Below are 115343 nucleotides of genomic sequence, written 5' to 3' on the forward strand. Positions count from 1 at the left end.
ACGGGTGGCGTCGACGCGGTCCTGCTGCTCCGAAGTCATTGCGGCAAGCCACTTTCCGGCGCTGGCGACGCGAAGGCCGCCGCCTGCCGATTCGATCCACAGAGCTTCGTCGGGCTGAGTGGCCACCCACGCCCGCCCCCGTGCGGTGACGACGCCGTCGAGCAATACGTCGATCGCCTCGTGGAACCGCTCGGGATGGAACGGCCGCGTGGCGGTGAACTCGACCAGGGTGATGCCGCAATCGACGGTCAGTGGCGGCTGTCCGCGCAACAGCGGTGAGTGCGCGTCGCTGATCGCACCGCGTCGCGCATCGGCAGGGACACTCGCGAGAAGTGCCGGGGCATCGACCAGTGCGTCCTGGGACACCCAGACGACGGGAGCATTCGGGGCCAACCGCGCCAGGACTGCAGCGAGTCGGGCGCGTTCCCACGCGTCGACGTCGGAACCTGCGGTCACGACGAGTGCATCGGCGTAGTCGACCTGCCCGACCACCAACTGCGCGACGGTTCGATCGTCGTCGCCACTGGCGACGACGCCTCGGTCGGCCAACGCGTCGTCGCCGGTGGCGTCGGCCAACCAGGTTGCGGCGTCGAGGCAGTCGATCACTGCCTCGATGCGGACGTCACGCGAGGCCGGGCCGTCGATCTGCCCGACGACACCCGCAACGACGACGTTGTCCACGGCCCAGCACAGTGCCTCGGGCTCGAGCGCGGGGTCCATGGCGAGCACGATGCGATCGACGTTGCTGCGCGTCGACAGTGCCCGCAACAGTGGCAGTAGATCCTCCCGAAGGGTGCACGAGACGCAGCCGTGCGCCAGCTCCAGAATGCTCTCGCGCGGTTCCTCCCCCAGTACGGACAGTGTGCGACGCACGACTCCTTCGGCGACGCGGCTCAGATCGTGGCGGACCGCGACGGTGCCCGGCGCGAGCAGTGATGTCACGACCGCGTCCATGGCTCCGGTCCAGCCGGAGACGAGGACCATCGGGGTTCGATCGTCCGGTGAGTTGTTCACGAGCACCCTTCTTCTCGACAACGATTGTCATTACCTGCGAATGCACGCTACATTCGAGAACACGCTTTGTCGAAAACGATTGTCATAACGGCAAGAAAGGAGTGCTCATGTCAGCGCACTGCCAAGTCACCGGCCGCACCCCCGGATTCGGAAAATCGGTCTCGCACTCTCACGTGCGAACCAGCCGCAGGTGGGACCCGAACATCCAGCGCAAGACCTACTACGCGCCGAGCCTGGGCCGACGCGTCACCCTCACGCTCTCGACCAAGGGCATCAAGACCATCGATCGCGACGGCATCGACGCCGTGGTGGCAAGACTGCGCGCACGCGGGGAGAAGATCTGATGGGCAAGAGCACGGATGTTCGTCCGATCGTCAAGCTGAAGTCGACCGCCGGTACCGGCTACACCTACGTCACCCGTAAGAACCGTCGCAACGATCCCGACCGACTGGTGATGAAGAAGTACGACCCGGTCGTGCGCAAGCACGTGGATTTCCGAGAGGAGCGGTAGGCAGTGGCGAAGAAGTCGAAGATCGCGAAGAACGAGCAACGCAAGATCGTCGTCGCCCGGTGGGCAACGCGTCGAGCAGAGCTCAAAGAGACCATCCGCAAGCCCTCGAGCAGCGACTCCGAGCGTGCGCAGGCTCGAGCAGCACTGCAGCGTCTGCCGCGCGATTCGAGTCCGGTACGATTACGCAATCGTGACGCTGCGGATGGACGTCCGCGCGGTTACCTTCGGAAATTCGGGCTGTCCCGCGTGAAAATGCGCGAGATGGCTCACCGCGGGGAACTGCCAGGCGTCCACAAGTCGAGCTGGTAAAGGGAAAAGGTTTCAGATGGCAGTCAAGAGAGCACCGTCGAAGAAGGTCCGCGCAGAGGCAGGCCGTCGACCGAAGAAGAACCCGTTGAACGCCGCCAAGGTGACCACGGTGGACTACAAGGACATCAACCTCCTTCGTCAGTTCATCTCGGACCGCGGCAAGATCCGCAGCCGTCGGGTCACCGGGCTCACCCCGCAGCAGCAGCGCCAGGTCGCTGTCGCGGTGAAGAACGCTCGTGAAATGGCATTGCTGCCGTTCACCAGCCGCTGATCCACACTTTCTTTCGGAGAGGCCACGTAGCCATCGGCTACGTGGCCTCTCTGTCGTTCCCGATCCAGAGATGAGCAGTTCGTAGATGTCCGGCGTCCTCGAGGGCTTCACCGTCATCTTCGTCGTCATCGCCCTGGGCTACCTCCTCGCCCACTTGAAGTTGCTCGGCGAGCACGGCCAGTTCGTCCTCAGCCGTCTCGTCTTCTTCGTCGCGACCCCTGCGTTGCTGTTCGTCACGTTGGCGAACTCGGACCTGTCGGTCATCCTCTCGCCCGTGTTGGCCGTCGCCGGTTCCACGGCACTGCTCGTCGGAGCGATCTATTTCGTCATAGCCAAGCTCGCCCTGAAACGGACCGTGCCCGAAGCGACCGTCGGCGCACTGGCTAGTTCATACGTCAACGCCGCCAACCTGGGCATCCCGATCGCCGTGTTCGTTCTGGGCGACGCGAACTTCGTGGCTCCTCTCCTGCTGTTCCAGATCATGATCTACACCCCGATCGCGGTGACGATTCTCGACATCTCCACCAAGGTCGACAAGGTTTCCCTGTTCAAGACCGTCACGACGCCGTTCCGGAACCCGATCGTGTTGGCCGGCGCAGCGGGACTGGTGCTGTCGATCACCGGACTCGAGCTGCCCGAGGCACTGATGCAGCCGTTCCAACTCGTCGGGAATGCGTCGGTCCCCGGCGCGTTGCTCGCCTTCGGCCTGTCCCTCTACGGTGCCCGGGTGCTGCAGAAGGGCATCAGCCCGCGGCGGGACGTCGCTCTGGCCACGGTCTTCAAGATGGCACTCCAGCCCCTGCTCGGCTACCTCATGGCCCGGTTCGTCTTCGGTCTGGACGGGCACGATCTGTTCGCCATCGTCGTGGTGTCGGCACTACCGACAGCGCAGAACGTGTTCGTCTTCGCCAGCCGCTACCAGCGCGGTGTTGTGCTCGCCCGAGACACCGCGTTCGTGACCACACTCGTCTCGATCCCCGTCATAGCGCTCGTGACGGTCTTCCTCGCATGAGCCGAACACAAAGGTTCTCCTCAGCTCCCGGCGCTACGTTGGATTCATGAGGTTTCTCGCTGCAGGTGTCATGTTGTGCCTGCTGCTGGTCGGCTGCAGCACCGCCTCCGGTGGCGACGAGGACACAACCCCGACAGTCGGTTCCACCTCCCCAGTGGGGTTCGCCCAGCAACCCAGCGCCCCTCCGGTTCCGCACGAGGTGCCCGTCGGCGACGTCGGCACGATGTTCGAGCCGACGGCCGATCTGATCCGCGCCACCACCACCCCGTTCGAGTCGTGGAGCCAGATCTCCCCCAACACCATCGCGGTCCACTTCGTCACCGGCACTCCCGAGTGCTACGGAGCCGACGCGTCGGTCACCGAGACCGACACCACCGTCACCATCGAACTGCGTACCGGCACCCGGCCCGATGCCGCGGACAAGTCCTGCATCATGGTTGCCGTCTACGCCACCATGCAGATAACTCTCGCGTCACCCCTCGGGAGCCGCACCATCCTGAATGCGGCCTGACCCAGGCTTCGGTAGTGTCCGGCCAGTGAGCGATCATCTCCCCGACCGAGATCGGAGCCGGATTCGCGCAGCCGATGCGGACAGGAACCTCGTCGCGCAGTTGCTGAGCGACGCTTTCGCGAACGGCCAACTGACCGTGAGCGAATACGACGAGCGCACCGCCGCGGTGTACCAGGCGAAGACCTACGGAGAACTCGACCTGCTGACCGGCGACCTGGTTCTCTCGCCTCCCCCTGCGGCCGCACCGCCCGGTGGCTCCTCGAACGACCGCGTGATCGCGATCATGAGCGGTGCCGTGCGGAAAGGACAGTGGACCCCCGCGGCGCGCATCGACGCGTTCGCCTTCTGGGGCGGTATCGAACTCGACCTACGCCGCGCGTCGTTCGCCGCAGAAGAAACCACCATCAACTGCGTCGCCATCATGGGCGGCATCGAGGTCACCGTGCCACCCGGAGTGAGCGTCGAAGTCCGCGGCATGGGCATCATGGGCGGCTTCGAACACGTCAGCGCCACGCACCCCGGCGCGCCGCGCGTGATCATCACCGGTTTCGCCTTCTGGGGTGGCGTATCGGTGGAGATCAAGGCAGCGGAGAAGTAGCTACGATCGCCGACGCTTGAGGTAGTCGGTCACCACCGCAGCACCGAGTCCGTCGAGATCCGGCGCGATGACGCGTCCACCCACCCGCTCGGCCATCTTGTCCACCACCCGCGCGAGTCCCGGATCGTCGCCGAGCCGGAAGATCGTCACCTGCGCACCCAGCTTGGCGACGGTATCGAGTTCACGCACGGTCTGCCCGAGCGTCTTCGACGACGGTGGGTAATCGAAATACGCGTGGCCGTCGGGCTCGAGATGCGCCGTCGGCTCACCGTCGGTCACGATCAACACCACCGGTTGCGCATTGGGATGACGTCGCAGATGCCGAACCGCAAGCATCAGCGCGTGGTGCAGATTGGTGCCCTGGTCGTAGGCACCGTCCAACCCGGCCAGCTCGGAGGCCGTCAATGTCTGTGCGTGCCTGCCGAATCCGATCAGTTGCAGATCGTCTCCGCGAAATCGAGTGCTCACCAGGTGATTGAGTGCAAGTGCCGTGCGCTTCATGGGCACCCATCGACCGTCCATCACCATCGAGAACGACGTGTCGACCAGCAGTGCCACCGCAGCCTGCGTTCGCGTCTCGGTCTCGCTGATCTCTACATCGGTCACCTGCAACTGCACCGGGAAACCGGATCCTGTTGCCGCTGATCGCAGTACCGCATTGTTGACCGTGCGCGTGACGTCCCACGGCTCGGTGTCACCGAACTCCCACGCTCGCGACGCACCGGTGGGCTCACCCATCGCGCCTGCCTTGCGCGTGTCTCGCTCGCCGCCGCGTCGGGACAGCTTCCCCGCCACATCCTTCAGTGCGGACTGCCCCAATTGCCGCATCGCCTTCGGCGACAGACGCCATTGACCGTCGGCACCCTTGTCCATGAAACCCTGTTGCTGCAGCGCCTTTTCGAGCTCGGAGAGCATCCGCGCATCGGCCGCGGCCTCCGGCCCCAGTTGCTTCAGCAACGCATCGGCGTCGATGTCGTCCAGGGCAGCCCCGTTGTACTGCTGTGAGAGTTGATTACCCAGGTTCTCGAGGTCCGCGATGTCCTGGAGCGCACCGGTGCCGTCGCCGAGTCCCATCCCGTTCTCGCCGCGGAAGTTCTGCGAGCCGTCCCAGTCCTCACCGGGCCGGGCCTGCTGCAGATTCTGATCTAGTTGATCGAGCTGGCTCAACAGGTTCGAGTCACCGAAGGCCTGCTGCGCCAACGCATCGAGCTCTGCCCGCTGCTCGGGACTCAGCGAATTACGGAGCCGCTGGGCGGCCGCGGCTCGCTGGGCCAGGGAATCCAACAGCTCCTCGACGCTCGACGGATTCTCCGGGAAGTGCTGTCCGTGCTTGTCCATGAACTGCTCGAACTGCTCATCGGTGTCCTCGCCCTTGTTGTGGGCGTCGAGCAACTCGTTGAGGTCTTTCAACATCTCGCTGATGGCCTGACGGTCCTCGTCGGTTGCACCTTCGAGGGCCTGCTTCATGCCCGCGAAACGCTGGTCCAGCATCTCGCGTCCGAGCAGATCCTTGATCTTCTCGTAGTTCTCGCGTGCCTCCGACGAGCGCCAGTCGTAGTCCGAAAGCTCCTGCACCGCTTGCGCTGTGGACGGTGACAGGTCACCGATCTGCATCTCCTGGAACCGTGCGTCGTCGTCGAGAGCGCGCGCCAAGGCCTTGCGCTCCTCGAGCACTGCCTTGTCCAGCAACTCCCGCACTTCCTGCAGGGTGCCGTCGAGGTTGTTCTTCTTCAACAGGTCTCGTCGACGCTTGGCGGCCTGGGCTGCCAGGTCGTCGAGCCCTCGCATGTTCTTGGTCCCGCGGCGCAGCATCTCCTGCAGTGCCCGACGGGGCGACGCGCCCTCGAGCACGTCCTCACCGATGGCGTCGAGTGCCTCGCGCAGATCCACCGGTGGCGCAAGGGGATCCGGTCCGTCGTGATAGCGCCCGTATCTGGAGCGACGCATCAGCTATACACCGTCTGACCGTCGTCGTCGGGATCCTTGGAGATCCGTCGCGCCAGGTACAGCCCTTCGAGTGCGAGTTCGACCGCGGCGGCCTTCTCGCCGTCCGAGGTGGCATTCAGTCGCTCGTGGATGTCGCCGATCACCTCGACGTCGGGCAACTCGTCGAGCAACGCCTTGGCGGTGATGCGGTCGCCGGTGACGATGGGTTCGCCCGTCTCGACCGCCGTCACCAGCGCTGCGAGGTTGATTCCGCCGAGGTGAGCTCGAACGGTGTCGGCAGTCGCCCGGCGCAACATGTGCTCGAGGACCTCGATTTCACGGCCTTCCTCACCCGACTCGAACTCGACCTTGCCGCGCAGCACCTCGATGATGGTGCCGAGATCGACCGGCCGCGCCACGGGCTCGGCCTCGCCGAGTATCGCTGCTCGGTGAACGGCTGCGGCAGCGATGGTTTCGGCCGCTGCGATAGCGAAGCGAGCGGAGACGCCGGACCGCTGATCGACCGACGGCGACTCGCGCAGCAGCCGGGTGAATCGAGCCAGCACCTCGAGCAGATAGGTGGGAACAGTTGCCTGCAGCTCCGCTTCCTGGTCGATGACGGCCACTTCGGCATCGAGCTCGAGGGGGTAGTGCGTCCTGATCTCCGCGCCGAAGCGGTCCTTGAGCGGGGTGATGATGCGTCCGCGATTGGTGTAGTCCTCGGGGTTCGCGCTCGCCACCAGCATGACGTCGAGAGGCAGACGCAGCGTGTAACCGCGGACCTGGATGTCGCGCTCCTCCATGACGTTGAGCAGCGAGACCTGAATGCGCTCGGCGAGGTCGGGCAGCTCGTTGATCGCCACGATGCCGCGGTGGCTGCGGGGCACGAGTCCGAAGTGGATCGTCTCGGGATCGCCGAGGCTGCGACCTTCGGCGACCTTGACGGGATCGACGTCGCCGACGAGGTCCGCCACCGAGGTATCCGGGGTCGCGAGCTTCTCGGCGTACCGCTCGCTGCGATGACGCCACTCGACGGGCAGGTCGTCGCCGAGTTCGGTGGCCTTGCGAATGCTGGCGGGGGTGATCGGCTCGTACGGATGCTCTCCGAGTTCGGCTCCGGCGATCACCGGCACCCACTCGTCGAGCAGAAGATTCAGGGTGCGCAGCAGACGCGTCTTGCCCTGACCGCGCTCGCCGAGTAGCACAACATCGTGACCGGCCAGAATCGCGCGCTCGAACTGCGGCAACACCGTCGATCCGAAACCGACGATCCCCGGCCACGGATCGGTGCCGTCACGCAATGCCTTCAGAAGATTTTCCCGCAGCTCTTCCTTGATCGACCGCTGCCGATGTCCGGATGCCTTGAGTTCGCCGAGTGTGGAGATGCCAGGTTTGGTAGAGGTCACTTCTCCACGCTACGAGCGTTTTGCCGATGCTGCCATGCAGTGGCGAACACCCGTTCTGCCGAGCTCGAAGTTATGGACGAAAATCGGGCGAATTGTGTCCACAACTTCGAGCTCGGCAGCCGATACACATCTCGGACCGATATTGATCACAGCGGCATAACTGTGGACAACAATTTTGTTCATCCACAGCCGGCGCTCGGCCCACTATTCGCCTGAATCCGATGCCACTGTGCATGAATGGACAGCGCACCGTTCGTCGGATCCGAGGCACTGGCAAACGGGTTGGTCACCCGCCAGCAGCTCCGGCAGCACTTTCGTCGAATCTATCGTGACGTCTACATCGACCCGGGTTCCGAACTGGATGCGCCGACCAAGGCAAGGGCAGCGTGGTTGTACTCGCGAGGCAAGGCAGTGGTCTCCGGCCTGAGTGCCGCGGCGGTGCACGGATCGGGCTGGATCTCCGCGGACCACGATGCCGAGCTCATCTGGGCCGAACATCGACAGAAGTTGGGCGGGCTTCGGATCGGCTTCGACGAGCTGTTGCCCGAAGAATCCGAGACTGTCGACGGCTTGGTCGTCACCACAGCGGCGCGAACTGCATACGACCTCGGCCGACGCAGGCCGTTCGGAACCGCCGTCGGACGGCTGGATGCACTGTGCCGCGCCACCGGAGTCGGCGTTCACGACATCGCCCGGCTTGCCGAGAACCATCGAGGTGCCCGCGGCATCGTTCAGCTCAGGGCCGTGCTCGCCGTGGTCGACGCCGGTGCGGAATCACCACAGGAGACACGCACCAGACTGGCTCTCATGAACGCGGGACTGCCTCGACCGCAAACTCAGATCGAGGTGGTGGGTCCGGACGGGAGGGTGTTTGCCCGCATCGACATCGGCTGGGCACGGTGGAAGGTGGCGGTGGAGTACGACGGCGAGCAGCACTGGTCCGACGAAAGGCAGCGAGCCTGGGACATCGAGCGTCAACACCTTCTGGAATCAATGGGCTGGACGGTGATTCGGGTGAGCGCACTGCAACTGCGCGTCGATCCGTGGGAAGTCGCAGCGCGGGTTCGCGACAAGTTGCGCACCGCGGGGGCCAAGGTCTAGCCGAGCTCGAAGTTATGGACGGATTTCGCCGGAAATCCATCCATAACTTCGAGTTCGGCGTCACGAACTAGTGAGCGAAGTGCCGCGATCCCGTCAGATACAGCGTCACTCCCGCGTCCTGTGCCGCGGCGATCACTTCGTTGTCGCGAACCGAACCACCGGGCTGCACAACGGCTTTGACGCCTGCGCTCATCAGCACCTGCAGACCGTCGGGGAAAGGGAAGAACGCATCGGACGAAGCGACCGAACCGGCGACGCGATCCCCGGCTCGCTGCACGGCGAGATGGGCGGCGTCGACGCGGTTGACCTGGCCCATTCCGACGCCGACGGACGCACCGTCGTGGGCGAGCAGGATCGCGTTTGACTTCACGGCCCTTCCTGCGCGCCAGGCAAATTCGAGATCCTTCAGCGTCGCCTCGTCGGCGGGTTCGCCGGCTGCGAGGGTCCAGTTGGCCGGATTGTCGCCGTCCGCGTCGAGCACGTCCCGCTGCTGCAACAGTGCGCCGCCGGAGATGGGTTTGAGTTCGACGCCCGAGGTGGGCGGTGCTACGGCAAGCAGCACGCGAATGTTCTTCTTGCGCTGTAACACTCCGAGCGCACCGTCGGCGTAGGACGGCGCGATGATGACCTCGGTGAAGATCTCGGCCACCTGCTCGGCCATCTCGACGGTGACCTCACGGTTGGCTGCGATGACGCCTCCGTATGCGCTCACCGGATCACACGCATGGGCCTTGCGGTGCGCCTCGGCGATGTCCTTGCCGACGGCGATGCCACACGGATTGGCGTGCTTGATGATGGCGACGGTGGGCTCGGCGTGATCGAACGCCGCCCGCCAGGCCGCATCGGAATCGGTGAAGTTGTTGTACGACATCTCTTTACCGTGCAGCTGCTCGGCCTGCGCGATACCTGCGGCAGCGGACGAGTCGACGTACAGAGCCGCCTTCTGGTGCGGGTTCTCGCCGTAACGGAGCACGGCCGAGCGGTCCCAGGTGCCGCCGATCCATTGCGGGAACACCGTCTCGGTATCGGGGGTCAGTACGTTGCTCATCCACGATGCCACCGCGACGTCGTAGGCAGCCGTGTGCTGAAAGGCCTGTGCCGCAAGCGACGTGCGCTCGGCGAGGGTGAATCCGCCACCGGAGACGGCCGTGAGCACGTCCTCGTAGCGAGCCGGGTCGACGACGACGGCCACCGACGGATGATTCTTGGCCGCGGCGCGCACCATCGAGGGACCGCCGATGTCGATCTGCTCGACGCATTCGTCCGGCGTCGCGCCACTGGCGACGGTCTCGGTGAACGGGTAGAGGTTCACCACGACGAGCTCGAAAGCCTCGATGCCCAACTCCTCGAGCTGCGAAAGATGCTCGGGCTTACGGGTATCGGCGAGCACGCCCGCGTGCACCCGAGGGTGCAGCGTCTTGACGCGCCCCTCCAGGGTCTCGGGGAATCCGGTGAGGTCCTCGACCTTGGTGACCGGGATTCCGGCGTCGGCGATCTTGCTCGCCGTCGATCCGGTGGACACCAGAGCGACGCCTGCGCTGTGCAAGCCGGTCGCCAGTTCGATCAGTCCGGTCTTGTCGTAGACGCTGACCAGCGCGCGGCGCACTGCTTTACGTTCACTCATCGGATTATCTGAGCCTTTCGTCCATCGGAGGTGACACCTTTGGCGGCCACGGCTGCGATCACGTCGACCAGCAACCGTCGCTCCACAATCTTGATGCGTTCGTGCAACGCGGATTCGTCGTCGCCGTCGAGAACCGGTACGGCTTCCTGCGCCAGGATCGGCCCGGTGTCGACACCGGAATCGACCAGATGAACCGTCGACCCGGTCAGTTTGACGCCGTGGTCGAGCGCATCGCGGACGGCGTGTGCGCCGGGGAACGACGGCAGCAGTGCAGGGTGGGTGTTGACGATGCGTCCGGTGTAGGTCCCGAGGAACTGCGGGCCGAGTATCTTCATGAACCCGGCGGTGACGACCAGATCGGGTTCGAAGCTCGATGCGGCCTCGGTGAGTGCGTGATCCCAGGCCGCTCGATCGGCGAAGTCTCGCAGGGCGACCCGGAAGTTCGGGATCGCGGCATCGTCGGCACGGCGGACTGCGTCGCAGTCGCGATCGACTCCGACGGCGACGATGCGAGCGGGATAGTTCTCGGTGACAGTCGCGGCTATGAGCGACTGCAGGAGCGAGCCGGTCCCCGACGCGAGGACGACGACCCGCGCGGGTGTCTCACGCAAGGCAGTCAGCGCACTACTCCTGAAGTATCGAGGCGGATCGTTCGAGCCAGCGGAAAGCCTAGTCGCTGCGCCTCCGAGCCCTACCGGGCAGGTCCGTCCTGGTCTCCGGGTGGAGCGACGACCTCGGCATCCAACGGTTCGTCGGTAGCGGCCTCGACGGGTGCGTCCGGTTCTTCGGCCGGGGGCATCTCGGCAGGGACGTCGTCCCCGACCTCGTCCACGACCTCCGCTTCGACGACCTCCTCGGCCTGTTCGTCGTCTTCGGTCTCGGGTGGGGCGGCCTCGATCGCCAACTCGGCCGCCGGGGGTACTGCAGTCGGATCGGACTCGTCCTGGACCGGCTCGGGTTCTGCTCGACGCCACACGACGAGGGCCGCGGAGGCGGACCCGACGACGGCCAACCACGCGAATGTCAGCAGCCCGAAGCTCCACACGGTGACTTCGACGGTGCCGAAGGTGCCGAGGTTGCCGCCTGCGGCGTAGCCGAACAACGCTGCCAGCACGCCGGTTGCCGCAGCGACGACCCACACGGACGACACGGCGACCTGGATGTCGGCACTGCGGATAGCACAGTCGCGGCCGAGCAGCAGGCCGGCACCGATCGGGACGACGAGCATCACGACCCAGATCGTCTGCGCCGGTCCTTCGGGGAGAACGGCGAGGATCGGCAGCGGCGGGAGCGGTCCTCCCGTCGTGGAGAACAGGCTGACCGACGCCTCGCCGAACCCGGCAGTAGAGCCGGTGGCCACCGCGAGGGCACCGATGACGACATTGGGGAGGTAGAGCACCGACACCACGGTCAGCCCGAGCATGCCGACGACATCGCGACCGCTCTCGACCAGCGCTCCCGCACTTTCCCAGGAGGCGAGCAGGGCCAGCAGTACGACGGCGGCGCCGCCTGCGGCAAGAAGCGATATCGCCCGCACGAACGGAGCAACCAGCGCGCGCACCCAGTCCGGGAGTCCGCGGCGGACCACCAGTGAGTCCCAGCGCGCGAGAAGCAGACCGGTGCCGGACGCGGCCGCGTGCACGCCTGCGACCCAGGAGAACGCGACGAGTGCGTTGGGGCTGGACAGTCCGATGACGGTGGACGCATCCTTGGCGACGGCCAGGGCGATGGCGGTGACGGCGAGCGGGCCGGCCATCGACGCCGCGAACACCCATCGAAGCATGCGACGGTCGGTGTCGGAGTCGACGGCGTGGTGGACGGTTCGGGCGACGGACCAGCCGATGATCAGTGTCGGCAGAAGCGGTGCGACGCCGAGGGACGTCCCGCCGATGCTCAGGGGTACCAGGTGTACGGCGAACCACGACCCGGCGATCGCCCCGAGGGTTCCGGTCAGGTCGCTGTTGACGGAGACGAGGGTGATCAGAGCCAGGGTCGTCGCGATCACCACGACCAGCCCGGAGGTCTTGAAGGCCACTGCGGCGAGCATGCGCGACTGATCGGGCGTCGGTCCGGTGCCTGCGCGGGGAGCCCGGGCGGCCGCGCGTCGCGTCTCTCGGTTCAATAGATCGCTCATCGCAACGAGAGTCGCATCATCTTCGCGGCGCGCCGGTCAGGCGCGCCGCGAAGTCGATTGTGATGCCTGAATCAGTCGCGCTTGTTGTCGTCTTCCACGGCGGGAGTGGCACCGAACGATTGCGTGGGCGCACCGTACGGCGTCGACTGTTCGCCCGATTCGGGCTCGTCCGACTTGGCCGGGGGCTGACCGTATCCGGACGGCTGGCCGTACTGGTACTGATTCGGCGGGTAGGCCTGCCCCGCGGCCGGGCCGCTGGGACCGGTGTAAGGAGGTGGTGTGTAGCCGCCCTGGGGCGACGGGGTGTTGGGGGCGGACTGTCCGTACGGCGGCTGGGCACCCGGGTTGTAGGAATGCTGTCCCGACGCCTGCCCGCTCGGTGCTTGACCGCTGAGGCCTTGACCGAAGTTGGACGAGGTTCCCTGGGGCTGACCGTACGACGGCGGATTGCCGTAGTTCTGGGGCTGCGACGGTCCACCGAACGAGGTCGTCGGTGCGTTGTACGGGTTCTGCTGGCCGTATCCGGGCTGCTGGTTCTGATTGCCGTAGCCCGCGGGCTTGGGAGCCGGAGCCTTGACGATGCCCGCATCGAGCAGCAGTGCCCCCACCGCGGCGGCGGCTTGGACGAAGCCCAGGACGAGCACCAGGATTGCACCGATACCGAGCGAACTGGTGGTGCTGGCGAACTCGTTGCCCTCTGCGCTGGGCAGGCTGAACGACTGGAAGACCAGCACCAGCCAACCGGCGATCGCCAGGGCGGCCACCACGGCCTGGTTCCTCGCGTCCTTCTGTAGTAGCGAGGCACCGGCGATCAGGCCCGCAGCCAGCAGTAGCGCAATCGACACCGCACTACCACCGGACGCGAAGAAGGTGGTGCTGAACGACGTCTGAATGCTGCTCGGCAGTTCCTGAGACGAGGTGACCTCGGCGGTGACGAGGTCGAGCAGTCCGAGCAGGAAGGTGACGATGCCGAGCCCGAGAATCACGAACGTGAGAACCTTCGGCAGGTTCGACAGCGTTGATCCGGATGACTTCGATTGCGGTGCGGTGGAAGCCGGGCCCGGCGCCGAGGTGCCGGGGACCGGAGGGCCGAAGGGATTGGACACCGACGGCTGATGGAAGGGCTGATTCTGGCCTGGATGACCTTGTGGGTTGGACGACGGCTGATTCGGCGAGGACGACGGGCCGTAGGACGGTCCACCTCCGCCGTAGCCACCAGAGTTGGAGCCCCCTGCTTCAGGGCTGCCGGGCGAGTAGGTCATCGCGTCTCCTCATCTGAGATTGTCCGTACCCCAGGTCGGTCGGGTCCGAGAACTCACGCTACTGCACGGACCCGACCGATCACGGAACTCCAGGTCAGCGCGAAGCAACCAGCTCGGTGTCGTTCGATTCGGCGGCCTCGAGCTCCCGAACCAGCGGCAGCACCTTCGCCCCGAAATACTCGATCTCCTCCTGGAAGTGCAGGAAGCCGCCGAGAATCAGGTCGACGCCGCGGCGACGGTAGGCGACGATTCGCTCGGCCACCTGCTCCGGCGTGCCGATCAACTGCGTCTTGAAGCCGTCGTTGTACTGAACGAGGTCCTCGAACGTCGAGTCCGCCCACATTCCCTTCTTGTCGCCCGTCGCATTGCCCGCCTGCTGCACCGCGCTCTTGAAACCTTCGACAGCGGGCTTGTTCGCCTTCTCGATGATCTCGCGCAACGTGTCTCGGGCTTCCTTCTCGCTGTCTCGCGCGATGATGAAGCCGTTGAGCCCGAACTTCACCTCACGCCGGTGATCACGTGCAACGCGTCGGAGGTTGTCGAGTTGCTCGGTGACGCCGTCGAAATCCTTGCCGTTGCTGAAGTACCAGTCCGAGTACCGTCCGGCATTCTCCTGCGCTGCAGACGAATTGCCGCCCTGAAACAGTTCGGGGTTCGGCCGATCGGGAGTGTTCAGCGGTTTGGGCTTGAGGGTGAAGTCGTGGATCCGGTAGAAGTCACCGCGGAAGTCGACGTCGTCCTCGGTCCAGATCTTGCGCAGCACCTGCAGGAATTCTGCACTGCGACGGTATCTTTCGTCGTGCTCGAGCCATGGCTCACCGAGGTGGGTGAACTCGTCCTTGAACCAGCCACTGACGACGTTGACGGCGAATCGGCCGTTCGAAAGGTGATCGGCAGTGGCACCGAGCTTGGCGAGGACCGCCGGCTGCCAGAGTCCGGGATGCACTGCGGCAATGACTTTCAGCCGCTCCGTCGCCAGCAGCAGCGCAAGCGAGAAGCTGGTGGATTCGTGCTGGAACTCGGCCCCGTAGCTGGCTTCGTAGCGAACCTGACTCAGGGCGTACTCGAAGCCGTTGTTCTCGGCCGTCTGCGCCAGCTTCTTGTTGTATTCGTAATCCCAACTGGTGCGCTGCTCGATGGTGCTGGTGACCAGACCACCCGAGACATTGGGTACCCAGTACGCGAACTTGATTGCGTCGGTAATTTTTTCGGTGCTCATGTGTGCGTCATCCTTCGGCGGATCAATGTGCCATCCACGCGCTCAGACGGCGTGAATGGCACATTCATCCGGAAATCGGGGGTCGGATCGGGGCCGGAGAGAGAGGGATTACGAGTACCAGGTGGGCTCGGGCAGCTCGCCGGTGAGAACCCAGCGGCCCACCTCGCGACGCTTGTAGGCCACCGGGTCGTGCAGGGTGTGCGTGCGCACGTTGCGCCAGAAGCGGTCGAATCCGTACTTGCTGGCGGTCGCACGCGCGCCGAGCGCCTCGAACACCGTCGAGGTGATCTCGAGCGAGACCTCGGTGGCGCGAGCCTTGACTGCGGCCACCCGAACCTCGTGCTCACCGCGCTCCTCGGCGGTGACGTTCCAGGCGTTGTCGTGAATCTTCTGTCCTTCCAACGCAACTGCGTCGGCGAGGGCTTCGACGGCCCAGAGCTTGGAGGTCAGATCGCCGTAGATGTCGATGATGTACGGCTCGTCCACGGCCTTGTCCACGGTGCTGTGCAGCCACGCGCGGGTCTTGTCCTTGGTGTACGACGCCGCCTCTTCGAGGGCACCTCTCGCGATCCCGAGGTAGAAGTTGGCGAACACCAGTTGAATTGTCGGGACGTTGAGGGTGTTGTAGACCCGCGGCTGAAAGGCCTTGTCCACGAACCCTGCTGCGCTGGCCCAATCGACACGAACCTTGTCGATGGTGACGCTGCCGCTCTCGGTCTGACGCTGGCCGATGTTGTCCCAGTCGTCGTGGAAGGACAAGCCCTCGATGTTCGACGGCACGATCGCGAACACGTGATCGGTACTGCCCTCGAGTGCTCCTTCGAGCACGGTGACGTCGGAGACGCGGCTGCCGGTGGAGAAGGTCTTGGAACCGTCGAACACGATGGTCTCGCCCTCGTCGGTGACGACAACGTCGTTGTCCCGCGGGTTGACGGCCCCGCCGAAGAACCACCTGTTCTTGGTGGCGTCTGCCTCGACCGCCTCGATCTGCTCGGGGGTGCCGACCAGCCGGGCGGCCCAGAACCACAGCAGGTGATACCCGAGCAGCTGGCCGATCGAGCCGTCGGCCTTCGAGACGGTGCGAATGACCTGATACGCCGTCGGCCAGTCCTGGCCGCCGCCGCCGTGTTTGACGGGGCCGAGCAGCGTGACCAGACCTGCGTCCTTGAGCAGCTGCACCTCGGCGGTGGGAATCTCGCGGCCCTTGTCGCGAGCGACGGCATCGACCGCGAGGAGTTGAGCCACCTCACCCGCGCGGGAAATCCATCCGGCAGCAGTGGTGGGCGCGTCGGGCCAGTTCTTGGTGAGAGCACGATTTTCTGTGGTTGTCATGACGCACAGTGAAGTCCTGCGCCGAAGCAATGAACACACTTCGATTCAGCGAGATTTTAAAGCTGCACAAACGGTCCGATTCGAACCCCGAAAACATGCTCGCGGACAGATAGTTCCGATTTGTAACGACTCACGACATCCGGCGATTAATGTTGTGCACATCACAAACCGGCGGGTCCGAGCGCTCGCCCTCCCCAAGGACGTCCCCTATGCGCAAGTCACTCTTCGCCACCGTCGCCGCCGCCGGTGCCCTCGTTGCTGCCGTCATCTCCCCCGCTGTCTCGAATGCCGTACCCACCAATGTGACGTTCACCGTCACGGGAGGTGCACTCACGATCACAGCCCCGACATCCCAGGCGCTGACCGTCACCGGTAACACAGCGAGCGGAGGCATCACCCCTGTCGTCGTGTCCGACCAGCGACTCGGAATCAATGGCTGGACGGCGTCGGCGATCAGCACCGCGTTCGACAAGCCCGCGCCGGACCCCGCGTCCATCCCTGCGACCGCAGTCACCTATTCCGCACCGCTCCTGCCTGCGCGTACAGGCGTCTCGACGGTGGCCGGAATACTGGTTCCTCAGACCATCGACTCCAACAAGCCTGTGGTCACCGCGACGGCAGTCGTCGGAGCGAACACCGCTACCTGGACCGGCACCGTCTCCGTCGCTTTGCCCAGCGATGTCGTGGCCGGTACGTACACGGGTGTTGTCACGCATTCGGTCGCCTGATCTGTACATGTCACTTCATCGGGGATTGGCTGCCGGAGTCCTCACCGTGCTGATGTTCGCCTCGGCGTTCGTCACGCAGGCTCCGGCGGCCGCTCAGCAACCGGCCGAACCGACACCGGTGGGCAGCGTGGGTATTCGCTTGCTCGAAGCGCCGGTGTCCTTGCAGGACGATCCGCGTGCGCTGGCGTACATCATCGACAACCTGCCTCCTGGGACCACGATCACCAGACGAATCGAGGTCAGCAACAGCAGCGATCAAGAGCAGCCGATCACCCTGTACCCCGCTGCCGCATCGATAGGAGCTGACGACTCCGGCTTCGAGGTGGGTGACGACCGCGCTGTCAACGAGCTCACGACATGGATGTCGGTGACGCCGACAGACCTCACGCTGGCTCCGAACTCAGCGGCCGAAGCGGTCGTCACCATCGCAGTTCCACCCGACGCCGCCGAAGGCGAGCAGTACGCCGTCGTGTGGGCGCAAACTGCCGGTGCCCCAACCGGAACGGGCATCCAGAACGTCAGCCGCGTGGGTATTCGTACTTATCTGTCGGTCGGACCCGGCAACGGCCCGGCTGCCGACCTGGAGATCGGCGATGTCACCGCGTCACGCGACGACTCGGGCGCGCCGGAGATCGTTGCCGCCGTCTCCAACACAGGCGGGCGGGCCCTCGACCCGAGTGGAACCGTGGAGCTGTCGGGTGGTCCCGGCGGCATTTCGACTGCGCCGGTGAAGGGTTCGGGCGGATCAATTGCGCCAGGGCAAACGGGAAGTGTCACCTTCACGCTGGACCCTGCGCTCCCTGCTGGTCCATGGCAGGCAGCGGTCACCATCACGAGCGGGTTGGTGAGCAAGACTTCCGGCGTCGAGTTGACGTTCCCGGATCAGGGCTCGGTGGCGGCGGAGGAAACATCGTCGGATTCAGGCACACCGGTATGGATCTGGGGACTCGCGGCGCTGGTCGTCGTCGCGATCGCAGCCGCAGTCGTCGCGGTGATGCGGCGACGTAAGGTCGGTTGAGATGCGACGCCTGGCGGTAGCCGTCGGGTTGGTGGTGGCTCTTGCAGCCACCACCACCCCGACTGTCTCCGCTCAGCCGATTCCCGATTCGTCTGTAACCGAACAGGTCTGCGCGGTTGAAGCAACCGTAGTACCTACGCCAACGATCACCGTTCCGCCGACCACCTCGGCCGCGCCGCCCCCGACGTGTGCAACTCTCGTTCCTGGGGCAACTTCCAGTAGCGACACCCCGTCGACACAGGTGAACAGGACGGAAGAGTCGACCGAGTCCTCGATAACCGCATCGACACCGCCGACAACCGAAGAGGTCGGTCCGGCGGTCTCGACCCCGGCCCCACCTGCCGACACCACCTCGTCGGTGCCCACTGTCAGCCTCCCGACAACCACGGTGCCTGCACCGACAACCTCATTGCCTACGACGATCACTGACCCTCGAAAACCGGCTATCAGGGCTGCGGCACCTGCCGTGGCCGCAGACAATCTGCTCAATATCGCGGCACCGGTTTCGATCGCGGCACCATCGAGCGTCACGCCGGGATCGACCTGGGCAGCGACGATGAACATGGTCGTGCTCGGGGTCGGCACCGCTGGATGGAAGTCCGACGTCAGCCTGTCCAATTTTCGGGGAGCGAAAACGGGCCGAACGCTGGTCCCTACCTCGGCGACCTACAGCGCGCCGTCATCGCGGTGCACCGCGGGACTCGCAGGCAACTCCGGTGCTGTCAACGTCAGCCTGACTCCCACGCCCACCCTAGCCAAGACCGGCGGTGCACTCTGTGTGACGGATTGGATGTCGACGATATCGGTGGCCATCCCCAGTACGGGAGTCGTTGCCGACGACTACACCGCAACCCTTACCCATTCGATTTACTGAGCAACGGTCATTCGCGCAGGATCTTCTCCATTTTCTTACCCTTGGCCAGCTCGTCGATCAGCTTGTCCAGGTAGCGGATCTTCTGCATCAGAGGGTCCTCGACATTCTCGACGCGGATGCCGCAGACGACTCCGGTGATCAGTTCCGCGTTCGAATTGAGGTCGGCTGCCGCGAAGAAGTCGTCGAACGTCGTCTCGGCCTCGAGATGTCTATTGAGGGTCGGCTGATCGAACCCGGTGAGCCACCGGATGATCTCGTCGACCTCGGCTTTCGTCCGACCTTTGCGTTCGGCTTTGTTCACGTAGTGCGGATAAACCGAGCTGAACGCTGTGGTGAAGATCCTGTGCACGCGGATCAATCTAGACCCATCCGCGTCAATGTGACATTGCACCGCCCAGACGTATGCAGTGGTCCATTGACGCAGAGCAGGGGCACACGAAAAAGCCCGCCACCGAAATCGGTGGCGGGCTTTTTCAGATGCGCGTCCTACTTGACGGACAGCGATTCCAGGATTTCGCGTGCGAGTGCAGCGGTCTCGGACGGCGTCTTGCCGACCTTGACGCCTGCGGCCTCGAGTGCGTCCTTCTTCGCCTGCGCCGTTCCCAGCGAGCCGGAGACGATGGCACCTGCGTGGCCCATGGTCTTGCCCTCGGGAGCGGTGAAGCCCGCGACGTAGCCGACGACCGGCTTGGTCACGTTGGCCTTGATGTAGTCGGCTGCGCGCTCTTCGGCGTCGCCGCCGATCTCGCCGATCATGACGATGACCTTGGTGTCGGGATCCGCTTCGAACGCCTCGATGGCGTCGATGTGGGTGGTTCCGATGACCGGGTCGCCGCCGATGCCGATGGCCGTCGAGAATCCGAAGTCGCGGAGCTCGAACATCATCTGGTAGGTCAGCGTGCCGCTCTTGGAGACCAGGCCGATGGGGCCGGTTCCCGAGATGTTCGCGGGCGTGATGCCGACGAGAGCCTCACCGGGAGTGATGATTCCGGGGCAGTTCGGGCCGATGATGCGAGTCTTCTTGCCCTTCTCCACGTTGTAGGCCCACGCGTACGCGGAGTCCTGCACGGGGATGCCCTCGGTGATGACGACGAGCAGCGGGATCTCCGCGTCGATCGCCTCGACGATGGCGTCCTTGGAGAATGCCGGCGGCACGAACGCGATGGACACGTCGGCTCCGGTCTTCTCCATGGCCTCGGAAACCGAAGCGAAGACGGGCAATTCGATGTCGTTGCCCTGTGCGTCGACATGCTTGACCGTGGTTCCGGCCTTGCGTGCGTTGACGCCGCCGACGACCTGGGTGCCTGCCTTGAGCATCAGGGCGGTGTGCTTGGTGCCTTCGCCGCCGGTGATGCCCTGGACGATGACCTTGTTGTCCTTGTTCAGAAAGATAGACATTGTTTCCTCTACTTCGCTGCCAGCTCGGCGGCCTTGTCGGCGCCCTCGTCCATGGTTCCGGCGAGCGTCACCAGAGGGTGCGCGGCGTCGGCGAGAATCTTGCGGCCCTCTTCGACCTTGTTGCCGTCGAGACGGACGACCAGCGGCTTGTTGGCGTCGTCGCCCAGCTTCTTCAGCGCGCCGACGATGCCGTTGGCCACTGCGTCGCACGCGGTGATGCCGCCGAAGACGTTGACGAACACGCTCTTGACCTGCTCGTCACCGAGGATGACGTCGAGGCCTGCGGCCATGACCTCGGCCGATGCGCCGCCGCCGATGTCGAGGAAGTTGGCGGGCTTGACGCCGCCGTGTGCCTCGCCCGCGTATGCGACGACGTCGAGGGTCGACATGACCAGTCCGGCACCGTTTCCGATGATGCCGACCTGTCCGTCGAGCTTGACGTAGTTGAGGTCGTTCTCCTTGGCCTTGGCCTCGAGGGGATCGGCTGCGTCCTTGTCCTCGAACTCGGCGTGGCCGGCCTGACGGAAGTCTGCGTTGGCGTCGAGCGTCACCTTGCCGTCGAGGGCGAGGATCTGATCGTCCGGGGTGCGAACCAGCGGGTTGACCTCGACCAGGAGAGCGTCTTCGTTGATGAAGACCTCCCACAGCTTCTGGATGGTCACCGCAGCGGCGTCGAGCACCTCGGCGGGAAGCTTGCCCTTTTCGGCGATTTCACGAGCGAAAGCAAGGTCGACACCCTTGACGGCGTCGACCGGGATACGTGCGAGTGCGTCGGGGTTCTCCTCCGCCGTCACCTCGATTTCGACGCCACCCTCGACCGAACACATCGCGAGGTAGGTGCGGTTGGTGCGATCGAGCAGGAAGGAGATGTAGTACTCCTCGGCAATGTCGGACGCTTCTGCAACGAGAAGCTTCTTGACGACATGGCCCTTGATGTCGAGTCCGAGAATCGCTTCTGCGTTCTCGGTGGCTGCTGCGACGTCCTTGGAGTACTTGACGCCGCCGGCCTTGCCGCGGCCGCCGACCTTGACCTGTGCCTTGACCATTACTGGCTTGCCGATTTCTTCGGCAATCTCTGTTGCTCCGGCGACCGTGTCGGTAACACGGCCTGCGGAGGTGGGTACGCCATGCTTGGCGAACAATTCCTTCGCCTGGTATTCGAAGAGATCCATCAGCTCACCGTCTCGTCTACGTTGACGCCCGCTCCGTCGGGTGTGAGCGGGTCTGAGCATGGACTTTATCCAGGTGCCTCGACGGCGTATCGGGCGCATGCATGCTATGTGGCCTATCTCACCGCTACCGGCTCGTTGAAACGGGCGTCACCGATCTGCGCGACGGGCCGAAAGTGCCGCCGCGACAGCGAGAACGAGGATTCCCGCCACCGACGGCAGCACGCCGGGTCCCATCTCGGGATCGGTGGCGCGCGCGGATGTCAGCGGCCACGACGACAGATGCACGATGCCCGCGACGGCTGCGGCAGCGAGCAGGACGGCACCGCGAGCGGACCTGGCACGCGCAGCCACGACGGCTGCGACGATCACTCCGACGGCGAGCAGCATCTGCCCCCAGGTATCCCAGCCCCACGGAAATTCGGTGACGGTCGCGGCCGTCAGGTCGCTGCCGCGATACAGGGGCAGCGCCAGTCCCACCGCCAGAAGTACGGCTCCGATCGATCCGGTACCGAGCACCACACCATCGGTCGCGGAGTCCTGGGACGTGTCGACATCGTCGCGCTCGGCAGATCCGGCGAACAGAGCCAGCACTCCGGCGGCAGCCGCGGCAACGACGCCTGCGATGATCCCCAGCGCGCCGACGCCGGTGCTCACACCCTCCACGTCCTCGGCGAGCACCACCGACTGGAGTACCGCCGCCGCAGCGGCAACCGCGCCGAGCCAGAACATCGACACGAACGGTCGCGCGGTCGAGGCGAACTCGGAGAACAGCAGCGGCACCGAACCCAGAATCATCACGAACCCGGCGACCAACACCACGCGAGTGGCCAATATCGGCGGCGCGGCGATCCCCGAGTCGGTCTCCAGAATCGGCAGCAACGATCCGAGAACGAACAGCACACCGGACAGCACGCCTGCAGTTCCGGCTGCCGCATGCCACCGCGTCGTTCCGGGACCGGAGACACCGCGGACACCGCGCGAACCCGTCTCGCGCTGCTGCGCTCTCTCCAGTGCTCGACGGTCACGCGCCGCGGCGACGGGCGCGAGCAGTGCGCCACAGATCAGCAGTCCGAGCCCTGCGACCGTCCCCAGATATGCACCGAGTCCGGCATCCACCCGGTCACCGGTACCGAGGCCCGCGAGCAGGCCGACCCCGGCGAATCCGAGCACCCCGAGCCCGGCTCCGACGGATGCGCCCGACGCCACCTGCGGCGACAGTGCGGCCAACGCCGATGCGGCCACCACGAGCGCCGCGATACCGACAACTGCGGAGCCCACCGCGACGAACACCGGCGACTCCACCACTGCCGTCACGATCACGACCGGATCGGACGAGCGGTACAGCGAGGCGAACGCTGCAACGGCCGCAAGCACACCGAACGCGCCGAGCAGCCCGGCGAGCATCGGCCCGACGCGCCCCGCCGCCGCCCGTCCCACGTGTTCGGAATACACCGAGTGGCCGTACCCGTCACCGAGCCCGGCGCGATGCACTGCCGACCACCCCGCAACACCCGCCAGAACCGACACAGCGTGACCGACGAGCAGAACATAGGCGCCCGGGGTGGCGTCGAGCATCGCGGCGCTCAGCGGGCGGAAGAGCTCGAGCCGATTCGCGTCGATGGGATCGAACAACAGAGCAACGTCGAGCAGTGTGAATCCGAGCGCCACCGCGCCGTATCCGGCCAGCAGGGCCGCCGCAAGCTCGACGCGTTTGCCCGCAAGGCCCACCGCGGCTCCGATCACCACGAGAACGGGGACGGCACCGGCCAGGATCGCGGCCACTACTGCCCCGTCACCCACCGGCGACCCGTCGGCGCTGCGGACGACGCCGATCAGTTGGGCCGCGACCGTGGCAATCGCAGCGATCAGAGCGAGTACGACGGCAAGCGCGCCACGCGGGGTGGGCGACGGATCGTCCGCTCGGCCGAACTCTCCGTCCTGAGGTCGGATCCGTTGCGGTTCCGCTCGCTCGGAGCCGCGGGCGGACGAGTCGTCGAAGGTGGGAGTCGGCACTCGGATCACGGTATCGGCTCGATCGGTGCGAGAACCGTTACTGTCGCCGTGTGCCGTCCACGGGTTCTCGTGTCCGATTACGAATGTGGCCCGTCACGACATAACCGCTGGTCGACTTGTGAGCCATCTCACATATGCCGCCGGTTTCGGCTGTTAACTTGCGCGCCCCGCAATCATTTCGTTACCGTCTGCCGAGTCTTTCAGTAACGGCCAGGTCACGGATAACGGAGGTTGTAGGTCTTGCAGCAACACCGTGCGTCCTTCACTTCCAGCCGGTTCTCTCGACCCACGGCCGACGACGCGACCACGGTCTACAGCTACGAGCCCATCTCCGAAACCGCCGAGGACAACAGCGCGTACGACGCGTACTCCTACCCCGCGTACCGGTACGCCGAGGCCGAGTTCGTCGAGACCCCGTACATCGCAGCCGACGAGTCTCCGACCGTCGTCACCTCGTACGCCACCACCGCAGACGCCACCCCCGTGGCCCGTCGCGGAGGCGCACACCGCATCCCCCTTCCTCCCACCGCACTCAAGGGCCGAGCTGCCGTTCTCGCAGTCGCCGCAGGTGCGGTAGTCGCAGCAGGCCAAGCCGTCGTCAACGACGACTCACCCGCCGCAGTCGCCACCTCCGAGTACGCCCTCGCCGCAGGTGAAGCACCCGCCGCCGCAGCAGTCGCGGCCACCACCACGCCGCAGACCACCGAGATCGATGCCGACTCGTCCAGCGCGACGCCGTCGGAGGCACCGCAGATCCTGAGCATCGCTGCACCGGTGGATCTGAGCCAGTTCAACGACCTGCTCGCCAAGGGCCAGCGCTTCAGCGAGGAGCGTGCCGCACGCGAAGCCGCTGCCCGCAGGCCCCTGTTCGCACTTCCCGCGCAGGGCACCTACACCTCCAACTTCGGCACCCGCTGGGGCGTACTCCACGCCGGCGTCGACGTCGCCAATGCCATCGGAACTCCGATCTACGCCGTCGCCGACGGCAAGGTGATCGACTCCGGTCCGGCCGCAGGCTTCGGCATGTGGGTTCGCATTCAGCACGCCGACGGCACGATCACCGTCTACGGCCACATCGACACCTCGACCGTCACTGTCGGCCAGGACGTCATGGCAGGCGATCAGATCGCGACCATGGGCAACCGCGGCTTCTCCACCGGACCGCACCTGCACTTCGAGGTACACCTTCCGGGCGAGGTCAAGATCGACCCGCTTCCGTGGCTCGCTTCCCGAGGAATCTCCCTCGGCCCCGAGATGGACTGAATTCTCGCTCGTCGCACAACAAGCCGGACCCCGCTTTCGCAGGGCCCGGCTTTTTCGTGCGCTGAAAAACTCAGAGCTTGGTCATCGGGACGCCGCCGATGAGCATCATCTTCACGCGGCCGGCGGAACCGAAGTCGATCAACACCATCGCCTTGACTCCGGCACCGGTCGATTCCAGCACCGTGCCCAGGCCGTACTTGTCGTGGCTGACTCGATCGCCCACGGCGAGAACCAGATTGGAGTTGCGGCCCTTGGCGGCACCGAAACTGGGAGTCGAACTCTGACCGCGATTCGAGGACCCGCCGTAGCCGCCGGAACCGTAGTTGTTCGAGCCGTAGTTGTTCGAGCCGTAGCTGCCGGATCTGCCGCCGCCGATGGCACGGCCTCCCCCGGTGCCCGGATCCTCGCGTCGCCAGTCGATCAGGTGCTGCGGAACTTCTTGCAGGAAGCGCGATTCCGGGTTGGCGATGGGCTGGCCCCATGCCGAGCGCATGATGGCGCGCGAGAGGTAGAGCCGCTGTCGCGCACGGGTGATGCCCACGTACGCCAGGCGTCGTTCCTCGGACAGTTCGTTGGGGTCGCCGAGCGCCCGCATGTGCGGGAACTGGCCGTCCTCCCAACCCGTCACGAAGACCACCGGAAATTCCAGACCCTTCGCGGTGTGCAACGTCATCAGCGTGACGACGCCGGTACCCGAATCGGGGATCTGATCGGTGTCGGCCACCAGCGAGACCCGTTCGAGGAACGCCGCGAGCGACCCCGGCTCGGCCAACCCGTCGACGCCACCGTCCTCGTCGCCGTTCTCGTCGTCCCCGGTTTCGAGAGCTTCCGCCGCCACTGCGGCCTGGTTGCGCGCCTCGGAGGTGAATTCCCGTGCGACGCTGACGAGTTCGTTGAGGTTGTCCAGGCGCGCACCGTCCTGCGGGTCGCTGCTGGCTTCGAGTTCGGCGCGGTAGCCGGTGCGGTCGAGTACGGCTTCGACGACATCACCGATGTCTGCGATGTCGTTGCCGTCCCCGTCGGTCGCGGTGAGCACGGCGCGTAGTTCGTCGAGCAGCTCCATGAACTGCGCGATCAACTTCTGCTGCCGCGAGTTGAGCAGCGCCACCTTGCCTGCGGCCGCGTCGTGCAGAGCGCGCGAGAAGCTGATGTCGCGCTGCTCGGCGTGCACGGCGACACAGGCCTCGGCGCGATCGCCGATCCCCCGGCGCGGAGTGTTGAGGATGCGCCGCATGCTGACGGTGTCGTCCTCGTTGGAGAGCACGCGCAGGTACGCGACGAGGTCACGGACTTCCTTGCGCTCGTAGAACCGAACACCACCGACGACCTTGTACGGCAGACCGAGTCGGATGAAGATCTCTTCGAGCGCACGCGAGGAGTTGTTGGTTCGGTAGAAGACCGCCACCTCGTCGAAGCGCACGTCTCCGCCGTCGACGAGTCGGTCGATCTCCGACGCAACGAACGACGCCTCGTCGTGCTCGTTGTCGGCAACGTAACCGACGATCAACTCGCCTTCGCCGGTGTCGGTCCACAGCTTCTTCTCGCGTCGGCCGATGTTGCGCGAGATCACCGCGTTGGCGGCCGAGAGGATGTTCTGCGTCGACCGGTAGTTCTGCTCGAGCAGGATGGTGCGAGCGTCGGGATAGTCGCGCTCGAATTCCTCGATGTTGCGGATCGTGGCACCACGGAATGCATAGATGGACTGATCCGCGTCACCCACAACACACAGCTCGCCCGGTGCAACGGTGCCCTCGAGTGCGCCGTCGGCGTCGGGGGTGCCGACCAGTTCACGAACCAACATGTACTGGGCGTGATTGGTGTCCTGGTACTCGTCGACCAGAACGTGTCGGAACCTGCGTCGGTAGTACTGCGCCACCTGGGGGAAGGCCTGCAGAATGCCCACCGTTTCGCCGATGAGGTCGTCGAAGTCCATGGCGTTGGCCGCCCGCAGCCGCTGCTGGTAGATGCCGTAGACCTTGGCCACCAGCCGCGGCAGCTCGGCGGGATCGCCGTCGGCGTCCTCCGCCGCCTTGTCGGGACCGATCAGCTCGTTCTTCAGGTTCGAGATCGCCGTCGAGAGCAGCCGCGCCGAGAACTTCTTGGTGTCGATCTGCAGGTCCTTGGAGATCATCGTCAGCAGCCGCCGAGAGTCGTCCGCGTCGTAGATGGAGAAGTTCGAGTTCAGACCGGGCAGCAACGCAGCCTGCGCGCGCAGAATCCGCACACAACTCGAGTGGAACGTCGACACCCACATGGCGTTCGCTCGCGGCCCCACGAGTCCGGCGACCCGCTCACGCATCTCGGCAGCGGCCTTGTTGGTGAACGTGATGGCCAGAACCTGGCCGGGCGACACTCCACGCTCGGCGAGCAGATACGCGATGCGACGCGTCAGTACCGCCGTCTTGCCCGACCCGGCTCCGGCCACGATGAGCAGCGGAGATCCGGTGTGCACAACGGCCTCACGCTGCTGAGGATTGAGCCCTTCCAGCAGTGTGTCGGACGAGGTGTTCTGTCGGGATTGGAGGCCCTGGAGGAATGTGTTCATCGTCTGGTCAGGTTACCGGCGCGTACCGACAAACCCACATCCCGTGGTCGTCGGCCGAACCGACGACTTTTCAGGAGGGTTGACCCGTGGCACACTGGATCGGTGATCGAAAAAACCGTACGTCATCGCTTGCATCGGGTCGGCCGCTGTTCGGCCACGCGTGCAGGAGCCTGTCGATAGACGCAACGCCCCCGGTTTCGGACGGAAACCGAACGATCGGCGATGCAGTTCCGAATACGAAAGGCGTAACGGTGACGGACGACGCAACGATCCAAGATGTGACCCGAGGAGAGACGATGGCCATGACGACGAAGATCGACTCAGAGACCGCATTGCCCACCAGCGAAGCCGAGATCAACGACCTGCGCCAGGAAATCGACCGCCTCGATGCCGAGATTCTCGCCGCGGTTCGACGTCGATCCGAGGTCTCGCAGATCATCGGACGGACCCGCATGGCCTCCGGTGGACCTCGCCTGGTGCACAGCCGTGAGATGAAGGTTCTCGAGCGTTTCAGCAGCCTGGGCCAGGAGGGCCACACGCTGGCCATGCTCCTGCTCCGCCTCGGCCGCGGTCGTCTCGGCCACTGATTTACCCAGGTCGGGCGCGCCGCGTGCGCACCCGACCTGTGTTCGTTCACTTCAGAGCGATGTACTTGGTCTCGAGGTACTCCTCGATTCCCTCCGATCCGCCTTCACGGCCGAATCCCGATTCCTTCACCCCACCGAACGGCGCAGCCGCGTCCGAGATCACTCCGCGGTTGACGCCCACCATGCCACTGTCGATGGCGTCGGCCACCCGTAGCGCACGATCCAGATTCTCGGTGTAGATGTACGACGCCAGGCCGTACTCGGTGTTGTTCGCAGCGTCGATGCCTTCCTGCTCGGTGTCGAAGCCGACGATCGGAGCCACCGGCCCGAACACCTCTTCCTTCAGGATTCTCGCCTCCGCAGGCACGTCGGTGAGAACGGTCGCCGGGTAGAAGTAGCCGTCGCCGCCCGGCGCAGTGCCCCCGAGTTCCACCGTCGCACCCTTGGCCACCGCGTCGTCGACGAGTTCCTGCACGGTTTCGAGTTGGTCGGCATTGATGAGCGGTCCGAGTTTCGTATCGGGGTCGACGCCGGGGCCGAGCTTCATCTCGGCCATCTTCGCCACGAGCTTGATGGTGAACTCCTCGCGCACGCTGTTGTGCACGTGCAGACGGTTCGCCGCGGTGCAGGCCTCGCCGCCGTTGCGCATCTTGGCGAGCATTGCGCCGTCCACCGCGTCGTCGATGTTCGCGTCGTCGAACACCACGAACGGCGCGTTGCCACCGAGCTCCATCGAGGTGCGCAGCAGCCGAGTCGCGGACTTCTGGACGAGAGACTTGCCGACACCCGTCGAACCGGTGAAGGTGAGTTTGCGCATCCGCGGATCCTCGATGAGGGGTCCGGTGACGTCGCCGGACTTCGACGTCGTCAGCACCGAGAGCACACCTTCGGGCAGGCCGACCTCGTCGAAGATCTGAGCGAGCAGCAGCATCGTCAGCGGGGTCTCACGAGCCGGCTTGACGACGATGGTGCAGCCGGCGGCCAGAGCGGGCCCGATCTTTCTGGTGCCCATCGCCAACGGGAAGTTCCACGGAGTGATCGCCAGTACCGGCCCCACCGGAGCCTTGGTGACGAGGATGCGTCCATTGCCCGCCGGGGCCGGGGTGTAGCGACCGCCGATGCGGACTGCTTCCTCGGCGAACCAACGGAAGAACTCGGCACCGTACTTCACCTCGGCCTTGGATTCGGCGAGGGCCTTACCCATCTCCAGGGTCATCAGCAGCGCGATGTCGTCGGCACGTTCGGTGACCTTCTCGAACGCCGCTCGCAGAATTTCACTGCGCTCGCGGGCAGGTGTTGCCGCCCAGCTCTTCTGCGCCGCCGCAGCTGCGTCGAGCGCTTTCATCGCGTCGGCGGGCGAGGCGTCGGCCACCTCCGTCAGGGGCCGCCCGGTGGCCGGATCGTTCACCGGGAACGTCTTACCTCCTTCGGCGTCGACGGCCTTGCCGCCGATCCACAGTTTTGCCGGAATCGATTCGATCAATGCACGTTGGTCCATACCGTCCATGATGCCTCCGCAGCGCCCGGCGCAAACGAGAACGACGCGCGCGCGACTGGGCACGGGATTACTGTTGGTTCGTATGAGCGTCGATATCACCGGCACGGATGCCTGGCAGAAGCTGACCGAACACCATTCCGCGATCGCCGAAACTCATCTTCGGCAACTGTTCGCCGATGACGCCGACCGAGGCCGTACGTTCACCCTCGAGGCCGCGGATCTGCACATCGACTACAGCAAGCACCGCATCACACGTGAGACCGTCGAGTTGCTGGTCGAACTGGCCCGCACCGCCGATGTCGAAGGCAAACGCGACGCCATGTTCGCGGGCGAGCACATCAATACTTCCGAGGACCGCGCCGTGCTGCACACTGCGCTGCGTCTGCCGGCCGACGCGTCGTTGACCGTCGACGGCCAGGATGTCGTCGCCGATGTACACGAAGTCCTCACGGCCATGGGCGAATTCACCGATCGAGTGCGTTCGGGCGAATGGGTCGGTGCCACCGGCGAGAAGATCTCCACCGTCGTCAACATCGGCATCGGCGGATCCGACCTCGGACCGGTCATGGTCTACAACGCGCTCCGGCACTACGCCGACGCGGGTATTTCCGCGAAGTTCGTCTCCAACGTCGACCCCGCGGATCTCGTCGGTGCGCTAGACGGACTCGACCCCGCGTCGACGCTGTTCATCATCGCGTCCAAGACGTTCTCCACCCTCGAAACGCTGACCAACGCCACCGCGGCCCGGCGCTGGCTCGTCGACGCTCTCGGTGAAGATGCCGTCGCCAAGCACTTCGTCGCCGTGTCCACCAACGCCGAGCGGGTTGCGGACTTCGGTATCGACACCGCCAACATGTTCGGTTTCTGGGATTGGGTCGGCGGACGCTACTCCGTCGATTCGGCAATCGGGTTGTCGGTCATGGCCGTTGTGGGCAAGGAGGCGTTCGGCGAGTTCCTCGACGGCTTTCACCGCATCGACGAACACTTCCGCACCACGCCGCTGGCCGAGAACGCGCCGGTTCTGCTCGGCCTCGTCGGCCTGTGGTACAGCTCCTTCTTCGGCGCGGAAACCCGTGCGGTGCTGCCGTATTCGAATGATCTCTCCCGTTTCGCGGCATACCTGCAGCAGCTGACGATGGAGTCGAACGGCAAGTCCGTCAAGGCCGACGGCTCCCCCGTCACCACGCCGACCGGCGAGATCTTCTGGGGCGAGCCCGGTACCAACGGCCAGCATGCCTTCTACCAATTGCTGCATCAGGGAACACGTTTGGTGCCCGCGGACTTCATCGGATTCGCCGAACCCACCGACGATCTGCCCACCCGCGACGGCACCGGATCGATGCACGATCTGCTGATGAGCAACTTCTTCGCCCAGACCAAGGTGCTCGCGTTCGGCAAGACCGCCGAGGAGATCGCCGCCGAGGACACCCCGGCAGATGTGGTGCCGCACAAGGTGATGCCCGGCAACCGCCCGTCCACCTCGATCCTCGCCCCCAAGCTCACACCGTCGGTGGTCGGCCAGTTGATCGCCCTATACGAACACCAGGTCTTCGTCGAAGGCGTCATCTGGGGAGTCGACTCCTACGACCAGTGGGGCGTCGAACTGGGCAAGACCCAGGCCCTCGAATTGACGCCGGTCCTCACCGACGCCGAAGCTCCTGCCGCACAATCGGATTCATCCACCGATGCACTGGTGCGCTGGTACCGATCACAACGGGGTCGTTCGGCCTGAGGTCGGTAGGTGGATCTACGGCCCCAGTAGGAAGCTACGCACCCTGCAGGCGGTGCGGATTCCTGGACGGGCCGTAGATCGCGCTCAGCGGATCCAAACAGGTCAGCCGTGCGTCCAATCGAGCATGGACTTCGACCAACGTGGGCTCTTCACCCGTGCCGATGCACTCGCGTCGGGCTTCACCGATGATGACCTTCGACGGGCACGCGCACACAAGTCCATCGTTGCAATCCGCAGAGGCTGGTTCGTTCGAGAGGATGTTCTCGCGACACTGGACTCTGCGCAGCAGCATGCGCTCCTGGCTCAGGCGACCTATGTCGATTGCGGCGACGACGTCGTACTCAGTCATGCATCCGCGGCGGTGGTTCTCGGACTCGACGTGTGGAACTTACCGCTGGACACGGTGACGATGACCACGCGTCGCGGCCACTCGGGCAAACGAAGTCGACGCCGGTTCCTTCACGGCACCGATCTACTCGACGACGAGTGGCTTCATCTCGACGGTATGCGGGTCACCCGCCCAGCGCGCACAGTCGTCGACGTCGCCAGGACTCATCCACTCGACGTTGCGGTGTGTCTCGGTGATCGGGCATTGCGGCACGGCCTCACCACGATCGACGAACTCGAGAAATCGTGCGATGCGGCGCAATACCGAAGCGGTGCTGGACGCGCTCGACGTGCTATCGGCGCGATGAGTGCACGCAGCGACAGTGTCGGCGAGAGTCGATCGCGACTGATCCTGCAGACAGTGTCGACTCCGCTGTCCAATCAGACGATCTTCGACGACGGCGGTCGACGCATCGCCCGTACCGACTTCCTGTTTCCCGACCTGGCCGAGGTGATCGCCGAGTTCGACGGGGAAAACAAGTACGGTCCGCAGCCACGGCAAGCAATCATCGCAGAGAAGAATCGCCACAACCGGCTCGCCGAGCAAGGCAGGACCGTCTTCAGATTCGACTGGCGGGACTTGTCGACTCCGCATGTCATCATCGACAGGCTCCATGCTGCCTATCGGCGTGCGTTGCTCCTCGGCCCGCCGAGTGGACGGTACGCCGAACTCCCCCTCCCCGCGGCTACGGCGCTCGTAGGAATATGCGCACCCTACAGGCGGTGCGAATTCCCACGAGGGGCGTGAATCCCCAGCATCACACCCGAGCCAACACCGCCGTCGTATCGACTCCTGTCGGCAGGGTGCCGAAGGCGATGCCCCAGTCTCGGTCGAGTCGACTGGCGCAGAAGGTATCGGCGACAGCAGGATTGCCGTGCATCACCAGTTGCGCGCCCTGAAAGGTCAGTGCCATCAATTCGACGACTCGCCTGGCCCGGTATTCCATGTCGGAGGTGTCGGAGAGTTCCTTGCCGACGCGGGCGATGGCGTCGTCCAGGCGAGAATCCACGCCCGCCGCCTGGCCGATCTCACCGAAGAACGCCTCGACACTGTCGGGTTGACGAGCCAGTGCCCGCAGGGAATCGAGTGCGGCGACGTTGCCCGATCCTTCCCAGATCGACATCAGCGGCGATTCGCGGAACAGCCGAGGCATTCCCGATTCCTCGACGTAGCCATTGCCACCGAGACATTCGAGGGCCTCGGCGGCGTGGGCGGGAGCTCGTTTGCACACCCAGTACTTGGTGACGGCCAACGCGATTCGGCGCAGTGCGCTCTCCTGCTCGTCCCCGCGGGCCGAGCCGTCGGTGGCCTGAGCCAGGCGGATCATGGCGGCGGTGGCGGCCTCGGATTCGACGGTCAGGTCCGCCAGGACGTTTCGCATCAGCGGCTGATCGACGAGTGCCGCCCCGAACGCAGCCCGATGACGCGCGTGATGGACTGCGCGCACGGTGGCATTGCGAATTCCCGCCGCCGACCCGATGACGCAGTCCAACCTGGTCATGTTGACCATCTCGATGATGGTGCGGACCCCGCGCCCCTCTTCGCCGACGAGCCAGCCGGTGGCCCCGTGGTATTCGAGCTCCCCGGATGCGTTCGACTTGTTGCCCAGCTTGTCCTTCAAGCGCTGCAGCATCATTCGGTTGCGGGTGCCGTCGGGCAGTACGCGCGGCAGCATGAAGCACGAGAGTCCGCCGGGTGCCTGCGCGAGGGTGAGGAACATGTCCGACATCGGCGCGGAGGTGAACCACTTGTGACCGACGATCGAATAGGTGCCGTCCGACGACGGGGTGGCCGTGGTGGTGTTCGCGCGAACGTCCGAGCCGCCCTGCTTCTCCGTCATGGACATGCCCGCGATCAGTCCACGCTTCTCGGCCGGGGTCCGCAGACCGAAGTCGTATTCCCGCGACGCCAGCAGCGGCTCGTACTGTGCAGCCAGAGAGGGGTTGTGCCGCAACGCCGGAACGACGGCGTAGGTCATCGAAATGGGGCACATGTGCCCGGCCTCGGCCTGGCCCCAGACGTAGAACTTGGCGGCACGGGCGACGTGTGCACCGACGCGGTCGTCGGTCCATGGGGTGGCGTGCAGTCCGTGCTCGACGGCAACGGTCATCAGATCGTGCCAGTGCGGGTGGAATTCGACCTCGTCGGTTCGGTGCCCGTAGCGATCGTGGGTCCTCAGCACCGGCGGGTTCTCGTTGGCGAGCCTGCCCCACTCCTGGGCTTGCACGCCACCGGCAAGCGCCCCGAGCCGGCCGACCTCGTCGAGTGCCCAGCCTGCGCCTGCCCTCTTCACGCCGTCGCGCAACGACGGGTCCGCGGAGGTGTCATAGGGCGTCAGGTCGGTGGCCTGGTTGAATACCTCATGCGTGTCCATCTCGAACTCCTAACGCGCGCAACGACAATGCGACGAGACTGGGTACTGGATCCACCGATTCGTGCGAGGACAACGGGCCGACCATCACTTCGCCGACGGCACCGACCAGCGCTGCTGCCGAGATGGCCGCGTCCTGCTCGGGGATCTCTCCGGCGTCGATGCCCGCCACGATCGCGTCGGCGAAGGCGTCGGTGAACTTCTGCCGGAACACCAGACGCTCGGCGTCCACGGCCGGGTCGACCGGTTCGGCCAGCAGGGCGTACGCCATCGTCCGGTTCTTCAGGGCGCGTCCGGCGAAGGTCTGCACCACTGCGGTCACTCGCTCGACGGCGCTGCCGTGCTCGCACGCGGTGACCACCGCGGCGACCTCCCGACTGCAGACCTCGCGAAAGATCGCGACCACCAGATCTGCTTTCCCCTCGAAATGGGTGTAGACGCTGCCCGAGGACACTCCTGCTGCCGCGGCGACCGAGGCCACCGACAGGCCTGCATATCCCTGCGTCGAGAGGATCTCGATGGCGGCGGCGAACAGCTTGTCGCGACCGGCGTCGAGCCTGGCCTGCACTGCTGGGGTTCGTCGATACGGCACGCAAGGATTGAAGCACTGATTCATTGCTTCACGCAAGAGAACTCGAGTAACGTTCACTGACATGTCGGTACGGATCGAGCGCTCAGGCCCCGTCACCACCATCGTCCTGTCGCGCCCCGAGGCGCGCAATGCCGTCGACGGCCCCACCGCCCAGGAGTTGATCCAGGCGTTCGAGGAGTTCGACGCCGACGAATCAGCCTCGGTGGCAGTGCTGTGGGGCGAGGGCGGCACGTTCTGCTCGGGAGCCGACCTCAAGGCACTGGGCACACCGCGCTCGAATCACGCGACCGAACACGGGGACGGACCGATGGGCCCGACGCGAATGCGGTTGTCCAAGCCGGTCATCGCGGCCGTGTCGGGATACGCCGTCGCGGGCGGACTGGAACTCGCTCTGTGGTGCGACCTCCGCATCGCCGAGGACGACGCCACGTTCGGCGTCTTCTGCAGGCGATGGGGAGTTCCGTTGATCGACGGCGGCACAGTGCGTTTGCCGCGCATCGTCGGTACGGGCCGGGCGATGGACATGATCCTCACCGGTCGCGCCGTCGATGCCGAAGAGGCGTTGAACATCGGACTGATCACCAGAGTGGTTCCGGTGGGCCGAGCCAGGTCGGAAGCGGAGGCATTGGCCGCCGAACTCGCGCTGCTACCGCAGACCTGCATGCGTGAGGATCGGTTGTCCCTGCTGGAACAGGACGGCCTCGACGAGGAGTCCGCCTTGAGGAACGAATTCCGACACGGTGCCATCTCGATCAACGCCGATGCGCTCAGTGGCGCGAGCCGGTTCGCATCGGGGGCGGGACGACACGGCACCGCGAGCCCGTGAAATCCACGCGGCTGTCGGTGATCGACGAGATATTTCTCCGGACCCACCGCGGCTATGGAATTCCGATTGCGCTGCAAGGCATCTGGCGCACCACCGAGACGGTGAGCGCAGAAGAACTACACCGGGTCCACGACCAGCTGGCCATCGGACAGCTCGGCCGTCGAGTCGGCAAGCCCCGCACACCCGGGGCCCGACTTCGATGGGACATCTCGTCCGAATCGCTCCCACTCGACTACGGCACCGACGCGGTCGACGACATCATCGGATGGGCCGACGCGCAGGCAGACGTTCGACTCGACCCGCAGTACGGGCCCGGCTGGCGGTTGACGGCCGCGCCCATTGCGCACGGCGGCACCGTGCTGTCTCTGGTGTGTTCGCACGCACTGGCCGATGCCCGTGAGCTCATCGACGCGGCTGCCCGCGCATTCTCCGGATCGACACCCGTACCGGCGCTGCACCCGGGATCGGATGTGAAGGACGCGCTCTCGATGATCTTCACCGTTCTCCTACGATCCATCGCAGCGACGGCGAGGTTGTGGGTCAGTAAGAAGGCCCGAGCCGAACTGAGAGCATTCACCACCGCCGACAGCGGCAGCGTCACCCCGCACCGGGCGCGGGCAATGCAGTCGGTGATCGTCGATATCGATGCCGCAGAGTGGGATTCGGCGGCAGAAAGTGTCGGCGGATCGGCCAATTCGTTGTTCGTCTCGGTCGTCGCCGCCACGATGAGAGAACTCGGGTCACCCGCGGTGACCGTCGACATTCCTTTTCGCACCGGGTCCGGTGATGCCAACGCCATCGGCATGGCCACCGTCGCCGTCCGTGGAGACGACTCGCCCGCGGCCATCCGCGCAGCGTGCAAGGCGGCGTTCGGCAAACCTGTCGGGGCCCCGGCAGGCTATCCACCCGAGATCGTCCAGCTGCTCCCCCACCGTCTCGCCGCGAAGCTGACGTCGACCCCGGGCCGCGGAGAAGTGTTGTGCTCCAACATCGGCGATATTCCCGACGGCCTCACCGCACTCGGCTCCCACCGATCGTGCGGACTCGCGACCCGCGCGATCCATCCGAACCCGTCGGGCGCGCTGTCGACGATCAGGATGTCGACCTACCTCTCCCGACTGGACGGCAACTACACACTCTCACTCGTGTGCACCGACAACGCCCTGGCGGGATCGACCGCCGAGCTCACCGCGGCCGTACATCGAGCCCTGGCGACACGGAACCTGGCCGCCGAACCCTGGTAGGTCTAGCGTTGTCGCCATGAACGAGCACGATATCCACACCAAGATCCAGCAGCTCATCGCCACCGAGCACAAACTTCGCACCGAGGCCCAGTCGGGCGATATCGACCCGGACACCGAGAAGGCTCAACTGGCATCCCTCGAGCACGCCCTCGACCAGTGCTGGGACCTGCTCCGCCAGCGCCGGGCGCGCATCGACGCAGGCCAGAACCCCGACACCGCAACCGCCAACAGCATCGACCAGGTCGAGGGGTACCTGCAGTAACCCCCGGCCCTGGAGCTACACCAATCGATCCGTCAGCACATTCGGCAGGAACCTCAGCGCCGCGTCGATGCCCCGCCACTTGAGTCCGGGTAGCGCGGCGCGGCGGGTCTCGCTCTCGATGGCGTCGACCATCGCCGACACCCCCTCGTCCAGAGTGGCTGTGAGAGCGGCACTGTCGCCCGCATTGGCGGACATGTCGGTGGCGATGAACCCGGGTAGCAGGGTGGTGACGGTGATGTCGGTTCGCGACAGTTCCGTGGCCAACGATTCACCCAACGACGCCACTGCCGCTTTGCTGGCCGAGTAGGTCGCCTTGGCCCCCGGTAGTCCCCGGTCGGCGCTGATGGACGAGACGAACACCAGGTGCCCGCGTTTCTGCTCACGAAAGATCGACAGTGCGGCCTCGGCCTGCGACAGCGCTCCGATGAAGTTCGTGTGCGCGGTCTGCAGGTTGGCGTCGGCGCGGCCGGTTCCGATCTTCGCGCCCTTGCCGAGACCTGCATTGACGATCACTCGATCGAGGCCGCCCAATTCGTCTCGCAGTTTTCCGAACACCTCACCCACCGCGTCGTGATCGGTGACGTCGAGTGCTCGGACCACCACGGTGATGTTCGGGTTGTGGTGCATCAGCTCCGCACGAAGGTCGTCCAGCCGCTCGACCCGCCGGGCGCAGAGCGCCAGATCCCGGCCCATGCCTGCGAACCGTCGCGCCATTTCCTCGCCGAGCCCCGAGCTCGCTCCGGTGATCAGAATCTTGTTCCGAGTGGTCGCCATAAGCGGCGAGCCTATGTCACTGTGGAGCAATGGCCTCAGAAAGCTCGGAATTCGATGTCATCGTCATCGGCGGTGGCCCGGTCGGCGAGAACGCCGCTCAGTACGCGATACAGGGCAGCGACCGCACGGTCGTGATCGTCGAGCACGAACTGCTCGGCGGCGAATGCTCGTACTGGGCGTGCATGCCGAGCAAGGCGCTGCTGCGCCCCAGCGAGGTTCTCGACACCGCACGAAACATGCCGGGGGTCAAGGAACTGGTCGGCGATCAGCCCCTCGATGCCGACGCCGTCCTGGCCCGACGCGAATCCTTCACCCACGGCCTCGACGATTCGTCGCAGATGACGTGGGCGGAGAAAGCAGGGATCTCCGTCGTGCGCGGTCACGGACGCCTGACCGGGGACAGAACGGTCGAGGTCGACGGGCGCACGCTCACCGCCCGGCATGCCGTCGTCCTCGCCACCGGAACCACTGCCTCGGTACCGAACACACCGGGGCTGCGCGACGCCCGGCCGTGGATCTCCCGCGATGCCACCAACATTCACGAGACCCCCGGCCACGTCGCCGTCATCGGCGGTGGCGTCGTCGCGACGGAAGCGGCCACCTGGTTGCTCTCGCTCGGAGCGAAGGTCACGATGATCGTGCGCGGCTCGTCGCTGCTCGCCGCTTCCGAACCGTTCGCAGGCGAACTCGTCGCGAACGCGCTGACGGCGCGAGGTGCCACCATCATGCTCGACGCCACCCTCGAGTCCGTGTCACGAGAGAACCCCGCCGACACCGGCATCGGTCGGATTCACGGTGGCCCGGTCGGTCTCGTCGTCGACGGCAGCGAGATCACGGTCGACGAGATTCTCGTCGCCGCGGGACGTAACCCGGCGAGTGCGGACCTCGGGTTGTCGAGCCTCGGACTCGAGGAGGGGCGCTACATCGATGTCGACGATCACCTGAACGTTCCCGGCCACGAGTGGCTCTACGCGGTGGGCGACGTCAACGGACGAGCCCCGCTGACGCACATGGGGAAGTACCAGGGCCGGGTGGCCGGCGACGTCATCGCCGCCAGGGCCGAGGGAAAGCCCCTGGACAGCAAGAGATTCCGTGCGACCGCAGATCACGGTCGAATTCCCCAGGTGGTGTTCACTCCACTCGAGGTGGCCTCCGTCGGGCTGACCGAGGCCAAGGCCAGGGAGGCGGGCATCGACGTCGAGATCGTCGCTCAGGACATCGCCGTCGCGGGTTCGTCTCTGCAGCAGGACGATTACTCGGGACGGGCGCAGCTGGTGATCGACCGCGCCGCCGACACGATAGTCGGCGCGACCTTCGTCGGTCCGGGAGTCGCCGAGCTGGTCCACGCAGCCACTGTGGCTGTGGTCGGCAAGGTTTCGATCGACGACCTGTGGCATGCGGTGCCGTCGTACCCGACGGTCAGCGAAATCTGGCTCAGACTCCTCGAGGCTCGCAGAACAGCCGATCACTGACGCATGTAGGCCGCGGCGATTCCCTCGTAGGTCTTCGGGTCCGCTTTCCTGATGCGCAGAGCCACCAGGACACCGAGGATCGCGGCGAGTATCAACACCACGGGTATCGCGTTGACGACCGCAGAATCGGAACCGGTGAGAACGCTGTAATGCGTTCCGGCGAGGATCAATCCGGTCATGAAACCGACGAAGCCGATGCCGGGGGCGACAGCGGTGCGCCACACGGAACGGTCGGGGTGGCCGATGAAGAACACCACCACCGACAGCGCTGCGGCGGCCTGCAGGGCGATCACCCCCAGAGTTCCGAGTCCGATGGCCCCGGCGGCGTAGATCAGGTACGGGTCGACACCGGTCACCGCGAACACCGCCAGCGCCACGGCAGCCACCAGTGAGGCGGTGATGCTGCCGATGTGCGGGCTCGAGTGATGCGGGTGAATTCGGCCCAACCGCGCCGGAAGTACGTGCTCACGCCCGAGGGCGAACAGATATCGGCTCGCTGCGTTGTGTACGGCGAGATACGACGCGAGCACGCTGGTGCACAACAATACTGCCGTACCGTCGTACAGCACCGTTCCTCCGTACTGCTGCGCCAGCGTGAACAGAAGATTGCCCAGTTCGCTCTGCGCCAGCACCGGCGCATCGACCCCGCCCGCGGCCCCGACGATGATCCAACTCGTCAGCACATAGAAGACCGCAATGAGCGACACCGCGATGAACGTCGCGCGTGGGATGCTGCGTCTGGGGTCCTTGGTTTCCTCTCCGTAGAGGGCGGCCGACTCGAAACCGATGAAACTCGAGAAGGCGAACATCATCGCTATCCCCAGCGATCCGGAGAACACCTGCGTGGGAGTGAACGATTCCAGTGGTATCGCCGCGGTTCCCTTCTCACCCACCACCAGGACGTTGAACACCGTCAGAAAAGCGAATTCGAGAACCATCAGCGTTCCCAACACCTTCGCGGAAAGATCGGCATTCCTGAAACCCAGGAAAGCGACAATCACGACAGCGACCGCCGTGAAGACGTACCACGGAATGTCGATACCGGAATCGGCGAACACCAGGTGAGTGAAATAGCCGAACGCACCCGAAAGTCCACATGCGAGCGAGGTATACGCGACAACTGCGACATACGCGGCAGCAACTCCCGGCGGCTTCCCCAGTGCGAGACCGATGTAGGTATAGAAGGCTCCGGTGCTGTACACCTGCTGACTGATCGCCGCGAAACCCACCGAGAAGCACAGCAGCACAACGGCACTGATCGCGTAGGCCGCAGGCAGACCGGCACCGTTGCCGCGTATCAGGGCCAGCGGCACGTTGCCGATCATGGCCGCCATCGGGGCCGCCGCAGCAACCACGAGAAATACCACTCGGCCGGTGGTGAGAGTACGTCGATCGGACATCGTTCGGACGCTACTCGTCCGAAGTGCACAATGCTGACATGGAATACGAACGTGGATTCGACAGACTCGTCAACTTCAGCGACGCCGTGGTCGCGATTGCCGCGACACTGCTCATTCTGCCGTTGGTGGAACTGGCCGAACCGGACGAAAGCGCACAATTCGTCGATATTCTGCGTGACCACGGTGTCGAGCTGTTCGCATTCGTACTCAGCTTTCTGGTCATCTTCTCGCAGTGGCTGAGCCATCATCGCGTGTTCCGTGCCCTGGTCGGCTACACCAAGGGTTTGATGTGGGTGAACTTCGTCTGGTTGCTCTCGATCGTGTTCCTGCCGTTCCCCACCAAGTTGATCGCCGAGAAGAGCGGGTACGACGCCAGTGCGGCACCGTTGTACGTCGCGACCATCGCAGTGTCGGTCGTCTCGATGTTCGCGGCCGACGTGATCGTCTCCCGGCATCCGAACATCGTCGCCGACGACGCACCTCGTCACGGCGGCGTGCGCAACGGCGCGATCACCTCGGTTCTCATCCTGGCCGCTCTGGGACTGACGTTCACACCGCTGGGCCTGTGGTCGCTACTCCTCCTGTTCCTGACAGCGCCGATCAACCGCCTCCTCGGCCGTGTCTGACGAGTAGATTGGTCGGGTGAGTACCGAGAGCGCGTCGAAGCAGCAACCGCTTCTCGTGCTGGGCAAGATCACCGAGATTCTCGACGCCTTCTCGTTCGACCGCCCCTCGATGACGCTCGGTGAGATCCAACAGACCACCGGCCTGCCCACCTCGACGGTGCAGCGTCTCGTCACCAACCTTGTGCAGCAAGGATTTCTGGACCGGGGCGGCGATCGGATCCGTATCGGAGTGCGGATGGCCTACTGGGCAGCGACGGCGACCAAGGACCTCGACGTGCTGTCGGTCGTCAACCCCGTGCTCAAGGACATGCGCGATCTGACGACCGAGACCGCGTGTTTCTTTCGGCCGGAACAGAACTACCGCGTGTGCGTCGCCATCGCCGAGACCCGCCACGCCTTGCGCCGGGACATGTACGTCGGCAAGGTGATCCCGCTCAGCGCGGGATCGGCCAGCCGCGTCCTGCTGGCCTGGGACGACGACCTGGCCGAGCGTGTCCTGTCCCGTGAACTCGAATCGATGACCGAGCAGACGGTGACCGAAGCCGAGACGATGCGAACCCTGTTGGCGCAGACCAGAGCCGACGGTTATGCGATCACCACCGGCGAGCGCGAGACCGGCGCGTCGGGACTGTCCGCACCGGTGTTCGATTCGGCCGCGGACATCGTCGGTGCCGTCACCATCAGCGGACCGACACTGCGCATGCCGCAGTCGCAGTGCGAGGACTGGGTGGATCTGCTGATCTCCCACGCCGAGCAGATCACGAGGACCCTCGGCGGCCGCTACCCTGCGTGAGACCAGGCGTCGGGATTCACCGGATGCGCAGGCATCGAACCGCCGACCATCGCAGCTGCGTTGGTGGCGCACAGCCGGGCCATCTCCGAACGCACCGACACCGTCGCGCTCCCCACATGTGGGAGCAATACCGTGTTGGGCAGATCGGCCAGGCCGGGTTCGAGGGCCGGCTCGCGCTCGTAGACGTCCAATCCTGCTGCGGCAACGGTCCCCTCGCGGAGCGCGGTCACCAGAGCGGCCTCGTCGATCACCGGTCCTCGCGCGGTGTTGATCACGATCGCCGACGGCTTCATCGCCCCGAGTACCGCGGCGTCCACCAGATGGTGGGTGGAGTCCGACAGCGGAACGTGCAGGGACAGAAAATCGCTGGTCGTGACGATCTCGTCCCACGACGCATGCTCGACGCGACCCGCGAACTCACCGAGCTCGTCGTCGGAGACCTCTCGATCACCGGGCGGGCGCGGACAGAACTTCACCGTCATGCCGAACCCCAGTGCCCGGCGAGCGGTGGCGCGGGCAATGCGGCCGAAGCCGGCCAGTCCCAGTACTCGATCCGAGACATCGCTGCCGAGAAGCAGTTCCGGCTCCCACCCGGTGAACGAGCCGGAACGGACGAATGAATCGGCCTCCACGGCGCGGCGAGCAGTGGACAGTATCAACAGCATCGCGATGTCGGCGGTCGAGTTCGTCAGAACCCCTGGGGTGTTGGCGACGGTGATCCCGCGCCGCGTCGCGGCGGCGATGTCGATGTTGTCGAATCCGACGGCGTAGTTGGAGATCCCGACGATCGACGCCGTCTCCAGCAACTCCGCATCGAACCGGTCACGTAACTGGGACACGACGACCGAGTACTCACCGGAGGAGCAGGCGGCGACGAGTTGCTCGTGATCGACCGCCCTCAGGTCCACCTCCCCCGCCGCCCGCAGAATGTCCATCCCCGGTGCCGGGATCTCGGTGGTGACCAGGATGCGGCTCATGCGACCCACTCGAAGGCGCGCGCCTCGGACCGCACACCCTGAACGGCCTTCGATCGCATGGGCTCGTCCAGCTCGGCGAGCAGCCCCTCCGAGAGAGACGCCATGGACGCAAGCGTCGCCGGCTCGAACCAGTCCGGCCGTGTCGCGAAGAGAATGTCCTCCGACGAGGTGTTACCGCTGGCGCCAGGAGCGAAGGGGCATCCGCCCAGTCCGCCCAGTGAACCGTCGACCATCGTGGCACCGGCCGAGATCGCCGCGAGGGTGTTCGCGACGCCCAGGCCCCAGGTGTCGTGTCCGTGGAACACCACTCTGCGGTCGGGGGTTTCCTCGCGGACCCGCGAGATCAGCGACTGCACCTGTACCGGTACCGCCTGCCCGAGGGTGTCACAGATGACGATATCCGTTGCACCGGTTGCTCGTTCGTCGTTGGCGATCTCGATGACCCGGTCCGGTGGCACCTGCCCCTCGAAGGGGCAGGTGAAGGAGGTCGCGATGCAGAGCTCTATCTCACCGCCGACCGATCGAGTGATGTCGACGGCGTCGGGCATCGCAGCCAGGGACACCTCGGTGGTACGGCCGATGTTGGCCTGATTGTGCGAGTCCGAGGCGGAGAAGCAGTACTGGAAGTTGCGGGCTCCGGCGGCAGCGGCCTTCTCGATGTGACGTGGAGTGGCGACCCACACCCAGCATCGAGCGAGTTCGGCGGCGGTGAGCTCACCGATCACCTCAAGCGTGTTGGCCATCGGTGGCACCTTGTCACCCCGAGCCATCGAGCCGATCTCGAGCGAGGGCACGCCGAGTTCGATGAGCGCTCTGATGATCTCGAGCTTTCGTTCGGTGGCGAGCATCTTGCCGGTGAGCTGCAGACCGTCGCGCATCGTGACGTCGCGAAGCTGTGCGGCGGGAGCGAATCGGTACATCTAGAGGCTCATCTCTTCGTCGGTGCGGCCGAGCAGAGTCGACAGTACTTCCCTGGTGTGTTCGCCCAGATCCGGTCCGACCGAACGAATCGGCAGGGACGCGTCACCGATCACCGGGACGACGCCGACGAATCCGACGTCGGTGGGCTCGTCACCTCCGGTGTCGACCGAGAAGTGCTGAATCATGTTGCGGGCGGCGTACTGTTCGTCGGCGACGATGTCCGCCGCGGTGTAGATCGGACCCGACGGCACCCCGGCGGCGTCGAGAATCTTCAACGCCTGCTCGCGCGAGTGCAACCCGGTCCACGCCGCGATCGCGGCGTCCAACTCGTCGCGTCGACGCCACCGACCGGCGTTGGACGCCAGGTCCGGGTCGGCTCCCAGATCGGGACGATCGATGGTCTCCATGTAGCGCTGGAAGATCGCATCGCCGTTGCCGGCGATGATGATCGAGTGTCCGTCGTTGCACGGGTACGCGTTCGAGGGTGCGATGCCTTCCATTCGGCCGCCCGTGCGCTCGCGTTCGACACCGTAGGCGAGGTAGTCCGGAATCAGCGATTCCATCATCGACAGAATCGATTCGTTCAGCGCCACATCGATGGAACGCTGTGCCAGCGACAGCGGAGACTGCCCGTCCGAGGCCTGCGCCGCGCGCTGGGTCTGCCGTTGGAACAGGGCCATGACGCATCCGAACGCCGCGTACAGCCCGGCGATTGAGTCCCCGATCGAGACCCCGACCCGGACGGGTGGCCGATCCGGGTCACCCACGAGATTGCGAAAGCCGCCGTACGCCTCTGCGACAGCGGCGAATCCGGGTCGCTGCGACATGGGGCCCGTCTGGCCGAAGGCCGAGATGCGCGTGATGATCAATTCGGGGTTGGCTGCGCTGAGCACTTCCGGCGAGATACCCCATTTCTCCAGCGTGCCGGGCCGGAAGTTCTCGAGCACGATGTCGCATTTCGCTGCGAGGTCGACGACGTCCTTGCGGCCCTGTTCGGTACGCAGGTCCAGCACGATCGATTTCTTGTTGCGGTTGATCGTGCGATAGAGCATCGACGTGGTGCCGGAGTAGAGCCGCCAGTTGCGTAGTTCGTCGCCGGTTCCCGGCCGTTCGACCTTGATGACCTCGGCACCGAAATCGGCGAGCATGCGTGCCGCAGTAGGGGCGGCTATGTAGTTGCCGAGTTCGAGAACTCGAACTCCGCTGAGCGGCAGTGCCATCGTGTTCCTTTCGATACTCCCGGAAGCAGGGTTCATGGAATCTGGGCTCACAGGATCCAGCTCATCGGCACGATCAACGCGATGGCGATGACCGATGCCACCGAGACGCCCACCGAGCACGTCTTGAGTGTGCCTCGGGTCGACTGGCCCATCAAGGACTGCAGGAGCCAGAAGGTGTTGCTGGTGACGTGGACGGCGAACAACGATCCGGCACCGGCGGCGAGTGCGATGAACACCGGGTCGAGACCGATCAGCGGAGCGACCGGGGCGAGAATGCCGGCCGAGGTGATGGCGGAGATCGTCACCGATCCCACGGCGATGTGCAATGCGGCCGCGATGACCCACACCATCAGGAGCGGCGCTGCGGTGCTCGCCGTGAAGTACTGGCCGAGGATGTCGCCGAGACCCGCCTCGTTGATGACGGCCGCGAGCGATCCACCGACGCCGGTGAGGATCAGTATCTGGCCGCTCTCGGCGAAGCCACGGGCGAGAGCCTTCTCCACCCGAGCCTGTCCGACGTGGTAGCGACCGATGAGGCACGTTCCCACCAAGCCGATGAGCAGCGCGATGACCGGGCTGGCAATGAACTCGACGACGGGAATCGAGATCTCGGCGACTTCGAGTACGGCTCCGATGGCAATGAGGACGAGCGCGAGCAGCAGCGGCGAGAGCAACACCAGCAGTGACGTCTGCTTCTCGGTGCGCACCTTCTGGGCTACGCCACCTCCGGTTTCGAGAGGCTCGTCGTCGGAATCGGCAGGCTCCGGGACCACAGACTCTGGGACCACGACGATCTGCTGCTCGTCCTTCTCCTCGTTCCACCATCCGTGCCGAAAGACGAACGACATGACGGCCACCGACAGCACGACGACCGGAACGATCAGGATGAGTCCGTAGATCATCATCTTGCCCAGCGGCACGCCGAGCAGTCCGGCCAGTGCGAGCGTCGCGACACCGGGGACCATGAACACGATGCCGCATTCGAGCGCGATCGCCAGCGCCGTGGCCATTCGCGCTGTGCCGTACTTGCCGATCTTCGGGGCGAGGTTGCGGGCGAGCGGAGCGGAGATCACGAGCAGCACGTCGAGGAAGATGGACTGCAGCAGGGTCGCGATGGTCAGCGAGAGTGCGTACGGCAGCCGCTTGGGTCCGAATGTTCGCAGCAACGTGCCGACTAGTCGCTGGATCGCGTTCATCTCCTGCAGTACCGAACCCATCAGAACGCCGAAGGCGATGAGCAGGCCCACCTCGGCCATGATCTCGCCGAAGCCGCCGGTGATGGTGTCGACGGTGGTGCCGACTCCGAGCTTCGTCGCCAGTCCCAGGTACGCGGCCCCGAGCACCAGCGAGATCACCGGGTTGAAGTGAAAACGAACGATGAAGACCACCACCGCCAGGACGGCGACGACGGTGTTGATCACGATCCACATATCGGACATCGGCAATTCTTCCCGCTGAATGAGAGTGACCGCTGCCATGGCATGCGGCTCGGTGTGATCCATCACACCAATACCCACATTATGGGCACAGATTTACTTCGTGAGCAAGAGCCTGGGCAGCACGGAACCACGAAGGTCCGCCGAGAGCCAGGTCAGATTGGCTGAGCGCGCCTTATCGAGAGCGCGGCCCGAGAGGGATCGAGTTCGACGGGCGAGCGGACCAGCAGTTCCCCGACCCGCAGGATGCCGTCGGACAGCGGCTCGACACGCAGTCCGCCGCGACCGATCAGCGCCTTACGTGCACCGTCCACCACCATCCGGTCCATCCACGCGCACGGATGGGCCGGCCGGCCACCACGGAACCGAATCCAGCCGTCACCGGAATCGAGCTCGAATTCCAGCCCTCGCAACGGGTCGAGCTCCAGCCCGCGTACGACGACGTTTCGCCTGGCCACGGACGGATCGGGCACATCGACCCCGAGTACGTCGCCGACGGCCTCCCAGGCCTCGACGGCCAGAAAGCTCACCGCCGCCTCGGTGTGTGCCTTCACGCCGAAGAACCGATCTCCACGAATGCCTTTGTGCGCCACGATCTCGACGCTGGTCGGCAGGTCCGTCGCCGACTCGGCCGGGCCGTCCTTGGATCTACCGAAGTAGGCGTGTGTGGGCGAGCGCAGTAACTGCACGATCTCGGCGCGATACTCGAAAAGCATGCCCTCGAGTCTGCCCGGTACCGATCTCCATCCGTTCTTACCCGCGGGTAAGAACTGATCAGTACACTCGCGACATGGCTGTGACGACACGCGTGTCCACCTCCGACGGCATCATCGAGGGCAAGCCGGTGGGCGACCTGACCACCTGGCGCGGCATCCCGTACGCCGCCCCGCCCGTCGGACCGCTTCGTTTCCGAGCGCCGCAACCGACCCAACCGTGGTCGGGCGTGCGCGACGCCACCGAATGGGGCAACGCCTCCGTTCAGCACAAGCGCGGCACGATGCTCGCCGTCGGCAAGTACCAGCCGTCGAGCGAGGACTGCCTGACGCTCAACGTGTTGGCCCCGAGCGCACCGAGCAAGAACCCGCGCCCGGTCATGGTGTTCATCCACGGTGGTGCCTACACGCTCGGCACCTCGGCGACCCCGCTGTACGGCGGCGGCTCGCTGGTGCGCCGCTCGCTGAAGGACGGCGACGGCATCATCTACGTCTCGGTCAACTACCGACTCGGCGCACTGGGCTACCTGGACATGTCCCAGTTCTCCACTCCCGAGCGGCCGTTCGACTCCAACCTGGGCCTGCGGGATCAGGTCGCAGCGCTGGAATGGGTGCAGCGCAACATCGCGAACTTCGGCGGCGATCCGAACAACGTCACCATCTTCGGCGAATCCGCGGGCGGCAATGCGGTCACCACACTCATGACGGTTCCCGCTGCGAAAGGCCTTTTCGCACAGGCCATTTCCGAGAGCTCTGCTCCCGGCATGACGGCCACCAAGGAGCGTGCCGATCAATGGGCACGCGAGTACGTGGGCTACCTGGGCGGCACCGCGGAGAACGCGGCCGAGACCCTGGAGAACGCCGAGGTACTACGGCTCGGGCGGGCCGGCACCAAGCTTGGCCTGACCACCCTGCACCGCACTCCCGGACTGCTTCCGTTCGGACCCGTGATCGACGGCGATTTCCTGCCGGTCAGCCCGGTGGAGGCGTACGCGAAGGGCACCGCGCACCGCGTCCCGTTGATCATCGGCACCAATGCCCGTGAGGGAACACTGTTTCCGAAGTTCCTCGACGCACTGCCCACCAACCCCGAACGCATCGGCAAGCTGTTCTCGCTCACCGATCCCGACGCCGAGGCCGTGGTCACCGCAGGCTATCGCGGCTACCCCAGTGAGCGGTCGGCCATCGACTTCGGCGGCGACTTCACCTTCTGGAAGCCGTCTCTCGAAGTGGCCGAGGGACATTCGCGTCACGCACCCACGTACTTCTACCGCTTCGATTTCGCTCCGCGATCGATGAAGGTGCTCGGCCTCGACGCCACCCACGGATTCGAGTTGTTCGCCGTGTTCGGCATCAACGAGACCCTCTTCGGCAAGGCGCTCACACTCACGGGTGGACGAAAGGCCTTCGCCGAGGTCACCGAGCAGGTGCAGTCGAACTGGATTGCGTTCGCCACCAACGGAAAACCATTGGACACGTGGCCGGCGTACGACGAGGACTCGCGTCGGACATTGATCTTCGACACCCGCACCCGGGTACAGAAGGACCCACGGAGCGACCGGCGCAAGGCATGGGAAGGCTACCGGGGCTACGACAGCCAGAAGCTCGAACCCGTCACTTGAGCAGTCGCGACATGCGACGGTCGGCGAGAATCTTGCCGGCCGTCTGGCACGTCGCGCAGTACTGAAAAGAGCGATCGACGTAGGCGACTTCACGTACCGGGTCGCCGCACACCGGGCACGGAAGTCCGGTCCTGGCGTGTACACGCATCCCCGATCGCTTCTCCCCCTTCAGACGCGCCGCATCCTGCCCGGCCGAGCGGGTCACCGCGTCGGACAGAACCGATCGCATCGCCGCGTAGAGCGTCGCGACGGATTCGGGATCGAGCTTGCTCGACGACGCGAAGGGCGAGAGCTTCGCTACGTGCAGTATCTCGTCCGAGTAGGCATTGCCGATGCCTGCCAACAGCGACTGATCCACCAACGAGGTCTTCAGTCGCGCGGTGGTGCCTGCGAGGATCTCGGCGAATTCGAGCTCGGTGACCGTCAGCGCGTCCGGACCGAGCCGGGCGATGCTCGCAACCTGTTGCGGGTCGCGCACCACCCACACCGCCAGCCGCTTCTTGGTACCCGCCTCGGTGAGATCGATGGCGGGCGTCGCTCCCTCGGGGGTGAAGAAATGGATCCGCAGCGCCAAGGGTCCTTTGCCCGGCTTCGGCGGTGCGACGCTGGGATTGTCCACCCACCGCAACCACCCCCCGCGAGAGAGATGGGTGATCAGCCAGAGATCACCGGCGCGAAGTGCCAAATGCTTCCCGAAGCGGGCGGCATCGGTGACGTCCTTGCCCTGCAGCTCGGTGATCGGCGGATCGAACGTCTTGAGAACGCTCAGTGCAGCGATGTCGATGCGACCGATCACCGCACCGACGGCATGCTCGCGCAGAAAGCCGGCAAGGGCTTCCACCTCGGGTAATTCCGGCATGTATTCAGTATGCAGCTACGATGACCGTCGTGATGGTTCCGACTCCGTACGAAGATCTGCTGCGCCACATCCTCGATACCGGGACGGCGAAATCCGACCGAACCGGAACCGGCACCACCAGCGTGTTCGGGCATCAGATGCGCTTCGACCTGGCCGCGGGCTTCCCGCTGATCACCACCAAGAAGGTCCATCTCAAATCCATCGTCTACGAATTGCTGTGGTTCCTGCGTGGGGATTCGAACGCCACGTGGCTGCAGGAACACGGCGTGAGCATCTGGGACGAGTGGGCTGCTCCCGACGGCGAGCTCGGCCCCGTCTACGGAGTGCAGTGGCGATCGTGGCCCACCCCGTCGGGCGAGCACATCGACCAGATCAGCCAGGTCATCGAGACCTTGAAGACCGACCCGGATTCGCGGCGGATGATCGTCTCGGCCTGGAACGTCGGCGAGATCCCGCGAATGGCGCTGCCGCCGTGCCACGCGTTCTTCCAGTTCTACGTGGCCGACGGCAAGCTCTCCTGCCAGCTGTATCAGCGCAGTGCGGACATGTTCCTCGGAGTGCCGTTCAACATCGCGAGCTATGCGCTGCTCACGCACATGGTGGCGGCGCAGACCGGTCTCGAGGTCGGCGAGTTCGTCTGGACCGGCGGCGATTGCCACATCTACGACAACCACCGCGATCAGGTCACCGAGCAGCTCTCGCGCGAGGCGTACCCCTACCCCACTCTGAAACTGGCGCAACGGGATTCGATCTTCGACTACACCTACGAGGACATCGAGATCGTGGACTACCGGCACCACCCGGCGATCAAGGCCCCGGTAGCGGTGTGAGTGCTCCGTTCGTCGGCTCGATCTGGGCGCAGAGCACCACGGGAACCATCGGGGACGGGGGCGGTATCCCCTGGCACATTCCCGAGGACCTGGCACACTTTCGCGCCGTGACGGGCGGTCATGCCGTCGTCATGGGCCGCAAGACCTGGGATTCACTTCCCGCGAAGTTCCGGCCGCTGCCCGGGCGTCGGAACATCGTCGTCACGCGCAACGCATCGTGGTCGGCCGAGGGCGCGGAGGTGGCACACAGCGTCGCCGACGCGATCGCGCTCGCCGACGCCGACCCGGTGTGGGTCATCGGGGGCGGCGAAATCTATCGCAGTGCAATGGATATCGCGACCCACCTGGAGGTGACCGAGGTCGATCTCGACGTCGTGGGCGATACGAGTGCTCCGGAGATTCCCGACGGCTGGGTCGCCAGGGCGGGCGACTGGCAGAGCAGCCGGGTCGACGGCACCCGATTCCGCTGGGTCGAGTACGGAAAGCCTACCCAACCTTCCTGAGCGCGTTCAGGATTCCCCCGTCGCGACTGCGAGTGGTGCGTCATACTGACGATCATGGACAAGAAGTCACTCACCGCCCTTGCCCGCCAACAGCTCAAGCTTGCAGTCGGCGCGTCGAGTGGCCGCAGTTCGCAGACGGTCTACGGCGGTCACCGACGCCACCTACGGCAGACGGTCGTGGCGCTGGCCGCCGGTAACAAACTGGCCGAACACGACCTCTCCGGCGAGTCGACCGTCCTGGTGCTCAGCGGCAAGCTGGAACTGATCTCCGGCGAACGCTCCTGGAAGGGTTCGACCGGCGACCTTCTCGTCATCCCCGACGCCCGCCACAGCGTCGAGGCCCTCGAAGACGTGAGCTTTCTGCTGACCGTCGCTATGTAGGGGACTTCCGCACGACCAGCACCGGGCAGTCCGCGGTGTTGACGAGCGCGAAACTCGTGGAGCCCAACAGCATTCCGCCGAATCCGCCGCGCCCCCGATTGCCCACCACGATCAACGCTCCGGTTTCGGACAGTCCGCTCAGAATCCTCACCGGACGGTCCTGAGCGACGATGCGCTGCACCTCGACGTCCGGGAACCTCTCCTGCCAGCCGGCGAGGCTCTCCGCCAGCAGAGCCTCTTCACCGTCGGCGATGGCCTGCCAGTCCTTGGGTGCACGGCCGAACGACTGGGTCAGATCGACATCCGACCACACGTGCACCGCGATCAGCACGGCTCCGCGGGCCGATGCTTCGACGAACGCCCACTCGACCGCAGCCTGGTTGACCTCCGAGCCGTCGATACCGACGACGACCGGCCCCTCGGCGACCGGCCGACCGTCGATGTCACGGCCTCGCACCACCGCGACAGGAGAGACGCTGTGAGCAGCCAACGAGAGTGTGACAGCACCGGTTTCGCTCGCCCCGATCACCAGGAGCTCGGCCTGAGCCGAGACCCCGATGAGAACGTCCATCACACCGCCCTCGACGGCACTCGAGGTCACCTCGAACGCCGGATCGTCGACCACCAGTGCCGCCAGAGTTTCCGCCGCCACCAATCTGGATTTGGCCGTGGCCACGAATTCGGTTGCTTCTCCGGCGAATTCGCTCAGGTCGACCACACCCGGCATGTCCACGGCCGTCACGATGTGCAATCGCCGATCGCGTCGGTGAGCACAGAGCGCCGCCCAGATCACGGCCTTGTCCGCTGCAGCGGATCCGTCGATGCCGACGATGATCGGTCGAGAGCCTGTCACGTTTCGGGCCTCCGGTCGTTGCGCGAGAACCGGGGCCTCGGGCGTATGACGAATAGGAGTTCAGGCTAGTCGATGGACCCCGCCGAAGCGCCTCTTCGATTCGAATCGAATCGAAGAGGCGCCGGTCCCACGGACCCCCGGGGTATGTGGTGTCAGCTGGCGCGCAATGCGTTTGCGTACTCTCGGCTTCGCGTGCGGCTGAGCTCGACAGCGGTGTCCTGCGCGTCGAGATGATCGAGATAGTCGGCCAGTTGGTCGCGACTGCGGGCTCCGGCACCGAGGTCGGTGCGCTCGAAGATGCGCCACTGTGCCAGCAAGGGACGCAGGACCTCGTCGAGGTGGCGGCGTAGATCGTAGATTCCGTCACGCGAGATGAGCATCGCACTGCGCGCGAACCCCGGCAGGTTGCTGCCCGGCAGTTGGAAGTTCATGACGACCTCGGTGATCGCGGTGACGGTGAGCGACGGCGCAACCTCGAGCGCTGCGGAGACCAGGTCGGAAAAGAAGCGGACGTGTAGGTCCTGGTCGGCGACGATGCGTCCGAGCAGGCGATCGGCCACCGGATCGTGGCACTGCGCGGCGGTGTTGCGGTGGCACATGCTCGCAACCGACTCGTCCAGGGCGACCTGAGCGAGCGACCGAAGCAGGTGCGCTCCGTTCATCGGGGCGTCGAAACCCACCGTCATGCACTGAGCTCGGGCGCGACCGAGGGCGATCGGATCGACGCTGCGGGTGGCGACCAGGTAGTCGGTGACCGCCACTGCATGCCTAGTTCGTTCTTCGCTCCATACGGTGAGCCACGACGGCCAGGCCCCGATCTCGGAGGCGGCGGTGTCGCGCCGGTACAGCGGAATGTTCTGCTCTACAAGCAGAGTGGTCACCAATGCCGCCTTGGCGGCCTCGGTCAGGCTGGAGGGGCGCGAACCCCAGTACATCTCGGCCCGAACGAAGTCGGCCGGTTCCCACTGCACGGCTTCGGCGCGATGACGAACGAGATTCGCCTCGATGCTCGGCAGCAGTTCTCGCAGAACCGCGAACTGCCCGATGTCACTGCGCATACCCACCCCTTCGCCGCCCGCACACCCACTCCGACGGAGATCAACGTAGATGCGCGGCCCGTCCGTCGGGACGGCTTGGCGATTGTTTAGGGCAAGTCGCAAGCGCCCACGGCACGCGCTCGAGATAGGTCACAACGAGTTTTGCCGAAATGGTGGATCACGCGTTGATAACAACCTATGATCGATCCTGTTAGAGGCCCGGAAACAAACTTGAAGTACGAAAACGCCGCGGTTTCGTCGGGGATTGCATACATTGAGCCGTGGAAGCGCGTCGATACGCGTGAGTGAGTTTGCTTTCTCGAGACCTGAAGAATCCAACACGAAGGGTTGATCTGTGACCGTTCACAACTCGACTAGCCTCGGAATCATGGTCGCGGGTCAGCCTGCGTCGGCTCCTCTTCGCGACTTCCGCGCGGTGGCTCGGCTCCTCGTGGGGCACTTCGCCGCCAACACCCCCTGCGGGTCGTTGCCGGGCGAACAGCTCCACGGCGACGTCACCGAATTCACCGTCAAGTGCATCAGTATCGCCGTGCAGATGCTCGACGAAAGACGTGCTCCGGCGGAGTCCGACCTGGCCGAACTCCGCGCCAAGGCCAGTCAGTGGGCGCGCGAGGGTGTGCCCCTCGAGTCCGTGCTCAGCGTCTACCACGAGGGCATCCAGATCGGCTGGAATCTCGTGTCCAAGCGGGCAGGTGAAGGCGACGCCGCCCAGCTGATCGAGGCCGCGCGGATGTTCGTGCTGCTGTCGGAGAAGGTGTCCATCGCGGCCAGCAAGAGCTACGTCGAGGAACTCCAATCGGTGGCCAGTGAGCATCACACGGCAGCGCACACCCTGGTGACCTCGCTGCTCAGCGGCCACAATGCGGTGTCGATGGCCCGTCAGTCCGGCATCGAGCTCGCCGACAGTTACCTCGTGCTCGCCATCTCGGTGCCGCCGCACCCCGACGAGAACGACCCCAACATCCAGAAGACCGTCGCCGCCCGTCGAAAGCTGCGCCGCGTTCAGGCCGAATTGGCCACGATCTGCGGTCGCACTCCCCTGTCTCTGCTGAGCACCGAAGGCGGCACCGTGCTGATCCCGGGTGTTCACGACGAAGAGTGGGTCGAGGCCCTGGTGCACCGCATCGGTACCGCCGCCGAGGTTCCCGTCACCGTCACCGCCGAGCAGGCCGCTACCGCCGACATCCCCACCGCAGCCGATCAGGTCCACGAACTGCTGTCGTTGGCGCACCAGCTGCACCGTCCGTCCGGGCTGTACCGCATGGACGACCTCGTGCTCGAATACCAGCTCACGCGACCGGGACCCGGCCGTCGCCACCTGACCCAGATCCTCGAGCCACTCGACTCGTCGCCGGAGCTGCTCGAGACCCTCGAGATCCACATCTCCCACGATCTGAACCGTCAGCGGTCCGCACGCCAGCTCCACCTGCACACCAACACCGTCGATTACCGCCTCAAACGGATCGCCCAGCTCACCGGGTTCGACCCGACCCGTCCCTCGGGTATCCGACACCTGCAGGCCGCCCTGGTGGCCCGACGCCTCGAATCCTCGCGCGGCGCAGCGTGATCTGAGAACTCCGACCGGTTTCTCGACCCGACGGCAGGTAGCGTCGGAAGTATTCGAGGAGCAGGGGATTGTTGGATGACGAAGTTGAAGCTCGAGCTGTCCGGTGTGGTCAAGGAGTACCCCACCGGCGAGCAACCGGTACGCGCGTTGGACGGTATCGATCTCACGATCGAGGGTGGCCAGTTCGTCTCGCTCGTCGCGCCGTCCGGTGCCGGCAAGTCGACGCTGCTGCACATGCTCGGCGCACTCGACACGCCCACGTCGGGTTCCATCCGGTTCGACGACGTCGAGGTCACCACCCTCGACGACAATGCTCAATCCGATTTTCGACGCCACCAGGTGGGGTTCGTCTTCCAGTTCTTCAACCTGCTGCCGACGATGTCCGCATGGGAGAACGTCGCCGTTCCCAAGCTGCTCGACGGCACCCCCATCAAGAAGGCCAAGTCCGACGCGATGCGTCTGCTCGACATGGTCGGACTCTCCAACCGATCCGAGCACCGTCCGGCGCAGTTGTCGGGCGGTCAGATCCAGCGCATCGCGATCGCACGGGCGTTGATGATGGATCCGGCACTGCTGATCGCCGACGAACCGACCGGCAATCTCGACTCGAAGACCTCCCACAACGTCCTGGAGATTCTCGCCGAGGTGGCGCACGCCAGTGACGGGCGTCGAGCGGTGGTGATGGCGACCCACGACCTCGAAGCGGCACGGTCCACCGATCGCATCGTCAGCATGATCGACGGTCGCGTCGAGACCGACACTCCCACGGCCGGCCTCGATCGGTGATAGGCACCGCGCTCAGCAGATTTCGAGTCATCAGCCTGCGCGACCTCCGCATGCACTGGGTGCGTTCGTTGGTCTCGGCCGGCGTCGTCGCCGTCGCGGCCGGGTTGCTCATCGCCGTCCTCGGCACGTACGGGTCCTTGACCGGATCCGTCGAGCGTCTCGCGGTGTCGATCGCAGGTAACGCCGACTACGAGGTCGTCGGTGTCACCGACTCGGGCTTCGATCAGAGCGAGCTCGACGCAGTTCGCGCGGTCCCCGGTGTCGAGACCGCAGTCCCACTGCTGCGCAGCACCGTTCGGTCCGACGTCGGAGACCTGACGATTCTCGGTGTCGACTCGTCCATCACGGCACTGCAATCCGATCTCGAAGGCGCAGTCGAAAACGCGGCCGGGTTGCTCACCGACCCGGCCGGAGTATTGGTCGGAGCCGCAACAGGTTTGACGCAGGGCGACACCATCACCATCGACGATGTTCCGACGACGGTGGTCGGCGTGGTCGACGGCCCGGGGACGCAGCGGATCGGCGGGGGCATGTTCGCCGTCGCGCTCATCCCGACGGCTCAGACGCTCACCGACCGCCCCGATCAACTCGATTCGATCTTCGTCCTCGGCGGCGGCGACACTGTGCGTACCGACCTCGACGCCGCACTGGCGGGCCGGGTGTCGGTGATGAATCCCGACTTCAGGGCCGACCGCGCGAACCAGGCGATGAGCCTGACTCGCAATGCCACACTGATGGTCTCGCTCATCGCGTTCGTCGTCGCGGCGTTCCTCGTCTTCAACGTCATGAACATGGCCATCGCGAAGCGTCGACCCACCATCTCTCTGCTCCGGGCAGTCGGTGGCCGCCGCGGCGATATCGTCCGCGACCTTTTGTTCGAGTCCGTTCTGGTCGGGCTCGTCGGCGGTGCCGTCGGCGTTCCGCTGGGAATCGTGATGGGCCGCATCGCGATCGAGAGTCTGCCGCCGTTCCTCTCGCAGGCCTTCGATGCGCGGATCGAATACGTGTTGCCCGGCTTCGCGATTCCGGTGGCGATCGTGGCCTGTGTACTGGCCTGCGCGGGCGCCTCGGCCGTCGCGGCGGTTCAGGTCTATCGCATCTCGCCGATCGAGGCGCTCGCGGTCGGCGGCGGAGAGACCTCGGGAGGCCCCGGTCTGCGATTCACCCTGGCTGCAACGGTGTTCGGCGTGCTCGCCGTGGCCGGATCCTTCCTGTTCGCAGTCAACGTCGACGGGCAGTTGACCCTCGGGGCCGGCGCACTGTTCATGTTCGGCGTCGTCGCACTGTGTGTCGGCGCGACCGGACCGATCGTGTCGATCACCGCAGCGGTCCCCCGCCGCTGGGGTGGTGCCGGTCGCCTCGCGACCGCCACCATCGAACGCGCCCCGCGGCGTATATGGGCAACCGTGATGACGATCGTGATCGCGGTGGGAGTCAGTGTGGGAGTGTCGGGTTCACTGACCAACATGACCGACTCGGCGGCCGAGTCGTTGTCGTCGTTGGCCGATACCGACCTGTACGTGTCGATGACCTCGCCCGACGCCATACCGTCGGGCCCGATCGTTCCCGCCGAGGTGGAGGACGCCGTAGCGTCGACGCCCGGTGTGTCTCGCATCGTCGAGGGACAGTGGGCGTACGCCACGATCGACGGCGAGACGGTCTCCATCCAGGGCGTCGCCGACGGCAGCAACGCGGTGACTCTCACCTCGCTCACCGAGGACGTGCGTTCCCAGGTGCTCGCCGGTGACGGGGTGGTGCTGTCCCGGGGGTTCGGCAGAACGTTGGGTGTCTCGGTGGGCGACTCCATCGACTTGCCGACGCCGACCGGCGTCCAGACCGTGCAGGTGTTGGATCTGGTCGACTACATCAACGCCGCCGGCGGCACGATGGCGATCTCGCTGGATTCGATGCAACGGTGGTACGACCGACCCGGGGCGACCTACCTCGAGATCGGCGTCGACGGAGACGTTGCCGCCGTACAGGATTCGTTGCGTTCGACACTGCCGCCCGAAGCCTTCGTCTACACCGGCGCTGCGGCTCTGGAGGGCACCAGTGCGGCCATCCGACAGTCCGGCGCATTGGCGATCGCGCTGCAGTGGATCGTCGCGCTCGTCGCTGCCGTCGCCTTGCTCAACACCTTGACATTGTCGGTGCTCGAACGTCGCCGCGAACTGGGAGTGCTGCGCGCCATGGGCGGTGGCCGAGGAACCCTGGCGCGAATGGTGCTCGCCGAGGCGCTGTCGGTCGGCATCGTCGGTGGTGTCCTCGGCCTGATCATCGGCGCAGGGCTGCAATACCTGAGCACCCTGATCCTCGGAGCCAGCATCGGGATTCCGGTCGCCTACACCGCGAGCTGGTCGGTGCTGCTGTACGGCCTCGTCGCCCTCGGGTTGTCACTGCTCGGTTCGGCTCCACCTGCTGTGCACGCATCGCGACTGAACATCGTGGACGCCATCGCGGCGGATTAGGTGCTCTGCGGGGCCTCGGGATCCGCAAACGCGCGCGCGTTCGTCAGGTGCGAGCGGAATCGACAGCCCGTGGCCGGCGATTGTGCGCGCGTCTGGCAAATGCGCGCGCGTTTGCACGAGGATGACCGACGACATTCGACGCTTTCGCCCGTGACATCCAGTGCTTCGTCGGCATCGAATCGATCGCCGATTACACCGCTCACCAGCACCGCACTGCCCTGAACCTGATCGCCTCGCTGACCGGGACGGTGACGAGCAGCGGCAACCTGCTTCACGATCGACACGGTGGGCCGCTAGACTAGCGAGCGCGATGTGGGCCAGCTGAGCACCGGAGGCAGCGAACCCATCCGCAACCGATTGTTCGATGGATCGAAAGCCGTTGCTGGACAAGCGCTTTTGGTGAGTGGAACGATCACCAGCCTTCGTAGCTCAGGGGATAGAGCAACCCTCTCCTAAAGGGTAGGTCGCAGGTTCGAATCCTGCCGAGGGCACCATCAGTCGAGTCCGATCCATGCCCTCCATCAGTTGCGTGCCGCTGTTGCGCTGCCTGGAAATCCCCGTTACTATCGAACATATATTCGAGTACTGGGGAGGAACTCGTGGTCACAGCTGTACAAGATTTGCCGTTGACGTCCGATGAAGTGCTGCGGTTCGTTGCGCGCCTTCAGTCATCGGAGTTCGATGTCGACGCAGCAGCGGGCATCGATCTGATCTCCGCCCTCGAGACGATCAAGTGCGCCAGCGTGGCCGTTCAAGCCATCGTGACCGACGCCGTGGCGACGACCATCAGTAAAGAACGCCGCGAGCGCGGCAAGCCTAAAGCTCAGTGGCGCATAGGTATTGCGTCACAGATCGGCCTGGCTCGACGCGAATCACCGAACCGCGGCGGCACTCATCTGGGCCTCGCTCGCGCCCTGGTGCACGAAATGCCGCACACCCTGGCTCGCCTGAAAGCCGGAGAACTCAACGAGTGGCGCGCCATGATCCTCGCCCGCGAAACCGCATGCCTCACCGTCGACGACCGCCGCACCATCGACGAACGACTGTGCGCGGACCCCGCCACACTGGCCGGCGCGGGCGACCGCACCATCGAGGGCCGCGCCCGCGCCCTGGCCAACGAACTCGACGCCGCCTCCCAGGTGAAACGACGCGCCAAGGCCTACGCCGCCCGCCGCACGAGCACCCGGCCAGCCCCCGAATCGATGGGCTTCTTCACGGTCCTCACCTCGATGGAGAAGATGGTCTGCATGTGGGCGACCTTGCGACGAGACGCCGACACCATCGTCAACTCCGGCGGTGAGACACGGACCCGCGACCAGATCATGGCCGACCTCGTGTTCGAGCGTGTCACCGGCGCAGCCGCCGCACAGGGCCCGCCGGTGACCGTCGACATCGTCATCGCCGACGCCGCCCTCCTGGCCGGCGGTTCCACGTCCGCGTACGTGCACGGCTATGGCGACATTCCGTCCGACGTCGCCCGGCAACTCATCCGACACACACTCGACAGTGAGACGCGCGTCGCATTGCGTCGCCTCTACGCGCATCCGACGTCCGGCGCATTGACGGCTGTCGAGTCCACATCACGCGCATTTCCGACCGCGCTGGGACGCCTCATCGATCTGCGAGATCGCACCTGCCGCACTCCGTGGTGCGACGCGCCGATCCGTCACCACGACCACATCAGACCCCACTCCACAGGCGGCAGAACAAGCGCCGAGAACGGCGCAGGCCTTTGTGCCGCATGCAATTACGCGAAAGAGGGCGAGGGCTGGACGGCCGAGGCCCTACGAGACAAACGGGGCGCTCGACATCGCTACCGGCTCATCTCACCCACCGGGCAGACCTATGACTCGAGCGCGCCGCCGATCCCGGTGGTCGAGGTCTACAACTCGAGAATCGAGAACGTGATCATCACCGGTCTGTTCGACGACGACGCCGCATGACAGGTCGCGGCGGGAAGATACCGAGCACCGACTCGGTTACACTCGTCAACGGCGCGCCCAGCTGCACGCCAGACGTCGTGGAATGCTCCCGAACCTCCATGTGCACCCAGCACAGGCTTCTCTTACGGCGATCGAAACTGCCCACCGGCAGTCTCGCCACCTTGCATCTCGGCCCGAAGGCCCGCAGGTGCAACACCCTGCCCGAAAGGCACTTTTCATCACTATGACGACCCCACAGACTTTTGCTGCACTCGGCGTACCCCAGGCCATCGCGGATGTACTCGCGAGCCAGGGCAAGACCGAGGCATTCCCCATCCAGGCCGACACCCTTCCCGACACATTGCAGGGACGCGACGTGCTCGGACGCGGAAAGACCGGCAGCGGCAAAACACTCGCCTTCTCCATCCCGATGGTCGCTCGACTCGCCGGCCAGCTCCCCGGTAACCGGAAGCCCGGCCGCCCCCGTGGCCTGATCCTCGCGCCGACGCGTGAGCTCGCCACCCAGATCGCCGTTGCGATCGAACCCCTCGCCTCCGCGTACTCGCTGAAGGTCACCACGATCTTCGGCGGTGTCTCGCAGGTCCGTCAGGTCTCCGCGCTCAAGGGTGGAGTCGACATCGTCGTCGCCTGCCCCGGTCGGCTCGAAGATTTGATGAAGCAGCGTCACCTCACCCTCGACGGCGTTCAGATCACCGTCCTCGACGAGGCCGACCACATGGCCGACCTCGGGTTCCTGCCCGTCGTCACCCGCATCCTCGCTGCCACCCCGGACAAGGGCCAGCGCATGCTGTTCTCCGCGACCCTGGACAACGGCGTCGACAAGCTGGTCAAGCGCTTCCTGCACAACCAGATCACGCACTCCGTCGACGAGGCCACCTCGCACGTCGAGGCCATGACGCACAGCGTGTTCGAGGTCGACGGCGTCGAAGCCAAGAAGAAGCTGGTCCACCAGCTCGCCTCCGGCACCGGACGCCGCATCCTGTTCATGCGCACCAAGCACCAGGCCCGCAAGCTCGCCAAGCAGCTCACCGACGCCGGAATCCCGTCCGTCGACCTGCACGGCAACCTCTCTCAGGCCGCACGCGACCGCAACCTCGCCGCGTTCTCCTCCGGCGAGGCTCGCGTCCTCGTCGCCACCGACGTCGCAGCTCGCGGCGTTCACGTCGACGACGTCCAGCTCGTCGTCCACGTCGATCCCCCGGCCGAGCACAAGGCGTACCTGCACCGTTCCGGCCGCACGGCACGCGCGGGAAGCGCCGGAGACGTCGTGACCGTCGTTCTGCCCGAGCAGCGCAAGGACACCGCAGTACTGCTGCGCAAGGCCGACATCAAGGTCACGCCCATTCGCGTCACCGCCGACTCGCCCGCCGTGGCGAACCTCGTCGGCGAGCAGGCTCGTTACGTCCAGCCCGCGCCGAAGGCCGAGCAGGCACCGGCTCGCACCGCGAATCCCCGCAACAGCAACAACGCGCGACGCGGCGGCCCGGCCCGCAGTGGTGGTCAGCCCCGCAGTGGTGGACAGCCCCGCAGTGGTGGACAGCCGCGCAGCGGTGGTGGTGGCCACAGCCGTCGCGCAGCAGGACCGGCCACGAGCCAGCGCAGCCGCTGATTTCGGCCTGAGCGCGGAAAGTCCTCCCTACGAGGGCTTTCCGCGCTTCGCTGTTCTCACACTCACCACCGCCGCAACCGCGCAGAGACCAGCTGCGCCGAACCACGCCATCGTGTACTCACCGGTCGCGTCCCGCACGACGCCTGCGACGACCGACGCGATGCCGGCACCGATCTGATGTGAGGCGAACACCCAGCCGAACACCAGCGAGCCTCGGTCGCCGAACACCTCGCGACACAGCGCAATAGTGGGCGGAACCGTTGCCACCCAATCCAATCCGTAGATCACCACGAAGATGACGATCGACGGCTGGATGGTCGCGGACAGCAACCACGGCAGGAACAGCAACGACACGCCGCGAAATCCGTAGTACGCCGCCAACAGGTAGCGCGGGTCGACGCGGTCGGTCAGCCACCCCGATGCGATCGTTCCGACGATGTCGAAGATCCCGACCACCGCCAGCAGGCCCGCTGCGGTGGTCTCGTGCATTCCGTGGTCGTGCGCCGACGGGATGAAGTGAGTTCCGATGAGGCCGTTGGTCGTTGCCCCACAGATCGCGAAGCCCACCACCAGAGCCCAGAAGGTTCGGACCCGGCTCGCGTCGCGCAACGCCTGTATCGCGGCCTTGGCGGGGTTCACCGTCGACTCCACGACGACCGCTGTGTAATCCTCCGGCGCTCCGTAGGGGGTCACGCCGATGTCCGCCGGCATGTTGCGCAGCCACCGCAGGACGAAGGGCACCACGATCAGCGACCCGCCTGCGATGAGGAACGAGGCGGCGCGCCAGCCGGACCTGTCGACGAGCTGAGCGATCAGGGGCAGAAAGATCAGCTGCCCCGTCGCACTGCCTGCCGTCAGGATTCCCGACACGAGCCCACGCCGCTGCACGAACCACCGATTGGTCACCACCGCCGCGAAGACGAGGGCCATCGATCCGGTACCCAGGCCGATCATGACGCCCCAGGTCAGTACCAACTGCCATGCCTGGGTCACGAACACACTCAGAGCGCTGCCTGCCGCCACGACGATCAACGCCGTCGATGTCACCGCCCGGATTCCGAAGCGTTCCATCAGGGCCGCAGCGAACGGCGCAGTCAATCCGAACAGCACGAGGTTGACGCCCACCGCCAGCGACAACATCGACCGCGGCCAGCCGAACTCGTCCTGCAGCGGCACCATCAGCACGCTCGGTGCCGCCCGGAAGCCCGCGGCGCCGACCAGAGCGAGGAATGCCACGGCGGCAACGATCCAGGCCGGGTGAATCCGCCTGCGCGTCCTGATGTCGGAAGTCACGGTGACATTGTGCGCCTTGTCGGCTGGCACACTGGAGCGGTGACCGTCAGCTCTTCCCACACGACCAAGTCAGGGCCCCTCGGTCCGCAGGAGATGGCGACCGCTGCCGTCATGAGCAGCTTCACCGTCGCCCTGACGGTGATCGGTGTGCTGGTGCCGATGGCGGCGATCCTTCAGGTCGTCGCGGCGATTCCCATGTCGGTGGTCGCGCTCCGGTATCGAACGCGCGCACTGGTCACCTCCGCGGTCGCCGGCACCCTCGTCGGATTCGTCGCGGCCGGCACCCAGACGGCCATCACCGTCGCCAGCGCCGCTCTACTCGGAGGCCTGGTCGGGCGGGCCAAGCGCAAGAAGCAAGGACTGTTCGGCGTTCTCGTCACCTCGATGGTCGTCGGGCCGGCACTCGGAGCGTTGACCGTGCTGATGCTCCTCATCCTCGTTCCGCTGCGAGAGCTGTTCCTCGAGACTCTCCGCAACACGTTCGAGGGCATTTCACGACTGCTCGAGCGCACATCGGCACTGCAAGGCGTTGCCGACGTGATCCGCACCGGCTCCACGACCGTGCTCGACAACTGGTGGTGGTGGGCAGGCGGATCGATCGCCTTCGGCATCGTCACCGGAACGCTGTTCGCATGGCTCATTCTCACCGCGATCCTCGATCGGCTCTCCACCATTCCCACCCCCGAGCCGCTGGCCCCCAGCACCGACGACGAGATCGGGCCGCTGCCGGTCACGCTCACCGCGGTGGGATTCCGCTACCCGGGCAGCACGACGTCCGCGCTGACCGGCGTCGACCTCCGCATCGAGACCGGCGAATTCGTGGCGATCGTCGGCCACAACGGTTCCGGCAAATCGACGCTGACCCGGATCCTCGCCGGCCTCGAACCGTCGGAGGGAACCGTGGACAGGCCCGGCTCGACCGGTCTCGGACGGTACGGCGGCACCGCGGTGGTGCTGCAACGCCCCGAAAGCCAGATCCTCGGCACCCGCGTCGCCGACGACGTGGTGTGGGGACTGCCTCCCGGCGACTCACGCCCCGACGTGGAGGCCCTGCTCGACGAGGTCGGCCTCGGCGGCATGGGGGCGCGCGACACTGCCTCCCTGTCCGGCGGCGAAATGCAGCGACTGGCCGTCGCCGCCGCACTCGCTCGCCGTCCGGCACTTCTCATCGCGGACGAGGCAACCGCGATGATCGACGCCTCCGGGCGCGAACATCTGGTCTCGCTCCTCGCCGAACTACCCCGCAGGCACGAGATGTCGGTCGTGCTCGTCACCCATCACGTCTCGGAGACCGTCGCCGCGGACCGAGTCGTACATCTGCACGAGGGCTACCAGGTGCAGTACGACACCGCCTGGATGCACGCTCGAACGGACAATCCGACTGCGCTGCACGATAATTCGAGTGAACGACTCCTCGAACTGAGCGGGGTCGAGCACACGTACAACCGCCGCACCCCCTGGGCGCAGGTAGCACTGAACGGCGTCGACATCACCGTCAAACGTGGTGAGGGTGTGCTCGTTCTCGGTGGCAACGGTTCGGGCAAATCCACACTCGCCTGGATCATGGCCGGCCTCACCGGCCCGACCGGCGGCACCGCCCAGCTCGGCGGCAAGGCGATGACCTCACGCGTCGGCGATGTCGGGCTCGCGTTTCAGCACTCCCGCCTGCAGTTGCAGCGGCGCACCGTCTCCGAGGACATCGCGGCCGCCGCCGGCCCCGAAACAGGCTCTGCCACAGTGTCGGCCGCGATGGATGCCGTCGGCCTGGACAGATCGTTGGCCGCTCGCGACATCGATTCGCTCAGTGGTGGTCAGATGCGACGCGTCGTGTTGGCGGGGCTCATTGCGCGTCGACCTCGAATGCTGGTTCTCGACGAGCCACTGGCCGGGCTCGACCCTCCCGGACGCGACGACATCATCGGTGTTCTCGCCGGACTACGCGATCGCGGAGTCGCCATCGTCGTGATCTCGCACGACGTGGACGGAATGGACACCGTCTGCAGCCGCACCATCACGATGGCCGACGGCCACATCGTCTCCGATTCGATCCTGGGGAGCGTGCACTCGTGACCACCGTCGTACTGCGTCAGGTCCCACGATTCTCACCGATCCACCGCCTGTGGGCCGGCACCAAACTCGTCGCGGTACTGCTGCTGAGCATCACTCTCGTCGTGGCACCGACGTGGCCCGCCCTCGGGATCGTGTTCGCACTGTTGGTCGTCGCCGCGATCGTCGCGCACGTCCCGATCACCGCAGTGCCGCGTCCACCGTGGTGGATCTGGGCGCTGTTCGGTGTCGGAGCACTGATCAACCTGCCGATCGGAGGCGCAGCAGTACTGGTGTATCTGCGCGCGACGCTCTTCATCTTCGTCCTGCTCGGCGCATCGATGATGATCGGCTGGACCACCTCGATGAGCGACATCGCACCTGCGGTCTCCAAACTGGGCACGCCGCTGAAGAAGCTGAAGTTGCCGGTCGACGAGTGGGCCGTCGCCGTGGCTCTGAGCCTGCGGTCGCTTCCGCTGCTGATCGAAGAGATGCGCACCCTGAACGCGGCTCGACGCCTGCGCCCCAAGCCGGTCGTCAACAGCGCCTCGGACAATTCCCTGGTCGACATCGTCACGACGGTGATGTCGGTTGCCATCAGACGGGCCGACGAAATGGGTGGGGCCATCACCGCCCGCGGAGGCACCGGAATGATCACCGCCACCGAGGCACGGTTCAAGGCCTCCGACGCGGTGACGCTGACCGTGGTGACTCTCGCGTGCGCCACAGCCATCACGATCAGTGTCCTGTGGGGCTGAGCTACCCGCCCGCGAGACGCTCGGTGCGCGAGTTCAAGGCCTTGACGAACACGTCCGGGATGTCTCGGGGATCCTCCGCCACGTAACTCGTTCCGCCGGTCGCAGCCGAGATCTGTTGCAGTGCAACGGGATCCGCATCACCGGTGACGCCGACGGTGATGATCACGATGGGCCGCACCGGATCCTGTTCCTTCTGCAGCGTTGCCAGCAGCTGATCGAGGGAGATACTGCCCTCGTCTTCGTTGGCTCCGTCGGTCAGGATGATGACGCTGTTGACGTAATCGGGGTCGTATCCCTCCTTGACCCGCCGGAACGCAGCCAAGGTGGTGTCGTAGAGCCCTGTTCCGCCTCCGACGAGAGCTGGAAGACCTCGGATCGAATCGAGAATGGCGTCGCGCTGCGACTTTCCGTTGAAGGTACCGTCGGCCTTGCCCATCGGCACCAGCTCGCGGTAGTCCTGTTTTCCGCCACCGAGGCCGATCGAGAATGCCCAGAGGCCCATTTCCGTCTGGTCGCTGAACAGCGAGTTGGCACCGACGGATGCGTCGACGGTGAGTGCGATACGTGTCGAGTCGCCCGACTTCGCGGCCATCGAACCCGAGACGTCCTCGACCACGAGCGTGCGCAGCGGCAGCGCCAGGACGGCCCAGTCTCGCAATGTCGTTTCGATGGACAGCGGGTTCTTGATCTCGAGCGACGCCACCGATCCGACGCCTCGGCCGTCGGGTAATGGTGTGCCACTCGACGTTCGGAACCCGGCTGCGACCAAGGTGTCGGTGGCCGACGTAGTGGCGAGCACCGAGGCCAACGCCGCTCCTGCCTTCTTCACGCGGTCGTACTCGGGTCCGGCCGGTGCCGTGACGGCCAGTGGGTAGTTGAGGAAGTAGCTCCCGGTCGGCGGAACCGACTCGGTCAACTCCGATCCCGGATTGTCGGCCTCGTACGCCAGCAGCGCCTGCTCCGTGGCCACGCTGGTGCCGCCGTCCGTGGCCACCTGGGCCACCAGATCCGGGGTGTCGTGTGGGGCGTCCGCGATCCGTCCGAAGTCCTGCGCCATGGGCACCAGTGCCGCCGACACGGCCTTGGCGTCGGAGATGGCCACCTCGGATTCGGCCAGTGCACCGAGGATCGCGGCATTCGAGGCGCTGCTGGTCAGGGGGTCACCGATGCGTTGACCGGGAAGTTGGAGCACGCTGAGCCAGGTATCGGTCACCGGCACGGCATCGGATCTCGAGACCAGGACCGGCAGCGTGTTCGCGACCGAGGCCTTGGCCAGCTCGGGAAGTGCCCCGGTCGAGCGCAGGGTCTTGAGCAGCCACAGCGTCGAATCCGGGATCCACAGATCCGGACGCTCGTCATCGGTTCCGGCGATTTCGGTGGCCGTATCGGTGGGGCGTTCGGGGCGGACCTCGAAGTTCACGCAGCCGCGCTCGACCTCGCCTGCCTGCGAGACGATCTGCTGCACCGGTTCGGCGATCGACATGTCCACCGCCAGCGAGACCGTGTCGAGGGAATCGCAGGTGTCCGCACCGGATGCGCGTACGGCCTGCACTCCGAACCAACTACCGACCACGACGACGACTGCCACCAGCGCGAGCACCGACCAGGTCGCGGCCGAACCGAACCGGCGCGGACTACCGCTGTGACGTCCCGACATCGATGCAACCCCCTGCTCGGCCCCCAGCTGCACTCACGAATGCAACCGCACGCACACTCAGAAGTGACGCGACGCACAGCATAGTAGCCTCCTCAGCGACCGGAGCGACTTCTGAGCGCATTGACGAACACGTTGGGGATCTCCGCAGGATTTCGTGCGACGAAGCTCGTACCGCCCGTGGCTGCCGAAATTTGTTGCAGTACACCGGCATCCGCATCGTCGGTGATTCCGATGGTGACGATGACGACCGGCTTGGACGGGTCCTGTTCGGCTCGCAGAGTCGACAGCAGCTCGTCGAGCGAGATGCTGTCGGGGTCCTCGTTGGTGCCGTCGGTGAGGATGATGACGCTGTTCACCGCATCGGGGTCGTAGCCCTGCTGCACGGTGCGGAACGCGGCCAACGTGGTGTCGTACAACCCGATACCACCTCCGACCAGGGACGGCAGCGTTCGGGTCTGCTGCAACAGCACCTCACGCTGAGTGGTGTTGCCGACCTGCTCGTCCATTCGCCGGATCGGTGCCAGCTCACGGTAGTCCTGATCGCCACCGCCGAGTCCGATCGAGAACGCCCACAACCCCATCGACGCGTTGTCGGGGAACAGCCGATTTCCGGTCTCACTGGCCTGCACCGTCATGGCGATACGTGAATTCGCCCCGGCGCTGTAGTTCATCGATCCGGAGACATCCTCCATCACCAACGCCCGCGACGGGAGCGCCAGGATCTGGTACTGACGCAACGTCGATTCGGCGGCCTGTTGATCGGCAATCGTCAGGGGCGTGACGTCCCCGATCCCGCGATCGGAATCGAGCGGGGCCATGTCTGCGGAGCGGAACCCGGCGTCGGACAGAGCCTGCTGCCCCTGTTCGGATTGAATGGCCGTGGCCAGTGCCGTCCCGACGGACTTCGCGGTCTCGTGTCGATCGCCCGCGGGTTCGGTCACCGCCAGCGGGAAGTTCAGGAAGAAGGCACCGGTCGGCGGAGCCGTCGCGCCGAGTTCGACGTTCTTGTCCTGCTGGTAGTCCAGGTAGGCCTGCTCGGACACCACCGCGACTCCCCCGTCGGCGACCAGATCGTCGAGGCGCACCGTCGGATCGGCCTCGCCGCGAGTGGCGGCCTGAGCCTGAGCGATGGGGACGAGCGCCGCCGAGACCGAGTCGAGCGCGGTTTCGTCCGATCCGGCCTCTGCCACCGCGCCCAGGATGGCCGCGTCGGACGTGGTGTTGGCCAACGGATTACCGATGCGCAGACCTTCGAGCTTCAAGGCAGTGAGCCAGGTGTCGAAGAACGGCACCTCGTCCTTGCGTGCCGCGAGCACGGCGGGGGTAGCCGCCACCGATTGACTCGCCAAGTCGATCAACGACGCAGTGGACCGCACCGTCTTGCCGATCCACAGTGACGAATCGGGAACCCAGAGCGAGGGCACGTCGTCGCCCTTGGCCACCGCGGCCGAGACCTGACCCGACTCGGTGGCGGTGACCTCGACGGCGGCGCAACCCAACTCCTCCGACGAGGTGTTGTCGACGATCTGCTGCAACACGGGTGCGATCGCCGGATCCGCGGCCAGCGAGTAGGCCTCGGGATCACCGCACTTGGAACCGAAGGCCTTCAGACCGACGAACACTCCGCCGCCGAGAACCAGCAACAGAACAACGGCCACGATGCCGTACTTGGCCATGCCCCTACTGCGCGAGGTGGACGACGGGGCACTGTGTCTACCGGGCATGGCGCGACCTGTCAGGCGTAGATCTTGACGAACGTCTTCAACGAGTTCTCGATGTCGCCCTTGAGAGCGCGCGCGACGCCGGAGCCGATCGGACCGAACAGCGGCGCGCCGCCGAGGTTGATGTCGATGGTGATCTCGGAACCGTCACCCTTGGATTTCACGGACATGTTCAGACCGATCTTGACCCCGCCCTTGCCGTTGCCCTTGAGCTCGAGCTTCTTGGGCGGGTCGTAGGACTCGATCTTCCAGGACACGCGGTTGCGCATGCCCTTCACGCTGGCGACGGAGTCCAGGGTGGTGCCGACGGCCAGCTGCTCGGGCAGCTCACCGCGCCACGCTTCGTGGATGGAGAGCCACTGCTCGTATCCGGACAGATCGGACGCGTGCGCCCACGTCTGCTCGGGGGTCAGCGGGACGTCGAGGGAAACCTTCAGCTTGGCCACAGCAGGGATGGTAACCGCTGAAACGAAAATGCCCGCGTGAGGCCTTGCTCACACGGGCATTTTCGATGGTGCTGCGATCGATCAGTGGGCGCTGGCCTTCTCCGCACCAATACCGGTGAGGGAGCGAACCTCCATCTCGGCCTGCTTGTCGGTGCTCTCGGTGTCCTTCGAGATCAGAGTTCCGACGATGCCGAGGATGAATGCGAGCGGAATCGACACGATGCCCGGGTTGGAGAGCGGGAACCACGCGAAGTCCGAGCCGGGGATCATCGACGTCGGCGATCCGGAGACGGCCGGGGAGAAGATGATCAGCACGATCGTCGAGATCAGGCCGCCGTACATGCTGAACAGTGCGCCGGTGGTGGTGAAGCGACGCCAGAACAGCGAGTACAGGATGGTCGGCAGGTTCGCGGCCGCAGCGACGGCGAACGCGAGTGCCACCAGGAAGGCGATGTTCTGCCCGTTGGCGAGGATGCCGAGGCCGATGGCCAGCAGGCCGATGACGACGGCGGTGATGCGCGAGACCTTGACCTGCTTCTTGTCGTCGACCTTGCCCTTCTTGATGACGCTCGCATAGATGTCGTGAGCGAACGACGCCGACGCGGTGATCGTCAATCCGGCGACCACGGCCAGGATGGTCGCGAAGGCGACCGCCGAGATGACACCGAGCAGAATGACGCCGCCGAGTTCGAAGGCCAACAGCGGAGCTGCGGAGTTCTGACCGCCGGCCGAGGCCAGGATGCGGTCGGGTCCGACGATCGCTGCGGCACCGTAGCCGAGCACCAGGGTGAACAGGTAGAACGCACCGATGAGCGCGATGGCCCACACGACGCTGCGACGAGCTTCCTTGGCGGTGGGCACCGTGTAGAAGCGCATCAGCACGTGCGGCAGACCCGCGGTGCCGAGCACGAGTGCGATACCGAGCGAGAGGAAGTTGATCTTCGAGGTGGCACTGCCGCCGTACTGAGCGCCTGGCTCGATGACGTCACGTGCTGCCACGGCCTCGTTGGCCGATCCGGCCACCATGGCCTGTGCGCTGCCGAGCAGCTCGGAGAAGTTCAGGCCGAACTTGGCGAGAACCAGAACGGTCATGAACGCCGCACCTGCGATGAGCAGAACGGCCTTGATGATCTGTACCCAGGTGGTGCCCTTCATGCCGCCGATGAGCACGTACGCGATCATCAGCACACCGACGATGGCGATGACGATGGACTGCCCGGTGCGGTCGGAGATGTCGAGGAGCAGTGCAACGAGTCCGCCTGCGCCTGCCATCTGCGCGAGCAGGTAGAACAGCGAGACGGTCAGCGTCGACAGCGCAGCTGCGGTACGAACCGGGCCCTGCTTGAGCCGGAAGCTCAGCACATCCGCCATCGTGAATTTGCCGGTGTTCCTGAGCAATTCGGCGACGAGGAGCAGTGCAACGAGCCAGGCGACGAGGAAGCCGATGGAGTACAGGAAGCCGTCGTAACCGTAGACGGCGATGGCACCGGCGATGCCGAGAAAGCTTGCGGCCGAGAGGTAGTCACCGGCGATGGCAACGCCGTTCTGCGGTCCGGAGAATCCGCCGCCTGCGGTGAAGAACTCCGCGGAGGTCGCATTCTTCTTCGATGCGCGGATGACGACGGCCATCGTGATGATGACGAACGCGCCGAAGATCGCGATGTTGACGAGGGGTTCACCGACGGTGGTGTCGGCGGCCTGGGCCAATACGTTCACGGCGGGAGTGGAGCCTGCGGAATGACCGATCATCAGTTTTTCGCTCCCTGGGAGGCTTCCATCTCGGCGCGCAGGGCTGCGGCGCGAGGATCGAGTTCACGGTTGGCGAACTTCACGTAGATGCCGGTGATGGCGAACGTCGTGACGAACTGGCCGAGGCCGAGCAGCAGGCCGATGTTGATGTTGCCCCACACCTTTGTCGACATGAAGTCCACGGCGTAGGTGCTCAGCAGCACGTAGAGGATGTACCAGACCAGGAAGAACCCGGCCATCGGGAACACGAAGCTACGCAGGCGTCGCCGGAGTTCCTGGAACTCGGGACTGGCCTGCATGTCGACGAACGCTTGCGCGTCCGGTGGCGAATTGGTTTCCGGTGCGGTCACCTTGGACTCCTGAAGTTGATGTGAGCTGTAGCTGAATGGGAACAGTAATGAGAGTCAGGTCACAAAATCAGGAGGTGGTGTCGATCACACGATGGGCTGCGGGAGTGTGCGACGAGCGGTCGAGAATGGCAGTTGAGCGGCTCTACAGTTCGCGCTCTCGGTCTTTGCCCATGTCGAGGCCTTCCGGCAGGTGCAGTCGCGCGAAGATGCGGGAGATGTCCGACGGGATCGTTCTTCGGGTGGCGAGGCTGACGGCGATCATCGAGGCGAAGGCGACGGGGACGCTGACGGCGGCGGGGTAGCCGAGGATCGCCGCCGCCCAGCCGCCGAGGACGCCGTCGGAGATGGGGGTGACGACGGAGATCGACGCGGCGACGAGTGAGATGCCGCCGCCGAGGAGCAGTCCGGTTGCCGCTCCGGCTGCGGTGAGTCCGCGCCACCAGATTCCCAGCACCAGCAGTGGGCACAGGGTGGACGCGGCGACGGCGAAGACGAGTCCGACGGTGCGCGAGAGGTCGAGTGAGACGACGCCGATCGACAGCGCCAACGGCACGGCTCCGGCGAGGATCGCGGCGACGCGGAAGTCTCGGACCTTGCCCGAGAGGACGTCGGTACTGAGCACTCCTGCGATGCTGACCAGTAGTCCGGATGAGGTCGACAGGAAGGCAGCGATGGCGCCCGCGGCCACGAGTGCGGCCAGTAGTTGTCCCGGTATTCCGGACAGCACCGAGCCGGGCAGCAGCAGCACCGCTGCGTCGGATGCTCCGGTGATGAGCAGTTGCGGCACGTACAGCCGGGCGAAGACGCCGAGCACCGTCGGGAACAGGTAGAACATGCCGAGCAACGCCAGGACGGTGAGCGAGGTCAGTCTGGCCGCTCGACCGTCCGGGTTGGTGTAGAAGCGCACGAGCACGTGCGGCAGGCCGAGGGTTCCGAGGAACGTGGCCAGGATCAGCGAGTACACCTGATACAGCGGGTGGGCCCCGCCCAGTCCCCCGCCCGGCATCGCCCACGCCCGGTCGGTGGTCGGCGCTCCCGCGACGACGGGAACGGGTGATCCGGCGTCGAGCGTCAACGACGTGCCCGAGGCGAGCCGATGTTCGCCTGCGTCCAGCAGGACTCGCCCGTCGACGCTTTCGTCGTCGAGGGTTCCCGTCACGGCGACGACGATCGGCGAATCCACCTGCACGAGAACATCGGTGGTGATGTCGACGACGGTTTGCTCGGTCACCGTCGGTGGGGCAGGACTGCCGACGCTGCGGTCGTCGGCGAAGAAGTGCACGGCCAGCACCAGTGCCGGGATCGCGATCGCGGTGAGCTTGAGCCAGTACTGGAACGCTTGGACGAAGGTGATCGAGCGCATGCCACCGCCGACGACGTTCGCGATCACGATCAGCCCCACCGCCAGGGCACCGACCCAGCCGGGCACTCCGAGCAGAATGTTCAGTGTCAGGCCTGCACCCTGAAACTGCGGCACCAGATACAGCGCACAGATGACCACCACCACCAGCATCGCCACGGTCCGCAACCATGGTGCGCCGAGCCGGAATTCGACGAAATCGGGCACCGTGTACGCGCCACTTCTGCGCAGTGGAGCCGCGACGAACAGCAGCAGTCCCAGGTATCCCGCGGTGAAGCCGACCGGGTACCACAGCGCATCGGCTCCGTACTTCGCGATGAGCCCTGCAACCCCGAGAAACGATGCAGCCGATAGGTATTCGCCGCTGATGGCAGCAGCATTCCACCGCGGCCCGACGGTGCGCGAGGCCACCAGGAAGTCGGAGGTGGTGCGGGCCAGCCGAACTCCGTAGATGCCGATGCCCACCGTGGCCACGGCCGCCAGGATCAGCGCGATCACGGTGGCGACCGGAATGGATCCGTTCACGTGCGCCTAGTCCTCGACCAGGCCGACGAACTCGGTCTCGTTGCGCTCGGCTCGGCGCACGTACGCCCAGCCGACACCGAACAGCAACGGATAGATCGCCACCCCCAACACCAACCACGGCAGACCGATGCCGGACGGCGCGACGTCGGTGAAGCGTGCGAGGAGCATGCCCAGCAACGGAATTGCGAACAGAATCGACAGCGTCATCACCGCCAGGCGCACCGACAGCAGAAGCTGCGCGCGAACCAGGCTGCGGACCAGGGCGTCGCCCACTTCGGTTTGCTCCTGCACTTCGACGCGGGTGCGCACCATCCGCGCGCCGCGACGTTGCGAAAGCACCACCCGCTGTCGGTGTGGCTGGGTCATCGCTCGATCCTCGTCACCGGGTGGACCACGATTGCAGCGGACCGCGGACCAGTCTGTCCTTGAGTTCTCTCGCGTGCCGTCGGCTCACCGGCAGTTCGCAGGCCGCGAGGTTTCCGCTGGCCCGCAGGCACACCACCAGTCCCGAACCGACACTGCGGATCCCTGTGACCAGACGCAGCGAGACCAGGTAGGAGCGGTGCACGCGCAGGAATCCGGCATCGGCCCAGCGACTTTCGAGGGCCGAGATCGGGATCCGCACCAGATGCGAGCCGTTGGAGGTGTGCAATCTCGCGTAGTCGCCGTCGGCCTCGACCCACGCCACCGACGACCGGTGCACCAGGGTGGTGGTTCCGCCGAGCTCGACGGGAATGACCTCGTCGGCCGAGGTGTCCGCGGACTCCGCGGGTCGACGCCGCGCGAGCAGCACCCGGCGCAGCGCCTCGGTGAGCCGATCCTCGCGCAAGGGCTTGAGCAGGTAGTCGACGGCACCGAGATCGAAGGCAGCCAGCGCCCGGTCGTCGTGGGCGGTGACGAACACGACGGCGGGTGGTCGCGCGAATGCCGACAGGATGCCAGCCAGTTCGAGCCCGTCGAGTCCGGGCATGTTGATGTCGAGGAACACCGCGTCCACCACGTTCTGCCCCGAGGTCTGTTTGAGTTGGCGGAGCGCGGTGGTCGCGTCCTGCGCGGTGAACACCTCGGCGACGGTGTCCTGCTGACGCAGCAGAAAGGCGAGTTCGTCCAGTGCCGGGCGCTCGTCGTCGACGGCGAGAACGATCAACCCGCGGCCGGGGGCGGAGTTGGCAGCCTGCGTCATGCTCGTACACCCGGCCTGAATTTCGGCACCCGCAGACTCACTTTGGTGCCTGCGCCCGGTGCGGTGTCCACTACGAGACCGTAGTCGTTTCCGAAGGCCGCCCGCAGCCGATCGTCCACGTTCGCCAATCCGACATGGGCCGCGTCCTCGGTGTGCAGGCTTCCCGAGCGCAGCACGTCCGGATCCATCCCCACCCCGTCGTCCTCGATGCTGATCACTGCGTCGGTGCCCTCGTCGGCGGCGATGATCGTCACGCGGCCGCCGTCGGCCTTGCCGGACAGGCCGTGTCGGACGGCGTTCTCGACGAGCGGCTGCAGCGCGAGAAACGGCAGCGCGACGCCCAACACCTCGGGCGCGACCTGCAAGGTGACCTGGAGGGAATCACCGAAGCGAGCCCGTTCGAGCGTCAGGTACCGATCGATGTTGCGTAGCTCGTCCGCGAGCACCGTGAACTCGCCTGCGTTGCGGAACGAGTATCGGGTGAAGTCGGCGAACTCGAGCACCAGCTCACGCGCTCGATCCGGGTCGGTGCGCACGAACGAGGCGATCGTGCCGAGTGCGTTGTAGATGAAGTGCGGGCTGATCTGTGCGCGCAGCGCCCGTACCTCGGCGCGGTCCAACCGCGCCCGGGACGCGTCGAGTTCGGCGAGCTCGATCTGACCGCAGGCGTAACGCGCAACCTCGGCGATGGCCCCGAGCATGCCCGGTCCCGGCTCGGCGACCACGGCTGCCCCCAACACCCCGACCACCGGAGACTCGTCGACGACCAACGGCTGCACCACCAACGCCCTGACCTCGTGGATCGAACCGAGCGGCAGACGCACCAGGACGCGCCGCTGCCCGTCCACCGCCCGCTTCGCCGCCTCGACGAAGGCCGGTGTCAGCTCGTCCCACGGGCCGTCCCAGGCCAGCAGCGAACCGTCGGGGTCGCAGATTCCCAGTGCGTCCGCACCGGTCAGGACCCGCAGGTGCGGCGCGGCCGCGGCAGCCGAACGAGTGTCGAGACCGTCACGCAACGGCTTGGCCGCCAGCGACGCGGTGTGCAGGGTGGCGTGGACGGCTCGCTCGGCCGGTGTGGTGAGGTCCCGTCGACCGCGCAGACTGATCACCGCGATGACCGAAACGATCACGGCCACGATCACCGCCATCGACGCCAGTGCCGCGGTCATCGCGCGCACGTGGTCGAGGTGGGCACGTTCAGGAAGCGTTCGACGAGCCAGTCGACTCCGATGCCGTTTGCGGCCAGTTCGGCATGGCCCTGCTCCGGTTCGGAGCGAAGCTCGACGTCGTCGCCCAGCGCGCAGGCCTCGGCTACCGCGTCCCGGGTCCATCGGGGATCGATGAGGTCGTCGCGTTCACCGACCAGGACCAGCAGCGGTACCTCGGTGCGAGAAGTCGGTACCGCAACCGATTCGAGCCACCGCGTCATCCGATCCGATGCATCCGCGGAGTCCGGGAGGGCGTCGGCCGGATCGAGAACGGCTCCGGCGTCGGCCTTGGAGAAGCCGAGCAAATCACTGCAGGCGGTCAGCGCGGTCACGTTGTCGGCGAACGTGCCGCGGATGTAGTCCGCGCGTTCGGCACTCGGATCTGCGGCGTGCAGACCCTCGTACAGGTACGGCACCAGCAGCTGACGCGGCACGGTCTGCTCGGTCTCGGGCGCGAAGAACCGCGTCAGATCGGCCGCGGGCGACAGCGCCGCGGCACCGACCAGTTGCAGACCGTCGCCGTAGTCGCCACTGCGCTCGGCTGCCGCCCAGACCGCTTGTCCGCCTTGGGAGGTGCCCACTGCACCCCACCTGGTGCCGACGTCGGGAACCACGTTGCGGGCCGCGCGCACCGCGTCGATCACGTCGTACGCTGCGGCGTCCCGGTCGAGGTAGGCGGGATCTCCCGGAGTTCCGAGACCCTGATAATCCGTCACCACGACCACGGTGCCGCGTTCGAGGAACGGCGTCACCAATCCGATGGTGCCCAACAGGTTCGGATAGAGCGAGGGTGCGCACTCGTCGGTGACACCGGTGGTGCCGTGCCCGACGGAGACGATCGGCCAGCCGCCGGGCGGAGCAGAACCCTTGGGCACGAACACCGTTCCCGATGCCTCGGTCCCGCCCCCGGTGACCCCGTCGGTGGTGCGGTACACGACCTTGGTGGCAGTCCCGCCGAGATAGGCGACACCGATGTCGACCTGCCCCAGCAGCATCGACGACACAATCGCGCCTCGCTCCGAGCCCACGGGTGCCGCGATCGACACCGGGGCGGGTGTGGCCGGATCCTCGGCAGGAGTGCTGCACGCAGCAACGGCGAACACCAGTGCCGCGGCGGCGACCAGCCGGGTCGACCTCACTGTCTCTGCGCTCCTACGGTGTGCGTCGTGCGATGCGAGCCTCGGCCGCAATTTCTTCCACGTCCAAGCCATTCAACACTGCCCGCAGAGCTTCGTCCTCCAGCTCCCCCGAGTCGCGGGCCGCGATGAGCGCCGCCCGCTGCGCGACCAGGACGTTGTGTCGCAGCGAGTCGAACAACGCCCCGGCCGCCGCGATCCGCTTCTCGCGATCCTCGGTCTCGTCGGCATCCAACCGAGCGCGCACGGAGCGTCGGACGCGCTGGATGACCTCGTCGACGCGCTCGCTGTCCACTCCGTCGATTCCGTCCTTCGCCGCGCGCTGGAGGTAGTCCTCCGCCGCAGTCCGGGCAATGGCCTGCGACAGCAGCCGCTGATTGTCGTTGCGCTGCTGCTCGAGTGGATCTGCGACGTCGAGGCGGCGGATCAACAACGGAAGCGTCAGGCCCTGCAGCAGCAACGTACCGACCGCGACGACGAAGGCCACCGCCTGAATCACGGCCCGCCCGGGAAATTCGTCGCCGAGCACCGTGGTCAGCGGTACACCGGCCGCCGCCGCAAGCGTCACCACCCCGCGCATGCCCGCCCAGGACAGCACCAGGTTCTGCTGCCACGTCAGACCTGCTTCGCCTGACGGTGATCGCCGGAACAGCTTGCGAAGCAGCATGTTTCGGCCGGAATTGGCGAAGATCCAAGCTGGTCGGACGGCCATGACCACCACCAGCACCAGCAGCGCATAGGCGAACACATGGTGGACGGGCAACCCTTCGCGCTGCACCTCCGAGATGACGAACTTCAGCTGTAAACCCATGTAGGCGAACACGAATGCCTCGAGCAAGAGATCCAGCGTCGGCCACACCTGCCGTTCCTGAACGCGGGTGGACACCGAGACGTCGGCGGTGACGCGCCCCAGCACGAAACCGGCGGTGACGACGGCGAGAACTCCCGACGCATGGATTTCCTCGGCCGCCAGATACGCGGTGAACGGCAGGACCAGACCGAGCACGGTTTCCAGCGCCGAGTCCGCGATCCGATTGCGGACGAACCGCACGATGCGCGCCAGCACCAACCCCACCAACACGCCGCCCACGATCTCGTACAGGAAGAACAACACCGGTGAGCCCAGTTCGATCCGACTGCCCGTCACCGAGGCCACGGCCAGGGTGAACAGAGTCAACGCGGCCGCGTCGTTCACCAGAGACTCGCCGGTGAGGATGGCCATCATCCGCGCGGGCAGACCGAGCTTGCGCCCGACGGCGATCGCGGAGACCGCGTCGGGCGGGGCCACGACGGCACCGAGCACCAGGGCCGCGCCGAGGGTGAGCTCCGGGATCAACAGATTGGCGAACCAGCCGACGACCAATGTCGTCACGATCACCATGACGAGACCGAGTCGGAGAATCTGGCCGAGATTGCGTCGAAAGCTGACGAACGAGAAATCCAGCGCGGCGGAGTACAGCAGCGGCGGAAGCACGACGCCGAGGATCAGCTGCGGCGACAGGCTGACGTGCGGGACCCCGGGAACGAACGAGGCGATGGATCCGACGGTGACCAGGACGAGCGGAACCTGCAGATCGATGCGCCTGGCGAAACCGGCGACTGCGATCGCGAAGATGACTACGAGAAGAAGAATCGGTCCGTCCACCCCGACGATTGTGCCGTCAGCCGCGCCCTGGGGCACGACCGACGGCCACGATCACCTGTACGAGGAGACCGAAAGGTCCTACTTGTCCGGAATCGCCTTCTTGGCTGCTTCCTGGACCTTGTCGATCTGATCGGAGTACTTGCCACCGGTCTTGTTGTCGATGAAGTCCCCCGCCTTCTCCACGACGTCGTCGATCTTGTCCGAGTTCTCGGCCGCAAGATCCTTGCCCTTGTCGACGATGCCCTTCAGATTGTCTGCGAAGCCCATGACTGTCTCCTGTCGCTGGAATGATCGAACATCCGGAAGCTTACGTTTTGTACTGCGTGTTGCGTAGTGATGTTCGATTGCGCAGCGCCGATCCGAATCGATGGGCAACCTCGACGAGCGCGATTCCGATACCGCCGATGATCAGAGCACTGGTGGTGGCCCCCACATTGGACGGATCGAGTTTGAAGAAGGTGCGGCAGAACGGGATCGCGAACAGCAGCAGGTAGCCACCGACCGACCCGCCGAGCAGCACGATCTTCCACCAGTTGTAGGGCCGCGCGACGACGGCCAACACCCACAGCGCGATCATGATCAGGGTGATCAGCGCGGTGGTACTGGCCTGCGTCACCTGGGTCTCGGTGGCGTTCGGGCCGGCATAGACCAGCAGGTAGGAGACGAACGTGCAGGAGCCGACGATCAATCCGGACGGGACGGCCAGCCGCATCACCCGCGAGACGAATCCACTGCGCGCCCGCTCGTTGTTGGGCGCGAGCGAGAGCACGAAGGCCGGGATGCCGATGGTGAACCACGCTGCGATCGTCACGTGCCGCGGGAGGAAGGGATACGGGATCGGCTCGAAGTGGAAGATCTGCGACAGCACGCCCGAGAGCCCGATGAGGAACGCCAGCAGTACCGAGTACACCGTCTTGGTGAGGAACAGATTGGAGACGCGTTCGATGTTGCCGATGACGCGTCGCCCCTCCCCTACCACGTAGGGCAGGGTGGCGAACTTGTTGTCCAACAACACGATCTGCGCGACGGCTCGGGTGGCGGCACTTCCCGAACCCATCGAGACACCGATATCGGCGTCCTTGAGCGCGAGCACGTCGTTGACACCGTCGCCGGTCATCGCGACCGTGTGGCCGCGAGATTGCAACGCGCCCACCATCGCCCGCTTCTGATCCGGTCGGACTCGGCCGAAGGTGGTGGAATTCGCGAGAGTGTCGGCCAGTTTCTCGGAGTCCTCGGGCAGATCGCGCGCGTCGATCGGGGCGTCGCCACCGGGCAGGCCGAGCGATCCCGCGACCGCACCGACCGAGACGGCATTGTCGCCGGAGATGACCTTGACCTGGACGTGCTGGCTGGCGAAGTACTCCAACGTGTCTCGGGCATCCTCGCGCACCTTCTGCTCGAGAATCACCAGTGCACGCGGGGTCACGACTCCGGGCGCTTCGCCGTCGTCGACCGAGCGGTCGGAGCTGGCGAGCAGCAACACCCGTAGACCACGCGAGCCTGTCTCCTCGGCACGACGGGCGATGTCGGAGGAGGCGTCGAGCAGCACGTCCGGGGCACCGAGCAACCAATGCCCGTGCTCGCCGTACGACAGTCCACTCCACTTCTTGGCCGAGGAGAACGGCGCAACGGCCGTCTGCGTCCACCCCGGCGCGTCGGGATACGCCTCGCCCACGGCCTGCACGCTGGCGTTGGGCCGCGGGTCGTCGTGGGCGAGCGACGCCAATGCACTTGTCACCGGGCCGGAGTGGTCCTCGTCCATCAGCACCAACTCCGACAGCCGCATCCCGTTCTCGGTGAGGGTTCCGGTCTTGTCGGCGCACACCACGTCGACGCGGGCGAGTCCCTCGATCGCGGGCAGCTCCTGCACCAGGCACTGCCGTTGACCGAGCCTGATGACGCCCACCGCGAAGGCGATCGACGTCATCAGCACCAGGCCCTCGGGGACCATCGGGACGAGCGCGGCGACCATGCCGTTGAGCGCAGGACCCAAAGCCTGCCCGCTGGAGAACAATTGGTTGTAGATGATCAGCGCACCGGCCGGAATCATCAGGTACGTGATGAATTTCAAGATCTTGTCGATGCCGCTGCGCAACTCGGACTTGACCAGGGTGAACTTGCTGGCCTCCTCGGCGAGGTTGGCTGCGTAGGCGTCACGCCCGACCTTCGTCGCGCGGTACGCACCGCTGCCCGACACGACGAAGCTGCCCGAAAGCACCTGCGCCGCTTCGAGTTTGTGCACCGTGTCCGCCTCGCCGGTGAGCAACGACTCGTCGACCTCCAGGCTCGCGGTCTCGATCACCTCACCGTCGACGACGATCTGATCACCGGGACCCAGTTCGACGACGTCGCCGAGTACGACCTCGTCGGGCGGGATCTGCTTCGAGACGCCGTCGCGTCGAACCTGGGGCTTGTTCTGCCCCACGATGGCCAACCGATCCAGGGTGCGTTTGGCGCGGATCTCCTGCACGATGCCGATGCCACTGTTGGCGACGATCAACAGCCCGAACATGCCGTCGATCACCGAACCGGTGGACAGCACGATGATCAACAGCACACCCAGAATCGCGTTGATGCGAGTGAAGACGTTGCCACGGACGATGTCGCGGACCGACCGAGAAGCTCGGGCCGGAACGTCGTTCGACTTTCCCTCGGCCCTGAGCCTGGCGACGTCCGCCTCGGTCAGCCCGGCGTCCCGCTGCGCATCGGCGTCGATAGACATGGGTGCAGCCTAGTAGGGTTCGGTCAGCCCAGCCGAGACCACCAACGATCGTCGTGCAGCGTTCGCGTGCCGTCTATTCGTTGCCCCGGCATCGGCACCGCCACCTGCACTCCGACGTCCTCGGCGGCGGCGTGCAGCCGCACTATCGGCTCCGACCACGGATGAAAGGCCAGATTGAACGTGGCCCAGTGAATCGGGACGAAGATGCCCGACGCCGTCAGATCGATGTGCGCCGTGACCGCTTCCTCCGGGTTCATGTGGATGTCCGGCCACCGCACGTCGTAGGCCCCGACGGGCAGCAGCGTCAGATCGAAGGGGCCGTAGTTGCTGCCGATCTCGGCGAACTTCGGTGTGTAGCCGGTGTCGCCGCCGAAGAAGACGCGTCGAACGGGGCCGGCGAAGGCCCAGGACGCCCACTGCGTCGAGTCCCGGGTCAGACCGCGGCCGGAGAAATGCCGAGCCTCTGTGCACGTGACGGTGAGGCCGCCGATGTTCGTCTGCTCGTCCCAGTCCAGTTCGACGATGCGCGCCTCGGGCACCCGCCACTTGCGCAGATGCGCGCCGATTCCCAGTGGCACGACGAACGGTGCCGACTGAATGCTCGCCAGCTTCTGCACCGTCGCCTTGTCGAGGTGGTCGTAATGATCGTGGGAGATCACGATGGCGTCGACGCGCGGCAGATCGACCAACTCGACCGGCGTCGGATGCAGCCGTGCCGGCCCCACCACCGAGGACGGGGACACGCGGTTGCTCCACACCGGATCGGCGAGAACGCGGTAACCGTCGACCTCGATGAGCACACTCGAGTGGCCGTACCAGGTGACCGCCAGTTCGCCCGCGTCCACCGGCGCGATCGGCGGCGCCAGCGGAATCGGGCGCTGGGGCCTGCCCTTGCCACGTTCGGTGACGAGCGAGACGAACATGTTCTGCTGCCCCTTCTCGCCGCGCCCGGGAACGTAGCTCGAGCTCGGGTCGGAGTTGTGGAACCGGCGATCGCGGTAGCGCGGAGAGCCGGCGGCGTACGGGGTGATGTGCACGCGCCTGGCACCGATCGCCGACGGCAGCCCCCACGTCGCGCGTGCCAACCATGCACCGCTCAGTGCTGCGGCGGCTCCCAGTACGAACTTCGTCTTCGTCACGGTCCCCAGAGTAGGCGGCGCCGACGTCTTCGCAGCTCACCCGTAGCCTTGCCGTATATTATTCGCGTCGGTTTTGCTGCTAGAAGGGGAGACATTGAGTACCGAACAGCTCGAATTCCAGGCGGAGACGCGTCAGCTCCTGGATCTGATGGTGCACTCCATCTACTCCAACAAGGACAGCTTTCTCCGTGAACTGATCTCGAACTCCTCGGACGCGCTGGACAAGCTGCGCCTGGAGTCGTACCGCAACAAGGACCTGGACGTCGACGTCTCGGATCTGCGCATCGAGATCGACATCGACTCCTCCGCTCGTACCCTCACCATCCGGGACAACGGCATCGGTATGTCCCGCTCCGAGGTCATCGACCTCATCGGCACACTGGCCAAGTCGGGCACCGCCGAGGTACGCAAGAAGCTCAAGGAAGCCAAGGACGCGGCCGCCTCCGAGGAGCTCATCGGCCAGTTCGGCATCGGCTTCTACTCGACGTTCATGGTGGCCGAGAAGGTCACGCTGCTCACCCGCAAGGCCGGCGAAGCCGCCGCCACCAAGTGGGAATCCACCGGCGAGGGCACCTACGAGATCACCGACGTCGACGACGCCCCGCAGGGTTCCTCGGTGACGCTGGCCCTCAAGCCGGCCGACGAGGAGGACCACCTCCACGATTACGCGTCCGAGCGCAAGATCAAGGAACTGGTCAAGAAGTACTCCGACTTCATCGCCTGGCCCATTCGCATCGACGTCGAGAAGCGCGTCAAGAGCGAAGAGGAAGGCGGCGAGGACACCGTCACGATCGAGACCGAAACGATCAACTCGCAGAAGGCGCTGTGGACCCGCTCCAAGGACGAGGTGTCCGAGGAGGAGTACAAGGAGTTCTACAAGCACGTCAGCCACGCCTGGGACGAGCCGCTCGAGGTCATCCCGTTCAAGGCCGAGGGCACGTTCGAATACCAAGCGCTGCTGTTCATTCCGTCGCAGGCGCCGTTCGACTTGTTCATGCGCGAGAGCAAGGCCGGCGTGCACCTGTACGTCAAGCGCGTGTTCATCATGGACGACTCGCAGGAACTGCTGCCCGAGTACCTGCGCTTCGTCAAGGGTGTCGTCGACGCAGCGGACCTCTCGCTCAACGTCTCTCGCGAAATCCTGCAGCAGGACCGGCAGATCCGCGCGATCCGTCGACGCCTCACCAAGAAGGTGCTCTCCACGGTCAAGGAGCTGCAGAGCGAGCAGCCCGACAAGTACAAGACGCTGTGGTCGCAGTTCGGAACGGTCCTCAAGGAGGGCCTGATCTCCGACAGCGACAACCGCGAAACCCTTTTGGGCATCGCGTCGTTCGCGTCCACCAACTCCGAGGATGGCGTGACCACCCTCGCCGAGTACGTGGACCGGATGAAGGACGGCCAGCAGCAGATCTACTACATGACCGGCGAATCGCGTCAGCAGATCGAGAGCTCGCCGCACATGGAGGCGTTCAAGGCTCGCGGGCTCGAGGTGCTGCTGCTCACCGATTCGGTCGACGAGGTGTGGGTCGGCAACGTCACCGACTTCGACGGAAAGTCGTTCCAGTCCATCGCGAAGGGCGAGGTGGACCTCGACACCGAAGAGGAGAAGAAGGAGTCCGAGGCCAAGCGCGAGGAGCAGGACAAGGAATTCGCAGACTTGCTGACCTGGCTCACCGAGACCCTCGGCGAGGACGTGAAGGAGGTACGTCTGTCGACACGACTGACGACGTCACCGGCCTGCGTCGTCGGTGACGAGTTCAGCTTCTCCCCGCAGCTCGAGAAGATGTACAAGGCCTCGGGCCAGTTCGTACCGACCTCCAAGCGCATCCTCGAACTCAACCCCACCCACGATCTGGTGACGGGTTTGAAGAAGGCTCGCGAGGATCGCAGCGACGATCCGCATCTCGCCGAGACCGCCGAATTGCTCTACGCGACGGCCTTGTTGGCCGAAGGCACCGAGCTCAAGGACCCGGCGAAATTCTCCAAGCTGCTCGCCGATCGGTTGACCCGCACGATCTGAGTGCCTGCGGCAGTGGTGTGGTCATGTGCCCTGGGCGGCGCACAACCACACCACTGCGGCGCAGCCGCACTCACTGCGGGGGCAGGATGTGCTCCCCCGTCTTGTCGGTGCTCAGCGACAGCGAACTGATGTACTGCTTCTCCCCGTTCGGCCCCGGCACGTTGGATGCGATCATGTCGGGTCGCTCGAATTCCATGCCGCTGACGTGGCACATCACGAGCGCGTCGGACGGGTTGCCGTGCTCGTCGAACATCGGCAGATCGATGCCGTCGTCGGTGCGACGCAGGTAGTATTTGCCCTTGGTCGCCACCGCCAGGATGGGCGGAAGAACCAGAGCGAGAACGAGAGCCACGATGGGCGAATACGGTTTGATCGCAGATCCGAATGCGCCGAAGAACACCAGAATCGACAGGATCGCCGATACCGCCATCGATCCGAAGCCGACCGGGTTGATGTTGTAGAGCATGCCGCGTCGGAACTCGGGCACCTTGGGCGAGAGCCCCAGGATGTATTTGTTGAACACGATGTCCGACGCCACCACGGCGATCCACGCGATACCGCAGTTGGCGTAGAAGCCGAGGATGCTGTTGAGGAAGTCGAACATGTTGGCTTCCATCAGGATCAGTGCAATGGCGAGGTTGAACAACACGAACACCATGCGGCCCGGGTACGTCTTGGTGAGGCGGGTGTAGGAGTTGGTCCACGCCAGTGACCCGGAGTAGGCGTTGGTGACGTTGATCTTGATCTGGCTGATGACGACCAGGATCACCGCGAGGGTCATCGCCAGCCAGCCCGGCATGAAGTTCTCGTAGATCTCGAGGAACTGGTGCACCGGCTCGTTGGCGATGCTCGAACCGTCGACCACGTTGGCGATGAGGTACACGGCGAGGAACAGGCCGACGACCTGCTTGAGTGCGCCGAAGATGACCCAGCCCGGTCCAGCGAGAAGCACTGCCGTCCACCAGCGTCGGGAGTTCTCGGGAGTCTTGGGCGGCATGAATCGCAGGTAGTCGATCTGCTCGGCGATCTGAGCGATCAACGACAGACACACGCCCGCCGCGAGCATCACCGATCCGATGTTGACGCCCTTGCCGTCGGCACCGTCCTGACCGCCGTAGGCGAAGAACTCCCCGACCGAATCGGGATTGCTGATCACCAGGTAGACGAACGGCAGCACCATCAGCACCAACCAGAGCGGAGTGGTCCAGACCTGAAGCTTGGCAAGGGCTTTCATGCCGTAGATCACCAACGGAATAACCATGATCGTCGACACCGCGTACCCGATGGGCAACGGGACACCCAAGCCGAGTTCGAGTCCCTGCGCCATGATCGAACCCTCGAGCGCGAAGAAGATGAAGGTGAACGTCGCGAAGATGACGTTGGTGACCACCGATCCGTAGTAGCCGAATCCGCTTCCACGGGTGATCAGATCGAGGTCGATGTTGTATCGAGCAGCGTAGTAGGCGAGCGGGAGCCCGGTCAGGAAGATGACGACCGCGAACACCAGGATGCCCCAGAGTGCGTTGCCGGTTCCGTAGGAGATTCCGATGTTGGCACCGATGGCGAAGTCCGCGAGATACGCGATTCCGCCGAGCGCAGACGTCGCGACAACACCGGTTCCCCATTTACGGTAGCTACGCGGCGCGAAGCGCAGCGTGTAGTCCTCTCGTCTCTTTGAGCGCGGTGTCTGTCGGCGCTGGCTGTACGGCGGTCATGGATCAACAACGTAGAACCGCCACGTTGCCAGGGTGTCTTGCGTTGATGTAGCTACTGTTACTCAATCCGGCGATTCGGACATCCGACCCGAATGCGTGCGCTGCGCCGGGAAATCAGGCGGCGGCGGCGCGCGCTGCCAGCAGCGAGAAGTTCGACAGCTCGGCGCGCAACATGTTCATCGCCCGATGCTGGGCCACCCGCACAGCTCCGGCCGTCATCCCCAGTGCTTCACCGGTTTGCGGTGCCGTCAGGCCCCACACCACTCGCATCAGAATGATCTTGCGGTACTTGGTCGGCAGGGTGTCCATCAATGCCTGGGTATGGCTACGCAGTTCGTCGCCGAGCGCGAGTTGCTCCGGCCCGGCTTCGGTGGATTGCTCCTCGGGCATCTCGTCGATCGAGAACGACTGTCGCAGAGCCGATTTGCGGCCGGCGTCGGCGAGCTTGTGAGCGGCGATCCCGTACACGAAGGCCATGAACGGCTTGCCCATGTCTCGGTACTTGGGAATGGCGGTGACCAGTGCGAGGCAGACCTCCTGCACCACATCGTCGGCGGCCACGTCGAGATTCCCGATCCGGGCGGCGCAGTAGCGCCGAACCGGTGGCTGGATCAGCACCAGCACCTGTTCGAGAGCGAGTCGATCTCCCGCAACGGCGCGAGGCACAACATCCTCGAGCCTGTCCATGCCGAAACTCATGGCCGATCTCCTCACTGGCAACGCGCGTCCTCTCCTGAACGCTCACCAGTACTTCGGTGCAGATTGCCACCCGGCTTGGTCTGATCGGCTATCACATCGAAAGACAATGTGATTCAGGTAACACGGCGTGTCGTGGAAACGAAGTACCGGACAACACCGTCCTCGCAGCACGTGCCACCCGACCCACGGAGCGCCCATGATCACCAGCGAGCAGACCCATCAGGTCGGTCGCCGCAGTACAGTCGCCGCCGGCGACGGCACGGCGCTGGCAGTGCGCGAGTTCGGCCATCCCGATGCGCCCCTGACCGTGGTGTTCGTGCACGGGCACTGTCTACGCATGCAGTCGTGGACCGATCTGCGCCGACAGGTGGAGCGCAGCTGGGGAGACGACGTACGGATCGTGATGTACGACCACCGGGGTCACGGCGAGTCGACCGCGGCCGCACCGGATAGCTGCACCATGGACCGACTCGGAGAGGATCTGGCAGACGTCATCCGCGCGGTGATTCCGTCCGGCCCGTTCGTCGTCGTCGGGCATTCGATGGGCGGAATGACAGCGCTGTCCTATGCGCGTCAGAACCCCGAGGCGATCGGCTCGCGTCTGGTCGGGGTCGGTCTGATCGCGACGTCGGCCGGTGGGATCACCGACGACGGACTCGGCAGTTGCCTCGCCCATCCCGCAGTGTCGGCATTTCGAGCCGCTGTTCGACGCGCCCCTCGACTGATGTCGGGTGCCAAGAGGCTCAGTCGCGGGGTGTGTGCGCCGATAGTGCGGACGGCCGGATGCGGATCCCGCAAGGTGAGTCCCCGGGTGGTGACGCTGGCGACGGCGATGCTCGGTGAGACGTCCATCGTGACGATGGCGGGGTTTCTCGGGGCCTTCTGCGCACTCGACGAGGTGGCCGGCCTGGCCGCACTCGCCTCGATTCCCACGCTGGTGCTGTGCGGCTCGGACGACCTGATGACCCCGATGCGACACTCGGAAACCCTTGCCGCCCACCTGCCCGACGCCCGCCTCGTACGGGTCGCGCAGGCCGGGCACATGGTGATTCTCGAACGAGCACACGAGGTGGCCGAGGCCGTCGTCGAACTCGTGACGGCGGCTCGACGCGCGCATGTGGCAGACCTGGCGCTGGCCCGCTAGCACCGACAACGTCCCGACGACTGTGGCCCGCGACGAAAGTCCGTTGCGGGCCACAGCACTACCGAGAACTACTTCTTGGCAGCGGGGGGAGCGTTGAGGAGCTGAATGAACTGACCTGCGTTGCCTGCGATGGCACCGAGGCCACCGATGGCGGTACCGGCGAGGGACGCACCCGAGCCGAGAAGCAGTGCGCCGCCGACGCATCCGGCAACCGGTGCGGCACCGAAGAGCAGCAGTGCAGGAGCCGAGACGGTGCCCGCAGCGATGGCTCCGAGGAAGCAACCGGTGACCAGACCGGTTGCGGCTCCGAGGAATCCGCCGACCGATGCGGAGAGGCTGATGTTGTCCTTGACGCCGGAGACTGCGGCGGGCAGGTCGACCTGCTGCAGGCCGGGGAGGCCTGCGGAGACCGGGGTTGCCGCGGCGGGCGAGACATCGGCGGTCAGGGTGGCGTGGTTTCCGTCGATGACGGCGGCGACGGGGTGCGAGAACCCGTCTGCGGCAATGGCCAGGGGCACGGAGTCCACCAGGACGCCATTGGCGTCGCGGACGACGAGGTGGTTGTCCTCGTTGCTCAGGGTGCCGGCCGTCGTGTCGACGATTACCTGGCTACCGGCCTGGGTGACGTTCCAACCGACCGGAGCGGCAACGGCCGGTGCCGGATCGGCGTAGGCGGTGCCCATGGCGGTCGTCATCGCTGCAATGACCAATGCGGACGTTGCCGCGAATCGAGTCAGCTTCATGTTCCTCAGTCTTTCGTCGTGTCCATCACTCGATGCGAGCAGCGAAAAACTATGGGTGGAACACGCGGGCCAGGCGAACCGAAGATGAACGAACGGGGTCGAACCGAACAACGATCCGACGCATCGACTCAAAAGGGACAGAACGACTTTCGAAGTAAAATCCGTTGGTAAACGACTCGCGCGGGTTGTCCCTACTTACCGAAAAGACCCGGTTTGTTGCTGCCGCCGTGACTCACTCCGAAGTCGTAGGCGGACTCGGCGTGCTCGTGCTCGTCGAGTCCGTCGGCTTCGTGTTGCGCGTCGGCGCGCACTCCCATGACCGCCTTGATCGCGAACGTGATTGCGGTGGTGACGACGGCGCAGTACGCGAACACCGCCACCACCGCGATCGCCTGCACCCACAGCTGATGCAGCCCACCGCCGTAGAACAGACCGTCCACGCCCGCCGGCATCTGCGCACTGGCCACGAGTCCGATCATCAGCGTTCCGACGATGCCGCCGACGAGGTGCACACCCACGACGTCGAGCGAATCGTCGTAGCCGAAGCGGTATTTGAGGCCGATGGCCAGAGCACACAGCGCACCCGACACGATCCCGATCGCCGCGGCACCGACAGGAGTGACCGCCGCGCACGAGGGTGTGATGGCGACCAGTCCGGCCACGACGCCCGAGGCAGCGCCGAAGGAGGTCGCATGCCCGTCCCGCAGTTTCTCGACCACGAGCCACGCCGCCATGGACATCGCTCCGGCACCCATGGTGTTCACCAGAGCCACTGCGGCGACACCGTCCGCGGCGAGCGACGATCCCGCGTTGAACCCGAACCAACCGAACCACAACAACCCGGCACCGAGCATGACGGCCGGAAGGTTGTGCGGGCGCATGGGATCTCGCGGCCAACCCCGACGTTTACCGACCACGAGGGCGAGCACGAGCCCGGCCACACCGGCGTTGATCTCCACCGCTGTGCCGCCGGCGAAGTCGATGGCACCGAGCCTGTTGGTGATCCACCCACCGAACTCACTCGTCAGCCCGTCGAGCGAGAACACCCAGTGCGCCACCGGGAAATAGACCAGGGTCGACCACAGTGCCGCGAACAGGACCCAGGGGACGAAGCGCATACGGTCTGCCACGGCCCCCGAGATCAACGCCACCGTCACCATCGCGAAGCCCGCCTGGAACGCCGCGAACACCAGCGCGGGAACCGTTCCCACCAACGGGATCGACACTGCTCCCCCGGCCGAGGTGTACACCCCGCCCAGCAGACCCTCGAAACCGGCGTACTGCAGCGGGTTTCCGATCCACCCGCCGATCACGTTGTCGCCGAACACCATCGAGAATCCGAACGCCAGCCACAGCAACCACACGACCGCAATCGCCGACAGACTCATCATCATCATGTTCAGTACGCTCTTCGAGCGCACCATGCCGCCGTAGAAGAACGCCAGACCGGGCGTCATCAACAGCACCAGCGCAGTACTGGCCAGCAACCACGCAGTATCGCCCGCGTCGGGCGCGCCGAAGATCACCTGCCCACGAACTTCGGTGCGCGCTTCTCGGTACGTGCCCGTCGCGCTTCCCTCATGTCCTCGCTACTCCACGCAGCCTCGAACGCCGCGGCCTGTTCCGGCGTCGGAAGATCGTGTGCTCCATCGTCGTTGAACACCAGCTTGAGATGCTTCAGCGCCAACGGAGCGAGCTCGGTGATGGACTGCGCCCACTGCGTCGCCACATCGACGTCGCCGAGTTTGTTCGCCAACCCGCACGAGTACGCCTGATCTGCGTGCACCCGCTCCCCGCCCAGCAGAATCGTGCGTGCCACTCCCCCGCCCGCGAGCGCCGCCAGCCGTCGGATGGTCCAGTTGCTCACCGCGATACCGAGCCGCGTCGACGGAATCTCGAAGAAGCTACCCGGCGCGACGACCCGCAGATCGCAGGCGATGGCCAACTGGGTGCCTGCCCCCACGGCCGGGCCGTTGATGGCCGCGACCACCGGAATGGACGCAGACTCGACGGCGACCAGCATCTCCTCGAGGATCTGCCCGAAATGCTCGGGAAACGCATCACCGGTCAGATCCGCGCCCGCGCAGAAGCTGGTGCCCTGCCCGGTGATGACCACGACCCGCGCGCCGTCGTGCTCGGCTTGCTCGACTCCGCGATGCACCGCCAGGCACAGCTCGGAGTTCAACGCGTTCCGTCGATCCGGCCGCTGCAGTTCGATGGTGACGACGTCGCCGTCACGAGAAAGTCCGATCACGACAGCAGAGGTTACCCACCAGTACAGGAATCGACAGTGCGGGGCCTGATCTACTGGTCTGCATGATCGACACTCGGGTCGCCGTCATCGGTGCCGGCCAAGCCGGACTCTCGGCCGGCTATCACCTCCATCGCGCGGGACTGACCGCCGGTGAGGGGTTCGTGATGCTCGACCGTTCGCCCGGCCCGGGTGGCGCGTGGCAGTTCCGCTGGCCCTCGCTCACGTTGAGCACCGTCAACGGGGTGCACGACCTGCCCGGTATGGCCTTCGCCGACACCCTCGGCGACGAGCCTGCCGAGACGATCCGCGCCGCCGACGCCGTCCCCCGCTACTACCGCGCGTACGAGGAACGCTTCGAACTGCATGTTCGACGCCCCGTCACGGTGACCGTCGTGTGCGACCGAGAACCCCGATTCCGGGTCGAAGCCGGCGACACCGTCGTCATGGCCGAGGGACTGATCAACGCGACCGGGACGTGGGAGAAGCCGTTCGTTCCGCACTACGACGGTGCCGAGACGTTCACGGGCAGGCAACTGCACACCAAGGATTACCGGACCGCCGACGAGTTCACGGGCAAGCACGTCGTCGTGGTGGGCGGCGGCATCTCGGCCGTCCAACTGCTCGACGAAATCTCCCAGGTCACCACGACGACCTGGGTGACACGTCGACCACCGGTGTTCCGGGACGGCGAATTCGATCACGATGCCGGACGCAAGGCCGTCGCCATGGTCGAGGAGCGGGTGCGGGCCGGCCTGCCACCCGGTTCGGTCGTCTCGGTGACCGGGCTCCTGCTGACGCCGTCGTTGGCCGCTGCTCGCAAACGCGGCGCGCTCGATCGAAAGCCCATGTTCTCGTCCATCACGGAAGATTCGGTGGTGTGGGAGGACGGGTCGAGTCAGCACGCCGATGTGATCCTGTGGGCCACCGGCTTTCGCAGCGCCCTCGACCACCTCGCTCCGCTGCGCCTGCGCGGGCACGGCGGCGGAATCGTCATGGACGGCAGGCTCACCACCCGGGTCGCCGCGAACCATCGCGTCCATCTGCTCGGCTACGGGCCGTCCGCAAGCACGATCGGGGCCAATCGCGCGGGACGAGCCGCGGTGACGGAGCTGCTCGACACCTTGGGCTGACTGTTCACGGCGAGCCGAGCTGCTCGGTCACGAACTTCGCCAGCGCGCCCAACCGCGCCCGGCTCGGCATGGACGTCGGAACACCCAAAGCATCCAACGGTGCCGACGTCACCGGCCCCACGCAGATGGCGGCGACAGGGCCGCGAAGTGCGTCGAGGAAAGCGTCGAGCAGGCCGTTGTCCTTCGCTGTCGAGAGAAGCGAGGCCACCGCCGGGGCGCTGGTGAACGTGACCGCATCCACGCGGCGGTCGATGATCTGCCCCAACAGATCGAGGAGCGGAGCCTGATCGAGAGGGCGGATCCACCGGTACACCGGAACCGGCCGCACATGTGCCCCGAGTTCGCTCAGTGCGGCATCGAGATGGATCGTCGGTTCCCACTCGGTGATCACCCCGTGCAGCTGAACCGCGATGTCCACGCCGGCAACACCCTCGGCGGCGAGATGAGCGGACACTTCCTGCGAGGCCTCGGTGGCCGGGGACCATTCCTCCCGCAGCCCGGCACCGCGAATGGCTCCGCGCGCCTTGGGGCCTCGGGCAATGACGCGCGAATGTGCAAGAGCAGCAACGAGATCATCGCGGACACCCCAATCCGCGGCCGCGTCGAGCCAGCCCCGGAAACCGATGCCGGTACTGATCACCACGATCTGCGGCGGTCGTTCGACGATGCCCACGGTGGCGGACTTCAGCTCCGAGTCGTCGATCAGGGGCAGAACGTGAATCGCCGCGGCGTGAACGATGTTCGCGCCGCGGCGTTCGAGCATGGTGGCCAGTTCGTCTGCACGCCGCTCGGCGGTGAGGGCAACGGTCCTGCCGTCGAGCGAATCGGACATGGGTACAGACTAGGCCCCCTATGCGCACGCTGTGCCCGTGGTCGTTCCGCGGGCTCCACTCCGGACTTCGTAGCCCACTACGAAGTTCCGCTCACATCAGCTGCTGAACTTGTCCGGGTCGGGGCCGGTGCGGCCGTCTGCGGAGTCCAAGGCGTTGATCTGCTGAATCTCGTCGTTGCTGAGCTCGAAGCCGAACACGTCGAAGTTGCTGGCGATACGCTTCGGAGTGACCGACTTGGGGATCACCACGTTGCCGAGCTGGATGTGCCAGCGCAGGATGACCTGGGCAGGGGTGACGCCGTGTGCCTCACCGATGGTCGCGAACACCGGCTCGTCGAGGATGGTGCCCGATCCCAGTGGGCTCCAGGCCTCGGTGGCGATGCCCTTCGAGGTGTGGAACGCACGCAGCTCTTCCTGGATCAGCCGCGGATGCAGCTCGATCTGGTTGACCGACGGGGTCTCACCGACGGCGTCGATCAGCTTCTCCAGGGTGGGGATGGTGAAGTTGGAGACGCCGATGGATCCGATGCGGCCGTCTGCCTTCAGCTTCTGGAATGCCTTGAAGGTGTCGATGTACTTGTCGCGGTCGAGCTGCTGCCAGTGGATGAGGTAGAGGTCGAGGTACTCGAGTCCGAGGCGATCCATGCTGGCGTCGAACGCCTTCAACGTGGAGTCGTAGCCCTGGTCGTCGTTCCACAGCTTAGTGGTGACGAACAGCTCGTCACGGGCGATGCCGGATTCTGCGATGGCCCGGCCGGTGCCGGTTTCGTTCTCGTACACCTTGGCGGTGTCGATACTGCGGTAGCCGACCTTCAGTGCCTCGGTCACCGCGGCCTGGGCACCGTCGTCGGGCACCTGCCACACACCGAACCCCAGCTGGGGAATGGACGTGCCGTCGTTGAGCACGATGGTCGGGACAGTACTGGTCTCGGCTGAATACGTCATACGAATGGCAACGGGCGGCACGGTGAATCTGTTCCCATTGCGCCGGAGATACTTGTTCGGTGACCGCAACGCTTCGTATCGATGATCTCGCCGCTTTCCACGGCGATCGCACCCTGTTCTCCGGCCTCGATCTGACGGTGGCCGAGGGTGACGTGATCGGGCTCGTCGGGGCCAACGGTGCGGGCAAATCGACCCTGTTGACGCTGCTCGCGGGGGTGGGAACCGCCGATCACGAGGGTGAGATCCACACCAGCCCGCCCGACGCCACGGTCGGCTACCTGGCTCAGGAGCCCGAGCGCATCGCCGGGGAGACGGTGCTGGACTTCCTCGGTCGACGGACCGGGGTGACCGAGGCCGAATCGTCGATGAACGCGGCCGCCGAGGCGTTGGGGTCCAGTGATGAGGACCTCTACACCCCGGCGCTGGAGAAGTGGCTGGCGCTCGGCGGCGCAGATCTGGCGGAGCGAACAGCAAAGGTGCTGGCGGACCTCGGCCTCGAGGTCGACGGCAGCGCATTCATGACGGACCTGTCGGGTGGGCAGGCCGCCCGCGCCGGGCTCGCCGCGATTCTGCTCGCGCGCTACGACATCCTGCTGCTCGACGAGCCCACGAACGACCTCGATCTGGCCGGCCTCGAGCAACTGGAGCAGTTCGTCGTCGCGACGCGGGCGGCCATCGTTGTCGTCAGTCACGATCGCGAATTTTTGGCACGCACAGTGACGGGCGTCGTGGAGCTCGATCGAGCTCAGCGTCGCATCGATGTGTACGACGGCAGCTACCAGTCGTATCTGGCGGAGCGCGAAATCGCGCGCCAGCACGCCAGGGAGAAGTACGACGAGTTCGCAGACACCAAGTCCGCGTTGGAGTCTCGGGCGCAGATGCAGCGAAACTGGATGGAGTCGGGGGTGCGCAATGCGCGCCGCAAGGCCACCGACAACGACAAGATCGCCCGCAAGACCCGCGCCGAATCGACCGAGAAGCAGGCCGCGAAAGCTCGTCAGACACAACGTCGCATCGAGCGCCTCGAAGTGGTCGAGGAACCCCGCAAGGAATGGGAGCTGCGAATGGAGATCGCGGCGGCTCCCCGGAGCGGCACCGTTGTCTCGGTGTTGGGCGGTGCACTCGTGCGGCGATCCGGGTTCACGTTCGGACCGGTCACGACGCAGATCGACTGGGGCGATCGCATTCTGATCACCGGGCCCAACGGATCCGGCAAGACGACGTTGCTGTCGGTTCTGCTGGGCAGGCTCAGCCCGGACGAGGGCACGGCCTCTTTGGGATCCGGGGTCGCGGTCGGCGAAATCGACCAGGCGCGAGCATATTTCGTCGGCGAGGGCACGGTGTCCGACGCTTTGAGCGCTGCAGTTCCCGAGTGGCCGGACGCCGATGTCCGCACACTGCTGGCGAAGTTCGGTTTACGCGGCGACGATGCACTGCGGCCGGCGTCGTCGCTCTCGCCCGGTGAGCGAACCCGCGCAGCGCTCGCGTTGCTACAGGCCCGCGGAGTCAATCTGCTGGTCCTGGACGAGCCGACCAACCACCTCGACCTGCCTGCCATCGAACAACTGGAACGCGCGATGGAGAACTTCGAGGGCACGCTGCTATTGGTGACGCACGACCGCAGAATGCTCGACACCGTCCGCAGCACGAGGCACTGGACGATGGCCGACGGGCAGCTGTCGGAACTGTAGGTCGCAGTGAAATCGGGTGCAGCCGACCGCGGTGAGCGCGGTCGGCTGCACCCGATTGACGTCAGTCCATCAGAATCTCGTTCACCTCGGCGGCGGGATGCATCGGTAGCCCGTGGTGCGTGGCGCTCCCGAGTATCACCGTCCTCGCACTCGGCAGAACGGCATGCACAGCCGATTCGATCCGAGCGGCGTTGTGCACCCTCCCCTTCCCTGCCAGGACCACGGTGGTGCGCACATCGAATCCCTCGAACGCAGCGGGCTTCGGCCGCTTCGGAACGATGGTCTTGGCCGTCGGGAAATGTGCGGCCCCGAGCGCGAGGACGTCGAGCCAGTCGGAATCCAAAGCCTGGCCATCGGTCTCCCACGCTACGAAGCGTCGCTGTCGCTTTTCGTTGGGAGAAAGCAGAATCGGAATCGCGTGCAGCAGGTACCGCGGACTCATGGAGCCGAAGCAGGCATTGGGATCGAGCAGGGTCAGCGCGTCGACGCGGCTGTCGTTGCGCAGGGCGTACGCCAGCGCGATCATCGCGCCGTAGGAATGGCCGCAGAGCGCCGCGGTTGGCAAGTTCAGCTCATCAAGGACGGCCGTCACCCAACCCAGTAGCTCCTCGACAGAGTCGATGGCGCGTTCCCCGGGCACGCTGCGCCCGACGTCGCCCATGAGGTCCACCGCGTACACCCGATAGTGCCGAGAGAACGCCGCGACGTTGGCGAACCACACGGTCGACGTCGCACCGGCCCCCGGGAGCAGCACCAGGGGCGGGCCGTCGACGGGTCCGCAGGCGTTGATCCGTGTGGTGCCGTGCACCGTATTCGCGTCGATGGCCTGGGTATCAGCCGGCCACTTCTGCAGCACTCGGTCGTAGGCGGTGAAGAATCCGTCCAGCGTCATTGCGACCCTCTATTCTCTCGATGATCGAGATAGTAGACAATAGAGAGACTACTCGTACAGCAACTCCCGAGGGATCGACACATGACCGAACCTGTCGCCGCCGTACATCAGTTGCGAGCGCTCACCGTCGAACTCGATCTCCTCGGCGCAGACTTCGCCCAGAAGCACTCACTTCACCCGACAGACATCCGCGCGCTGATCTGCCTCCTCGATGCCGACCGGGCCGGAACGCGTGCCACACCCGGCTGGCTCGGCGGACAGCTGGGCCTCGAATCGGCATCCGTCACCGCCCTGGTCGATCGAATGAGCAAGCGCGACTTGGTATCACGCGAAGCAGACCCAGCCGATCGCCGCCGAGTACTGCTGCGCGTGACCGCTCACGCGTCGGAACTCGGCACCAGGTTCTTCGGCCCCGTCATCGGCCGAGCAGTCGACGAGCTGGCACGTTTCACACCCGAGCAACGGGCAACGATCGACGACTTTCTGACGACCATGCACGCGGTGGTCGTGGCCGCTCGCGAACACCAGAGCCAGTAGACACATCGATAAAACTGTTATTACTGGTTGACATATCGTTGGGTTTATACAACACTTCATTGTCATGAGCCCCGTCAAGCGCGGTACCGCGCTCCCGATCTTCAACAGGGTGGGTGTTCTGCGGGCAGAACGAAAGATGAGCCGCGCGCAACTGGCCGAACTCGTCGAAGTGAACCCCCAGACAGTGGGTGCCCTCGAACGAGGCGACCACTACCCGAGCCTCGACCTTGCGATGCGCATCTGCGACGTCTTCGATCTGCCGATCGAAGCGGTGTTCTCGCGCACCGAACTCGGACCGCTCTCCGCCGAACTCTTCCGAAGGGAGAAGGATCGATGACGACACCCGGCTCCGACATCCTCACCCGCTATCAGGCCTATCGCACGCGCCGATTCTTGGAGCACGACGCGAAAACCCATCACTGGCTTCAGAACTGGCGCACCCAGAAACGTCGACGCATACTCGCCGTAATGTTGATGACGTCCTTGCTCACCCTGTTGGTGATAGCCGTGTGGTCACTCTTCTCCCGGTGGGCACCGATCGCATGGATCCCGGCCACTGTGATGTTTCTCGTCGCCTGGACGATGCTGCAAACCGTGTCCCGTCGCCACAGCGATGCACCGGTGGGAGCACTCGACGAATGGGAAGTGCAGCAGCGCAACGAAGCACGTTCGATCGGCCTCACCGTAACCCAGGCCCTGGTATTGGTGGCACTTCTGGTCTTGATCGTGCTGTCGGGAGCGTACGACAACGAAAATCTGGCTTACGCCGGAGGATTGTGGACGCTCGCTGCCCTGCTTGCAGGTGGATGCGCCCCGGCAGTGATCCTCGCGTGGATCACCCCCGACCCCGATCCCGAGGACGGCTGACCATGAGCGAACGACCCGACATCCTCACCCGCTATCAGGCCTATCGCACCCGCCGATTCCTGGAGAACGACGCCAAGACTCGCCATTGGCTTCCGAAGTGGCGCACACAGCGTCGACGCCAGATCCTCGTGGTAGCTGTGGCCGTACTCCTCTTCGCCTTCTTCGTCGTCAGCATCGGCAGCCTGTTCTCCGAGTGGTTCGCACTCGGATGGATACCGGCGGCACTGCTGTTCATTCCGATCTGGACGGCATTACAGATTGTCTCCGGCCGGCACGGCGACGCACCCGTCGGAGCACTGGACGAATGGGAAGTGCAGCAGCGCAACGAAGCTCGATCCATCGGCCTCACCGTCACGCAGACGCTGGTGATGGCAGCCGCATTCGCGTCCATCTTCCTCTCGGTGTCGTTCGAGGACATGTCCCGGCTCGCCTACGCAGGTGGCGGCTGGACTCTGGCCGCACTGATGACCGGAATCTGCTCTCCAGCAATGATTCTCGCGTGGATCACCCCCGACCCCGAACTCGACGACATCCCGAATTTCGACCAGCAGTAACGACCGAAAGGGCACCATGAGCACCCTCACGATCGACTCCGTCTCCAAGAGATACGGCGACAAGATCGCCCTGGACAACCTGAGTTTCGACGTCCGCCCGGGCGAGCTGTTCGGCTTCGTCGGCAGCAACGGCGCAGGCAAGACCACCACGATGCGCATCGCGCTGGGAGTCCTGTCGGCAGATTCCGGCCAGGTTCTGTTGGGCGGTAAGCCCGTCGACCTCGACGTCCGACGCACCATCGGCTACATGCCCGAGGAGCGCGGCCTCTATCCCAAGATGAAGGTGGGCCCGCAGTTGGCCTACATGGCCGAGCTGCACGGCCTGTCGTCCAAGGACGCCAAGGCTGCGGTGATCCGCTGGACCGAACGACTCGGCATCGACCAGCGCGTCAACGACACCGTCGACGCGTTGAGCCTGGGCAACCAGCAGCGCGTGCAGTTGGCGGCCGCACTGGTGCACGACCCCGCGGTGCTGGTCCTGGACGAGCCGTTCTCCGGCCTCGACCCGATTGCCGTCGACGTCATGAGCGAGGTATTACGCGAAAAGGCCGCTGCCGGAGTGCCGGTGGTGTTCTCGAGCCACCAGCTCGATCTGGTGCAACGCCTGTGCGATCGCGTCGGCATCATCGCCGCGGGCTCGATGAAGGCCGTCGGCACCGTCGACGAGCTACGCGGGTCGGGAGATTCGCAGCTACGCGTCCACGCACCGAACGCCGCACCCGGATGGGCGTCGGGCATCACCGGAGTGAGCACCCTCGGCCACAGCGACGGCGTCACCGTCCTGGGCTTGGCACCCGGGGCCGACGACCAGCAGATCCTGCGGGCGGCACTGGCGACCGGTCCGGTACACGACTTCTCCATCCAGAAACCTTCCCTGAGCGACCTGTTCCGAGAGGCGGTAGTGGCATGAGCTCCCAACTGAACTCCTTCAGCGCTGTGTCCTTGATAGCCAAGCGCGAGTTCACCGTTCAGGTGATGAAGAAGAGCTTCGTCATCAGCAACGCGATCATCCTGGCCGTCATCGTCGGCGGTATCGTCGCGTTCTCGATCTTCTCCGGCAGCGGTGACGAGGAGCGCGACGTCGTCGGCATCGCCGGAGACCAGTCCATCGCGGCCGTGGTCGAAGCAACCGGCGACGCCGTCGGTTCGCCGGTCGAGGTCCGTGAGATCGCCGACGCGGCGGCCGCACGCAGCGGCGTCGAATCCGGGGATCTCGACGTGGCGTTGGTTCCGGACGGAACCGACGGTGCGTACACCGCCGTCACCGAGTCCGACCTGACCGGAACGTTGCGCGCCGTCGTCGAAGGCAGTGTTGCAACACAAGCCACCAATACTGCACTGGCGCAACAGGGTGTCGACCAGAACGAACTCGGAGCAGCGACAAGCGCCGCAACGGTCACCGTCGACGCCATCGATCCCCCGGATCCCGAGGCAGGTCAGCGGACCGCACTTGCCCTGTCGGCAGTGTTTCTGCTGTATGCCCAGATCATCGGCTTCGGCATGTACGTCGCGATGGGCGTCGTCGAGGAGAAGTCCTCTCGGGTGGTCGAACTGCTGCTCTCCACCGTCCGCCCCCTGCAGTTGCTGTGGGGAAAGATCCTCGGTATCGGCGCGGTCGGCATCGTGCAGCTTGCTCTCTACGGAATAGCCGGTGTCGGTGCAGGATTGGGTACGGGCGTCCTCACGGTCACGGGTGCTGCGGTGAGCGTCTTCGCCGCAACCCTCGCGTGGTTCGTTCTCGGGTTCGCATTCTTCGCGGTGCTCTACGCTGCGGGCGGGTCGATGGTCTCGCGGCAGGAGGACGTCAACTCGACGACCATGCCGCTGTTGATCCTGATCATGGCGATGTTCTTCGCGGCCTTCTACTCCGTCAGCGATCCGGAGAGCACCCTGGCCAACACGCTGAGCTGGATCCCGCCGTTCTCCGCGATCATGATGCCTCTGCGAATTGCAGCGGGCGTGACCTCGCCGGTGCAGATCGTCGGCTCGGCGGTTCTGATGGTGGTCACCACCGCGATCCTGGCCATGGGTGCGGCGAAGATCTACCAGCGTTCCATTCTTCGGATCGGCAAGACCGTCTCGTGGAAGGAAGCGTTTGCTCGCTAGGGTTCGCTGCGTAGGCTCCCCGATATGAGCCAACGGACATCCGCCGCCGAGATTCTCGACTCCGTTCTCGACGGCGGATCGTTCGCGTCCTGGGACTCCGCGCCGGTGGACGTCCATCCTGGGGAGTCCTATCTTCGGGACCTGGCGAGAGCTCGGGAGAAGAGCGGCGTCGACGAATCGGTTGTTACCGGCGAGGGCACCATCGACGGCCGCCGCGTGGTGATCATTGCGTGCGAGTTCGCTTTTCTCGCCGGATCGATCGGCGTTGCCGCGGCCGAGCGCATCACCTCCGCTATCGAACGCGCAACGGCCGAGAGGCTGCCCCTGATCGCCTCCCCCACCTCGGGCGGCACCCGAATGCAGGAAGGCACACTCGCCTTCGTGCAGATGGTCAAGATCGCCTCGGCCGTCACCGCGCACAAGGCAGCGCACCTGCCATACCTGGTCTACCTCCGCAATCCGACGACCGGAGGCGTGTTCGCATCCTGGGGGTCGCTTGCTCACGTCACCGTGGCCGAGCCCGGCGCACTGATCGGGTTCCTCGGGCCCCGCGTCTATCAGGCGTTGTACGACAAGCCATTTCCCGACGGCGTCCAGACCGCCGAGAACCTCTACCAGCACGGCGTCATCGACGGTGTGGTGCCGGTGGTTGACCTGCGCCACTTGTTGATCCGCGCGCTTCGAGTGATCGTCGACGCCGCCGTGTGGCCCGAGGATGCCGGAGAGGAATCGGTGGACATCCCCGAGACTTCGGCGTGGCATTCGGTGCAGTCGTCCCGCCGCACCGACCGGCCGGGTATTCGGCAACTCATCGAACACACTGCCAGCGAACACGTTCCACTCAGCGGCACCGGACAGGGCGAGGCCGACACCTCGATTCTGTTGTCACTGTGCCGAATACGAGGAACCTCCTGCGTCCTGTTCGGCAACGACCGGAGCAGCAGCACCGCCACCGCCACGATGGGTCCTGCGGCACTACGTGAGGCACGACGCGGCATGCGCCTGGCCGAGGAACTACGCATCCCGCTGGTGCTGGTGATCGACACGTTCGGCGCTGCCCTCTCCAAGGAAGCCGAGGAAGGCGGCCTGGCACCCGAGATAGCCCGCTCGATCTCCGACCTGGTGACCGTCGATACCCCGACGGTGTCGGTGCTGCTCGGCCAGGGCACCGGCGGCGGAGCGCTCGCACTTCTGCCTGCCGATCGCGTGCTGTGTGCCCAGAATGCCTGGCTCGCACCGCTTCCGCCCGAGGGCGCCAGCGCCATCGTGCACCGGGACACCGCTCACGCCCCGGACATGGCCGAGGCGCAGGGCATCCGCTCGGTCGATCTGCTGCGCGACGGCATCGTCGACGCCATCGTCCCCGAACTCCCCGACGCCGCCGACGAACCGGCCGCCTTTTCCGCCCGAGTCGCCGATGCCATCGTTCGAGAACTGCGCACGTTGTCCACCGTCGATTCCACCACCCGCACGCGATCCAGACTCGGCCGCTATCGCACGCTGGGCTGACGCGGCTTCGCCACTTGTGAGCAGAAGTTCGTAGCAGGCTACGAAGTTTCGTGCACCTGCGAGGTCACGAGCGCCAATACGTCACCCGCACGCAGGTCGGCGGGAAGCTCCACCGGACCGACACAGCGTCGACCCGGACCGTGCACATCGACCTTGACCACCGGACCCACCGAATGCCGGTTGACCACCACGGCCTGGCGCAGATCCGCGAACTCGGCGTCGACGCCCACCTCGCCGGCAATCACCGAACGCACCCGAGTCACCAGAATCGAACCCCACTGCACCGGAGTGCCCTGCGCGTCCGCAAGATCCTCCAGCGCAACGCCGTCGACGGTGATGCGGCCGCAGACGCAATGCGTATCTGCAGGCCAGAGCGTTGGATCGCACCGCGAAACATATGCGGCACCGAGGGACGGAAGCATGTCGAGAAGTGTCATGAGAGCAAGTCTCACGCCGCGCGGTGGCGTCGAACAGAGGTGTTGACGCAATCTTGACGGCACCTACGGGAAATTTGACGCGCTTCGCCCCGCGATGCCGCTGACTGTACTCACTGGTACATTCGATCGGGTGATTGCAGACGACGTCTATCGCCGCGGCCGCGCAGGCCTACCCTCGTGGATCTCCGACTACGACGGTCGACGCACCGAACTGCCGATCGCACGCTGGATGGGCGGAGCCCATTCGACGGTCGACGACCTCCGGGCCGACGAGGCCTCCATTGCGTTCTGCACCGGCCCCACCCTCGATCTCGGCTGTGGGCCAGGGCGGTTGACCGAGGCACTGACCCGTGCCGGCGTTCCCGCACTGGGGGTCGACACGTCCTCGGTCGCCGTGGAGATGACGAATCACCGCGGTGGGTTCGCCGTGGAACAGGACATCTTCTCAGCGCTCCCCAGGGCCGGGCAGTGGTCCCACGTACTGCTCGCGGACGGCAACATCGGTATCGGCGGCGATCCTGCCGCGCTGTTGACGACCGTACGAAGACTGCTGCACGAGAGCGGAACAGCCATCGTCGAAGTCGAGCCGACCCCCGATCTGGACGATCGGAACCGAATGGTTCGATGGGAGACCGGCGACTCGGTGGGCGAGTGGTTCACGTGGGCCAGTGTCGGCGCGGGTGCGCTGTACTCGCTGGCGGTGGCTGCAGGGCTTCGGGTCCGCCGAACCATCGAATCGAACGGCCGAGTGTTCATCGAACTCGCTGTTCACAGCATCGACCGAGGAGCCGAGGGCCCGTGAGCAAGGAGCTGCCGAGAACGGCCAAAGGCAGACGAACCAGAGCTGCGATCGTCGACGCCGCAGCATCGATGATGTACGACCACGGCGTCGCGGGAACTACTCTCGACGACGTTCTTGCCGCATCGGAGACCGGGAAGTCGCAGCTCTACCACTACTTTTCCGACAAGTCGGACCTGGTCGAGGCCGTCATCACACGTCAACTCGAGCGCGTGCTCGCCGCTCAGCCACGCCTGGCCCACATCGACAGCCTCGACGACATCGACGCCTGGGCCGCCGAGATCGTGCGAAATCACGAACAACCAGGCGGTCCGTTCTCGTGCCCCCTCGGTTCACTCGCTGCAGAACTGAAGAACGACGCGGCGTTCGTTCCCGCCCTGCACGCCGCGTTCCGGCGCTGGGAGCAACCTCTCGAGCAGGGACTTCGTCGCATGATCGACCGGGGCGAACTCGACGTCGCGACCGATCCGGCCGCCGCTGCCGCCACCTTGATCGCCTCACTGCAGGGGGGCATGCTGATCGCCCGCATCGCGGGCGATGTGCAACCACTGCGCGACACGCTGAACGCAGCGGTCGCCGCATTGCGTCGACGCGCGACCTGAGAAGCGACGCCGGGACGCACCCTGGCGAAAGCACTCTCGGTGCGCTAACCTCGACTCATTGATTTGTACTACTGGGTACAATCTTGCAGACGGGAACCAGAATGCAACGAATTCCCACGTTCCGAAGCCCGATCCGCGGCGTCTGGTTCACGTCGGTCCTCGCATCCGTCCTGCTCGTCGTCCTGCCGATCGTGACGATCACCGGATTCTTTTCCTGGGCCGCGTACGGTCCTCAGTTCGGCCAGGCCATGCCCGGCGACGTCGGATGGCTACGGATACCGTCGTTCGACTGGCCGACCGAACCCGCCTGGCTCTACCGACTCACCCAGGGCCTGCACGTGGGACTCGGTCTGGTCATGGTGCCGATCGTGCTGGCCAAGCTGTGGTCGGTGATTCCGAAGCTGATCGAGATGCCCCCGATTCGCAGCGTGGCGCATCTGCTGGAACGAGTGTCGTTACTGGCGTTGGTCGGTGGCATACTCTTCGAGATCATCACCGGTGTGCTGAACATTCAGTACGACTACATCTTCGGATTCAGCTTCTACACCGCGCACTACTGGGGAGCCTGGGTGTTCGTCGCCGGCTTCGTCGCCCATGTGGTGTTGAAGTTTCCGACCATGGTGACCGCGCTGCGAACCCGCCCGTTCCTCGAGCTGATGCGCATCAGGGTGGCCGACACGGTGCCCGACGCCGACGACGAATCAGGCCTTGCTGCAACCGATCCCGCTCCGGCGACGATCAGCCGCCGCGGTGCCCTCAGCCTCGTGGGCGGCAGCGCATTGTTCGTCGCCGTGCTGAGTGTCGGGCAGACGACAGGCGGGCCACTGCGCGGGGCAGCGCTCCTGCTCCCCCGAGGGCGTTCGTACGGCAACGGCCCCAACGACTTCCAGATCAATCGCACTGCACGATCCGCGGGCGTCACCGACGCGCAGACAGGAGATTCGTGGCGGCTGACCGTATCGGCCGGCGGTGCCGCCGTAGTACTCACTCGAGCTCAACTCGAGCAGATGGACCTGCATACCGTCGAACTCCCGATCTCCTGTGTCGAAGGCTGGTCGACGGTACAGACGTGGACCGGTGTTCCACTGCGCGATCTGGCGGCGCTCGTGGGCATCGATTCTGCCGATACCGGTGAGGTGCGGTCGCTCGAACCCGTCGGTTCGTTCAATCGCGTCACCTTCGGGGGACATCAGATGATGCATCCCGATTCGCTTCTCGCACTGAAGGTCAACGGGGCCGACCTGTCCCTCGATCACGGCTATCCCGCTCGGATCATGATGCCGGCGATACCCGGAGTGCATGCCACCAAATGGATCGAATCAGTCGAATTCTTCGGGGAGGGAGCATGAGTACGTTTCGGGCGAGGTACGGCGCAGGCCCCGTGCATCTCGCGGTCACGGCCTTCTGTCTCGCCTTGTCCGGAGCGGTGGTCCTGACGATCGGCTTTCCGGCCCTGTGGAACACCGACAAGTGGTGGCAGTCCATCGGACTGTGGTTCGTCGGCGCGGCCGTGGTGCACGATGCAATCCTGTTCCCGTTGTACGCGGTACTCGACAGAACTCTGGTTGCTCGACTGGGCAGGTTCGTCAACGCGGTACGCATTCCTGCGCTCGGAGCGGGACTGAGCCTGTTGCTGTTCGCACCGGGGATCTTCGCGCACGGAAGCGAGACATACGAGGCCGCCACGGGTCAGACCCAGGAGCCGTACGCGATGCGATGGCTGTTGCTGGTCGCGGGGATGTTCGCGGCCAGCGCGGCGTTCTACGGCGGCCGCGAAGTACTTCGGAGGCTACGCACCCGCCCCGTTGGCGATAACCCGAAACGGCAGCACGTGCCCAACTAGGCTCGGTGGCATGAGTGGCGAGTATCGGCAGGCATTCGGAGACAGCGTCGACAACCGGGAGCAATTCTGGCTGTCTGCGGCGGCAGACGTCGACTGGGACACCCCACCGACCACCGCGTTCGACGGCTCGCACTGGTTTCCCGGTGCCCGCCTGAACACCTGTTTCAATGCCCTCGACCGGCATGTCGACGCCGGGCACGGCGACCGGACCGCATTGATCTACGACTCGGCGATGCTCGGACTGACCCGCAGCTACACCTACGCCGAACTGCTCGATCGGGTCGCTCGTTTCGCCGGGGTGTTGAGCAGCAACGGCGTCTCCCCCGGCGACCGCGTGGTGATCTACCTGCCGATGATTCCCGAGGCAGTGATCGCCATGCTCGCGTGCGCCAGGCTCGGCGCGGTGCACTCGGTGGTGTTCGGCGGCTTCGCGGCCAAAGAGCTGGCGGCGAGAATCGACGACGCCGAGCCGGTCCTGCTGATCACTGCCGCCGGCGGGTTCGAGCCTGGTCGAGTCGTCGAATACCTCCCCTTGGTGCAGCGCGCCCTGACTCTCACGACGGCGACCGTCCCCGCGGTGATCGTCAAGGCCCGCGACGGTATCGCAGGCAGCCACGACTGGCTGGACTGGGACGCCCTCATCGCCGACGCCCCCGCCGCCCAACCGGTTTCGGTGCAGGCGACGGATCCGCTGTACATCCTCTACACCTCGGGCACGACCGGTAAGCCCAAGGGTGTGGTGCGCGACAACGGCGGTCATGCGGTTGCGTTGACGTGGTCGATGCGCAACATCTACCACGTCGGTGCCGGTCAGGTGATGTGGACGGCGTCCGATGTCGGCTGGGTCGTCGGACACTCCTACATCGTCTACGGACCGCTGTTCGCAGGTGCCACAACGGTTCTCTACGAGGGCAAACCCGTCGGAACTCCCGATGCAGGCGCGTTCTGGCGGGTGATCCAGGATCACGGCGTCCGCGCGTTGTTCACCGCGCCGACGGCCTTGCGTGCCATCCGGAAGGTCGACCCACACGCCGCCGAGCTCGAGAAGTACGACACCTCGTCGCTCGAGACACTGTTCGTCGCCGGTGAACGCCTCGATCCCGATACCTACGAGTGGATTTCGCGAACCCTGGACCGCCCCGTCGTCGACCACTGGTGGCAGACCGAAACCGGCTGGGCGATCTGCGCCAATCTTCGTGGCCTCGAACCACTTCCGATCAAACCCGGATCACCGACGGTACCGGTGCCGGGATTCCAGGTCGGTATCCTCGACGCGGCCGGTGCGCCGGTGGAGGCAGGCACCGAGGGCAACATCGTCGTGCAGCTGCCACTGCCACCGGGCGCGCTGGTGGGACTCTGGAACGACGAATCACGTTTCCAGCGTTCGTATCTCGACACGTTCCCGGGCTACTACCTCACCGGCGATTCCGGGTACATCGACGCCGACGGGTACGTCTACGTGCTGGGCCGCAGTGACGACGTCATCAACGTGGCCGGCCACCGCCTGTCCACCGGGTCGATGGAGGCCGTGCTGGCCGGTCACCCCGCCGTCGCCGAATGCGCCGTCATCGGAATCCACGACGACCTCAAAGGCCAGCGCCCCAGCGGCTACGTGGTGCTCAAGGCCGGGGAGACCATCACCGAGGATCAGCTGCGTACCGAACTGGTGGCCATGGTCCGCGATCAGATCGGTGCACTCGCGACGTTCCGGGACGTGACGATCGTCGGTGCCCTGCCGAAGACCCGCTCGGGCAAGATCCTGCGGAAGACGATGCGGCAGATCGTCGCCGGCGAGGAGTACGGCGTGCCGTCGACCATCGAGGATCCCGCCGTGCTCGATGCGCTGGAGAAGTTGCTCGGCAGATAGGCGGCACCAATTCGCGCAACGATGGCCGAAACCCGCGCGCCAGGGGTCGTTCGCGCGAGATAGCGTCGTGCTCATGACAGATCTCGACACCCGTCCCGCCGTCGATTGGCTCGCCCTCGGTGCAGTCACCGTCACGGTGATCTCGTGGGCCTCGGCCTTCGTCGCGATTCGCGGCGTCGGCGAATCCTTCGGGGCGGGCCCGCTCGCGCTGGGTCGGCTGCTGATCGGATCTGTGGCACTCGGCGCGATAGTTGTGGCCAGAAGACAGTGGGTCAGGCCCAACCGCACACAGTGGCTGCAGATCGTCAGTATCGGCGTGTTCTGGTTCGGCATCTACAACGTCGCCCTCAATGCCGCCGAGCAACGCGTCGATGCCGGTACGACGTCGATGATCATTCAGATCGGTCCGATTCTGGTCGCCCTGTTCGCGGGTCTGCTTCTGGGCGAGGGCTTTCCGAAGTGGTTGGTGATCGGTGCGGGCATAGCGTTCGCCGGCGCGGTCATGGTCGGTGTCGTCACGGCGGTGACCACGACGTCGACCACCAAGACCGACGCCGATTTCCTCGGCATCGCTCTGTGCCTGGTGTCCGCGGTGACCTACGCCATCGGAGTGCTGAGCCAGAAGCCGGTGCTGCGCACAATCCCCGGACTTCAGGTGACGTGGATGGCATGCACCATCGGCGCGGCGTGCACGCTGCCCTTCGCACCGGCGCTGCTCGACGACCTCGGGGCTGCCTCGGCCGGTGCCACCGGCGGATTGATCTACCTCGGCCTGGTCCCGACGGCACTGGCCTTCAGCACCTGGGCCTATGCGCTGACGCGGATGAACGCCGGCAAGCTCGGAATCACCACGTACGCCGTGCCACCGATCACGATCACGCTGGCCTGGCTCCTGTTGGGTGAGGTGCCGCATTACCTCGCCGTGGTCGGTGGAGTGATCTGCCTGGTGGGCGTCGGGTTGTCCCGCAAAAGATAGCGGTCACTTTGCAGGCTCCGCTCCCGCAGGAGTTAGGGGTCACTCCGCAGCCTCCGCTCCCGCGCTAGATCGCCTTGAAGCGGGCGATCGCCACCTCACGCTCGTGCTTGTGGTCGACGATCGGATCCACGTAGTCCTTGGGTCGACCGAACTTCAACGTGTGCACGGCTTTTCCTTCTTCGCCGCGCAGCTCCGGCACCCAGCGTCGGACGTAGTCCCCGGTGGGGTCGAACTTCTCGCCCTGAGTGATCGGGTTGAACACACGAAAGTACGGCGAGGCGTCGGTACCGGTCCCGGCGGTCCATTGCCACCCGTGCTGATTGTTGGCCAGATCGCCGTCGACGAGGTGCTGCATGAAGTAGCGCGCTCCCCGCCACCACGGCAGATGCAGATCCTTGACGAGGAACGACGCCACGATCATCCGCACTCGATTGTGCATCCACTTCTCGGAGTTCAGCTGCCGCATACCGGCATCGACGATCGGAAAGCCCGTTTCGCCCTTGCACCAGGCGTCGAACAACTCGTCGGCGTGCTTGCCCGAGTCCAGTTCGATGGCGTCGAACTTCTTGACGTAGTTCTCCCTGGCACTGTCGGGTCGCTGAAAGAGGATGTCGGCGTAGAAGTCTCGCCAGCAGATCTGTCTGCGGTACGACGCCGCACCCTCGCTGCGGAGCTTTCCCAGGTCGGCCAACATCGTCCGTGGATGAATGGTTCCGTACTTCAGATGCACCGACATCCGGCTCGTCGAATCGAGATCGGGACGGTTGCGCTCGTCGTCGTACGCCGAGACCTCGTCGAGGAATTCCTTCCACTGCTTCGACGCAGCTGCCTCACCCGCCGCCGCATCGGACGCATCCATCTCGGAGGGAATCTTCACTCGCCGAACGCCTTTCACCTCGTCCGGGTCGATCCAGTCGGCGGAGTCGGCCGATGTGTCCGCCGGACCGCGCCACCCGTGTTCCAGCCACTGGCGCGAGTACGGCGTGAACACCTTGTACGGCTCCCCGTCGTTCTTGACGATCCGCCCGGGGGCGACCGCGTACGGAGACCCGGTCTCGACCAGAGTCACCTTCTCGCCCACACGCTTGTCTCGCTCACGCCCGTACGGACCGTAGTCGGCGCTGATGTGCACGTCCTCGGTGCCGATCGCCTTCGCCACCTTCGGGACCACCGTCGCGGGGTCACCGTGGACGACCATCAACCGGCCGTCGAGTTGCTCGTCGAGTGCTTCGAGCGACCGAAACAGAAAATCCTTGCGCGGTCCGCCGGACGGCTTCAGCAGCCGATCGTCGAGCACGAAGAGCCCGAGCACCGGGTCTCCCGACTCGGCAGCGGCGGTGAGGGTGGGCAGATCCCCCAGACGGAGATCACGGCGAAACCAGACGATCGACATGCTTTCAGTCTTACCCACCGCGGTCCCGAGCAATCCCCGGCTCGACCCTTCGATTCTCAGAGAACCGCCAACCACGACTCACCAAGGCCGCAACAACGACCTCTAGCTTGGGATATACCGAACAGACAAGGAGAACATCATGACGAACACACGCCCCTTCCCCGGTGCACTCTCCCTGATCGACAGCACCTGCACCTTCGAGAAGTACTACGAGCAGCTCTACGCAAAGGCACCCGCACTGGCCTGGTCGCTCGATGCCGACACCGGCCGCCGCAGTGCCCTCGAGGACTTCTTCGCCAAGACGCCCGAGGAACGCCGCACCACCGTCGACAGCTGGGTTGCATAGCATTGGTCCGGTGACCGAATCGCCGAGCACCCCCGCCACCGTTCTCGTCGTCGACGACGACGCAGACGTGTTGTCGTCACTGCAACGCGGCCTGCGCCTGTCCGGGTTCACCGTCATCACCGCGTCGGACGGCGCGGAGGCGCTCGGCGTCGTGTCGCGATCGATGCCCGACGCCATCGTGCTCGACATCAACATGCCGGTGCTCGACGGTGCCAGCGTGGTGACCGCGTTGCGCGCCATGGGAAACGACATCCCGATCTGCGTACTCAGTGCCCGCAGCTCGGTCGACGATCGCATCGCCGGACTCGAATCCGGTGCCGACGACTACCTCACCAAACCGTTCGTGTTGGCCGAGCTCGTCGCTCGGATCCGAGCCATGCTGCGCCGTCGCGGCACCGGTCCGGTTGTGCCGGTGGCAGATTCGGGCGCACCGAACTCGGCCGTCGCGATCGGAACCCTGGTGGTCGACATCCCCGGCTATCGCGTCCACCGCGGCGGAGCCGACATCGACCTGACCAAGCGCGAATTCGAGTTGCTGGCGATCCTGGCTCGCAACAAGGGCGTCGTTCTCACACGTGAACGACTGCTCGAACTGGTCTGGGGCTACGACTTCGTTGCCGACACCAACGTCGTCGACGTGTTCGTCGGATATCTCCGACGCAAACTCGAGGCCGACGGGTCGCCGCGCATCCTGCACACGGTCCGCGGGGTCGGCTTCGTCGTCCGGGACGCCCCATGAGCTTCTCGCTGCGCGCCCGAGTGGCCGCGGCCACCGCTCTCGGAGCCACCCTGGTGGTGGCCGCCCTCGCGGTGGTCACCTCGGTCGCCATCTCCCGCAACAACGTCAATCAGCTCGACGAACGTCTGACGACGGCCTCGCAGGTGCTGGTCCCGAACTCGTCGACGTTGGAGGCCTTCATCGATCAGCTGTCCGGCGCGTTCGCCGTCACGATTCGCAGTGGCGACATCGTGGTCGCATCGACCCCGACGCGGCTGCCTGCGCTGGCGGCCGGATCCCAGACCGTCGACGTGGACGGTCAACGGTTCCGGGTCTACACGGCAGTATCGACCGTTGTCTCGTCCATCTCCATCTCGATCGGTGTGCCCGCCATCGAAGCTCAACAAGTGACCGACGAGCAACAGAAGCAGGTACTCCTGTTGGGACTGGCCGCGATCGCCGTGTCGACGGGCCTGGGTTGGCTCTTCGGTGGACGGGCCGTGAGACCGCTGGTGACGTTGACCCGTCAGGTCAGTGCCCAGCCACCGACCGCTCCCGAAACCCGCACGGGCGTCACCGAAGCCGACGAACTCGCCGTCGCCATCGGGGGCATGCTGACCAGGCTGAACGAGGCTCAGGAACGCACCAATGCCGCGCTCGACACTGCCCGCGATTTCGCGGCCGTCTCTGCGCACGAGCTCCGCACCCCGCTGACCGCGATGCGCACGGACATCGAGGTGCTCAGAACCCTCGATCTCGAGCGCGCGCAGCAGCAGGAGATTCTGGGCGACCTCGAACGGACACAGGGACGAGTGGAGACGACGCTGACAGCCTTGGAGCGACTGGCGTCGGGTGAATTGTCCAGCGAGGCCGACAGAGTCGAGACCGACATCATCGACATCTGCGACGTCGCAGCCCAGGATGCGCAGCGACTGCATCCGGGCCTCGACATACGGGTCGAGTCCGCCCCCGACTGCGAGATCACGATGCGTGCCCTGCCGACCGGCCTTCGGCTGGCCGTCGACAACGTGATCGGAAACGCCGTTCGGCACGGCGACGCGACGTCGATCGTCATCACCGCCGAGCGCGAGGGCACGACGGTACGCGTCCTGGTCGACGACAACGGATCCGGCGTTCCCCTCGATGAACGCGAGACGGTCTTCGGCCGATTCGAGCGCGGCACCCGAGCGGCCAAGGGCGGCTCGGGGCTCGGCCTGGCGCTGGTCGCTCAGCAAGCCCAATTGCACGGCGGGCGGGCCTGGTTCACCGACAGTCCATTGGGCGGAGCGAGATTGGTGCTGGAGCTGCAGGACAGCTGAAGTACGGCAGTCTTTACGCGGGGGAAACCTGCGGGTCCATCCGATCCGAGGATCATGTACCCATGCACACGTCGTCGGACTTCTTCGTCCCCACCATCGACATCTCACCGTACGTTCTGGACGGTGCCACCGCGGCGGCCGACGGGACCGCCCGGCGCAGCGTCGCGTCGGACATCGATTACGCCTGCAGCACAGTCGGTTTCATGCAGATTCTCGGACACGGGATCCCCGAGGACACCGTGACCGGCCTGGCGTCGGCGATGGATTCGTTCTTCGGACTCGAACCGGCGGCGAAGCGGGCCTACATCTGCCCACCCGAACGCAACCGCGGGTACACCGCTCCGAAGAGCGAATCGCTGAGCCTGAGCCTGGGAGTCGAATCGGCGTCGGGCACGAACGACTGGTTCGAGGCCTTCAACGTCGGGACGGGCGAGGCGAACACCTGGCCCGAGTGCGCGGGGTTCCAGCGCGCCGTCGAACGGTACTTCGCCGAGGCAGCGCGCGTGGCCCGCACGCTGACAACCGTGTTCGCCGACGCACTCGGTGTGGCCCCGACCGTGTTCTCCGACATCACCGATCGCTCGCTCGACACCCTGCGGATGAACAACTACGCGCTGGACCCCGGCCTACGTGTGCCGGACACCGAGCTCACCGGGATGAGCGAGCACACCGACTACGGATTGGTGACGGTGCTGTGGGCCGATCGAGTGCCCGGTCTGCAGGTTCTCGGCATCGACCGACGGTGGCACGACGTGCAACCCGTCGAGGGAGCGATGCTGGTGAACCTGGGTGATCTGACGGCCCGACTGACCAACGATCGCTGGGTGTCGACGCTACATCGCGTGCGTCCGCCGATTGCCGACGGAACGATTCAGCGCAGGCGCTCTGCCGCGTTCTTCCACGACGGCAACCTCGACGCGGTGATCGCGCCGTTGCCGTCGTGCATCGAGCCCGGTGACGTGGCCCGGTACGAACCGGTGACGGTAGCCCAGCACATTGCCGCCAAGCTCGCGGGTTCCCGAGGGGGAAAGGCCAACACCTCGGCAACCCGCGAGGCCGAGCGGGTACGCAGCGCCGTCACCTGACCTGCTGGTGCTTCGAGTGCAGTTATTTGACGTCGAGCAGGTCGATGACGAACACGAGCGTCTTGCCGGACAGGCGGTGACCTGCGCCGGCGGGGCCGTAGGCGAGCTCCGGCGGAATGGTGAGCTGACGGCGTCCGCCGACCTTCATTCCCGGGATGCCGTCCTGCCAACCCTGAATGAGTCCGCGCAACGGGAACTGGATGGATTCGCCGCGGTTCCAGGACGAGTCGAACTCTTCGCCCGAATCGAACTCGACTCCGACGTAATGCACCTCCACGGTGCCGCCTGCGACTGCCTCTGCGCCGTCACCCTCGACGAGGTCGACCGTCACCAGGTCCAATGGTGCTGGTCCGGCCTGAAATTCGATCACTGGCTTCGTCACTGAAGTCTCCTGCGGTTGATGCCGGCCCGCCGACGCCGGCTGTGAAGCTCTGGGCATATTCCACCTCGACTTTACGTCGTGATGGTCAACCGATCGGAGCTGGCATCAAATTCGTCTGGTATTCGCAGGTCAGCGTGTTGCCGGTTGCGGGGTCGGCCATCTCGACCTTCCACGCGTCGGAGAACTGATTCACCCCGTGCTGCATCGAGATGGTGCCCGAGATCAAGACCGTTCCACGCGCGAACAGACCGCGCTCGGTGAGTACGTCGAGCCAGTACTGCGGAGCGAGAAGATCACCGAGAGTTCCGGACTGGATGAGAACTCCGTCGGCCCAACCGGTCAAGGTGATCTCGTCCAGTCGGTCGGCCACCTCGCTCAACCGCCACGCACCGGTACCGAGCACGTCGGGAGCGGCGTTCTTGCTCCATGCGACGCTGTGCACTTCAAGGTCACGGTCGGTGTGGTCGCATGCGACCGTGAGCAGCACGTCGTCGATGGTCTCGCCCAGGATCACCAGAGCCCATTCGGCCTCGCCCGAGGTGCGTCCGTGTTGAACGGCGACGGCATCGGTCTGCTGCGCCAGATACGGCGAGATGGGGTACAGCGCCGGGGTAACCGTGGGAGCCGGCACGCCCAGTTCGGCCAACTCCGCGATGTGCGACGCCACCTCTTCCTGGTTGCGACCGGCATAGCCCGCATTGAGCAGCGCGGTCACTTCTACCGACTCGGTCGTGCCGTCGGGCAACGTGAATGTGAGCATCAGTAAGGACCCTCTCCTCGTAAATTAATTGTTTCCGATGCGCTCAAAGCCTTGCGCATACGTCTTGTATACAGCAAGTATGGAGCGCGTACAACGGATAGAGTGATCCCAGGCACACAAAGGAGTCGTCATGACCGAACCAGTTTCGGTGGATAGAAAAGGCCTGGCCAAGGCCTTTGCCGCCAGCCTGACCGGAACGGCGTTGGAGTGGTACGACTTCGCCGTCTACTCGGCCGCAGCAGCGCTGGTGTTCCCGCTGGTCTTCTTCCCCGACAGCGATCCGCTGACCGGCACATTGCTTGCCTTCTCGACCTACGCGGTCGGATACATCGCCCGTCCAGTAGGTGGATTCGTCTTCGGGCGACTCGGCGACGTCATCGGCCGAAAACAACTTCTCGTCATCACCCTGCTGTTGATCGGCGTCACGACGTTCGCCATCGGTCTGATCCCCGGATACGACACCATCGGCATCGCGGCCCCGATCATCCTCGTCACCATGCGCTTCTGCCAGGGCGTTGCCGTCGGCGGCGAGTGGGGCGGAGCCGTTCTGCTCTCCAGTGAATACGGCGATCCCCGCAAGCGCGGCTTCTGGTCCTCCGCAGCGCAGATCGGACCACCGGCGGGCAACCTGCTCGCCAACGGCGCACTGGCAATCCTGACTCTGTCGCTCACCGACCAGCAGTTCGAG

At 65.4% G+C, this 115343-nt stretch carries 108 protein-coding genes, 1 tRNA gene and 1 pseudogene (2 of these 110 cut by a window edge); 55 read left to right on the top strand and 55 right to left on the bottom strand.

The genetic code is table 11. The features are described from left to right. Window positions 1-984 carry the 5' portion of a ribosome hibernation factor-recruiting GTPase MRF gene (mrf, locus tag CH296_RS03015; protein ID WP_094684081.1) on the bottom strand. The gene continues 249 nt to the left of window position 1, outside the view, so the window shows 984 of its 1233 coding nt (coding positions 1-984); its start codon is at window positions 982-984; its stop codon lies beyond the left edge, outside the window. A gap of 137 nt (window positions 985-1121) precedes the next feature. Between mrf and rpmB the strand changes: the two genes are divergently transcribed. The 7 genes from rpmB to CH296_RS03050 all read left to right on the top strand — a co-directional run bounded on the left by rpmB (window position 1122) and on the right by CH296_RS03050 (window position 4226). Next, window positions 1122-1358: a 50S ribosomal protein L28 gene (gene rpmB / locus CH296_RS03020; protein WP_094631225.1), complete on the top strand. Its 237-nt coding sequence runs from the start codon at window positions 1122-1124 to the stop codon at window positions 1356-1358. Next, window positions 1355-1525: a 50S ribosomal protein L33 gene (gene rpmG, locus CH296_RS03025; RefSeq protein ID WP_170944568.1), complete on the top strand. Its 171-nt coding sequence runs from the start codon at window positions 1355-1357 to the stop codon at window positions 1523-1525. Before rpmB ends, rpmG begins: the two co-directional genes overlap by 4 nt. Window positions 1526-1528: 3 nt before the next feature. Next, entirely contained in the window at window positions 1529-1834 is a 306-nt protein-coding gene (gene rpsN, locus CH296_RS03030) for a 30S ribosomal protein S14 (protein WP_045196459.1), read from the top strand. A 16-nt stretch (window positions 1835-1850) separates the two neighbouring features. Beyond that, window positions 1851-2105, top strand: a complete 255-nt coding sequence (gene rpsR / locus CH296_RS03035; protein WP_008719028.1) for a 30S ribosomal protein S18 — start codon at window positions 1851-1853, stop codon at window positions 2103-2105. A gap of 85 nt (window positions 2106-2190) precedes the next feature. Next, on the top strand, window positions 2191-3117 hold the full coding sequence (locus tag CH296_RS03040; RefSeq protein WP_094683985.1) for an AEC family transporter: 927 nt from the start codon (window positions 2191-2193) through the stop codon (window positions 3115-3117). A 46-nt stretch (window positions 3118-3163) separates the two neighbouring features. Continuing rightward, window positions 3164-3628: a hypothetical protein gene (locus tag CH296_RS03045; RefSeq protein WP_032395756.1), complete on the top strand. Its 465-nt coding sequence runs from the start codon at window positions 3164-3166 to the stop codon at window positions 3626-3628. 25 nt (window positions 3629-3653) lie between these two features. Further along, the gene (locus CH296_RS03050; protein ID WP_094631224.1) at window positions 3654-4226 is read left to right on the top strand and encodes a DUF1707 domain-containing protein; all 573 of its coding nucleotides are present in this window, start codon (window positions 3654-3656) and stop codon (window positions 4224-4226) included. On the opposite strand, the gene CH296_RS03055 is transcribed toward CH296_RS03050, so the two are convergent. Beyond that, entirely contained in the window at window positions 4227-6173 is a 1947-nt protein-coding gene (locus CH296_RS03055; protein WP_094683986.1) for a VWA domain-containing protein, read from the bottom strand. Next, on the bottom strand, window positions 6173-7558 hold the full coding sequence (locus tag CH296_RS03060; RefSeq protein WP_032395759.1) for an ATP-binding protein: 1386 nt from the start codon (window positions 7556-7558) through the stop codon (window positions 6173-6175). Before CH296_RS03060 ends, CH296_RS03055 begins: the two co-directional genes overlap by 1 nt. A gap of 237 nt (window positions 7559-7795) precedes the next feature. Between CH296_RS03060 and CH296_RS03065 the strand changes: the two genes are divergently transcribed. After that, window positions 7796-8659 carry a DUF559 domain-containing protein gene (locus CH296_RS03065; RefSeq protein ID WP_094683987.1) on the top strand — a complete coding sequence of 288 codons (864 nt, stop codon included), beginning with the start codon at window positions 7796-7798 and terminating at the stop codon, window positions 8657-8659. 67 nt (window positions 8660-8726) lie between these two features. Here CH296_RS03065 and purH read toward each other — a convergent pair whose 3' ends face one another. The 6 genes from purH to CH296_RS03095 form a co-directional block, all read right to left on the bottom strand. Beyond that, window positions 8727-10283, bottom strand: a complete 1557-nt coding sequence (purH, locus tag CH296_RS03070) for a bifunctional phosphoribosylaminoimidazolecarboxamide formyltransferase/IMP cyclohydrolase (protein ID WP_094683988.1) — start codon at window positions 10281-10283, stop codon at window positions 8727-8729. Next, the gene (gene purN, locus CH296_RS03075) at window positions 10280-10894 is read right to left on the bottom strand and encodes a phosphoribosylglycinamide formyltransferase (protein ID WP_094645647.1); all 615 of its coding nucleotides are present in this window, start codon (window positions 10892-10894) and stop codon (window positions 10280-10282) included. The genes purH and purN overlap by 4 nt, the downstream gene beginning before the upstream one ends. 80 nt (window positions 10895-10974) lie before the next feature. Next, window positions 10975-12417, bottom strand: a complete 1443-nt coding sequence (locus tag CH296_RS03080) for a DUF6350 family protein (protein ID WP_094683989.1) — start codon at window positions 12415-12417, stop codon at window positions 10975-10977. A gap of 71 nt (window positions 12418-12488) precedes the next feature. Next, window positions 12489-13679, bottom strand: coding sequence for a DUF5336 domain-containing protein (locus CH296_RS03085; protein ID WP_143546311.1), 1191 nt, complete (start codon window positions 13677-13679; stop codon window positions 12489-12491). Between the two features lie 94 nt (window positions 13680-13773). Next, window positions 13774-14898: a dimethylsulfone monooxygenase SfnG gene (gene sfnG / locus CH296_RS03090; RefSeq protein ID WP_094683990.1), complete on the bottom strand. Its 1125-nt coding sequence runs from the start codon at window positions 14896-14898 to the stop codon at window positions 13774-13776. A gap of 108 nt (window positions 14899-15006) precedes the next feature. Continuing rightward, entirely contained in the window at window positions 15007-16230 is a 1224-nt protein-coding gene (locus tag CH296_RS03095) for an acyl-CoA dehydrogenase family protein (RefSeq protein ID WP_179277614.1), read from the bottom strand. 209 nt (window positions 16231-16439) lie between these two features. Here CH296_RS03095 and CH296_RS03100 point away from each other — a divergent pair, with 209 nt between their 5' ends. Both CH296_RS03100 and CH296_RS03105 read left to right on the top strand, forming a co-directional pair. After that, window positions 16440-16958 (top strand): hypothetical protein, encoded by a 519-nt coding sequence (locus tag CH296_RS03100; RefSeq protein ID WP_094631216.1) that lies wholly within the window; start codon window positions 16440-16442, stop codon window positions 16956-16958. A gap of 7 nt (window positions 16959-16965) precedes the next feature. After that, window positions 16966-17976 (top strand): hypothetical protein, encoded by a 1011-nt coding sequence (locus CH296_RS03105; RefSeq protein ID WP_094683991.1) that lies wholly within the window; start codon window positions 16966-16968, stop codon window positions 17974-17976. Between the two features lie 72 nt (window positions 17977-18048). On the opposite strand, the gene CH296_RS03110 is transcribed toward CH296_RS03105, so the two are convergent. Beyond that, entirely contained in the window at window positions 18049-18540 is a 492-nt protein-coding gene (locus tag CH296_RS03110) for a hypothetical protein (RefSeq protein WP_143546312.1), read from the bottom strand. On the opposite strand from CH296_RS03110, the gene CH296_RS03115 reads away from it, so the two are divergent. Further along, window positions 18533-18850 carry a hypothetical protein gene (locus CH296_RS03115; RefSeq protein WP_143546313.1) on the top strand — a complete coding sequence of 106 codons (318 nt, stop codon included), beginning with the start codon at window positions 18533-18535 and terminating at the stop codon, window positions 18848-18850. The two genes, CH296_RS03110 and CH296_RS03115, sit on opposite strands and share 8 nt — an antisense overlap. A gap of 7 nt (window positions 18851-18857) precedes the next feature. Here CH296_RS03115 and CH296_RS03120 read toward each other — a convergent pair whose 3' ends face one another. From CH296_RS03120 to CH296_RS03135, 4 genes are all read right to left on the bottom strand, one after another. Beyond that, window positions 18858-19199, bottom strand: coding sequence for a DUF2200 domain-containing protein (locus CH296_RS03120; RefSeq protein ID WP_094683994.1), 342 nt, complete (start codon window positions 19197-19199; stop codon window positions 18858-18860). Window positions 19200-19336: 137 nt separating this feature from the next. Then, window positions 19337-20248 (bottom strand): succinate--CoA ligase subunit alpha, encoded by a 912-nt coding sequence (gene sucD, locus CH296_RS03125; protein WP_032381720.1) that lies wholly within the window; start codon window positions 20246-20248, stop codon window positions 19337-19339. Between the two features lie 8 nt (window positions 20249-20256). Then, complete coding sequence (sucC, locus tag CH296_RS03130; RefSeq protein WP_032395771.1) at window positions 20257-21420, bottom strand: ADP-forming succinate--CoA ligase subunit beta; 1164 nt, start codon at window positions 21418-21420, stop codon at window positions 20257-20259. 147 nt (window positions 21421-21567) lie between these two features. Continuing rightward, window positions 21568-23433, bottom strand: coding sequence for a hypothetical protein (locus tag CH296_RS03135; protein WP_094683995.1), 1866 nt, complete (start codon window positions 23431-23433; stop codon window positions 21568-21570). Between the two features lie 240 nt (window positions 23434-23673). On the opposite strand from CH296_RS03135, the gene CH296_RS03140 reads away from it, so the two are divergent. Beyond that, window positions 23674-24696 carry a M23 family metallopeptidase gene (locus CH296_RS03140; protein WP_094683996.1) on the top strand — a complete coding sequence of 341 codons (1023 nt, stop codon included), beginning with the start codon at window positions 23674-23676 and terminating at the stop codon, window positions 24694-24696. Window positions 24697-24766: 70 nt separating this feature from the next. Here CH296_RS03140 and CH296_RS03145 read toward each other — a convergent pair whose 3' ends face one another. Then, window positions 24767-27241: a UvrD-helicase domain-containing protein gene (locus tag CH296_RS03145; protein WP_094683997.1), complete on the bottom strand. Its 2475-nt coding sequence runs from the start codon at window positions 27239-27241 to the stop codon at window positions 24767-24769. Between the two features lie 296 nt (window positions 27242-27537). Between CH296_RS03145 and CH296_RS03150 the strand changes: the two genes are divergently transcribed. Continuing rightward, on the top strand, window positions 27538-27828 hold the full coding sequence (locus CH296_RS03150; RefSeq protein WP_032396247.1) for a chorismate mutase: 291 nt from the start codon (window positions 27538-27540) through the stop codon (window positions 27826-27828). 46 nt (window positions 27829-27874) lie between these two features. Here the strand turns inward: CH296_RS03150 and CH296_RS03155 are convergent, their stop codons facing one another. Then, the gene (locus CH296_RS03155) at window positions 27875-29326 is read right to left on the bottom strand and encodes an NAD-dependent succinate-semialdehyde dehydrogenase (protein WP_094684083.1); all 1452 of its coding nucleotides are present in this window, start codon (window positions 29324-29326) and stop codon (window positions 27875-27877) included. 82 nt (window positions 29327-29408) lie between these two features. Between CH296_RS03155 and pgi the strand changes: the two genes are divergently transcribed. After that, window positions 29409-31058 carry a glucose-6-phosphate isomerase gene (pgi, locus tag CH296_RS03160; RefSeq protein ID WP_094684084.1) on the top strand — a complete coding sequence of 550 codons (1650 nt, stop codon included), beginning with the start codon at window positions 29409-29411 and terminating at the stop codon, window positions 31056-31058. Window positions 31059-31182: 124 nt separating this feature from the next. Then, window positions 31183-32193 carry a type IV toxin-antitoxin system AbiEi family antitoxin domain-containing protein gene (locus CH296_RS03165; RefSeq protein WP_094683998.1) on the top strand — a complete coding sequence of 337 codons (1011 nt, stop codon included), beginning with the start codon at window positions 31183-31185 and terminating at the stop codon, window positions 32191-32193. Window positions 32194-32203: 10 nt separating this feature from the next. Here the strand turns inward: CH296_RS03165 and CH296_RS03170 are convergent, their stop codons facing one another. Together CH296_RS03170 and CH296_RS03175 are read right to left on the bottom strand one after the other, a co-directional pair. Continuing rightward, window positions 32204-33820, bottom strand: a complete 1617-nt coding sequence (locus CH296_RS03170; protein WP_094683999.1) for an acyl-CoA dehydrogenase family protein — start codon at window positions 33818-33820, stop codon at window positions 32204-32206. Beyond that, window positions 33807-34409 (bottom strand): TetR/AcrR family transcriptional regulator, encoded by a 603-nt coding sequence (locus CH296_RS03175; RefSeq protein WP_094683329.1) that lies wholly within the window; start codon window positions 34407-34409, stop codon window positions 33807-33809. Before CH296_RS03175 ends, CH296_RS03170 begins: the two co-directional genes overlap by 14 nt. Window positions 34410-34470: 61 nt before the next feature. On the opposite strand from CH296_RS03175, the gene CH296_RS03180 reads away from it, so the two are divergent. Genes CH296_RS03180 through CH296_RS03190 form a run of 3 tightly spaced genes read left to right on the top strand, consistent with a single transcriptional unit; the run spans window position 34471 to window position 36741 of the window. Continuing rightward, window positions 34471-35235: a crotonase/enoyl-CoA hydratase family protein gene (locus CH296_RS03180; protein ID WP_094684000.1), complete on the top strand. Its 765-nt coding sequence runs from the start codon at window positions 34471-34473 to the stop codon at window positions 35233-35235. After that, entirely contained in the window at window positions 35232-36479 is a 1248-nt protein-coding gene (locus CH296_RS03185; RefSeq protein WP_094684001.1) for a hypothetical protein, read from the top strand. The genes CH296_RS03180 and CH296_RS03185 overlap by 4 nt, the downstream gene beginning before the upstream one ends. 16 nt (window positions 36480-36495) lie before the next feature. Continuing rightward, window positions 36496-36741 (top strand): DUF2630 family protein, encoded by a 246-nt coding sequence (locus CH296_RS03190; RefSeq protein WP_094684002.1) that lies wholly within the window; start codon window positions 36496-36498, stop codon window positions 36739-36741. Between the two features lie 15 nt (window positions 36742-36756). Here the strand turns inward: CH296_RS03190 and CH296_RS03195 are convergent, their stop codons facing one another. Next, window positions 36757-37515 carry an SDR family oxidoreductase gene (locus CH296_RS03195; protein ID WP_032395778.1) on the bottom strand — a complete coding sequence of 253 codons (759 nt, stop codon included), beginning with the start codon at window positions 37513-37515 and terminating at the stop codon, window positions 36757-36759. Between the two features lie 29 nt (window positions 37516-37544). Here CH296_RS03195 and CH296_RS03200 point away from each other — a divergent pair, with 29 nt between their 5' ends. Then, window positions 37545-38987, top strand: coding sequence for an NAD(P)/FAD-dependent oxidoreductase (locus tag CH296_RS03200; protein ID WP_094684003.1), 1443 nt, complete (start codon window positions 37545-37547; stop codon window positions 38985-38987). Here the strand turns inward: CH296_RS03200 and CH296_RS03205 are convergent. Beyond that, complete coding sequence (locus tag CH296_RS03205) at window positions 38981-40387, bottom strand: APC family permease (RefSeq protein ID WP_094684004.1); 1407 nt, start codon at window positions 40385-40387, stop codon at window positions 38981-38983. The genes CH296_RS03200 and CH296_RS03205 overlap by 7 nt on opposite strands. A 38-nt stretch (window positions 40388-40425) precedes the next feature. Between CH296_RS03205 and CH296_RS03210 the strand changes: the two genes are divergently transcribed. Both CH296_RS03210 and CH296_RS03215 read left to right on the top strand, forming a co-directional pair. Next, window positions 40426-41013: a TMEM175 family protein gene (locus tag CH296_RS03210; protein WP_094684005.1), complete on the top strand. Its 588-nt coding sequence runs from the start codon at window positions 40426-40428 to the stop codon at window positions 41011-41013. A gap of 16 nt (window positions 41014-41029) precedes the next feature. After that, window positions 41030-41806, top strand: coding sequence for an IclR family transcriptional regulator (locus tag CH296_RS03215; protein WP_032395782.1), 777 nt, complete (start codon window positions 41030-41032; stop codon window positions 41804-41806). On the opposite strand, the gene CH296_RS03220 is transcribed toward CH296_RS03215, so the two are convergent. The 5 genes from CH296_RS03220 to CH296_RS03240 all read right to left on the bottom strand — a co-directional run bounded on the left by CH296_RS03220 (window position 41794) and on the right by CH296_RS03240 (window position 47076). Further along, window positions 41794-42783 carry a D-glycerate dehydrogenase gene (locus CH296_RS03220; RefSeq protein ID WP_094684006.1) on the bottom strand — a complete coding sequence of 330 codons (990 nt, stop codon included), beginning with the start codon at window positions 42781-42783 and terminating at the stop codon, window positions 41794-41796. The two genes, CH296_RS03215 and CH296_RS03220, sit on opposite strands and share 13 nt — an antisense overlap. Then, the gene (locus tag CH296_RS03225) at window positions 42780-43703 is read right to left on the bottom strand and encodes a hydroxymethylglutaryl-CoA lyase (RefSeq protein WP_094684007.1); all 924 of its coding nucleotides are present in this window, start codon (window positions 43701-43703) and stop codon (window positions 42780-42782) included. Before CH296_RS03225 ends, CH296_RS03220 begins: the two co-directional genes overlap by 4 nt. Then, window positions 43704-44924, bottom strand: a complete 1221-nt coding sequence (locus tag CH296_RS03230; RefSeq protein ID WP_256980316.1) for a CaiB/BaiF CoA-transferase family protein — start codon at window positions 44922-44924, stop codon at window positions 43704-43706. 47 nt (window positions 44925-44971) lie between these two features. After that, window positions 44972-46363 carry a GntP family permease gene (locus CH296_RS03235; RefSeq protein WP_094684085.1) on the bottom strand — a complete coding sequence of 464 codons (1392 nt, stop codon included), beginning with the start codon at window positions 46361-46363 and terminating at the stop codon, window positions 44972-44974. Between the two features lie 152 nt (window positions 46364-46515). Beyond that, a complete protein-coding gene (locus CH296_RS03240) occupies window positions 46516-47076 on the bottom strand; it encodes a molybdenum cofactor biosysynthesis protein (protein WP_045196505.1) in 561 nt (186 codons plus the stop codon). A 74-nt stretch (window positions 47077-47150) separates the two neighbouring features. Between CH296_RS03240 and CH296_RS03245 the strand changes: the two genes are divergently transcribed. Continuing rightward, the gene (locus tag CH296_RS03245; protein WP_094684009.1) at window positions 47151-48695 is read left to right on the top strand and encodes a carboxylesterase/lipase family protein; all 1545 of its coding nucleotides are present in this window, start codon (window positions 47151-47153) and stop codon (window positions 48693-48695) included. Here the strand turns inward: CH296_RS03245 and CH296_RS03250 are convergent. Further along, on the bottom strand, window positions 48688-49554 hold the full coding sequence (locus CH296_RS03250) for a DNA-formamidopyrimidine glycosylase family protein (RefSeq protein ID WP_094631198.1): 867 nt from the start codon (window positions 49552-49554) through the stop codon (window positions 48688-48690). The two genes, CH296_RS03245 and CH296_RS03250, sit on opposite strands and share 8 nt — an antisense overlap. Window positions 49555-49583: 29 nt before the next feature. Here CH296_RS03250 and CH296_RS03255 point away from each other — a divergent pair, with 29 nt between their 5' ends. From CH296_RS03255 to CH296_RS03265, 3 genes are read left to right on the top strand one after another with little or no spacing between them, the layout of a single operon-like run. Continuing rightward, complete coding sequence (locus CH296_RS03255; RefSeq protein ID WP_094684086.1) at window positions 49584-50384, top strand: thymidylate synthase; 801 nt, start codon at window positions 49584-49586, stop codon at window positions 50382-50384. Continuing rightward, complete coding sequence (locus CH296_RS03260; protein WP_094631197.1) at window positions 50381-50887, top strand: dihydrofolate reductase; 507 nt, start codon at window positions 50381-50383, stop codon at window positions 50885-50887. The genes CH296_RS03255 and CH296_RS03260 overlap by 4 nt, the downstream gene beginning before the upstream one ends. 54 nt (window positions 50888-50941) lie before the next feature. After that, window positions 50942-51268 (top strand): cupin domain-containing protein, encoded by a 327-nt coding sequence (locus CH296_RS03265; protein WP_032395790.1) that lies wholly within the window; start codon window positions 50942-50944, stop codon window positions 51266-51268. On the opposite strand, the gene CH296_RS03270 is transcribed toward CH296_RS03265, so the two are convergent. Beyond that, a complete protein-coding gene (locus CH296_RS03270; RefSeq protein ID WP_045196513.1) occupies window positions 51261-52121 on the bottom strand; it encodes a universal stress protein in 861 nt (286 codons plus the stop codon). The genes CH296_RS03265 and CH296_RS03270 overlap by 8 nt on opposite strands. 152 nt (window positions 52122-52273) lie before the next feature. Beyond that, window positions 52274-53179, bottom strand: a complete 906-nt coding sequence (locus CH296_RS03275; protein WP_094683222.1) for an acyl-ACP desaturase — start codon at window positions 53177-53179, stop codon at window positions 52274-52276. A gap of 367 nt (window positions 53180-53546) precedes the next feature. Between CH296_RS03275 and CH296_RS03280 the strand changes: the two genes are divergently transcribed. The 6 genes from CH296_RS03280 to CH296_RS03310 all read left to right on the top strand — a co-directional run bounded on the left by CH296_RS03280 (window position 53547) and on the right by CH296_RS03310 (window position 61552). Further along, window positions 53547-54746 (top strand): CdaR family transcriptional regulator, encoded by a 1200-nt coding sequence (locus tag CH296_RS03280; protein WP_230596811.1) that lies wholly within the window; start codon window positions 53547-53549, stop codon window positions 54744-54746. An 84-nt stretch (window positions 54747-54830) separates the two neighbouring features. Then, window positions 54831-55532 (top strand): ABC transporter ATP-binding protein, encoded by a 702-nt coding sequence (locus tag CH296_RS03285; protein ID WP_032396254.1) that lies wholly within the window; start codon window positions 54831-54833, stop codon window positions 55530-55532. After that, a complete protein-coding gene (locus CH296_RS03290) occupies window positions 55529-58000 on the top strand; it encodes an FtsX-like permease family protein (RefSeq protein WP_094684010.1) in 2472 nt (823 codons plus the stop codon). Before CH296_RS03285 ends, CH296_RS03290 begins: the two co-directional genes overlap by 4 nt. A 418-nt stretch (window positions 58001-58418) precedes the next feature. Further along, window positions 58419-58494, top strand: a tRNA-Arg gene (locus CH296_RS03300). A 132-nt stretch (window positions 58495-58626) separates the two neighbouring features. Then, window positions 58627-59943: an HNH endonuclease gene (locus CH296_RS03305; RefSeq protein ID WP_094684087.1), complete on the top strand. Its 1317-nt coding sequence runs from the start codon at window positions 58627-58629 to the stop codon at window positions 59941-59943. Window positions 59944-60166: 223 nt separating this feature from the next. Then, window positions 60167-61552: a DEAD/DEAH box helicase gene (locus CH296_RS03310; protein WP_045196538.1), complete on the top strand. Its 1386-nt coding sequence runs from the start codon at window positions 60167-60169 to the stop codon at window positions 61550-61552. Between the two features lie 27 nt (window positions 61553-61579). On the opposite strand, the gene CH296_RS03315 is transcribed toward CH296_RS03310, so the two are convergent. Then, a complete protein-coding gene (locus CH296_RS03315; RefSeq protein WP_218830237.1) occupies window positions 61580-62845 on the bottom strand; it encodes an MFS transporter in 1266 nt (421 codons plus the stop codon). A gap of 39 nt (window positions 62846-62884) precedes the next feature. Here CH296_RS03315 and CH296_RS03320 point away from each other — a divergent pair, with 39 nt between their 5' ends. Next, window positions 62885-64915 (top strand): ATP-binding cassette domain-containing protein, encoded by a 2031-nt coding sequence (locus CH296_RS03320; RefSeq protein ID WP_256980317.1) that lies wholly within the window; start codon window positions 62885-62887, stop codon window positions 64913-64915. Beyond that, entirely contained in the window at window positions 64912-65649 is a 738-nt protein-coding gene (locus CH296_RS03325) for an energy-coupling factor transporter transmembrane protein EcfT (RefSeq protein ID WP_094684013.1), read from the top strand. The genes CH296_RS03320 and CH296_RS03325 overlap by 4 nt, the downstream gene beginning before the upstream one ends. A 1-nt stretch (window position 65650) precedes the next feature. On the opposite strand, the gene CH296_RS03330 is transcribed toward CH296_RS03325, so the two are convergent. The 14 genes from CH296_RS03330 to CH296_RS03395 form a co-directional block, all read right to left on the bottom strand. Further along, on the bottom strand, window positions 65651-67306 hold the full coding sequence (locus CH296_RS03330) for a VWA domain-containing protein (RefSeq protein ID WP_094684089.1): 1656 nt from the start codon (window positions 67304-67306) through the stop codon (window positions 65651-65653). Window positions 67307-67398: 92 nt separating this feature from the next. Beyond that, entirely contained in the window at window positions 67399-69030 is a 1632-nt protein-coding gene (locus CH296_RS03335; protein ID WP_094684014.1) for a substrate-binding domain-containing protein, read from the bottom strand. An 11-nt stretch (window positions 69031-69041) separates the two neighbouring features. Further along, a complete protein-coding gene (locus CH296_RS03340) occupies window positions 69042-69473 on the bottom strand; it encodes an SRPBCC family protein (protein ID WP_032395799.1) in 432 nt (143 codons plus the stop codon). Window positions 69474-69554: 81 nt separating this feature from the next. Continuing rightward, a complete protein-coding gene (locus tag CH296_RS03345) occupies window positions 69555-71222 on the bottom strand; it encodes a cation acetate symporter (protein WP_094684015.1) in 1668 nt (555 codons plus the stop codon). Next, on the bottom strand, window positions 71222-71521 hold the full coding sequence (locus CH296_RS03350; RefSeq protein ID WP_045200254.1) for a DUF485 domain-containing protein: 300 nt from the start codon (window positions 71519-71521) through the stop codon (window positions 71222-71224). Before CH296_RS03350 ends, CH296_RS03345 begins: the two co-directional genes overlap by 1 nt. A gap of 193 nt (window positions 71522-71714) precedes the next feature. Next, window positions 71715-73457 (bottom strand): cation acetate symporter, encoded by a 1743-nt coding sequence (locus CH296_RS03355; RefSeq protein WP_094645668.1) that lies wholly within the window; start codon window positions 73455-73457, stop codon window positions 71715-71717. Window positions 73458-73463: 6 nt separating this feature from the next. Next, entirely contained in the window at window positions 73464-73823 is a 360-nt protein-coding gene (locus CH296_RS03360) for a hypothetical protein (RefSeq protein ID WP_032395801.1), read from the bottom strand. 13 nt (window positions 73824-73836) lie between these two features. After that, entirely contained in the window at window positions 73837-74640 is an 804-nt protein-coding gene (locus CH296_RS03365; protein WP_032395802.1) for a LytTR family DNA-binding domain-containing protein, read from the bottom strand. Beyond that, on the bottom strand, window positions 74637-75809 hold the full coding sequence (locus CH296_RS03370) for a sensor histidine kinase (RefSeq protein ID WP_032396262.1): 1173 nt from the start codon (window positions 75807-75809) through the stop codon (window positions 74637-74639). The genes CH296_RS03365 and CH296_RS03370 overlap by 4 nt, the downstream gene beginning before the upstream one ends. Next, window positions 75806-76987, bottom strand: coding sequence for a lipase family protein (locus tag CH296_RS03375; protein ID WP_094684016.1), 1182 nt, complete (start codon window positions 76985-76987; stop codon window positions 75806-75808). The genes CH296_RS03370 and CH296_RS03375 overlap by 4 nt, the downstream gene beginning before the upstream one ends. A 13-nt stretch (window positions 76988-77000) precedes the next feature. Beyond that, complete coding sequence (locus CH296_RS03380; RefSeq protein WP_032396264.1) at window positions 77001-78629, bottom strand: Na+/H+ antiporter; 1629 nt, start codon at window positions 78627-78629, stop codon at window positions 77001-77003. Window positions 78630-78707: 78 nt separating this feature from the next. Continuing rightward, on the bottom strand, window positions 78708-78896 hold the full coding sequence (locus tag CH296_RS03385; RefSeq protein WP_032395803.1) for an antitoxin: 189 nt from the start codon (window positions 78894-78896) through the stop codon (window positions 78708-78710). Window positions 78897-78936: 40 nt separating this feature from the next. Then, window positions 78937-81351: an HAD-IC family P-type ATPase gene (locus CH296_RS03390; protein ID WP_094684017.1), complete on the bottom strand. Its 2415-nt coding sequence runs from the start codon at window positions 81349-81351 to the stop codon at window positions 78937-78939. Between the two features lie 23 nt (window positions 81352-81374). Further along, window positions 81375-82499: an MBL fold metallo-hydrolase gene (locus CH296_RS03395; RefSeq protein WP_371828372.1), complete on the bottom strand. Its 1125-nt coding sequence runs from the start codon at window positions 82497-82499 to the stop codon at window positions 81375-81377. A gap of 85 nt (window positions 82500-82584) precedes the next feature. Between CH296_RS03395 and htpG the strand changes: the two genes are divergently transcribed. Further along, window positions 82585-84510, top strand: coding sequence for a molecular chaperone HtpG (gene htpG, locus CH296_RS03400; RefSeq protein WP_094684018.1), 1926 nt, complete (start codon window positions 82585-82587; stop codon window positions 84508-84510). Window positions 84511-84580: 70 nt separating this feature from the next. On the opposite strand, the pseudogene CH296_RS03405 reads toward htpG, so the two are convergent. Next, window positions 84581-86225 (bottom strand): annotated as a pseudogene (locus CH296_RS03405) (cytosine permease). A gap of 114 nt (window positions 86226-86339) precedes the next feature. Further along, window positions 86340-86924: an RNA polymerase sigma factor ShbA gene (gene shbA / locus CH296_RS03410; protein ID WP_032395807.1), complete on the bottom strand. Its 585-nt coding sequence runs from the start codon at window positions 86922-86924 to the stop codon at window positions 86340-86342. Between the two features lie 196 nt (window positions 86925-87120). On the opposite strand from shbA, the gene CH296_RS03415 reads away from it, so the two are divergent. Continuing rightward, a complete protein-coding gene (locus CH296_RS03415; RefSeq protein ID WP_032395808.1) occupies window positions 87121-88068 on the top strand; it encodes an alpha/beta fold hydrolase in 948 nt (315 codons plus the stop codon). A gap of 68 nt (window positions 88069-88136) precedes the next feature. Here the strand turns inward: CH296_RS03415 and CH296_RS03420 are convergent, their stop codons facing one another. The 3 genes from CH296_RS03420 to CH296_RS03430 all read right to left on the bottom strand — a co-directional run bounded on the left by CH296_RS03420 (window position 88137) and on the right by CH296_RS03430 (window position 91065). Next, complete coding sequence (locus CH296_RS03420) at window positions 88137-88811, bottom strand: hypothetical protein (protein WP_032395809.1); 675 nt, start codon at window positions 88809-88811, stop codon at window positions 88137-88139. Between the two features lie 191 nt (window positions 88812-89002). After that, the gene (locus CH296_RS03425; protein WP_094684020.1) at window positions 89003-90337 is read right to left on the bottom strand and encodes an ammonium transporter; all 1335 of its coding nucleotides are present in this window, start codon (window positions 90335-90337) and stop codon (window positions 89003-89005) included. Then, on the bottom strand, window positions 90334-91065 hold the full coding sequence (locus CH296_RS03430; protein WP_094658485.1) for an enoyl-CoA hydratase: 732 nt from the start codon (window positions 91063-91065) through the stop codon (window positions 90334-90336). Before CH296_RS03430 ends, CH296_RS03425 begins: the two co-directional genes overlap by 4 nt. A gap of 62 nt (window positions 91066-91127) precedes the next feature. Between CH296_RS03430 and CH296_RS03435 the strand changes: the two genes are divergently transcribed. Continuing rightward, complete coding sequence (locus CH296_RS03435) at window positions 91128-92195, top strand: NAD(P)-binding domain-containing protein (protein ID WP_094683183.1); 1068 nt, start codon at window positions 91128-91130, stop codon at window positions 92193-92195. 4 nt (window positions 92196-92199) lie between these two features. On the opposite strand, the gene CH296_RS03440 is transcribed toward CH296_RS03435, so the two are convergent. After that, window positions 92200-93027, bottom strand: coding sequence for a uroporphyrinogen-III synthase (locus CH296_RS03440; protein WP_094684021.1), 828 nt, complete (start codon window positions 93025-93027; stop codon window positions 92200-92202). Window positions 93028-93123: 96 nt separating this feature from the next. Then, entirely contained in the window at window positions 93124-93972 is an 849-nt protein-coding gene (locus CH296_RS03445; protein ID WP_045200257.1) for an aldo/keto reductase, read from the bottom strand. 59 nt (window positions 93973-94031) lie between these two features. Here CH296_RS03445 and CH296_RS03450 point away from each other — a divergent pair, with 59 nt between their 5' ends. Next, window positions 94032-95663, top strand: a complete 1632-nt coding sequence (locus CH296_RS03450; protein ID WP_094684022.1) for an ABC-F family ATP-binding cassette domain-containing protein — start codon at window positions 94032-94034, stop codon at window positions 95661-95663. A 61-nt stretch (window positions 95664-95724) separates the two neighbouring features. Here the strand turns inward: CH296_RS03450 and CH296_RS03455 are convergent, their stop codons facing one another. Then, on the bottom strand, window positions 95725-96555 hold the full coding sequence (locus tag CH296_RS03455) for an alpha/beta fold hydrolase (protein WP_094684023.1): 831 nt from the start codon (window positions 96553-96555) through the stop codon (window positions 95725-95727). Between the two features lie 81 nt (window positions 96556-96636). Here CH296_RS03455 and CH296_RS03460 point away from each other — a divergent pair, with 81 nt between their 5' ends. From CH296_RS03460 to CH296_RS03490, 7 genes are all read left to right on the top strand, one after another. Then, a complete protein-coding gene (locus CH296_RS03460; protein ID WP_094684024.1) occupies window positions 96637-97092 on the top strand; it encodes a MarR family winged helix-turn-helix transcriptional regulator in 456 nt (151 codons plus the stop codon). Window positions 97093-97156: 64 nt separating this feature from the next. After that, a complete protein-coding gene (locus CH296_RS03465; protein ID WP_032372936.1) occupies window positions 97157-97429 on the top strand; it encodes a helix-turn-helix transcriptional regulator in 273 nt (90 codons plus the stop codon). After that, window positions 97426-97959 (top strand): hypothetical protein, encoded by a 534-nt coding sequence (locus CH296_RS03470; protein WP_094658474.1) that lies wholly within the window; start codon window positions 97426-97428, stop codon window positions 97957-97959. The genes CH296_RS03465 and CH296_RS03470 overlap by 4 nt, the downstream gene beginning before the upstream one ends. Before the next feature lie 2 nt (window positions 97960-97961). Continuing rightward, window positions 97962-98513 carry a hypothetical protein gene (locus tag CH296_RS03475; RefSeq protein WP_094645680.1) on the top strand — a complete coding sequence of 184 codons (552 nt, stop codon included), beginning with the start codon at window positions 97962-97964 and terminating at the stop codon, window positions 98511-98513. Between the two features lie 16 nt (window positions 98514-98529). Further along, on the top strand, window positions 98530-99423 hold the full coding sequence (locus CH296_RS03480) for an ABC transporter ATP-binding protein (protein WP_094631169.1): 894 nt from the start codon (window positions 98530-98532) through the stop codon (window positions 99421-99423). Continuing rightward, the gene (locus CH296_RS03485; RefSeq protein WP_094631168.1) at window positions 99420-100619 is read left to right on the top strand and encodes an ABC transporter permease; all 1200 of its coding nucleotides are present in this window, start codon (window positions 99420-99422) and stop codon (window positions 100617-100619) included. Before CH296_RS03480 ends, CH296_RS03485 begins: the two co-directional genes overlap by 4 nt. Window positions 100620-100643: 24 nt before the next feature. Beyond that, window positions 100644-102128: a carboxyl transferase domain-containing protein gene (locus tag CH296_RS03490; RefSeq protein ID WP_094684025.1), complete on the top strand. Its 1485-nt coding sequence runs from the start codon at window positions 100644-100646 to the stop codon at window positions 102126-102128. Between the two features lie 38 nt (window positions 102129-102166). Here the strand turns inward: CH296_RS03490 and CH296_RS03495 are convergent, their stop codons facing one another. Continuing rightward, on the bottom strand, window positions 102167-102565 hold the full coding sequence (locus CH296_RS03495) for a hypothetical protein (protein ID WP_094684026.1): 399 nt from the start codon (window positions 102563-102565) through the stop codon (window positions 102167-102169). 130 nt (window positions 102566-102695) lie between these two features. On the opposite strand from CH296_RS03495, the gene CH296_RS03500 reads away from it, so the two are divergent. The 6 genes from CH296_RS03500 to CH296_RS03525 all read left to right on the top strand — a co-directional run bounded on the left by CH296_RS03500 (window position 102696) and on the right by CH296_RS03525 (window position 108652). Further along, window positions 102696-103367 carry a class I SAM-dependent methyltransferase gene (locus tag CH296_RS03500; protein ID WP_256980318.1) on the top strand — a complete coding sequence of 224 codons (672 nt, stop codon included), beginning with the start codon at window positions 102696-102698 and terminating at the stop codon, window positions 103365-103367. Next, complete coding sequence (locus tag CH296_RS03505) at window positions 103364-103966, top strand: TetR/AcrR family transcriptional regulator (RefSeq protein WP_176459145.1); 603 nt, start codon at window positions 103364-103366, stop codon at window positions 103964-103966. Before CH296_RS03500 ends, CH296_RS03505 begins: the two co-directional genes overlap by 4 nt. A 101-nt stretch (window positions 103967-104067) precedes the next feature. Beyond that, window positions 104068-105315: a molybdopterin-dependent oxidoreductase gene (locus CH296_RS03510; RefSeq protein ID WP_094684091.1), complete on the top strand. Its 1248-nt coding sequence runs from the start codon at window positions 104068-104070 to the stop codon at window positions 105313-105315. Further along, window positions 105312-105809, top strand: a complete 498-nt coding sequence (locus CH296_RS03515; protein ID WP_094658462.1) for a hypothetical protein — start codon at window positions 105312-105314, stop codon at window positions 105807-105809. The genes CH296_RS03510 and CH296_RS03515 overlap by 4 nt, the downstream gene beginning before the upstream one ends. A gap of 10 nt (window positions 105810-105819) precedes the next feature. Beyond that, the gene (locus tag CH296_RS03520) at window positions 105820-107676 is read left to right on the top strand and encodes a propionyl-CoA synthetase (protein WP_094684027.1); all 1857 of its coding nucleotides are present in this window, start codon (window positions 105820-105822) and stop codon (window positions 107674-107676) included. A gap of 73 nt (window positions 107677-107749) precedes the next feature. Further along, the gene (locus CH296_RS03525; RefSeq protein ID WP_094645828.1) at window positions 107750-108652 is read left to right on the top strand and encodes a DMT family transporter; all 903 of its coding nucleotides are present in this window, start codon (window positions 107750-107752) and stop codon (window positions 108650-108652) included. Window positions 108653-108716: 64 nt separating this feature from the next. Here the strand turns inward: CH296_RS03525 and CH296_RS03530 are convergent, their stop codons facing one another. Next, window positions 108717-110045 carry a deoxyribodipyrimidine photo-lyase gene (locus CH296_RS03530; protein ID WP_094684092.1) on the bottom strand — a complete coding sequence of 443 codons (1329 nt, stop codon included), beginning with the start codon at window positions 110043-110045 and terminating at the stop codon, window positions 108717-108719. A 139-nt stretch (window positions 110046-110184) separates the two neighbouring features. Between CH296_RS03530 and CH296_RS03535 the strand changes: the two genes are divergently transcribed. From CH296_RS03535 to CH296_RS03550, 4 genes are all read left to right on the top strand, one after another. Then, a complete protein-coding gene (locus tag CH296_RS03535) occupies window positions 110185-110391 on the top strand; it encodes a hypothetical protein (RefSeq protein ID WP_032395828.1) in 207 nt (68 codons plus the stop codon). Window positions 110392-110401: 10 nt separating this feature from the next. Continuing rightward, window positions 110402-111130: a response regulator transcription factor gene (locus tag CH296_RS03540; RefSeq protein WP_094684028.1), complete on the top strand. Its 729-nt coding sequence runs from the start codon at window positions 110402-110404 to the stop codon at window positions 111128-111130. Continuing rightward, a complete protein-coding gene (locus CH296_RS03545; RefSeq protein ID WP_179272723.1) occupies window positions 111127-112428 on the top strand; it encodes a sensor histidine kinase KdpD in 1302 nt (433 codons plus the stop codon). Before CH296_RS03540 ends, CH296_RS03545 begins: the two co-directional genes overlap by 4 nt. Window positions 112429-112490: 62 nt before the next feature. Beyond that, window positions 112491-113513, top strand: coding sequence for an isopenicillin N synthase family oxygenase (locus CH296_RS03550; RefSeq protein WP_094645686.1), 1023 nt, complete (start codon window positions 112491-112493; stop codon window positions 113511-113513). Between the two features lie 22 nt (window positions 113514-113535). Here CH296_RS03550 and CH296_RS03555 read toward each other — a convergent pair whose 3' ends face one another. Next, window positions 113536-113895: an FKBP-type peptidyl-prolyl cis-trans isomerase gene (locus CH296_RS03555; protein WP_032377394.1), complete on the bottom strand. Its 360-nt coding sequence runs from the start codon at window positions 113893-113895 to the stop codon at window positions 113536-113538. 85 nt (window positions 113896-113980) lie between these two features. After that, window positions 113981-114655 carry a DUF2848 domain-containing protein gene (locus CH296_RS03560; RefSeq protein ID WP_094684029.1) on the bottom strand — a complete coding sequence of 225 codons (675 nt, stop codon included), beginning with the start codon at window positions 114653-114655 and terminating at the stop codon, window positions 113981-113983. 130 nt (window positions 114656-114785) lie between these two features. On the opposite strand from CH296_RS03560, the gene CH296_RS03565 reads away from it, so the two are divergent. Then, window positions 114786-115343, top strand: the 5' portion of a protein-coding gene (locus CH296_RS03565; RefSeq protein ID WP_094684030.1) for an MFS transporter. Its footprint extends 792 nt past the window's final position; only the first 558 of its 1350 coding nucleotides appear in the window; it begins with the start codon at window positions 114786-114788; the stop codon falls past the right edge of the window.

This window comes from Rhodococcus sp. 14-2496-1d, assembly GCF_002259365.1.
In the GTDB taxonomy this organism is placed as follows: domain Bacteria; phylum Actinomycetota; class Actinomycetes; order Mycobacteriales; family Mycobacteriaceae; genus Rhodococcoides.

Bases quoted from the DNA above. Each gene is read 5' to 3' on its own strand.
- CH296_RS03335 (WP_094684014.1), bottom strand. From the start codon at position 69,030: ATGCCCGGTAGACACAGTGCCCCGTCGTCCACCTCGCGCAGTAGGGGC.
- CH296_RS03475 (WP_094645680.1), top strand. From the start codon at position 97,962: ATGAGCGAACGACCCGACATCCTCACCCGCTATCAGGCCTATCGCACC.
- CH296_RS03445 (WP_045200257.1), bottom strand. From the start codon at position 93,972: ATGACGTATTCAGCCGAGACCAGTACTGTCCCGACCATCGTGCTCAAC.
- sfnG (WP_094683990.1), bottom strand. From the start codon at position 14,898: ATGAGCACCGAAAAAATTACCGACGCAATCAAGTTCGCGTACTGGGTA.
- CH296_RS03150 (WP_032396247.1), top strand. From the start codon at position 27,538: ATGGCCATGACGACGAAGATCGACTCAGAGACCGCATTGCCCACCAGC.
- CH296_RS03310 (WP_045196538.1), top strand. From the start codon at position 60,167: ATGACGACCCCACAGACTTTTGCTGCACTCGGCGTACCCCAGGCCATC.
- CH296_RS03280 (WP_230596811.1), top strand. From the start codon at position 53,547: ATGGTCGCGGGTCAGCCTGCGTCGGCTCCTCTTCGCGACTTCCGCGCG.
- CH296_RS03045 (WP_032395756.1), top strand. From the start codon at position 3,164: ATGAGGTTTCTCGCTGCAGGTGTCATGTTGTGCCTGCTGCTGGTCGGC.
- sucD (WP_032381720.1), bottom strand. From the start codon at position 20,248: ATGTCTATCTTTCTGAACAAGGACAACAAGGTCATCGTCCAGGGCATC.
- CH296_RS03205 (WP_094684004.1), bottom strand. From the start codon at position 40,387: ATGTCCGATCGACGTACTCTCACCACCGGCCGAGTGGTATTTCTCGTG.
- CH296_RS03530 (WP_094684092.1), bottom strand. From the start codon at position 110,045: ATGTCGATCGTCTGGTTTCGCCGTGATCTCCGTCTGGGGGATCTGCCC.
- CH296_RS03470 (WP_094658474.1), top strand. From the start codon at position 97,426: ATGACGACACCCGGCTCCGACATCCTCACCCGCTATCAGGCCTATCGC.
- CH296_RS03200 (WP_094684003.1), top strand. From the start codon at position 37,545: ATGGCCTCAGAAAGCTCGGAATTCGATGTCATCGTCATCGGCGGTGGC.
- CH296_RS03560 (WP_094684029.1), bottom strand. From the start codon at position 114,655: ATGCTCACATTCACGTTGCCCGACGGCACGACCGAGTCGGTAGAAGTG.
- CH296_RS03550 (WP_094645686.1), top strand. From the start codon at position 112,491: ATGCACACGTCGTCGGACTTCTTCGTCCCCACCATCGACATCTCACCG.
- CH296_RS03515 (WP_094658462.1), top strand. From the start codon at position 105,312: ATGAGTACGTTTCGGGCGAGGTACGGCGCAGGCCCCGTGCATCTCGCG.
- CH296_RS03110 (WP_143546312.1), bottom strand. From the start codon at position 18,540: ATGTTCATCGTCGCTGCCCAGGTCGATCCCGGCGTGACGCTCGATGGT.
- CH296_RS03455 (WP_094684023.1), bottom strand. From the start codon at position 96,555: ATGACGCTGGACGGATTCTTCACCGCCTACGACCGAGTGCTGCAGAAG.
- CH296_RS03170 (WP_094683999.1), bottom strand. From the start codon at position 33,820: ATGGACACGCATGAGGTATTCAACCAGGCCACCGACCTGACGCCCTAT.
- CH296_RS03465 (WP_032372936.1), top strand. From the start codon at position 97,157: ATGAGCCCCGTCAAGCGCGGTACCGCGCTCCCGATCTTCAACAGGGTG.
- CH296_RS03210 (WP_094684005.1), top strand. From the start codon at position 40,426: ATGGAATACGAACGTGGATTCGACAGACTCGTCAACTTCAGCGACGCC.
- CH296_RS03480 (WP_094631169.1), top strand. From the start codon at position 98,530: ATGAGCACCCTCACGATCGACTCCGTCTCCAAGAGATACGGCGACAAG.
- CH296_RS03520 (WP_094684027.1), top strand. From the start codon at position 105,820: ATGAGTGGCGAGTATCGGCAGGCATTCGGAGACAGCGTCGACAACCGG.
- CH296_RS03195 (WP_032395778.1), bottom strand. From the start codon at position 37,515: ATGGCGACCACTCGGAACAAGATTCTGATCACCGGAGCGAGCTCGGGG.
- CH296_RS03240 (WP_045196505.1), bottom strand. From the start codon at position 47,076: ATGCTTTTCGAGTATCGCGCCGAGATCGTGCAGTTACTGCGCTCGCCC.
- CH296_RS03415 (WP_032395808.1), top strand. From the start codon at position 87,121: ATGATCACCAGCGAGCAGACCCATCAGGTCGGTCGCCGCAGTACAGTC.
- CH296_RS03370 (WP_032396262.1), bottom strand. From the start codon at position 75,809: ATGACCGCGGCACTGGCGTCGATGGCGGTGATCGTGGCCGTGATCGTT.
- CH296_RS03275 (WP_094683222.1), bottom strand. From the start codon at position 53,179: ATGCGCAGTGACATCGGGCAGTTCGCGGTTCTGCGAGAACTGCTGCCG.
- CH296_RS03085 (WP_143546311.1), bottom strand. From the start codon at position 13,679: ATGACCTACTCGCCCGGCAGCCCTGAAGCAGGGGGCTCCAACTCTGGT.
- rpsR (WP_008719028.1), top strand. From the start codon at position 1,851: ATGGCAGTCAAGAGAGCACCGTCGAAGAAGGTCCGCGCAGAGGCAGGC.
- CH296_RS03360 (WP_032395801.1), bottom strand. From the start codon at position 73,823: ATGACCCAGCCACACCGACAGCGGGTGGTGCTTTCGCAACGTCGCGGC.
- CH296_RS03495 (WP_094684026.1), bottom strand. From the start codon at position 102,565: ATGACACTTCTCGACATGCTTCCGTCCCTCGGTGCCGCATATGTTTCG.
- CH296_RS03440 (WP_094684021.1), bottom strand. From the start codon at position 93,027: ATGTCCGATTCGCTCGACGGCAGGACCGTTGCCCTCACCGCCGAGCGG.
- CH296_RS03155 (WP_094684083.1), bottom strand. From the start codon at position 29,326: ATGGACCAACGTGCATTGATCGAATCGATTCCGGCAAAACTGTGGATC.
- CH296_RS03100 (WP_094631216.1), top strand. From the start codon at position 16,440: ATGCGCAAGTCACTCTTCGCCACCGTCGCCGCCGCCGGTGCCCTCGTT.
- purH (WP_094683988.1), bottom strand. From the start codon at position 10,283: ATGAGTGAACGTAAAGCAGTGCGCCGCGCGCTGGTCAGCGTCTACGAC.
- CH296_RS03250 (WP_094631198.1), bottom strand. From the start codon at position 49,554: ATGCCGGAATTACCCGAGGTGGAAGCCCTTGCCGGCTTTCTGCGCGAG.
- rpmB (WP_094631225.1), top strand. From the start codon at position 1,122: ATGTCAGCGCACTGCCAAGTCACCGGCCGCACCCCCGGATTCGGAAAA.
- CH296_RS03535 (WP_032395828.1), top strand. From the start codon at position 110,185: ATGACGAACACACGCCCCTTCCCCGGTGCACTCTCCCTGATCGACAGC.
- CH296_RS03220 (WP_094684006.1), bottom strand. From the start codon at position 42,783: ATGAGCCGCATCCTGGTCACCACCGAGATCCCGGCACCGGGGATGGAC.
- CH296_RS03235 (WP_094684085.1), bottom strand. From the start codon at position 46,363: ATGTCCGATATGTGGATCGTGATCAACACCGTCGTCGCCGTCCTGGCG.
- pgi (WP_094684084.1), top strand. From the start codon at position 29,409: ATGAGCGTCGATATCACCGGCACGGATGCCTGGCAGAAGCTGACCGAA.
- CH296_RS03055 (WP_094683986.1), bottom strand. From the start codon at position 6,173: ATGCGTCGCTCCAGATACGGGCGCTATCACGACGGACCGGATCCCCTT.
- CH296_RS03105 (WP_094683991.1), top strand. From the start codon at position 16,966: ATGTCACTTCATCGGGGATTGGCTGCCGGAGTCCTCACCGTGCTGATG.
- CH296_RS03390 (WP_094684017.1), bottom strand. From the start codon at position 81,351: ATGTCTATCGACGCCGATGCGCAGCGGGACGCCGGGCTGACCGAGGCG.
- CH296_RS03115 (WP_143546313.1), top strand. From the start codon at position 18,533: ATGAACATGGTCGTGCTCGGGGTCGGCACCGCTGGATGGAAGTCCGAC.
- CH296_RS03435 (WP_094683183.1), top strand. From the start codon at position 91,128: ATGATCGACACTCGGGTCGCCGTCATCGGTGCCGGCCAAGCCGGACTC.
- CH296_RS03165 (WP_094683998.1), top strand. From the start codon at position 31,183: ATGGACTTCGACCAACGTGGGCTCTTCACCCGTGCCGATGCACTCGCG.
- CH296_RS03225 (WP_094684007.1), bottom strand. From the start codon at position 43,703: ATGTACCGATTCGCTCCCGCCGCACAGCTTCGCGACGTCACGATGCGC.
- CH296_RS03365 (WP_032395802.1), bottom strand. From the start codon at position 74,640: ATGACGCAGGCTGCCAACTCCGCCCCCGGCCGCGGGTTGATCGTTCTC.
- CH296_RS03460 (WP_094684024.1), top strand. From the start codon at position 96,637: ATGACCGAACCTGTCGCCGCCGTACATCAGTTGCGAGCGCTCACCGTC.
- CH296_RS03510 (WP_094684091.1), top strand. From the start codon at position 104,068: ATGCAACGAATTCCCACGTTCCGAAGCCCGATCCGCGGCGTCTGGTTC.
- CH296_RS03350 (WP_045200254.1), bottom strand. From the start codon at position 71,521: ATGCAGGCCAGTCCCGAGTTCCAGGAACTCCGGCGACGCCTGCGTAGC.
- CH296_RS03080 (WP_094683989.1), bottom strand. From the start codon at position 12,417: ATGAGCGATCTATTGAACCGAGAGACGCGACGCGCGGCCGCCCGGGCT.
- CH296_RS03345 (WP_094684015.1), bottom strand. From the start codon at position 71,222: ATGATCGGTCATTCCGCAGGCTCCACTCCCGCCGTGAACGTATTGGCC.
- CH296_RS03145 (WP_094683997.1), bottom strand. From the start codon at position 27,241: ATGAACACATTCCTCCAGGGCCTCCAATCCCGACAGAACACCTCGTCC.
- CH296_RS03485 (WP_094631168.1), top strand. From the start codon at position 99,420: ATGAGCTCCCAACTGAACTCCTTCAGCGCTGTGTCCTTGATAGCCAAG.
- CH296_RS03490 (WP_094684025.1), top strand. From the start codon at position 100,644: ATGAGCCAACGGACATCCGCCGCCGAGATTCTCGACTCCGTTCTCGAC.
- CH296_RS03040 (WP_094683985.1), top strand. From the start codon at position 2,191: ATGTCCGGCGTCCTCGAGGGCTTCACCGTCATCTTCGTCGTCATCGCC.
- CH296_RS03265 (WP_032395790.1), top strand. From the start codon at position 50,942: ATGGACAAGAAGTCACTCACCGCCCTTGCCCGCCAACAGCTCAAGCTT.
- CH296_RS03230 (WP_256980316.1), bottom strand. From the start codon at position 44,924: ATGGCACTGCCGCTCAGCGGAGTTCGAGTTCTCGAACTCGGCAACTAC.
- sucC (WP_032395771.1), bottom strand. From the start codon at position 21,420: ATGGATCTCTTCGAATACCAGGCGAAGGAATTGTTCGCCAAGCATGGC.
- CH296_RS03420 (WP_032395809.1), bottom strand. From the start codon at position 88,811: ATGAAGCTGACTCGATTCGCGGCAACGTCCGCATTGGTCATTGCAGCG.
- CH296_RS03545 (WP_179272723.1), top strand. From the start codon at position 111,127: ATGAGCTTCTCGCTGCGCGCCCGAGTGGCCGCGGCCACCGCTCTCGGA.
- CH296_RS03330 (WP_094684089.1), bottom strand. From the start codon at position 67,306: ATGTCGGGACGTCACAGCGGTAGTCCGCGCCGGTTCGGTTCGGCCGCG.
- shbA (WP_032395807.1), bottom strand. From the start codon at position 86,924: ATGAGTTTCGGCATGGACAGGCTCGAGGATGTTGTGCCTCGCGCCGTT.
- CH296_RS03525 (WP_094645828.1), top strand. From the start codon at position 107,750: ATGACAGATCTCGACACCCGTCCCGCCGTCGATTGGCTCGCCCTCGGT.
- CH296_RS03180 (WP_094684000.1), top strand. From the start codon at position 34,471: ATGTCGGTACGGATCGAGCGCTCAGGCCCCGTCACCACCATCGTCCTG.
- CH296_RS03190 (WP_094684002.1), top strand. From the start codon at position 36,496: ATGAACGAGCACGATATCCACACCAAGATCCAGCAGCTCATCGCCACC.
- CH296_RS03245 (WP_094684009.1), top strand. From the start codon at position 47,151: ATGGCTGTGACGACACGCGTGTCCACCTCCGACGGCATCATCGAGGGC.
- CH296_RS03095 (WP_179277614.1), bottom strand. From the start codon at position 16,230: ATGACAACCACAGAAAATCGTGCTCTCACCAAGAACTGGCCCGACGCG.
- CH296_RS03385 (WP_032395803.1), bottom strand. From the start codon at position 78,896: ATGGGCTTCGCAGACAATCTGAAGGGCATCGTCGACAAGGGCAAGGAT.
- CH296_RS03065 (WP_094683987.1), top strand. From the start codon at position 7,796: ATGGACAGCGCACCGTTCGTCGGATCCGAGGCACTGGCAAACGGGTTG.